Consider the following 86666-nt stretch of genomic DNA (forward strand, 5'->3'; position numbering starts at 1 on the left):
CTCGTGATCTCGTCCCTGTAAAATTATGCTACGGTTTCTTCTTTGAAGCAATAGATAGTTTTCAGACACGCCCTAGTAAAAAGACCAAAAATTGTCCTTACGCTGTTCAACGCGGAATTAATTTATTACAACATAGCGGTCGTCGCTTTGATTTGAGAATCATGGTACAGAAAAATCCCAGGGGAAAATGGGAAACGACCGGTGTCATTGGCCGTCTAGGTCATCCGAAAAAAATCATAACGAATGTCTGCAAAGGGGGCAGTTCCAAGCCGGTTGAGTTTTTATTAGAAAAGCACGTATCGAACATTACCGAATACTCTAGAAAGTTGAGAAACTTAGGGTATCAGGCTGCCATTCGGCTAAACAAAACGTTTCCAAAGATTAAAGAGATCGGCCTGGATGTCGGCATTGACCGAAAGCTACATCCGTGGATTTTGGAAGCGAATCCCCAGCCCGCAATTTATGGATTTAAAACATTGAAGGATAAGCGTATATATCAAAAGATGTGTCGTTATCAAAGAGCGTACGGCCGGCGTTAACCAGTCGATTTAAGCCCTTCCCTGCAATGGAGAATTCTCATAATATACACCATCTTGTATGATTCAGATGAGTCGGGGATGGTGAAAAATGAAAATTATAATGCTGGTATCGCGGTTGAATATTGGAGGAACCGAAAAATATATTCTTTCTCTCTCGCGAAGTTTATTAGCACATGGGGTTCAGGTTGGTGTTGCAACTGATGGAGGACCACTCGCAAACTTATTTAAAAAAGCTGGGATTAAGCTTCACGTTGTGCCAATTGGAAAAAAATCAAAACGAATATCCTTCTTGTCTTCGATCCTGGTCAAAGAAAAGTATACCCTGATCCACGCCCATGATTCCAATGCATTTGCTCAGGCAGTAACCTTACCTCAAAAGCATAAAATCCCATTAATTATTACTATACATGGCACTTATCATCATCGGGCCAGCCTGTTATCGGCAGCAAGTACTTCCAAACGCTTGATTGCGGTTTCACCAAAACTGACCAAATGGTTAGTGAATCAAAAAATTCCTAAGAACAAGATTCAGATGATCCCAAATGGAATTGACATAGCAACGTTCCGTCCTGCGGCGAATAAAAACCATTGGAGAAAGGCGCTCCGTTTACCACAAACTGCCCAAATTCTTGTATACGCCGGAAGATTCTCGCCTGATAAATATCCCATAGCCAGAAATGTAGTCTTGGCAGCAGAACGAATCGCTAAATACAACCGTCAGTTTTTAGCCGTTCTAGTTGGTCCCGGGCCTAGTCGTTCAAATCTGGTTCAGCTTGCGGCTAAAGTCAATCGTCGTCTTGGTCGAACAGCAATCATCATTCTTCCTCCGATGTCTAATATCCAACATGCCTATTATGTCTCGGATGTTGTTGTAGGAACGGGACGCGTTGCACTTGAAGCAATGGCATGTGCAAAACCGGTTGTTGCTGCAGGCGTTGCAGGGTACTGTGGTATCGTACAGCAGAAAAATATAGATAAGATGGTTCAATGTCATTTCGGCGACCACGGAGCTTTTTCACCGATCACACCCGAAAAACTTTCGTCAGACATTAACAGCCTATTAAGAAATCCAAAAAAAGCCCGTGCTTTAGGAAAATTAGGCGTTACAACAGTAAAACGGAGATTTTCCATAAAAACAATTGGTTCTCGGATAATTCAAATATACAAGGAGGTCAACTGATGGCAATCATGAAGTTAAACGTGACCCTCACCTTATTTCAAAAAGATTTTTTCACACGAAAAAAAAGAGTGTTTACGAACATCAGCTTAATCACAAGAAATACATTGAATTATTTGCCGCTAAAAGATGTAATGGAAATATTGGAATATGATATTTTTAAAAATAGCACAAACAGCATGTTGATCACAGATGGCTCGGAGCTCGTGACAATTCCCAAAAACGGTCCTATTGCAAAAAGAGAAGGTGTCTCATTCCGAATTGATCCCCTAATCATGATCAACAAGGAACGTTTCATTAGTCTCCGTTCTGTAAACCGGCTTTTGAACGTCGATTTCTTGGTTAACAGGAAAGCTAAGCGTGTATCCATACGGCAACCCGGACGCTATATCATCACGATAAAAGGCGACACCGTTAAAAAACTATCCAGATTGCTGAATACTTCGGTCAAAAAGCTTCTCTCTATCAATAAAAATTTAAAGGAACCGATTCCTACAGGCATAAAAGTAACGATCCCTACGATTGATTTCGATGCAGTCCCCCAAGTAAAATCATCCGAAAAGGCGAAAATAAAACAAGAACCGGAAAAGGCTCCCGCAATTATTGCACTAGGTAGAAGCCTGATGGGGACTCGTTACCAGTTCGGTGCCGGGCCGTATCCCAGAAGCAAAAGATTCGACTGTTCTTCTTTTACCCAATATATATTTGGAAAAAATGGAGTTGGATTGCCCAGAACTTCTAGCTCACAAGCTCGATATGGTCGAAGGATTACCCAAAAAGAAATAGAAGCAGGGGATTTGATCTTTTTCAGGAGAGATCGATATTCCGATAATCGGATTGGCCATGTTGGCGTCGATATCGGAGGCGGCAAGATGATCAATACGTATAAATCCCCTCCCGGTGTCACTGTTACGAAATGGAGAAGCCCGTATTGGCTGAAACGATATGTAACCGCTCGTGAGATATTATAGGGCAAAGCAGAGCTTCTTTCGAAGCTCTGCTTTTGAATGGCATTTTAGTTCTCTCCCTGTTGGTTTTCAGATTCCGTACGGCTCGATTCTTTCCAGTGAGTTGAAGTTTTTTTGTGTTTTTTCACTGGAATGACTTGATCAGGTTGAGGTTGATTAGCAGCTGGTTGAGTCGGCGGCGCCTCAGTGGCTTGTCCGTTACCTGAAATGACGCGACGTGCAGTAACAAAGGTTCTATCCCAGGTGCTGCCTGCGAAATTGGAAATCGTAACCCCTATCCCGACCCGGTAGGTATGCAGGACTTGTCCACCGCCCATATAAATACCTACGTGATTAATTACACCATCTCGATTCGTATCTGAGAAAATCAGGTCGCCCGGTTGCAATTGATCTTTGGAAACAGCCGTACCTACAGTAGCCTGCTGTCTCGAAGAACGGGGAAGATTTATACCGTTTTGCTTGAATACATATTGAGTAAATGAGGAACAATCAAATACATCGGTTCGTCCCCCTGGAGCGCCAAACTGATAACGAACTCCTAAATACTGTTTCCCTGTTGCGATAACACTATCTGCGATGGAAGTGTTGGAAGCAGCAGCATAGGCCGGGTGTGAAGCAAATAGCATACTTCCGGAAAAAGCAATCGAGAGGCTGAGAGTGATTCCCATTAAAGTTTTGCCGATGCGGCTATTCTTGGTGCTTTTCGTGATGTTCATATTGTTCTTGCCCTCCTTATGTTGATTTAAAGTTTATGTGGGTATCCCAAGAACACCATACCACAAATGATTAAACCAACACTTACCAAGGAAAGCGCAAACCCTTTCACAGCCTGCTTTTAGCCACTGACATTAAAAATCAATGAGAAATAAATAGTGAAAATTTACTTGACATCAACAATAACATATAAGCACGTCCTTACGAGCGGTGCAAGATCCGAACGCCGGAAATATCCCAGAATAGAAGCGGACTTATTATGAGCGTTTATGATTTGTTCGGCGACGAAAAGTAAGCCAACCTGCAACAGATGCTGCAACATATCGAAGCCAAGCAACGACAAGATTACCGCATTGGGGGGATTTGCTAGTGCCAGAAAATGATAATTAGTTCAGGCGGTTGATCTTGTTGGCGATCAGCCGCCTACTGCTGTTTTTCCGTTACTCCCCAGGCTTCGTTGTCATTAAGCTATACAGTTTCGTGTGCCGCGGAAACTTGTCGGTAAACGGTACGAGGGAACTGCCGACCTTTATCAGACCATTCCCGGCGTCAACATTCGTAATGTAGGACAGTTGCAGGTCCGAAATGTTGAGCAGCTCGGCAAGCTCCATCCGGTCGGTACTGGCCTGATTCAGCATGACGATAAATTCACTGTTTGCGAGCATAGTGCGGGCTGTATGGCTTTGCAGCAGATCGTCCACATTTTGCGTAATACCTGTGCAAAAAGCGCCATACTTTCGGACACGCTTCCAGAGCGTGAACAGAAAGTTGGCGCTGTATTCGTGCTGGAACAAAAGGTAGATTTCATCAATAAAGATAAACGTATTCTTGCCTCTAGCGCGATTTTGCGTAATCCGATTCAAGATGTTGTCGAGTACGACCAGCATGCCGATGGGAAGAAGCTGCTTGCCCAAGTCGAGAATATCGTAGCAAATGAGCCGATTGTGGACGTTGACGTTGGTCGATTGGGCGAACGTATTCAGACTTCCGGAAGTAAATAATTCAATGGCCAGCGCGATGTCCTGCGCCTCCGGTTCTGCTTGCTTGAGCAGTTCCGCGCGAAAATCCTGCAATGTCGGCGGTTGTCCCTTATAGTTGCTCCGCAAATACTTGCGGTACACAGCGGCGGTGCAGCGATCGATGAGCGACTTCTCCTTGGCTCCAAGATGATGTCCACCGATCAACTGCTCGCATAACGACAGGACGAATTCCGACTTAAGAATGATCGGATTGGCTCCGTCGCCATAATCCCGGTTCATATCCATCGCATTGATATGGTTCGACGAAGTAGCGGATATGTGAATCGTCTCGCCACCCAGCGCAGTTACCAGAGCGGAATACTCCCGCTCCGGGTCAATCAGGATAACGTCGTCATCGCTCGCCAATATCTGGTTGACGATTTCCCGTTTCGCGGCGAAGCTTTTACCGGAACCAGATACGCCAAGGATAAAACTGTTTCCATTCAGCAGTTGCTTTCGATTGGAGACAATCATATTTTTGCTGATGATGTTTTGCCCATAATAAATGCCGTCTGGATGCATGATCTCCTGCGCTCGAAACGGGATAAAGACAGCCGTACTTTCAGTTGTGAGCGTCCGCAAAGCATGAACCTTTCGCAGCCCATACAGCAGCACCGTATTCAATCCGTCCATTTGCTGATAGGAGAGCGTGGAAAATTGACACAAATGCTTGCGGGCCGTAGTGAGTAATGTCTCCGTATCGCTATCGAGTTGTTCTTTGCTGTCCGCGACATGCACCATCGTAAGTAGCCCGAACATCATCCGCTGGTCGCGCGTGGTCAGGTCGCTAAGAAATTCCTTGCTCTCTTTGCGCTGCTGCTCCATGTCGTAAGGGATGACAGCAGAAAAGTTGTTGTTGCGATTTTGCCGTCGCTGCCCCTTGATAAAGCTGGCGTAATCACGCAGAAAGATGACCCGACCGTAGTATTCGCCCATCCGAAAATGATCTTTGGCAAACTCGAAGGTGTCCGGGCAAATGTAATCTTTGAAATCGTGTCCCTTGCGCATCATCTCCTGCATGTCGAAGCGAAAATCGGCTTCCTCGCCAATCCGGAAGAAGTCATGCAGAATGCGCAGGCGGTCAGTCGCATCAAGTTCGGTACATTTCGAGCCGAGACGAGAGAAATGTGCCGTCAGCTCCGTGCCAACCCGCGCGAAGTAATGGCGGGCTTCATCCACGTTCTTTTTAACTACAGAGATGGTGATGTATTTCTCTTGAATCGTCCCATTGGTGTTGCCATCTGTCGCTTTACCAAGCAACATGTCGTTGTACTCCTGCCGATACACATCCAGCCCGTCGTGCTGGAGCGGAATAAGAATGGAACGTTCCACATCTGCCTGATTCAGCCGCCGATTGTGAATTGTAATCTTCGTCGTCGCGCCGCTATCAAACGAATTAAGCAGTTCGGAGTAGGAAAGGAACATCATCTCCTTGTCCTCTCTCGATGCGACAGCGTAGTTGATGTCCGCGAAACGGAACGACTTCGAGAATTTGTTGCCGACAGCAAAAATCCCGTCCGGCCAGATGGCGCGGATCGGGATCGCTTGTTGTACGCTTTTCGGAATGACAGAGCGTTCCTTGTCCTGCTTCATGGTGCGCCTGAGCGTCTTAATCATTGCGCCTCATCCTTTCTTGCTCGCGCTTGTGCAGGCTTCCTTTCAGCGCTTCGTAGTATATGTTGGTCGAGCGGAAGACAAGCCGTCTTGGCATCAGAAACTCCGACTTCACATACGCCCACAATAGTTGCTCCGCCGTCATACCGTGATAGCGGATAAACCCGAGCGCGGCGCAGGGAGCTGCCCCTAATATGCACATCCAACTGAGCGTTTCCAGTCCGAAATGACTGCGCAGCCCGAAATACAGTCCAATCGCCGCAGCGACCGCCAGAATAGAAAAAAAGAACTGCCGCAAGGACAGTCCGAAGAACAAGCTTTCCGTATAATCCCGGATTTCCCGGTTGATTTTCACTTCCACTTTTTATCCCTCCCGGATGAGCAGTCTACGCCTCAGGCTCGTTGCGTTCAGGTTTGAACAGTGTGTCGTCATCAAATGGCACAGGATTGCTCAATAGTTCCACAGCAAGCTGAAAGCCATCTTTCATCCCTTGCAAATATAACCACTCATTGATAATCGATTGTTTAAAATGATGTCTGTCCTCCCAAGCTTCAAATTCAGGCATACGACCAATATCCATACCAACAAATAAGACTTGAAAAGCCTTCTTTTCTTCAGCACGAACACGCTTGAGATCAGGATGATGCTCGAATCTTGCAGAAACGTAGTCCAATCGACCTTGAATAGCTGTTCGAAACCACGGTGGAATTTCCATTACCTGCTTCCCCCCACAACTCTTTTACCTTACCTGCTGCTTCTGCTTGGCTTTCATTTGATGGTAGCAGGCTACTAGCTGATCGACCTTCTGACTTTGCTCTTGAAATGCTTGATGGCCGGATAAAGAAATGGATTGCTTTATTAACTGTTCACCAAGCGTATTCAGCTTTCGCCGCTCCTCTTCCAGCTCTCTTAATAATTTGTTCATTTATCCATCCTCCCGTTTTTATTGTGAGAGCCGACATTTTTGAATGAAACACGGTGTATGTTAGAAGACTACTTCGATGGTAAGTTTTAATCTCATTTATGTCAATTGTGTGCTTCTCCATAATGGGAGTTATAAACTCATCCCCTTTAAAGAGGTGACGCTTGATGATTGGTTACGATAAAAAGAAGGTGGGGCAACGCATTCGGAAGCAACGAGAGGCTTTGGAAATTTCTCGTGAACAACTGGCTGAACGAATTGGACGGGTCCCAAGATTTTGCGCCGATATTGAACGAGGTAAAGCCGGGATGTCCATTGAAACGATGTTCAGCATTTGCAATTTGCTCAAGCTTTCTCCTAATGAATTGCTTCTGGGTCAAGAGGAGAGCGCCACACCTTACGATGAAACAGCATTGATTATGGCTGCGCTCAATCAATGCACAGAGAAGCAGCGTAAGGATGCTTTGGCGCTATTGAAGCTTTTTCTGACAGCAATCCGATAACTCCCATCATTCACAAGGTGGTTACAGTCCCATCATTTCGCGCACGATGCGATCTGCCATTTTTACCGTACCGACAAGAACGAGCATGTTGAAAATGAGTTCCCCAATATACGTCCACACCATCGTAACCGCGCCCGCACTAGAATCGACGGCTGGGGGAGCGGTGGCAAAAGCGGAATAGATGATACAAGCCAGTACAATAATCGCTCCTTCCAGACACGCTGCCGCGTACCCTTTCAGGAACGACTTGCCGATATTTTGGCTTGGCTCCCCCGCAAATGCGGACAGCGGAACGGGGGCTATTGCCGTATACAAATAGATACGGAAAAAGCGCCCGTACACCGAAAGGATCATCACAAAGGATAGCACCGTAATGAACAAACTGCCGAGAATGGTGACGATCCACAGTGGAATGCTTTGCCAGAAGCCAACGTCTTCAATCGCTTGCGCTACCGTATCCGGCAAGGCCATAGCCTCTGACGTTCCGAACCCGGAGCGTCCCATCATCGTTGAGATGATCCCCTGTACAATAGTAAAGAGAGCCATCATCAACTCCAGCCCATAGGTTACGACCGCCTTGGCGAGCACAAAGCGGATAAACAGCTTGACGGCCATCTCCGGCCTTTTCACTTCCGCAAAGCTGCCGGTCGTCTTCACAACACCAATCACAAAAAATAAGACTAGGAGTGCCAAACCCGTAGCTTGCAACGCACCATGAATATCAATAATCACACGCCATACGCCGCCACCCTTAAAATCCGCTGGCGATTGCGTAACAAGATGCCAAATTTCATTCATCTTGTCGTTCCAGGTATCCAAGGCATTTTCGAGATTGTCGATAACCCAACTGTTTTTTGCCATATTCTCACCCCTTCCGTAAACAGGGGACAGACAAATCGTCCGCCCCCCCTATGCAAAGCTACAAACTCATCCGGCAATCAGGGCAAGAATTTCCTTCGTAAACGTAATAATGACCCCTCCGGCGAGTGTCAGAAACCCGTTTGCGCGCTGGGAAGGGTCATGGGACTTTAGCGACAATCCAATCTGAACAATGCCAAAACCTAGAATAATCATGCCAATCGCACGGATTAAACCGAATATAAAAGTGGATAGGTTGTTGACTGTCGTCATCGGATCGCCTTCTGCATAAGCGGTAGAGGTGAATACGGTTCCCGCTAAGATCAGCATGACGTACAGGGCCAGCAGCCGCTTCATTTTGAATTTCAAGCTCATCATTCCCTTCCTAAAAATAGCGATTCCATTTCTTCCTCCGACAGCAGCTCGTAATCCCCATTTTCATGAAGGAGCAGGGATTGCCAATCCAAAGCGTGCTCCGTTCCGCCATGTTGGTAGGGAAGACCGCTGCCATCTGTCGTAAGCGAGACATGGGGATGCCTGAGCAAATCATATTTGTCGTCCTGGACTGGACGTTCGCCTCGGATAAAGAGCAAGCAAAAGCGATTATCCAGCAACCTCACCTCATCAGGCGTGAGCAATTCACGTCCTGACTGCTGGTAATTGATCGAATAGCTGCCGTTTCGCCCCTTGCTCTGGCCGTAGGTATTGGTGTCAATCGTTTCCTTGCCAAGCAGCTCCGAGACGTATTTGTGGGTGGACTGTTCGTTGCCGCCCAAGTACAAAAACTCATCGCAGTTGCCCACAATCGATTCCCACGAGTCCTTGTACAACGCCTTGAGCTGCGCTAAATTTTGCAAAATGATCGACACGGAAATTTCCCGGCTACGCATTGTGGAGAGCAGTTTGTCAAATTCGTCGGGGAGCGCTACATTGGCGAACTCGTCCATGACAAAGTGAACATGCACCGGCAGCCGTCCGCCATGCCGATAGTCCGCTTCATACATAAGGCATTGAAAAAGCTGTGTGTACAGCATGCCTACAATAAAATTGAAGCTGCTGTCGTTATCGGGAATGACGGCAAACAACGCCGTCTTCTTCTCCCCCATATCGGGCAATTCCATTTCATCGACCAGGCTCATCCCCGCAATCGTATGCAAGTTGAACTTCTCCAACCGAACGCCGAGGCCAATCAAAATGGACTTGGCCGTCTTGCCCGCCGCCAGCTTGAAAATGTTGTACTGCTTGACGGCAAGGTGTTCTGGGTCGCGCATGGCCAGCCGCTCGAACAGTTCATCAAGTGGACTTTGGTACGTTTCGTCCTCTTCCCGCACCTCAGCGGCAGCGATCATATCCATCACCATCGGAAAGTTCTGCTCTTCCGGCGGCGCTTCATACAGGAGGTACAACACGAGCGCTTCCAGCAAAGCGGTCTCAGAACGCTCCCAAAAGGGATCGTTTGTATTGCTGCCCTTAGGAGTCGTATTGCGAATCAGATTGGTAACCAGCTTGAGAACATCCTTGTCGTCTTGCAAATAGGCGAATGGATTGTAACCATGCGAACGGTGCGGATTGATGAGGTCCAGCACCTTGATGTCGTAGCCTTTGGACTTGAGCAGATGGCCGGTATCGCGAAGAATCTCACCCTTTGGATCAAGCACGACAAAGGACGTATGCGCCTGCATAACATTCGGTTTGGCGTAAAACCTTGTTTTGCCAGACCCGGAACCTCCCACGACAAGGACATTCAAGTTCCGGCGGTGCTTGCGGCCGTCCAAGCCGATGCGTACCTGCTGCGTCAAAATCTTGTTTTGTTCTGGTTGTTTGCTTCGATATCTGGCATTAATCGGTTTCGCTTTACCCCATTTAGCGCTGCCATGTTCCTCTCGACGGCGGTAATTGCGTGGCGACGCTAGATATGCGCCGACCGCAACGGCGTAAATGAGAGAAAACAAAAACAAGCTTCGTGGCGTATCATCGACCCATTGAATCTGAAAGGGATGATAGATCGCTTCGCTGAGATACAGCAGAAGTGCCGGTAATCCCTTAGACAAAGCGGGGGCGGCAAGCAACGCCGCCCACATGACAGGAATAAAAAAAACCGCAAAGAGTAAGAGATTACTCCTTGCGGTTTCAGCGCGCCGCATGATGACTCCGGCGCTTTATTTTTTGATAGGGAGCGTCAATCGCTTTGAGCAATAAATCGTCAACAGGATCGGTCGGCCTCTGCTGGCCGATCAAATCGTTGCGCAGCGCATTCAGGGCGTTGATGACAATGCCATGCTCGTAATGATCCATTCTCAGGATGCGTTCTTCCTCCTTCATCGCCATTCCTCCCAACAGAAAAATGAAAAGCAGATTCGTGCCACTACTAGCGGGTGGAATCGCTGCGACCCGGTTGCTGCTGTCGCTGCTGGGCCAGCATACGGTGCATACGACGTGAAATGTCGTGTGCCGCATCCTTCATAACCGTCAGCACGGCGCGGATTTGCTGCGGCTCCATATCCTTGAGCCGTTCGGATACCCGACCGAAGCGAAAAGAGGTCGTCTCGACGCCAAACTTTTTGCAAAGCATATACGCGGAGCAGTAAGCTTGGAAATTGGAATCAGAACGACTGTAGTTGTTATGACCGCGATCAATCTCTGCATGCGCCAGTTCCTGCGCGAGCGCTCGAAAAATGTCATCGGCCCCAAGTCCACGACGTATCACGATGTTTCGCGTATCCGGCTGATAAAGCGCATGGACTTCCGCTGGCAGGGCTTCTCCAATCGCAATCGGAACAGGTGAGCGGTCCATCAACGCCTTTATGCGTGTGCGATCATCCGGGTAGGCTTGCGGCTCCTTTTTCTGCGCGGTTGTTTGCGCAACGTCGAACATTTTCTTGGGATTGTAGCTAACCGCGGTACTCCCATCTTCCCGCTTGTATTCCTCGCCTGGCTCCAAGATGTAAAAGCCGGTTTCCTTGCGACGGATATAGACGCCTTGTTCTTTCCAGCTATCAAAATCGGCAATTCGAGTGGCATCCGGACGCTGCGCCAGAATAAGCAGCGCATTAGCGACGCTGTAGAGATCAAAGCGGCTTTGTACGTCCAGATAATGCTGAAATTGTTCGCCGTTTTGAGCAATGGCGGCTGTGGTAGTGTCAATCGTCTCATACGTCCACTGCCGCAGCTCTTGCTTTTTTTGCGCCCACGCTTCTTTGTCGAACGGCTGCTCACGCTGAGCGGAGGTAGTAGTGACTTGGGACTGGAATAACTCGTCCAGTTCGCTCATTTCGATTTCCCTCGCTTTCGACTCCTGGTCGTCGGGACGGACGCTTTACCGCTGGACGCCGCCTTCCCGCGATCCCTTCGCTTAGGCAACAGCGGCTCCTGCTCACGTTGCCGCCGCCTTGTTTCTGCTGCCCGGTTTTCTTCCCTAATTTCACGGAGTAACTGGCGGACGGACACTTTTTCCTTCGGCTTTTCGGGGTCAATCGTAACCTTTTCGTATGCTACGCTGCGCCCGGAGGTAGGCGCGGACGGAGAGGACGGTTCCATTGTCCTCTCCTCCTTTGTCGGCGGGAGGGGAAGCGGACGATCCGGTTCCGTTTGCTCGGCCACCCGCTCCTCGACTGCCGGATGATCGGTTCCCTGCTGCTCGTTTACCGGCTGAACTTCCGCCGATGGCTCGGGCTTTCCCAACAGTTCGTCCAAAAAATCCTCACTGGCGACTGCCGCTCCCTCGCTTGAAGCTAGCGGCTCGCTGGCTCCTTCCTCGGGTGTCACGGCATGTTGCTCCGGTGATTGTACGGTTTTGACGTCGTCCGTCTGTTTTTGATTGCGTGATTGCTGAATTTCATTCTTAATGCTGGCCGTATCTACCGTCGCCAGTTGGAAGCGTTCAACGATCCGGTTGATTTTGGACGCATCCTCGGCTCGTACCATCACATCACAAAGCCCGTCCACGTTTTTCTTGTCACGCAGCGCGCAATAGAGAACACCATACCGCTTCGCTTCTTTGCAAAAAGTCGGCAAGTCTTCATTTCGTACTGCAAACACCTTCAGTTCCTTGCCACTGCGCAGCAAGCTTTCAAGACGAATGCGGCCTCTTGTTCGCTTTTGCCCTTGCAGGGCGGCGAACAAATAAACAGCCAGATGCTTCGCGCCTTCGCCGGAAATTTTCGCCATGACCTCAATGCCACGGAGACTCATACTGACGACCTGATCGGCCGCCTCGGTTCCACTGCTCATGGACATTGGCCTCCCTTCGTGTCGATTGGTCTTCCTCGTTACGTTGCAGCTTGTTTGCCAGTTCGCCGGATCGGGCAAGGATGCCCGTACAAAGCCTCACCTCCTTTCGGAGCTTCGCGAGCTGTCGGGAAAGTTCAGCAATTTGCGATTTGTACAGCTCGATTCGCTCGGGATGCTGGCAACGGCGAAGGCGGTTGTACAGCATTTTGCGGGAGCCGTATCCTTGTTTCAACTCCGTTTGCAGTCCGTCAAGATAACCCGTCAATTGATCCGTAGTGGAAATACGATGCCGACATAGCAGCTTGGTTTGCTCCGTGATGGCCTTCAGGTGTCGCAAGTCTTCACGCAATAAAAAAGACGTCCGTTTACTGGACGCGCGGGAACGGGGCAGAATACCCATCTTGAATAAGTAACGTAGATACAAGGCTTGCAGACCGCTAAATCTGCGTCCGATGTGTACGGTGCTGCGAACGATGACGGCTCGCCTGCGCCGCGGCAACGGCATGGGTGGCTGACGCTGCGGTAACTGGTTTTGCAGAATGCGTTGCTTAATCGCATGCTCCGTGTATTCATCGCCAAGACTACACAATCGAACAAACCGCTCTTTGCCCGGCGGACGTACCGCCAAATGCTTTACGTTCGACTTTATTTCATAACCCTGCTTTTGAAGGATCGTGAAGAATTGCGTCATCGTCATGCCAGCGGCGATAGCGGCGTCGATGTCCTCGCGAATCAAACCACGCCAGGTCGGCTTGTTTTCCTGCTCCGCTCGCCACTCGCCGTAATGCTTGGCCTTACCCGGCTCCGGCTGCTCGATCACAGATAGGGCATGCTCCCGGCAAAGTCGATCGGATGCTCGCCGCATAAGAGCGTAAGAGGCTTTGTTATCGTAATAGCGTTTACCGTCCAGAAACGATACCGCATTAAGTACGAAATGATTGTGCAAATGCTCCTTGTCCAAATGGGTCGTTACAACGACTTCAAAGCGCTCCCCCCATAGCTCCTGCGCCAGTTTGACGCCAATGGCGTGTGCCATTTCCGGCGTCGTTTCACCCGGTGCAAACGCCTGATACCCGTGAAAAGCCACAATGCCATCGGTCTTTTGATATTGTCGCTTGGTTCGCTGCATTTGCTCGTAAGCGGTAAGCGGATCGCAATTGATCCCGCTCACGTAAAGCTGTTTTTCCGTCTTGGCATCCGCGCTGGTATAAGCGAGCACCAGTTGCAAGTCATCATGCTCTTCACGTGCTTGATCGGTCTTATCAGGATTGGTGGCGTAATCCAGCACTCGCTTGAGACGGTCGGTAACGTCCCATTTTGCGGTTGTCGCCATATGCGCTGTCCCCTTTACGGCGGATGTACGTTAGGATTTCCTTGTGGTACGGTTCTCGGTTCCGGTGCTGTCACGGCCAGTTGAATCTGCTGGACAGCGCGGCGCAATTGATCAGCCTCCTGCTGAAATGCTCCACGATCCAGATGTCCGGTCGCATGCGCCTTCGCGGCCAATTGGTTAAGGTTATTGCCGATAGCGTGCAGTTCACGCATCATCGCGAAATAGTCTTTTGGCGGCATCGCCTTCGGAACATAGCCATTAATGAGAGATCGAATATAACCCTCCTGTGAAAGTCCCGATTTTTTCGCGCTCGCTTGGAGTCTAGTGTTTTCATCATAGTTCACCCATACCTGAATGCGAATCGCTCGTCTTCTCATATGTTCACTTCCTTCTTCAAAGGAAATAGCCCGAATGAAACGCTAAATGGTTTCTGGCGTTTCTGAAAAATACCGATCCTTGTTGAAACCTATATTCTTGATAAAACAGCGTGCTGTTGAGATAGGGGTATTAGGGGCTTGCCCCTAACAAGCGAATTTGGGAGACCAAATTCAGTGCTTGCTGCAACACGAGACAATCGTCTCGCGTTGCCCTGAAAGACACCTCCCGGGAAAAAGGGGAAGGGCATCGAAAAGACGAAAGACGCTGATCGCTCAGCGTCTTCGTGTAAAACGTTATGGTGGTTGGCTTCCATCAACTTTCCTGGCATATTGCCCGGCGTAGATTGGTCATCACCGTTTGATGGTCTAAACGTGTCGGATCGTTTCGCGCTTCTTCCTCTGCCTCCAAAAGTGCTTTTTCAATCTCCTCAGCCAGCTCATTATTGTCCTGTTCGCTCATGCCCTACCTCCTTGGAATCAGAATTTTGAAGCCACCTCTATTTTCGCCCGACACTGCTCTGAATACCATTGTACCGAGCGGGTGCTAACGAGTTGGCTCCTCGCGCTGTTTACGATAAATCCTCAGGTCGTCGTTAACGTCTTTCCTGATTGGCGGTTCATCGGAAATCTCGTAGGTTTGGCTGAGTAATTGCTTAATCATTGCTGCCGCAGAACGGCCCGGTTCGTCGTTGTCCAAATGAAGCACCAGGCGCTCCACTTCCGGATAGCTTTGCAAATAGTTGGTGAGTGCTGCCGGTGCAAGGCCTTCATCCTTTTTTTCTTTTGGGCTGTATATCCCGGCCAACGACAATTGATGCGATTGTCGCCAGTCCTTCCCGGAGATTGCAGCAAGGGTGCAGTACGATAATAGGTCAATTGCGCTTTCAAACAAATGCATCTCGGAGCCGTTGTCATCGGCTGGTATAGCGAACGAATACCGTTTATCGCTGCCTGACGCTTCACCCATGTAGCGAGCTTTGGTTGTCCCGCGAATCGCCGCATAACGCGGAGCGCCTGTCAAATCAAACCCCACAAAGACCGCGTTATGGTACATTCTGCTTTCGTACAGGCGTCCCGAGTCAAGACAAAAATCGATTACGTCGCGTGAAATGCCGCGTTTGCAAAGATAAGCAATGACACGATTTGAAGTTTCATACGGTTCGGGAAGCTCCAGCCGAGCAATTGAAGAAACGATTGGCGCAGCCGTAGATATATAGACGGGCGAATTATCGTCAATTTGCAATACCGCATCGGGGAACGATAAGCCACGCACCTTAATGAGATAATCCAGTGCCGAGCGCCCGCCAATCCCTCGCGACCACCAGAACCATTTGCCGTTAGAGATTTTAAGGCTGTCGTGAGTTCGAGTTGAATAGACATTGCGCGAGCACCGTACAAGTTCGTAAGGCTCGAAGCATTGCAGGTACGTGAGCAGGTCCAATTGCTTTGCACGTTCGATTTGTTCTTTGGTGACGTAGCTCATAGCCTCACTCCTTTCGAAAAAATAAAAAGCCTGTCAAGAACATGTGGAAGAACATTTGCTGGTTAGCGTTCACGATTGACAGCCTTTCGCTCCGGCAGCTCAGGTTCTTCATCCGACGCGCTGTCCACGGCCTCGTTTTCCCGTTTGTCCATGTTCAGCAGCGCATTCAATTCTGCAAGCCGCGCAGATTTGGTTTGCAGCTCCTGCTCTTGCTTGAACGGAGCTTCGATCTGCTCCTTCGCCGTCACCATTTGTTGCATGAGTGTTAAGAGTTGGTCACGGTAATAGGCAAGCTTATTCGACAAATCCGACAATGTATTATTTATTCGCGTGATATTGCCACCTGTATCCAGCCCAAGCGTAACCGTATGGCCCAATGCGCCGCGCAGCGTCACCTTGTACTCCTTCATGAAACTGTCAAAGGATAGCCATAAGGAAAAACCGAGATAGCAGCCGATCTCCTGCGGATCGGGAGAGGTCATGCCCTTGCAGGCTTCCAGCAGGGCAGCGCCCGCCGTAGCACGTTCCGAGTACGTGTAATCTTTGATGGTCATACCGGGAAAACGGGAATCGTCGCTGCTAGCCTTTTCCGACGCTTGGGCGCGCATGAACAAGGCCACGTCCTGCTCATACCCAGCAATGCGTTCCTCCGTTGACTTGAACTGTTGCGGCAGCATTTTGAGCAGCCGATCCTCCAGCGCATAACGCTGGCTTAAATGATTCGCCTTGAGCAGCTTGAGCTTCGATACCTGAATGTCGAGATCCATCTTTTCCTTAATGTACGGATTTCCAGTCGCAAGCGCTTTAACCTCGGCATAGGACAAAGCCGTTTCGTCAATGTCCTCGGCAGACCGAACCGGGGATTTGCTGGTCATGATCTGTGAGATAAACCGTTGCTTGTTTTCGAGCGTTTGATAAAGGTAAGCGTCGAACGTGTTCTCTGTGACATAACGGAAGATGTGAACCTCGCTGTTCTGATTGCCCTGACGGATAATCCGCCCGCTGCGCTGCTCCAGATCGCGCGGCCGCCACGGACAGTCAAGGTCGTGCAGTGCAATTAGCTTGGTTTGCACATTTGTCCCAGCCCCCATCTTGAACGTCGATCCAAGCAAAACACGAACCTGCCCCGTTCGTACCTTAGCAAACAGTTCCTTCTTCTTTACCTCCGTGTTGGCGTCGTGGATGAAGGCGATCTCCTCAGCCGGAACGCCTTTCTCCGTCAGCTTACGCCGTAGTTCGTCGTATACATTAAAGGTGCCATCCTGCTTAGGGATCGAAAGATCGCAAAAGACCAGCTGCGCAAGCCGCTGCTCCCGACTGTCTGCCCATTGCCGATAGACGTTATCTGCGCAGGCGCTTACTTTACTGCTTTCGTCATCGGGTAAAATCGGATTGGCCAACCGCTGATCGAGAGCCAGCTTGCGCCCGTCGTTTGTGATCTTGAGCATGTTGTCTTCGTGCGGCTCTACGCGCTTCGCTCGTACCATTTCGGCACGACGAGCGAGATCAGAAACCATCTCACGCTGAAAATCGCTCGGAGGCACAGCGATGTTGTGGAAGTGTGCTTTGGGAACCGGAAGTTGGAGCATATCCGCCGTCTGAATGTCCGCCACTTCCTTAAAGACGTTCATTAACTCCGGCAAATTATAAAAACGGGCAAACCGCGTTTTAGCGCGATAGCCCGTTCCCTCCGGTGCAAGCTCAATCGCCGTGACCGTCTCTCCAAATGTTGAAGCCCATGAATCAAAGTGTTGTAAGCCTTGCCCTCGTAGCCGCTCGTATTGCAAGTAGCGCTGCATCGTGTACATCTCGGTGATGGAGTTGGATATCGGCGTACCCGTGGCAAAAATAATGCCCCTTCCCTCGGTCAATTCGTCCAGATAGCGGCACTTGGCAAACATGTCCGATGACTTTTGCGCTTCGGTTTGCGACAACCCGGCGACGTTGCGCATTTTCGTATACAGGAACAGATTTTTATACGAGTCTGCTTCGTCGACGAACAATCGATCGATGCCGAGTTCCTCAAAGTTGACCACATCATCCTTACGGCTCGTGTCGTTCAATTTCTCCAGCTTGACCTGCAGCGTCTTCTTGGTCTTTTCCAACTGCTTGATGGCGTACCGTTCACCTTTGGCTTCCTTTAGCTCGCGGATGCCACTTGTGATCTCGGCAATTTGCTCGAACAATTGCTGCCGCTGGCGCTCTGCCGAGATCGGAATTTTTTCAAACTGCGAGTGGCCAATAATAATGGCATCGTAATCGCCAGTGGCGATCCGTGCGCAGAACGTCTTCCGGTTCTTCGTTTCAAAATCCTTCTTGGAGGCGACCAGTACGTTCGCGGACGGATAGAGCATCAAAAATTCCGCCGCCCATTGCTCTGTCAGATGATTAGGAACAACCAGCATGCTTTTGTTGCAGAGACCCAAATGCTTGCTTTCCATGGCCGCGGCGGTCATTGCAAAGGTTTTGCCCGCGCCGACGCAATGGGCAAACAGAGAATTGCCGCCATAGAGCGTTCGGGCAACCGCATTGACCTGATGCTGCCGCAACCGGATTTCCGGGTTCATTCCGGTGAAGCGAATATGACTTCCATCATACTCGCGTGGACGGATGGAATTGAACCGATCATTGTACAAATGCGTGAGACGCTCCCGGCGCTGCGGATCTTGCCATATCCAGTCCCGAAACGCTTCCTTCATGGCTTCCTGCTTTTGCTGTGCGATAGCCGTTTCCTGCTTGTTCAGCGCACGCTTTTCCACGCCATTTTCGATGGCCGTATCGAAAATCCGCACATCCCGCAGATTCAGCGTGTCTTCGAGAATTTTGTACGCATTGATGCGATTCGTGCCATAGGTGACATTTGCCTTAATATTGTTACTGCGATCATCGCTTTTGCCTTTGACGTTCCAAGCTGCTGTGTAGCCGGAATACATCACGTTGATGTAAGACTGGTACATGTACGGCGTATCTACCAGTTCGAAAATGAATTCCCGAATGACTTCCGGCGGCAGCCAAGTTGCGCCCAGCCGCACGTCAATTTCCGAGGCATCCAAATCCTTTGGTTGCACACTTTCCAGCGCATTGACGTTTTCGCTGTAACGTTTGGCTTCATAAGCGGCGAACTGTTTGGCAACGCGTAGCTTGTCACGAACATTGCCAGATAGATACGCATCCGCTGTTTCGTATACCGGCTGTCCTTCTTCGTCCAGATTTTCAGGATTTGGGAAGATCACTCCGCGAAGCTCCGTCACAAGCTGTTCCTGCGCGAGCCCTGTCAACTCTGCCATATACGGCAGATCGACGCGAGCTTTCGTACCGATAGAAACCGCCAGCGCCTCCGAAGCCGTATCCACCTGTTTAATGTGGGTGCGTTGCCGAATGGTACGCTTCGTGAACATATCCGCCTTGCGTAGCAACCGCCCTTCCTCATCCACGACTTCAAGAGAACAAAGGAGGAAGTATGAACTGTCATCGGAGAAAGCAAGGCTGTTGGCGCGGCTGTTAATCAGACCGTATTGCGCTGTGAATCGTTCGTATTGCGTGTTCAGCTTGCGCTGCTGTTCCCGAATCATCTCGTCGCTGTAATCCTCGATCTGATAATCGATTAGTTCGCGAACCGTGTCTCTAAGCTGTATCATGCCCTTGATGCGGCCCGACGCCGTGGTCGAAGTTTCAACAGGCCGCATTCGGCTGTTTTCCCGAAAATAGATGCGTCCTTCGACCAGCGCAAAGCTGAAATTACGAACGGACGGGTCGGCAGGCAAGGAGGCTTCCTCCTCCTCCGGCTGCTCCTCCCGTTCCAACTCGACCCACTCCGCATGGATGTTCGCCAGTGCTTCGCGCAGCAGCACGTCCAGCGGAGCGTCCGGGTTGGGCCGGCAGGTCGTTTCCTGCTGGTTGCCATACATCCGGTCGTCAAAGGCCATCGTGCCGAGCACCATATCGGGACGGGCTGCAAAGTAGCTATTCACCGGCACATTTTCTGCCGTAACACCGAGCGAAAGCCATTCCTCAGTTTGCTCGCTTACCGCCACTATGCGATCCCGTTTTTGCAAAAACAAAATGTCGGCGGTCACTTCGGTTCCGGCATTAGCTAGAAAAGCATTGCTGGGCAGACGCACCGCACCGAGCAGCGCGGCCCGTTCCGCGATGTATTTGCGGACGGATGGGTTTTGCTTATCCATTGTGCCTTTAGAAGTAACAAAGGCGATAATTCCGCCAGGACGAACCTTATCCAGCGTCTTTGCAAAAAAATAGTCGTGAATCAGAAACTTGTGCTTGTCGTACTTCTTGTCGGCTACGCCATAACCGCCGAACGGGACATTACCAACTGCAAGGTCAAAAAAACTGTCTGGCAAGCTGGTCTGCTCGTAGCCGCTAACGGCTATCGAAACTTGCGGGTAAAGCTGCCGCGCGATGCGCCCAGTGATGCTGTCCAACTCCACACCAAACAGCCGGGCATCCTTAAATGACTCTGGCAACAGACCGAAAAAATTGCCGATACCGCAAGACGGCTCCAAAATATTACCGCTACGAAAGCCCATTCTTTCCAAGCATTCGTACATCGCCTTGATGACGGTCGGAGAGGTGTAATGCGCATTCAGCGTGGAGGCGCGAGCGGATTCATATTCCTCCGAGTCCAGTAAATCTCGCAGTTCCGCATACTCCGTTCCCCATTGCGGATTCCCTTCATCGAATGCCTGTGGAAGTCCGCCCCAGCCAACATAACGAGCAAGCACGGCCTGTTCGTCCGTTGTCGCCTGACGATTATCCTTTTCCAGTTGTCTGAGCAGCCGAATTGCTTCCACGTTCCATTTAAACTTTGTTTTCGCGCCGCCATGTCCTAAATCGTTATCCGTGATCCGGTAGTTGCTGACCGGAGCCGGTTCATGCGGAATCTCGGAGGCGGCGGAGGCAGGAGCGGGAGCCAATTCCAAATCCTCTGCTCGTGCTGTTTGCTCCGGTTCGTCCACCAGTTCCGTATCCCATTCCGGTTGTTCCGAATCCAATTCCTGCTGGTCGGAAATCAGATGATCGTTCAGCGGATTCTCGCGCAGAATGCGCTCGAAATCCCGGCGATTCATTTCCTGCATGAATAACGGAAATTGGACGTCCTGCAGCACAACCTTTCGCGGCTCAAGTTGCGCAATTTCGTATTCATCCGCACCGATAAAGACTTTGCTGCCCTCGGCATAAGCATAGTGCGCATGAACCCGATTTGTCGTTTGCGTTTGCTGTGACTCATCCGGTTGCCATTCTGATAGCGGTTGGATGTGTTCCGTCGTTTCCGAAGTTCGTTGCCTGCGCTTCTCCTCCTGCTGCTCGGCATAGATAGGCAATCGCTCTTCTTCCTGACGGTTCAGGTAGCGGCCCACTGCCAGCAACTCGCCGATACGCTTCTGTACCTTGATCCACGGCAACACAACCCGAACAACCGGGTTCATAATGGAACCGCGTGTCAGCGTAATCCCCTTAGTATCGTGGTTTTCATGAATATCCGTGCCGATCAGGGCTGGAAGGCGTCCGCCAGTCCCATATTCCCGTTTCAGAAAATCCGCGTTTTCTTGTCCAGATAACGACTGTTGGAAAAAGAGCGCAATGCGAAGTTTCCCGTTCTCAAAGCCGCTGCCGTTTTGCAGAACGGCGTCGATTGCCGCTTGTGGAAGTGAAAAAGCGGAGGCTCGTTCGCTCTCCGCTTGTTCCATCCATAATGTCTGTTGCCAAATAGAAGGTATCGCCTTTCGAGCAGGATCAAACTCGTTAAGGAGTACCATATTGGCGATATGACCGGCAATCACCGACCAATCGTAAAAGCTCTGCGCTGTCCGCTGTTCAGCCGTCCCCGTCCAAAGATGCAGCACGTTGCGATAAGGCTCAAACCCAGCCTTTAAGTCACCATCAAGGGTTAACTCCGTTGTTCCCAAAGGGAACAAGCCACGGATATGCAGCGTTCGTTCGCGTTCATTCTCTTGCGCCTCGAAATAGGCTTCGATAGCCGCCTTGCTCTCTGCAAGCGGAGCGGAACGAAGCATCTCGTTGATGATCGCCTGGTCATGAAAAAACGGAAGACTTTTGTCCTCCGTTTCCCGGTCATACCATTTTAATGATAAATCAGCTCTGTGAGAATCAATTCCTCCGCCTGTTGCTTCAGGCTGTTCATGTGACCCGTCCAGCCCATCGGGTCGCTCCCCTTGTCTGGGGCCGGATGTTGCCGGATCAATTTTTGCATCGTCTGGTCGATCTGCTCCCGCGCTGTTCGGTCGATGTCCGTCAGATGCCGGTTCAGCGTCTCCGACAGCATCAGATGGGCGTAAGTTCCCCTCCGTTGTTCCTTGAGAAACGTCTTGCGCAACATCCCATATTTCCCGATGCTCGTCGGTTCGGATAGCGTCAGGTCGGGCAGCAGGTAATCCCCGCTCGGCGTGTAGGTCAGTTCCATGTTCCATCATCCTTTCGCGTGATTTAGCTTCATTGTGCGGCATGGATTCCGGCCTTGCAACGGTACGGTTCGCCTGACGCTCTTTTTTCCGCTGCTCATCGCGGCGCATTGCCCGAACGGTAGACTCGATTTCTCGCAACATCGTTTCCGCAACGTCGCTGATCGCCGCGCCCAAATGGGAGAGCGCAGGAAGCGTATTGAAATAACCGACGCCGGACAGATCATCAACGCTGATGTAATGGGAGGGGTCCAAACCGCAGCGTGTCAGCGCCATAAAGGTGACCGCGTGTTGTGCGGCTTCCCTGAACAGCAGTTCTACATGCGGCTCATACAGTTCTTCCAGCAAGCTGTTGTCGCGTTCGGTGAGCAGCATCCGCACGTAATCGCCGCTATGATCCTCCACCGCGTTTCGGGCAGCGGACAACAGCGCGTCAACCAGTTCCATCCCCGGTCCCGATTCACTTCCAAACGCATTTTCAAGCGTTTCAATGACGGCCTCCGTATCCGGCTCCTCCATGCGCCACAGGGGGACCGGTTGTCGGCTTCGGCTCTGCGTGTCTGACACATCGAAGACATGACGCAGCCCCAAAGAACTGCCCCGATCCTCGATCAACGCGATGCCTTTTGCGCCGCGCTTTACCCAGCGGTTCAACCGCTTGTTCCAGATTTCAATCGCCGCGCAGGCTGTAGCATCTGGACGCTGCGCGTAGATCAACAGTTGATCCTGAAACGGATACTTGTAGTTCCAGGCTGCCGTCCGTAAAAAATCGGCCCAGCGCTCGGGATGATCCGAAACCGCGTGGGCCGTACTCGCGGCAAGCTCGGCGATTCGCTGTAACTTTGCTGTCACCGGTCGCACCTCCTCATACGAAGGTAATTTGGTTCGTCAGACGAATGCCTTCCTCGGAATATCTTGGCGTGAGCCGAATAAGTCCATTTTGCTGAAGCCGATGCAGGTTGCGACGCACAGCAGAAGTGGAAAGACCCACCTCTGACGCAAGTCGCCTGGACGAAAGCAGTAACGCGCCGTTTCGCCCGCCTGCACGATCCAACAAATAGCTGTACAGCAGCTTCGCTGCAGGGGGAATAGATGCTCCGGTCAGCAACCGGTAACGGGCAAGATCATTCATAGAAGTGCATCCTCCTATCGTTCCAGTTCAGACTTCTGCTTTAGTGGTGCCGATGAAGGGGAATGGAGGGGCGACGACAATTCATTCATTCGCTCCGGCCGGGCGAAGCAATATAAATAAAAGTTATAGTCGCCGGCACGCGGAAAGCATCGCAGATAGTAACGATGCTTTGCCGTCTGTAAACAAAAGCCATAGACATCGCTGTGCCGCGCGCTTGGTAGAAGGGCCTCTGGATGTTTTATACAAAAATCGTGCATGCCACTGCGGTTTTGAAGCAGCCCCTGTTCCGTCAACGCTTGAATGACCGCTCCAAGCTCCTCCCGAAAATCAGGAGTTTTCAACGAAGAGATATGTTCGAACCAAGTCGCCCAGAATGCCTCACCATCTTTGCCGAAATCACCGCGCACATGCCCAATACAACCGCGCTCTGTATCCTTCTCGATGGAGGCGGAATAAAAATAAGCCTCATCCTCAGATGTGGCAATCTTCAGCTTCTCAATCATGCTCTTTTCCTCCCAAACGGTATGCTGTTTTTAATGGGTGCCGCCCGTACCAAAATCGTCGTAGCTGGACAAGTCGGCGTGATAAAACACAACGTCCCCGTCTATCAATGAGAACATCCCCCCGTAAGGATCGACAAAACTGCGCTGAAAACCTTCCATCTGCCACTGGTTGTCCAGCGGCGCATTTTTATACTGCAAATGCGGGTGGCCGACATCCTTATTTCGAATGGTTTCGATGTTAAAATTGACTACAATATAGCCGTCACGCAGAAAGATCGGCGCATTGTCGTCCAGCCGGTGGGTTCGTCCGTACTCGGCCAGATTCATGCCTGCTGGCACTGCATAGGGAGCAGCGGGAAGGCTATACTCGCCAAACCAACGCTGCACCGAGGCATTGGCCCGCGCAGTATCAATGCCAGACGGCACCTGCATGCTGCCGATAAACGTCCGAAGCTGCGAAGGAAGCAGCATGCCATCGTAGCCACCGACGTAAATCCGCTTTTGCGCCGCGTCCTTCAAAACCTGCTGTACATACGACGTCTGAGTGCCAGAGGAACCATTCAGCTTCCACAGTGAACTGGCCGTGTTGGTTAGCTCCTGCTGCGACACATTGCGCAGGCGGGTGTCGAGCGTCACCAACCGCTGCTCGGTATCTTCTGTGGAGCCGATCCGAATAAACCGCTTGTTTCCCGAATGATAGTACAAGTCCACCTGTTGCCGGTTTTTGCCCTGCTTGTCAACGAAGTAAAAAGTCGGCGTAATCTTCACGCCATCGCCCGCGCTGAACATGTTGCCGAGCGTTTTGACCTCAAATTTGAAGTGATAACCTGTTTTTACGACAACATTTTTCTTTCCGCTCTCCGGGTGATTGCCTGGCCGAATCGGCAGCACGTAAGGGGCCGTATTGCCGCGCGCCGCGCCGTCGATCCCTTTTGTGCCAACCCAATAGCTATTTCCGGTCGGCGTCGCACTGCCTGCCGCCGTTCTGAACACCTTTTCCCACTGGTAGTCGGCAATATCGGTAATTCGGAAGTCGAACAGACGGCCAATAACCTCAACCGCCACAACTTGCGTCGCCACATGATTAGTTAAGTCCAAATTGGCATTACTTTGTGATGTGAATGAAACTGGACTGTTTTCGGCAAACGTGCGGAACAGTACATCATAATTTCCCTCATCTACCCAAACGGGCATGTAAAAAGTGGTTGTAAGCTGGCCGACAGGAATCGAAGTCCAGGTGTCCTTCGGAATCAACGTTCCGTGGTCAGCCTTATATACATCGAATGGGAACCTTACCTGCTTGTCTCGCACATATTTGGCATAGTCCCGATTGCCGTAGCCGGTAATGTCCCGGTGCGGCCCGCTGGTAGGAATCGTCACGGTAAAGGGGCGATCCAGAATAAGCGCCGAACGATCGGCTGTCGGCACCGTTTTCTGATTGTGCGCCTGATCGTCGGCTACTGACGCCAGATTGACGACGGGGGTATGCACCGTCACCGGATTGATGCCGTTGATCGGGAAGCTATGGTTCGACCCGCCTCCGATGCCCTTGACCAGCGTATAATAAATCGTCCCCGCGCTTGGCTGGCTCCCCTTGTTCGTTTTAGTCGCATCGATGACAAATCCCGAACCATATAAAACATCCTGACCGATCATGGGAGATGCAGGAATCGTCCCCGGAGCAGGAGCCGTTTCCTCCACCGTCCGATTGTCCATGATCGTTTGTCCATTAAAGACGACCGTGTCGTTCTTGACCTTGATTTTCCCGACCGCATTTTCAGCCTCTGACTTCCAGTTCTCGCTTGGAACCGAAGGTCTACTGGAGCCGCCGTAAACCGTTTGACCGGAAAGCACAACGTTGCGATACACCGGGTCCGTAATATGGGACAAGACCGCTGCATCATGGGTGGCGGAAACAGACGGTGCGGAATACCCGTTTGCTTGCAGCGTCACCGAACCGGAGGGCAGGGCATAGTTGGCGACTGTCGCCTTCTGTAAGCCGTACACTTCCAAACGGTCTGCCAGCCAATAGCTGTACTTTCGTTCCACACTGTAGCTTTGGGTGACCGTTTGCGTGTCGGATCGGGATACCGGAACCGTGGTCGAATGACCTTCGCTATCCGGCGGGCCGGGAACATATTCCGTCCAACTCAGCGTATAGGTGCGGCTGACTGTAATCGGATACGATTTCGAGCCTTTCACTTCTGTGAACGTGTTGCGATACAAATACGCTTTGGCGCTCGCGTTAACATAAAGGCTTTCTGAGGTCGGTATTCCCTTCAAAACGTCAAAGCGTTCTGCGCCGCGAGAATCCGCTTTTATGATCGCCGATGCCGTGGCATCCATCGCCTCGACTTGCTGGCTCGTGCCAGGTAACGAGGTATCGCCGCCGTCATTGTCGCCTTTGCGTACGGTGTGATCCGAGGTGGAATCTCCGCTGTTACCATTAGCATCTTTTACGACGACCGTGATTTTGACGGTAATACTGGAGCCGGATGTAAATGGAATTTTGATCGGCAGCGATTTACTTGCCGTCAGCCCGCTGAGTGAGCCGGACTTATCGCTAGGCGTAACGAATGTTGCGTTCTCTATTTTTGTGATCTCATACGTTTTGAGCGGCACGGGTGACTTCGCTTCAAATACAAAATTTCCATCCACAGAGGTGACGGAAGCATCGACGTGATCTGGCGCGTCGATACGGGAAGTCACGGTAATCGGGGAGGGGATTTTATAGATGCCGACGAAGTTGGAGCCGCCAGAGCCAACCAAGATGGAGCGTTCGAGCAGCTTCGCGTTGCCTTTTTCTTGTATGAATAGCTTCTCATCCGGCTTCTTGTTGTTTGTGATATACGTGCGTACAATTTCAAAGTTCTGGCCGCCAGATGTGAGCTGCGGATCAAACGTATAGTTCGCTTCCTCTCCAGTCTCGTAGACGCCTTTGTCGACTTCCTTGAGTTTCGTGCCATCCTCCTTCTGATAGATCGCCTTTACCGGGTTATTTTCAGCGTATTCGGCAATAGCGTCCGTTCCACCAAGCGCCACCGTGAAGCTTCGCGTTCGCACCTTCGGATTCGTATCCGGATTTTCCTGCAACCAGCTTTTCTGCGTTAGGTCCTTCTTCGGCGATAGGTAGGTGCGGACAATACTGTACGTTTTCCCGTTATCCTCAATCGTCGCAGGAAACTCGTGGTTGATCGTCTCGCCGACTTTGTAGTCGCCCTTATGGAACGTGACCTCAGGCTGCTTGAGGATCGTTCCTCCCACGGTTTTCGCAACGACATCGACAGGAAAATTCGCGCTGCGATAGGGGACGTGAATCCCAAAGTAATCATCGAGATCATCCGGGTGCGCCCAAGGTTCAGCGTTCTTGATTCCTTCTAACGTGTAAAATGGGCCTTTTCGCATGTTTCCATTGCCATCGACGGATACCATAATTGCGTACAAGTACAGGTCGTCGTTGTCCTTGATGTCTCCCATGCCTGCTTGCCACATGCCGTCCGTTACTAAATCTTCACTGACTTCATAGTAGGTCGTGACCGGCTCTCCGGGAATTGGGGGGTTCGGATTCTGCGCGACTTGACGCACCTGTTGATTGACAAAGGATGCGTGACTGCCGTTACGCGGATCACTGCACTGTTTGGATGATGTATTCGTGCAGAGTTGGTCACGACGCACCGTCCAACCTACCGTTCTGTAGCGGATGGACGAGGTTGCTGCTGTACTAGTGATTTCAAATTTGATCTTACCCTCATCTACCCGGACAGCCGGTGTCGCGGCATTCGTAAGAAACGGAAAGCACGACAATAAAAAAGAGCATGCCAGCAGCATGCTCAACGTGATTCGTATGAATTTAGGTTTGCGCATCTAGTTCGAGTCCGCCTTTCTAATGATATGATTGCGGAACAAGCTTGCATTCGGATCGACCTTCAACGTACTTCCCCAATCGCCGCCTACATTAGTGGATAGAGAAATATCGGCGTAGCCTTCGTACCAAACACCTTTCTCAAACGTTTGTTTATTCAGGAACCACTCATCGTAAAGCAAGTCATTGCTTGCTTTGTACGAGACGAATTTAATCCTGAACTTGGATCGCACAAAGTTGTTGCCAAACCCATCTTTATAAATCATGGATGGCTCGGGATCAAGATAGCCTTCCATCTGGATTTGGTTCTCTTTGACCCATTCTGCGTAGCGGCGAATATGTTTCAGTTCGGCATCAGAGTTTTGCATTTTGGTAGCAAAAACCGCCTGCGCCCAAACGTCATCAATCGTGTTGTAATTTACATTCAGCCAAAGCGCACCGAATGCTTTCAGTCTTCCCATCCAAATATCCACGTTCTTCTTGTTGAATTCCGGCTTCGTCGAGTAGAGGACGGATGAAACTTTGCTGTCTGTTGGATGCGAAAATGGATAGCCCATCTCGTACATTTCGTTCGGAACGTCCGCAAGAATGTATGGATAATCGCTCGAATTCTTCGGTAAGCCGGTCGTGCGAATCAAGCGCCCCCACTGGTCGGTCTGCGCCGCGCTATCTTCGCTGGTCTTGATAAACACGGTGTCTGTCGGATTGTCCCAATCCACCTTCGCACCCAACACCTCGCTGACGAAACGGAGCGGCACAAACGTTCGACCGCCGCTCAGGATGGCTTTCGTATCCAAAGTGACCGCTTTGCCATCTACCTGCACAACATTTTGGTCAATCGTCAGAACGATAGATTGATCGATCTCTCGTAATCGGAACCGTCTGTGTTTTCGATTCCCAGCCGACTTTCGCTCCGAGCGATTCGGCGACAAAGCGTACCGGGACGAGCGTTCGCCCGTTCTCATCAATAAACGCCTGCGCGTCGGGAAACCAGATTTTTTTGCCGTCCATGACGACGCTGACAAAGGTTGGCGGTTTACTGGCTGCGCTTGCCGTCAAACTGAATATACTTCCGAAAAGTGTCACAATGAGGAGGGATACTAACCTTCTTTTCAAATGCCTCACTCCCTAAAAAAAAGTGCGAAACTGGAAAAACTTGCTGTTGCCTACATCATAGTGCCGATTCTGTTGCCTGTCCACTGTCGGGCAGCCTGTCCTCTGCAGGAACCAGGAGCCGCTCGTTACTCCGTGCGCGAAGCCCTTCTTCTTATAACAACAACGACGATGACAAGAATCAGCAGCAAGCCCCCGTAGACGCAGGCTGGGCGCAATCCAAATGATCCTTCATGAAGCGGAGAAACGTCCCCAGTAGCCTGAATCACGGTTCCTGATGTCATAGTCCGACCGTCCGTTACTTCAAAAGGGAAATCCTTCTGTTCTGTGCGGTCACCCAGCGTTGTCTTTACTTCCGCCATGTAAGAACCGGGAGAAAGCGGCCTGTTTAGCTCCGCCATGTACTGTGCGACCGTGCCTGCATAAATGGAATCAACCGTTGATTTCCTTTCAAGCAAAAGCTCGCTGGCATCGTCCTGCCGTTTGAGCCACACCTCGATCTCCGGTTCGGACAAGCTATCGCCTTCATTGACCAGCAAAATCGTCAGGCTCGCTTTTCCGTTCTCCAGCGTATATGCGGCCGCGTGCGGGACAGCCTCAGGAGGCTTCGCTTCGTCCAACTTGTAGTTGAGGACGACCTGCAGCCCGATTTTACGCGCCGCCGATTCCCTCGTACTTTGATCGTAGACGCCGATGACGGACACGTACTGGCCCGGCTCCACACTTTCAGGTATCTGCATTTCCATTGTAAAGCTTTGCGTCTCGCCAGCCTTGAGGGTTATACTGCGATCAGGCGCCCTGTACCATGCAGCCGAACCGGTATCGGGATCGCTCGGTAAAGTAAAATCCTTACCGCCGCCCAATGCGGGCATGGCATCGGCCGCATAGAGCAGCGCTGTTATTTCCTCATCAGTGGGATTCGTGACGTGAACCGTGTACTCGCGCTTATCGCCGGGTACGATATCCTCAACATAAGCGCTGAGCTCCGGATTGATCCGGTCGGAATCCCCACTGATGACCAGTTGCTGCCCGTCCATAGGGTTTGTAAATCCGGAGGCTATCCAAAAAACGATTGCCGCCAGCAACAGTCGAATCCACATGATTGATGAACTCCTTTGCTACTATTCCGCTTGCCATCGCTCACATGAGCGAATAGGCATACATTCCTGCTAGAAGGCCGAGCCGAGCCAAGGGAGGGGCATATATCCCTTCCGCGCGGCTGCTTGCTCGCTGGCAAACGTTTCTTCGGCCGGATAGGTGTACCCGCAGGAACTGCGATAGTACACCTTCATACTGCCTTTCTTGGCCCCGATAATCGTTGGACGTTTCACGATGCGGCTCCCGCCAAGCGCATAGCTGTTGTACACCTTCGCCCCCATCGGGATGCCTTGCACAAAAGCCAGAACACCCACATCATCCACCGTATTGTGCCAGTCTTCATCGGAGATCAGAGGCAGGGTGAACGTGTAGGACAGACCATTTCGAGAGACCGTTTCGTTATATCGATTGATCCGATAGGCCAGCTCGTCCTGGATCGCCCGGACAATCGTGCTTCGTCGTACCTGCTCGAAGAGCGCAGCATCCTGCAAAAGCGGAATCGTCGTTTGCTGCCGGATGTCCTGCCGCAAGCCCTCATGCCAGCTTCGGCTGACCGCATCGTAGGCTAGCACCTGCTGGTCGAGCGTAAAGGATAAGCTGTTGCCCGCCGAATCGGCATACGCATACGGCTTTTTCGTTCCCCAGGCTGATTTCATGACGGTTTTTCCGTCAGTCCCCGTCCATTCTTGCTCGGAATAGACGTAAAAGCCGTCGTACCCGACGATCACGATAGCCGGAATGTAGCGATGCAGGACCCCCTGCGTCACCGGATCATCCGCAATGCCGAAGCCTGCGTCCAGCGTCCGGTAGAACGCCGCTAGTGCTTCTTCCTTGTTCAGCGCGACATGTTTGACCGAGGCATATTGCGCTTCCTGCTGCTGGCTAGCGTTAACGACGAGCAACCTCGCTGCGTCGTCCACCGCGGCATCCAGCGCAGCGTCGTACCTCATCTCCGTCAGCACCGTCCGTCGCAGGGTTTCTGTCTCATTCTGGTTGACTATCGCGAGGGGGAGAAACAACAGCGCGCCGACGATTGCCCATTCAATCCATTTCATTGCGCACCACCCCGCCATACGGAATCACGATTTTTTCATTCGGGCTGATGGTATTATTCAGAAAATCGAAGAACAGCGTGCCTGCCGTCCGGTTCGTATTGCGCACAATCACCGAGAAGCTGTCACCCGCGCGCATCCGATAACGACGGCTTGGGTCATCCTTTGCTGCCCGATTGTCGGGGAACAGCACCGGCAGGATCTGCGCATTGAAAAACGCATCGTACTGTACCTCGTAGTTGCCCTTAAAGGTTATGGGCCGTGTCGGGTCGTCGTAAACCGGCACGTACTTCTTGCTGTCATGTTCCATCTGAATGTCAAAACTATTGCCGGTCGCCGCAAGCGCGGTCACAAAATCGTTGTACATCGTTGGCGTGATGCCGCCCTTGTCCCGAACCGCATCGACGAAGGCTGTCGTCGCGCGCAAGGCGACCAGTTCCGAAATATCGTCCTGCTGGTCAAAGGCGGAAGAGAGCGGGTAGAGATAGAGCAGCAGAACAGCGATCAGTACGGCGAAAATTTTGATCAAACTGTTCATGGCAGGCTCCTTAGTGTCAGGCGCTGCAAGTGACCAGAAACGTCCCGTTCATAGGCGGGCTGATAACGCCCCTTCAGACGTATTCCTGCGGACGAAAGCTGCTCCCGTTCCAGCGGCGGCGCGAATCGAATGCCGTCTACCACCATTTCCGCATCTCCTTCATCTAGGCGAGCGATAGCTTGCAGCACTTCCGCACCGGATACCGAACCGTCGCCCGAGAGCGGTACAGCGATTTGCTGCAAGTTACGATCCTGCGATTGGCCGGTTACATAGGCAAGCGAATTGAGTGAGGCACCGGTCTGAAACAAAATCAGACCGCTGCCTGCGGCCATGAGGAAAACGAGCAATGCTGCGCTCATCTCCAGCATCGTTCTTGGCGCATAGTTCATGCGTTACACCTCCTTCATGACGAAAGCGTCCAACCTGGGCCGGACGCTTTCGTAACCTCATCCGACCTTATTGCTGCCGGAAGACGATGCCGCGAATGACATTGCTGCTGTCCAGCACCAGCGTGCTGCGGAACTTGCCGCTTGGATTAACGTAGTTGATGTCCGCTTCGTCTACGGTCTGGCTAATCTGGCCGGGTGCGGCTCCGACGATTGCGCCGTAGGTGATGCTATCCAGAGGCACACCGGTATTGACAACCTTGCCGTACCACTGACCGGTCGGGTTTTTGCCGGTAACGATCTGGATGCCAAATTGGTCCTGATCGCGGAACTTGCGAAGCGCGTTGACAACCTGACTGCCCGAAAGCGTCGTATTGTCATACACCGTAAACGCCGTTTGTGAAAGCTCCGTCTGGATATTGCTGAAATTGCTTTGAGCCGCCTTGGTCGAATCCTGGGCGGAAATAAACAGCACGACAGCCAGTGTAATGAGTGCGATGGCAAGGAAGATTCCTGCTGCCATGACAAGTGCCTTCTGCGCATTGGACATGTACAATTCTCTCCTTTGATTAGGGGATAAAAAAAACGCCTTCCCGCTGATGAAGGAAAGCGTCTATATGGGTTACTGGATGCGTTGAAGCTGATCGTAGTACACGGTCATCTGATGTAGGCTGACGACGACAAGCGGAATGACCAAATACCCGAATATCAACGTCATCAAGGGGGCAAACCCGATCCAGCGTCCCCAGCCTGCCTTTTGTTCAATTAACTGTTCATACTCCTGCTTGCGCTGCTCCCGCGCAAACGCCTGCTCTGCTTCGAGATCGTCGAATGCCTGCCGGATCGTCAAATGCTGCGAAGCCATTTCCAGCTTTTCCACGATCCGAACAAAAGGTAGAAACGGTGCATCTTCTTTTAGCTGCGCAAGCGCCTGCTCCTCACCCTGTTCAAAGTGAAGAAGGCAGGCTTGCAGTGGCTCCTTGAAGACCTGCGCGAACTGCTCCATCCATAACAGAAGCTGTTCAACCGACATCCGATCCATCCCGGCGAGCATGGCAATCACGGCCTGCAACTGATCCACCTCGTGTTTCATCTCCATCTGCCGCATACGCCGCTGGAACAGCCGAATACCAACTGGCAGCGTGTACCCGCCCCATCCTGCGGCGAAAGCCAAAAACGCTTCCCACCACGCCAGAAAAGGCTTATTCAGCTTCTCCAGCTTGCCCAGGATGCGCCGCGCCGCCTCTCGAAGCTGATCCTCCTTGACCTGTGCAGCCGGGTCCTTGCGCAGCAGGCTGATGACGCTATTTTCGCTTCGCGGCCTCACCTCCTTTAATTGATCGAGCATCCTGCGATCCAGCGCGGCGGCTTCCCGTGCCTTCGTTTCCTCCTCCGGGGACAACTGCCCGAAAAGTGTTCCCGGCTTCACAGGTGCATACAGCACCTGATGCCGCTCCGCTGCATGCAAGGACACGAATAAGCCCAGCACCACCAAAAAGGCTGCGAACCCGGCCACGATCCGCTGCACGTAAAACCATTCAAGACGTAAGGGAGAGGCTGTATCCTTGAGCAGCCGGGTTATCCGTTCCGCTTCTCGCGAGCCGGGAACCGGCCCCAGCCGGTGGGCCAGCCAGCGCATCCACGGCCAGCCATAAACCCGTTGCTCCCATCTTTTTCGGCTGGTGGGCCTTGCGGTCGCATCCAGCTCCGACAGGTTGCGCAGCAGCACGTAGCATAGCCACACGACGACAAGCAGACAGAGTTTGGCGGCCCAACCGAAAGCGCTGGCGTAGAACGTGTCCATTGCCGGAAAAAAGTGGCTGGCCCAGGCTTCAATCGGACGGGTAAATAGCAGCGGTAGCAGCGCGATAACGGTCAGCCCCTGTAATAAGAAGCTGAGACGCTCGCGACGCAGCAATTCCAGATTCAGTTCAATGGACAGCTTTTCCAGTCCCTTGAGGTAGACCGAACCGCTTTCCGTTTGCTGATCGCCATGCTCCTTGATGAGATACGACAATCCCGCAAAGCCCTGCAAATAACGATTCGGGGCATGCTCCACATATTGCGCCAGTTTATCTTCGGCGTCGCTGTCCGTCAGCATGTCGTACAGCTCTTGCCCGTGCAGCGCCATTTCATACGGCGCGCTGTCCGCCGATTCATAGACGGCTTCATCTACCATCCCGTGACGATGGTAATGATGTCTCACATCCCCAAGAAACAGACGAAGTTGTCGCAGCAGCCGCATTTCGAGCCGATAAACACCCATATCCGAGAGGATGCCGTGGCCGACCCAAAGACCAATGCCGAGCATCGCCAGCGTGTAAGGGTCGCGCACCGCCAAAACAAGCGGAATCGCGGCCAAAAACAGGACAAGCCACATCAAGAGCGCCGATTTCATCACCTCAAGCCGCAGCTTCCATTCGTCCCCGAGCCGCAGGATGACCAATCGCCTGCGAAGGTGCAGCAAGTACATCCTTAAAACCGGCATCTGCTCACAAACGCTGTATAGCTGCTGCATGAAACTGTAAACCGCCTGCTTGCGAGGCGCTTGCCCCGGCTTACGCAGCGCTTCGTAGCGCCGGACTGCCGCCACCTCCGAATCACGCCGGGACAGCCACAGGAAGGCCGCGACAGCGGCAAGAAAGAGCACGGTTACGATGCCGAGCAGAGGGGAGAGCCATTCCCGAATCATGTCTCATCCCCCCAATGGGATGCCAGAAACGCATCAAAGACGGCCTGATCGGGGCCGCTCAAGTATTCCGCAATCTCGCAGCGACTTTGCTCGGACAGGGGATGAACGGCAACGTAACGGCCGTCGCGGTATTCGACGAGATTTCGGGCGGTGTACAGCGGGCGATCCGTCGAGCGGCGGAAGTATTCGAGCGTCGTTTCCATAAAGGCTGCCATCCGTTCGTCCTTTGTCATTTTCCCGCGAAAGGCTTCCGGGTACGCCGTCTCCTGCGGCACTGGGACGCATTCCGTAATGCGCTCGATATAGCGCCGTCCGTCCAGGTCGCGGCGGAGGTGAATATCGAAGTTGACGACGCTGACGACCTGCTGCTCCGCCACACGCTCGTTCGTAAACACCTTTGTTTTCAACAAGGAATTGCGGAGAGACAGCACAAGGTCACGGAAGGTTTTGGCGTGATGCGTGAACAAGGTGAATAATGACGCCACCTGTGCCATCTGAACCATCCAAGCGGCGACCGGGTCGGTCGCTACCTCGCCCAAAATATTGACAGTGCCGTCCGTCTTCTTCTGGATGTCCAGCCCCTGTTGACCGGAAATCGTCTCTGTTTCGCGCAGGCTGACGATGTTGCGTTCTGGATAAATTTTGCGCAATTGAAGCTCAAAGCTCATTTCCTGTACCCGGATCGGCAGCACTTCTGGAATATGGCGAACCATCGCCATAAGCAGGGTTGTTTTGCCGCTGCCCTGCGCGCCGGTAATCGCGGTGATCCGCGCACCCGATACCAAGTAACGAATGAGGCCAATCGGCAATTCCGCGCCTTCGTCCTGAATCAACTGCTCTAGCGTCGCGCTTTGCACGTCGAATTTGCGCACAAAAAAAGCCCACGATTCACTGAATCGGGGGCGCAGCACGACGACGCGGGAGCCGTCTGCCATTTCATTGACCTTAAATCCGTTCGCCTCGGACAACTGGCCGGGAAAATTGTGCTTATAGATGATCTGGCAAACGCGTCGTAGTTCCTGCTCGGAGCCGAAGGACAAGAAGCTCAGGTGGATGGACTTCCCTTTGTAAAACAGCCATACGCTGTCATGCGAACGGGGCAGCGACTGAAGTTGTGCGTCCTCCTCCAGCGACCATTCGCCCTCCCACATGAGCGGCGGCAGACCAGATACGCCCCCGGATACGCCGTCCACACGCATGTCGCGCAGCTCGTCCACGACGCTGAATCCTTTGTAATGCTGATAAATCCGCTGGACGACAAGCTGGAGCTTATCGTCCGTCGTCAAACACGGCGCTTCATGGGCGAAGACGCTACGAATATCCTCCTCCGTAATCCGGTACGTTTCAAGCTGGCCTTCCTCGTTTCGTCTTTGCCGATCCCATTCATAGGTTTGAACGAGCCGGTCGAGCGCATGAAGCCCAGCTTCCTTTTTATATGTGTAAAGCAGAATATCAAACTGGTCTTGCGCGGAGAGGGACTCCGGCTGATGAAAAGGCAGCAGGAGGTTCAAATGCGCATCGTCCAACTCATAGCGCTGCGCGAGCAGGTCGGCAATGATCTCCTTGACGTATTCCTTGTCCCGCAGATCACCGGAGGTGCAGCCCCGCAGCGCCTTTTTCAGCTCCGCCCGTTTGCTTTTTCGGCGGCGGTATTCTTCCTCCGACAAACCGAAGTCGGCCAGGTTGCTGCTGGTTAACTCGTGTAGCGTTGCTTTTACGAAAGTGGTCATCGCTTCCAGCGTATATACCGATGTGTCGTCCGTCCGTTCCGGCAATCGTCGGCTCAGGCGCAAATAAAGGAAGAAGATTGAAAGCAACAAGAGCGCGATCAGGATGAAGGCATTGAGCATAGCCGTCATGGCGTGTCGCCCTCCTTCCCTCCGAAAAGGTGCTGCCTTGCGCCTGCGCTTTCGATCACAGCCTGCGCCAATCGTCGCACCTGCTGCACGAACAGGTGGTTCTCATGACCGCTTGCTATCTTCCTGTTGCGAAACCAGAAAGGATTCGCTTCGCCATGCTGTGCCGCATCCATCCAGCCTGTATTATGTGCAATAGGGTACACGGTCGGTCCTATACGGAATTGACGCATGAGATTTTTAGAAGTGAACGTCGAATAAGGGTCGTACTGTCCGAACACGAGCAGCGTTCTTCGGCCTTGCAGCATCGCTGCTTCTGCCGATTGAAAAAATCGCTCTAGAAGGAGACGGTTTTGCGGCAGGCAGACGACCCATACGTCGGCCTGCTGCCGCAGCATTTCGTCCCAAGCCGACCCGCTGCCGCTCCCCCCATCCAACAGCACTACATCGTAAGCGCGGCGGGCAACCGCAAGCAGCGGTGTGAGCCATTCCATTGCCGTTTCGATAAAGATATCCTCTTGCTTGATGGAGCCGGGCAAAATATCCAGGCGATCCCGCAGCAACGGATGGGCATAGTCACGCAGCATGACAGGCTCCAGCTTGCGGTTTTTCAGCAGACGCAAGAGCGCATCAATTCCCGTGTCCGGGGTATGCATGTCCTCTCTTCCGGCAGGTCGATAATAGGCTCGTTCGACAGCAGCGTAACTGCTTAGCAAATGCCCAAGCAACAGCAATCGCGCCGAATATTCCAAACCCATGCACGTCGCCGCGGCGAGCAGATTAGTCGTTGTCCCGGCCTGACCGGATACAGGACTCCAAAATACAACGGTAGCTCCCATAAACGTTCTCCTTTCTACCACACCCGCACCCGTTTACGAGCGATTGCCCAGGCTCGTCGCGCTGTCTTGCGGTCGCAATCGCCAAGCTGCTCCAGCATCGTCAGCAGCATCTCGCGAAACGCCCCGGTCAGCCCGCGAAGGTCGATGCGGCCGTGGTGTTGATTGTTCAAATCGACGGCTGCATCGCGTTCGTCCAAAGGGAAGCGAAACACCGTATCCTCCAATTGGATATGCCGCAACCGCTTTTCGGCTCGCCACGCTGCCAACTTTCCCGGTATGTCAGGGGAGAGCAACTCGAAAAACGAGACAGGCTCTTCCGTGTTCTGTAAGCCGAGACGAATCATCAGTTCCTCGTTTTTCTCCAGCGATAACCGCCTTCCATCCCAGCACCACACCCGCTTATCAAACTGGGACAGGTTGTGGTGGAAAACAAATTCCGTATGGTCAGTGTCCACCAGCATGATGTCGTATGCCGGTGTCGTCCCTACCTGTGCCAAGCCTCGTTCAAGCTGTTCGGGAGTGAGATAGCCGTAGGCCACGTCCATACCTTCATAATCCTGAACGGCGCTATTGGCATAGGCGTGCGGCAGATAACCCCGAATCGACTGCGTGACGGTGGAATCCACCAACAGCACTTTATTCCCCAAGGCCACAAGCAAGCGGCCAAGCACCAACAAAGCATGCGTCTTGTCCGCTACGCCGATAAAAACAATTTTTTTCATATCCGCACTCCTCATTGATTGAAGATGTTTTCCCACTTATCTTCGCTTGCCGGAGGCGCTTCGGTTGCAGGAGGCATACCCGATGGCAGCGACGGCGAAACGGCAGGAGGGGGCGTCTGTTGATTTTTCGGAGATTGAGTAGCTGCTGCACCAGCAGCATCACTCACGCTAGGCTGCGGACCATTCGTCGAAACTGCTGATTCTCCAGACTGCGGTGTGCCTACTGGCTGTGTTCCGCCCATGGCATTGCCCTGCCGCGTCGTCATCCGTTCGTTTTGCAACTGCTGCTGCACGGTTACACTACCGCTGGTGACGCGAAGCTTGTCCGAGTCGCTGACCGCCTTCAAATTGCCATCCAGCGTTTGACGCAGCGCGCGGGCAAGTTCGATTTTTGCGGTTTCGAGCAGATTGGGATCGACCGCCATCAGGTTCAATACCTTCTGATTGGCCGGATAGTTGACCACAGCCGCTTCCTGTAAGCCTGGCTCGATGTACGGGAGGGCATACAGCCGCGCTCCCTGCAAGTACGCATCAATAATTGCGCTGGACGTTTGGAGGATGTCCATCTCATTCAGTTCCAGCCACACAACCGTACCGGACAGCTCCTGTACCTTCTTTTTAGATAAAAGAACAAAGTCCTCGCCAGTTGGAAAGCCGATGCGAACGTCTATATATTGGTTAGGCTTGAGATTAGAGGGAAGCTGAATGACCTGAAACTCCTGTATGCGCAAATCCTTCGGAATGGGCTGTCCTTCGTACAATAAAGAGGAAAGTAGCGGCATTCCTGATGCAAGCTCGATCTTGGCGTTTTTGCCGATGATGCTTTCCCGGTCGGTGATTACGCCCGGCGGAACCAAACTGACGGGCATCGGAACAGCCTTGAGGTCATCCGCTTTGAGCGAGACGCCTGCCGGTATCGTTTTTGCAGTCGTCCAGACATTTCGGCTGTTTTGCTGCTCCTCCTTTTTCAATTGCTGAATCTGCCGCTCATACTCCTCTTTCATCTGTTGCTGCTTTTGCTGCTGGTCGGTGTGCTGCATCAGCATATACAAGGCCGCTGCTACCAGAAGCGCCACGCTGATCGCAATGGCTCCCATGATGAGCGTCTTGCGGTGTCGATACGTCCATGACATCGTTCACGATCTCCTTTCATTTATATAGAAGATACCTTGCGCTTCTCTTAACGCGCTTCGCCTCGCGGACGCGGCTTTGATGGGGCTTGCTCCGCTTGTCGTTGTGCCAGCTTCTCGGCCGCCCATGTGGGCGTATGCTCCGGCTTCAGGAACCCCATCAGGTCTTCCCGGTTATAGCGGTATTCATCGCCGGAATAGAGGGTTTCCGCATAGACCGCCCGCCCACGTGAGTTCCCCGAAGCCCCGAAACCTCCCGTTACCCAAATCAACTGATGGTCTGCCGTGCGAAATTCCGGTCGCAACCAATCCAAACGGGTCACAACAATTCTGCCGCCGAGATCATCGTCACTTTTGATGGGCAGGCATTGGTCGGGTTGAATGGGAGGCATCGGCTCCGTGATCGTAGCGCGCTCGGTCTGGAGTTTCTCGATTTCCCATTGCAATAGCTTGGTAAATTCCTGCATTGCGACTAGGTAATCCGCATATCCTTCTGCACCGTAATACTGATCGATACCAAACAAATTATTCTGCGAGCAGTAGCAAACCAAATAGGGCTTTTCGGTATTCGTGATGTCGATGCCTAAAACAACCTCCACCCTGCCAATGGGTAGCGCTTGATAGACTTCGTAGTCACCGGCCATTCGTTTCTCTTGCTCCATCGTCAGCCCTCCCGGTTCTTTTTGCGGTCACGTTTCTTGTGCCAGCCTTCGGCTTCCTGAGCCTGCTTGCGCAGTTGTGCTTCTTCCTCCTCAGATGGCCTACTACGCGCAAAACCCGGCTTTTCTTTCATCAGACGTTCATACTGACGCCGTTTTCCTTTCGTAAAGTCCATTAGATGATCTCCTCCCCGAAAATGGGCATAAAAAAAGCTCTCCGTCAGGGGAGAGGGTGCATGAACAAGGCGGCAACGGGGGAATTACCGTTCGTGCTCCCTCTGCCGCCTTTTGTACCAGGTTTCCAGCAGTTGCACGATCAGGTCTTCCTTTTGTTTTTCCGAGAAGTCTCGTGGGAAAAAGCGGTCGATTCGTTCTCGCTGAATACTCATTTTTTCTTTCTGATTCGGCTTTTCCTCCGTTAGTATGGTGTAAATGACATCTGTATTCAGCCTGCCTTCTTGACTCATCTTTTTCATACGCTGAGCCTGTGCAAGTGAAGGCGTGCAGTCCTCTGCCTGCATGGTATCGAATAGGGCTTGCTGTTCTTTCTCGGCCAAGTAAGATAACTCAACGGCAGGATTAAAGGCAATCCGTTTGTCGTCTACCATTTCGAGAATGTGAGGAGTGAGTTCCGTTAGGCGAATATAACGTTGAACCTGCCTGCCGCTTTCTCCAGCTTCCCGACCTACAACTTCAGCGCTTTCTAACTTTCCGACAACTTGTCGTGAAGTGAGATCTGTCCGTTGACCTTGCCGATTAATTGCAGCCATCTTCATCTTATAGGCAAAGGCTTTTTCGCTTGGTGAAATATATTCCCGTTGCAGATTGCTGTCTACCATGATAATAGTCGCCTGATCGTCATCCAACTCGCGAACGAGACAAGGGATTGTCTCCATTCCAGCCAACTCGCTTGCTTTCTTGCGGCGATGGCCGGATACCATTTCGTATCCACCGCCTACCTTTGGCCGAACTAAGCCGGGAACAAGGACACCATACTGCTTGACACTATCCGCCATTTCTAACATCGCTTCATCCGCCCTTACCTTAAAGGGATGACCGGGAAATTCACTAATTTCAGCCAATGGAATATCCATCACCTTTTCCCGTTGCGAATCGTTGCGGCTTTCCTCTGTCGAGAATAAATCATCGACTTTGGTCAGCTTTATGCTGGCGAGCCGATCTTCTTTCGCTGCCAATATCCTGCACCTCCTTCGTAAGTGCAGCGTAGGCTTTAGCAACCTGTCCGTTCGGATCGTGGGCATAAATGCTTTTGCCTTTGGCACTTGTTTCCGCCGCTCTGATGGACAGGGGGATTTCTGTATTGAATACACGCAGTTTATCTCCATAATCTCGGCGCAAAACGAAAGAAATATCTTTGGCGAAATTAGTTCGGCTATCTACCATCGTGAGCAGCACACCATCCACCGCCAGCTTCGGATTAATTTGACGCTTGACTCGGGCAACCGTCTGTAAAAGCTGCGTCATGCCTTTGGCGGGCAGATAGTGTGCCTGTACCGGGATGATGGCGCTATCCGCCGCTGCTAGTGCGTTGATTGTCATCATGCCCAAGCTCGGCATACAGTCGATCAGGATATAATCGTAATCTGCTTTTACGGAATCAATGAACGATCGCATAATCGACTCTCTGCTCATTGTATTGACGAGCGCCACTTCGACTGCCGATAATTCGATGTTTCCCGGCATCAGGTCGATACCTTCGTGATGATGCAGAATACCTTCCCGCGGTTCATACGGCTCCTCCGTCATACCCTTCACCAACATCGTAGCCAGTGAAATGGACAGACTATCCGGTTCATGGAAGCCTAGCGAATCAGTCAGGTTGCCCTGCGCATCCGCATCCAGTAGCAGAACCTTATTGCCTTCCGCAGCTAAGCCAATGCCAAGGTTAACCGCTGTTGTTGTTTTGCCGACGCCGCCTTTCTGATTGGCGAGAGCGATTACTTTTGCCATGAAGTTTCTCTCCTTTCATGTAAAAAAGCCGCTTGCCCTAATTTTCAGGGCTAGCGGCTTTTGAAGGGTATCTATATAAAAAGGGAACGCCACGGTTAGCGTCCCCTTGAGTATTCAAATATTAATATTCAATGCTCCGCGAAAATTTATCGATGGTAGGGAGCAGGGCTGATTCTATTGTCGTTCTTCCCAAGTTATCTCAAACGTCTAATTTTTGTCGCTTTTTAATGCTTTTCCGAGATACCGTATGGCAGTTGAAAAACAACAAAACTTCCCGATTTTACTCAGGCGCTCCCTTAACGGTGATGCTAGGGAACCGTTTTTTTGTTCTTCTATTTTGAATTTATATAACCATTTACAACTATATCTAGCTCCCCGGAATCAGGATTAATAACCAGACCGTGAACAGGAGTATCTTTGGGAATCAACGGATGGTTTCTAATTACATCGACGCTTTGGCGAACACTTTCCAAAACTGAATCAAAGCCGTGTAGCCAGTCCTTTATTTTAATTCCTGCGTAATCCAACGTTTCGATCGTTTCTTCCGAAATTCCTCGCTCAATCATTTTCTTGGTTGTTGCAGTTGGGTTCACATGAGCCATTCCGCAGTCGTGATGCCCCACAACACAAACCTCGTGAGCGTTTAGCTCATAAATCGCAACAATGATGCTTCGCATAATGCTGCCGAAGGGATGGGAAACAATCGCACCGGCTGTTTTCAGAATTTTCGCGTCCCCATTCCGCAAATTCATTGCTTTCGGCAGTAGTTCGGTAAGTCTGGTATCCATGCAGGACACAACGACAAGCTTTTTGTTGGGGAGCTTTGATGTTTGATATTTTTCATATTCCTTATTTTCGACGAATTTTTTGTTGTACTCTATCATTTCATTTAACAGCATCTTAGCCACTCCTTTCTATCCATTAAGTATAAATCATTACGTAGGTTGCGAAAAGGCAGAAATACAACCGCTAAATGAAATCGGCCCACGAAAGTTCAAAGAAATGCTAGAAAACTTCGACTAAAGTACGAAGTGTCCAAAAAAACTATCTGCAAAAATAGGGCCCCGATAGCAAAGCAAACGGCCTTAATATACAAAGAAAACACCCCGAAAGGTGTTCTCTTGAAAACATATCTTGCTTTAACTAAATTCACTTGATGTATCCACCCACTTCAAATCCAATACGATAGAAACCTCAATTCTATCGTTCAATATCTTATTTCTAAAGTCGTTGCCATCAGTCGTAAACGACGCATACTTCGCAGAATACTGATAATTAAGGATTTCTAGGTATCGACCCGACATATTCCTACCACGCACTCCACATGCACCGTATGCGGAAACATATCCACCGGCTGCACCTCCACCGTGCGGTACCCGCCATCCTCCAGCACGCGCAGGTCGCGCGCCAGCGTCGACGGATTGCACGAGACGTACACCACGCGCTCCGGCCGCATCGCGAGGATCGTCTCCAGCAGCGCGGCGTCGCAGCCTTTGCGCGGCGGGTCGACGACGATCACGTCAGGCGCGATGCCCTGCCGCTTCCACTCGGGGATGACGACCTCCGCGCCGCCGACCTCGAACCGCACATTGCGGATCTCGTTCACCAGCGCGTTGCGCTTCGCGTCCTCGATCGCCTCCGGGACGATCTCGACGCCGTACACCTCGCGGGCCTTCTGCGCGAGGAAGAGCGAGATCGTCCCGATACCGCAGTAGGCGTCGATCACCGTCTCTTCACCGCTCAGACCGGCGTAATCCAGCGCCTTCCGGTACAGCACCTCGGTCTGAACCGGGTTGACCTGATAAAACGAACGTGCCGAGATCGCGAAGCGGACATCTCCGATCGTATCGTAGATGGCCTCACTGCCCCAGAGCACCCGCGTCTCGTCGCTGAAGATCACGTTCGTCTGCTGCCGGTTGACGTTCTGGCAGATGCTCCGCACGTCCGGCATCGCCTCGCGGATCAGCCCGACCAGCTCGTCCCTACGAGGAATGTCGCGACCGTTCGTGACAAGCACGACCATAATCTCGCCCGTGTTGAAGCCGTAGCGAGCGATAACGTGGCGCAGCAGCCCTTTCCCCGTCTCCTCGTTGTACGGCCGGATGCCAAGCTCGCCCGCGATCCGTTTGACCGCCGCGACGACGGCGTCGTTGTTCTCGTGCTGGATCAGGCACGCCTCCATGTCGATAATCCGGTGGCTGCCCTGCGCGTAGAAGCCGCCGATCAGACCGCCCTCTTCGCCCGCGGCGAGGCCGATCGGCACCTGCGCCTTGTTGCGGTACCGCCACGGGTCGCTCATGCCGAGCGTCGGATGCACAACGATACCCGCATCCCTCGCGCCGCCGCTCCCAGCTCCCACGCCTATACCCGCCACAGCCTCCGCGCCAACGCGCATCTCTGCCCCAGCATCCGCCATAGCCTCCCCACCTACACGTATCTCGGCTACGCCGCTCTCTGCCCCAACAGCCGCCACTCGCAGCTTTCCAATTCGCTCCAGATTGTCGATGACAAGCTGGCGCTTCCAGCGTAGCTGCGCGTCGTAGCTCAGGTGCTGGAGCTGGCAGCCGCCGCACTGCTTGTAGATCGGACAGGGCGCGTCGATCCGGTCCGGGCTCGCCTCGATAATCTCCAGCAGCTTGGCGTAGCCGTACTGCTTCTTCACCTTGAGCACCTTGGCCCGAACTTTCTCGCCGGGCAGGGCGCCCTGAATAAAAAGGGTAAAGCCGTTCACACGGCCTACCCCTTCTCCGTCATGCCCCAAGCCGACAATGTCGGCGATATATGCTTCGTTCTTTGCAACGGGCAGGCCGCTGAGATCGGCAGCGGGCGTGCCCGAGCGTCGTTTATTATTCCTGTTCATGTTCGTCCACTCCGGGTCTCGTTTTCCATGGCAGCTTCATCATGTTGATCGGTGGCGACTTGTACGTCGACTGGCCCGTCTCGTCGATGAAGATGTGCAGATGCTGCGGCAGGTTCGTGAAAATACACGGCAGCGTGCCGCCCAGCTCCCCGTCCAGGTTCACCTGTACGTAGTCGGGCGACGTCACTTGAATTTGCTTCGTTTGAAGGTAGATCAGGTTCGGATCGGACAAATGCTCGCCGCGCAGCGCCAGCGAAACGACGCGGATAAATTCCGCGAGGTTGCATTTGCGCAGGATCAGCACGTCGAACAGACCGTCGCTGAGCGACGCGTCCGGCGCCAGACGCTCGAAGCCGCCGACGGAGTTGCTGTTCGAGATGAGGAAGAGCATCACTTCCTCGTGCATCTCCACCTCCGCCGTCTTGATATACAGCTCGATCGGACGCAGCCGCGGCAGCTTCTCCAGCCCTTTCATATAGTAGGCCATCTGGCCGATCATCGTCTTCAGCTTGCTCGGCACCTCATAAGTCAGCTCGGTCAGCGAACCTCCGCCGGCGATGTTGATGAAGTAGCGCTGGTTCACCTTCCCGACGTCGATCACCCGCGAGTGCTGGCGCAGAATAACGTCCACCGCGCCTTCCCAGTTCCGCGGAATGTTTAGTGCCCGGGCAAAATCGTTCGTCGTCCCGAGCGGCAAGATCCCGAGCGGCGGCCGGTTCGGTTTCTCCGCCAAGCCGTTGATCACCTCGTACAGCGTGCCATCGCCTCCGGCAGCGATGACGATGTCGAACCCCCGTTCCACCGCCTCCGCCGCCGCGAGCGTCGCGTCGCCTTCCCCAATCGTCGCATGCGTGCTCGTCTCCAGCCCGCCGCGTTCGAGCCGCTGCAATATGTCCGGCAGCCGCTTCTTCATTTCCTCCCGGCCGGAGGACGGATTATATATGAGCCTTGCCCGTTTGACTGGCTGTGCCATTCTCCCTCTCACCCGTTCGCATAAGAAATCGTATGAAAGCATGTTTGACCATGGGTCGTCTGACCCGCAAAAAACTGCTAAAGCCGCGCTCGCATTCCATCCTTCATCGGATCGACAAAAGGCCTGATCCGCCGCTCAATCCATTGGGAAATGCCGGGATGCGGCAGCAGCGCTTCTCCATTGTATCGATACGAATAACCGCGCAAACGCTCCGGGATGACCTCCTCGGTAAAATACCCCTCGCTCAGGAACAGCGGCGCCACAATGACCGTATGCCCCGGCTTGCGCTTCCGCCAGAACTCCATCCGGTCCGGAATCTGGTTGGGCAGCAGCATCGCCGAAGCCGCTTCGTCGAAGCCGCCGAGCCGCTTCAGCCGCTCCGCCAGCCGCTCCAGTCCCCGCCGCCAGCGCTGATGGAAGCCGTTCTCGATGCTTCCGTGGCCGACGAGCAGCACCATTTCGCATCCCGGGTCCGTTGATAGCGCTTTGATTTTCGCATAGACGATCTCGCCGATCACCGGGTCGTCGTCGATCGGCGTCGTCAAGTGAATGCGCGCCCGGATGGCGAACGGCTTCATGTCCGTCGGCAGTTGCGGCGCTTTCTTGGCGCCCAGCGCATAAGCGATCTCGTCGATATGCGTGCTGCCGGACGAGACGAAGAGCGGAACGACGACGATATTCGTCACGCCGAGCGACTCCAAATGCGTGATGCCGTCTTGGATCAAGCGTCCTTCCACAATTTCCAGAAAGGAGGAAAAGACCGGTACTTCCGCGGGGAGCCGCACAGCGCCGACCGCCTCGTCCACCAGGCGGACCCACGACTCGCTCCGGGACCCGTGACTTATCACTAATATACCGTATTTTACCACACTGTATCCCTCCCGGGTGAAAAAGATCGCGTCCAGTAGCAATGGCTTTTAGCCGTACGAACACGAAAAATCCCACTCCACCGGCCCGGCGAGAAGGATTTGTTCGAGTGCTCCGTTGTAATCGAGTCCGGCCGCGGTAAGAGGTAACGTTCGTTTTACCTTCCCAGGCGCTCCAGCGTCATTTTGTAGCCGTCGTTGCCGTAGTTCAAGCAGCGCTTGACACGCGAGATCGTCGCCGTGCTGGCGCCGGTCTCCGCTTCAATCTGGTTGTAGGTGTTGCCCTTGCGCAGCATGCGGGCTACCTCAAGCCGCTGCGACAGCGACTGGATTTCGTTCACCGTGCACAAGTCGTCAAAAAACACATAGCATTCCTCTATATCCTTGAGTGTCAGGATCGCCTCAAATAATTGGTCGATCGCTTTATCATTCAACTTTTTTAGCTGCATTACGAATTTTCAACCCCTTGATGGTCTGCTAAGATCGATGAATTCCAAAGTCCATAACTTAATTTCGACATCTGGGAGTGAAATCCTCCCTTTAAGTTAGCAAAACGTTGCTATTTTTATGCGGTAGTGGGCTAAACCGAAACTGGGCAAAAATCATAAAAACCGTGACAGGAGTCCAATCCAACCATTCGCCCACCACATACAGTATACTAGGAAACCGCCTATAGAGGAAAGTGCGACAAAGTGAACTTTGCGACATTACTATGAATAAAAGGGTTGTGAAAAGATGAGCTATCCAAGAAAAATGATTGGCAACCGAGGCATGACGCCCTATCCGCGTGCCGTCACGTACGCGCCTCCGCATGCCGCGCCCCAAATGTACGCTCCGGGCCAACAGCAAGTATTTACACGCAGTCTTACACCGGCTGCAGGTATGGGCGCGGGCAATCCTTTCGGGGATTTCGGAGAATTCGGCGGCAACCCGCTGGCCTTGCAGCCAGCGGCCGGGCAGGAAGGCGGAGGCCTTCTCTCCTCGATGTTTGGAGGAGGCGGCGGCGCAACGGGAACAGCAGGGGGCGGCGGCTTTAACGTCGAACAGATCAAAGCCGTCATCGACAAGCTCGGCGGTGTGGAAGGCATCGTCGAAACCTTCAACAAAATGCAAAAGATGGTGCAGAGCGTTCAGCAATTCGCCCCGATGATAAAGCTACTGTTCAATTCCTTTGGCAAAAAAGATTCGGCCGCCCCCAAGAGCGGGGGCAACAGATCGGGCCGGAGACGGCGCAGGAGACGGGGAACGGCGCAAGGCCGCAGACGGTCGCACAAATAGCCGCCCGGCCGCGTCGCCCCCTGGCAGCATGGGCTCGAAAAACAAGCAAAACCGGCTGTACCTGCCGTATGAATACGGTTTGGGCGCAGCCGGTTTTTGGCTTGTACCGACGCTGCGCCGCAATTCCGCACCAAGTACGCGTATGCTTTGCAGCCCGCCGCCGTACCTTGCCCGAAGCTTGCGCACAAACCTTTGCCATCGGACCGAATTATTGCTAAACTAACATAAGTAGTATACATCATGTAACCAGCTAACCATAGTATAGATAAAATCGCAAAGGATGTGGAAAACGCATGCTGTTCACTTCTTACCCGCTGCAAAAGCTGACGCTCAAAAACCGGATTGTCATGTCGCCGATGTGTATGTACTCCTGCCTCGATGAAACGGGCCGCGTCACGGACTGGCACAAAATCCATTATCCGGCCCGCGCCGTGGGCCAAGTCGGACTCATCATCGTAGAAGCGTCGGCCGTCACGCCTCAGGGGCGCATCTCGCCTTACGACCTCGGCATTTGGAGCGACGATCAGGTGCCGGGCCTGCGCGAGCTGACCGGGCTCGTGCACGGACAAGGTTCCCATATCGGCATCCAGCTTGCCCACGCCGGGCGCAAGGCCGTGCTGGACGGGCCCATTATCGCGCCGTCGGCAATTCCGTTCGACGACAAGTCGAAGACGCCGGAAGCGATGACCGCGCAGCAGATCGCCGAGACCGTCGAAGCGTTCAAGGCGGCTGCGGCGCGGGCGAAGGAGGCGGACTTCGACGTCGTCGAGATCCATGCCGCGCACGGTTACCTGATCAACGAATTTCTGTCACCGCTAACGAACCGCCGCGCGGACGAATACGGCGGAGACCGTGACGGCCGCTACCGGTTCCTGCGCGAAGTCATCGACAGTGTCAAGACCGTGTGGGACGGACCGCTGCTTGTCCGCATCTCTGCGCACGATTACCATCCGGAAGGCCTCACGCCGGAAGATTACGTCTACTACGCCCGCTTGATGAAAGCGCAAGGCGTCGACTTGATCGACGTCAGCTCCGGCGCCGTCGTCGGTGGTCCGCCGAAGGTATATCCGGGTTACCAGGTTCCGTTCGCGGAGCTGATCCGCCGCAGCGCGGACGTGCCGACCGGAGCCGTCGGCTTAATTACGCAGGCTGAGCAGGCGGAGGAGATTTTGCAGAACGGCCGCGCCGACCTGATCTTCATCGGCCGCGAGCTGCTGCGCGATCCGTTCTGGGCCCGCACCGCCGCCAAGCAATTGCGTGCGGAGCTCGCGCCGCCCAAGCCGTATACCCGCGGCTGGTAAGCCTTAGCCCAGCGTGTCAAAGCATGAACCCGAACCGCAAAAAGCCGGCTGGCTCCCGCGACGCTGTAAGCTCGTCGCAGGACCGGTCCGGCTTTTTTCTCATGCTGAACTATTGATCTGGTTGATTATATCGAACAGGCGCGTTAAGCTTCGAAGACGGTGTGCGGTCCGGCTGAGGCAACGGCGGACCCGTCTGCCGCCAGGGAGCGTCCCCGGCCGTCCAAGCAGTGCTCATGACTGCATTCGCTGTAATAGACCGTAACCTTCCGCGTATCCTGCGTACCGATGATTTGATGACAATGCTTGCACAGAATCGTTCCGAGGTGCAGTTCCTTCTCCATTACACGACGGCTTCTTTCCACGCTTCATCGCTCTCCTTTTTCATGGTTTCGGAAACAACTTTCGCCAAATCCATTACCCGGCTCGCATACGCCCATTCGTTATCGTACCAAGCCAGCACTTTGATCTGATCCTCAGCCACCATCAGCGACTGGCCGTCAATGACCGCCGATTGATCGCAGCCGATAAAATCCGAAGAGACGAGCGGCTCGTTGCTGTAGCCCATATAGCGGGCCATCGGGCCTTCCGCAGCTTGACGGAACGCCGACTGCACTTCCTCCAGTTGAACCGGCCGCTTCACCTGCACGGTGAGGTCGACCAGCGAGACGTCCGGCGTCGGGACGCGGACCGAGATGCCGTTCACGTGCGGCGCAAGATGCGGCAGCACGTCGATGAGCGCTTTGCCTACGCCCGTGCTCGTCGGAATGATCGACTGCGTGCAGGCCCGCGCGCGGCGCAAATCGGAATGCGGATTGTCCATATGCTTCTGGTCGTTCGTGTACGAATGAACGGTTGTCATCCAGCCGTTCTTCACCTGAAACGCCTGATCCAGCACATGCAGCACAGGAGCGACGCAGTTGGTCGTGCAAGACGCGGCGGACAGCAGCGTGTGCTCCTTGGCATTGTAGCGGTTATCGTTGACGCCCATGACGACCGTCAAGTCCATGCGCTTGCCCGGCGCCGTAATCAGCACCTTGCTCGCGCCCGCCGTCAGGTGCCGCGTAGCGCCTTCCCGGTCGTTGAACTTGCCTGTCGCGTCGATGGCCAGCTCCACGCCGAGGTCTTTCCACGGAATGGCCGCCGGGTCGCGCTCGAACACGATGCGGACACGTCGTCCGTTAATGACCAGATCGTTTCCTTCCTCGCGGATATCGGCTTTCCATGTTCCATGTATGGTGTCATATTTGAGCAAATGGGCAATCGTGCCCGCTGGGTATAGTGAGTTAATCGCTTGCAGGCCCATCCCGTTCTCATCCGTATCAAAAGCGCGGCGAACCAGCAGTCTGCCGATTCTTCCCATCCCGCTTACGCCAATCGTTCCTGTCATTCCGGTCCCCTCCCAAGCTTGCTGTTGGTTTTGCAACGTCTATATATATTGTATAACATATATTGAAATAGTACACAATAAATATTTTAATCACATTTTTATGATGACATATAATCCGACACGGAAAGCCTAATCCGACCACAAGCCGACAAAGAAAAAAAGCTGCCCGCGGCAGCTTTTTCCGTTTCAAATCAATCTATTCATGATTCCTCATCCATACCATCCGGTACTCTTCCGTCGACGTCGCTTCGTCGATCATTTCCGCTTCAATGCGGAAGCCATGCTTCTCATAGAAGCGGACGGCTTGCTCGTTCTGGCGGTACACCTGCAGCCGGATCGCGGTCCGGTCTTGTTTGACATGATCGAGCAGTTGCTTGCCCAGCCCTTTCTTGTGATGCCTGCTGTCGATAAACAAGGCGGCCAGGTAATCGTCCATCATGGAAACAAACCCTGCGACACGTCCGTCCTCCTCGATCACAACCGTATCCGCCATAGGCAAATACTTCGTCTTCATCTCTTCCGCATTCGCCCGCCAATATTCCGCATCAATAAACGGATGGGCGGTCAAGGATTCTTGCAGCCACAGCTCAACTAACCCATCAATATCTTGGGGAACGCTCGATCTAATCCTGCTCATTCTGACAATCACTCCTGTTTGTCGTCTTTTTCGAATCATGCTCATCGCGACAATGCGCGTTCGATTTCCGGGAAAAAGCCTAGCGGCTAACGCTTATTCCGGTCCATATACCAGCGAACCAGTTCTCGCGCCTCCTGCTCCGGCACCCCCGCCAAGCGGAAAAAGGCGCCGCGTCCGCCCGACGCCACGGCAATCCGCAAGGTAGACAAGCCAAGCCTGCGTTGCAGCGGCCCGATCTCCACGCTGACGGACTGCACCCGCGACAGCGGGATAACCGCCGTCGTCTTCGCCAACCGGCGGAAGCGCAGGACGAGCATCCGGCCTTCCCGGCTCCAGCCCGCGCTCCGGTACCTCCACCCTTGCCAGATCATGACGAGCGGGCACAGCAGCAGCCCGGCATAAGCCCACGGAGCGATCAAACCGGCGGCCACGGCAGCCAGCGCCAGCACGAGCGGCGCAGGCAGCGCATAGCACCACAGCGCCCGCCTCGGCAGCGTATGAAGCTTCAGCGAAGCCGGAACCTCGAACTGAGGCGTCATCCGCTTCACGAATTCGCCGATCTCGCGATTGCGGAGCAGCGGGAACAAATGCGCGTTCTCCCCCTTTTGCACGCCATAGCCGACGGTTTCCGCATAAAGTGCCGAAAAGCCGAAAAGCTGCCACAGCGGCTCTTCCACAATGCGGATCGCCTGAATCCGGCGGAGCGGAACAGTCGCTTGGCGGCGTTCCAGCATGCCTCGGATCAGGAGCAGCTTGTTTTCTTGTCGCGTGATCGTAAAATTTGCGAACTTCAGGACAGCCGCGATCGTCGAAATCATCCACGCCACCAGCAAAATGCCCAAGGCAAACAAAGGGATCATCGCCGCATCGAGCGCATTCCACAAATACCGGTACACCTGAGCATCCGGAAACAGCTCGCCCAGCTTGCTCATGGCCGCCGCCAGCAAAGAAACGGACACCCCGAATCCGCCCGTGGTCAGCGCGGCGACGAACAAGCTTCCGGCCGGAAGCTTGTAGGTCAACCGGAGCTTGGGAGGCTCTCTCTCAGCAGATAAAGATAAGACCCCGGTCTGCTGCCCTTGCCCTTGGGGCGCTTTCCCCGGCTCCAGCATACTCCGCAGCCGCGAGGCGTCCCCGCGGGCGAGCGCCGGGAACACCGCCTCCGGCTTCTGGCCTCCAGCGGTCTGCACTTCGACGCGGACCAGCCCGAACAAGCGGTGAAGCACTCCTTCCGTCAGGTCGACGGACTGGATACGCTCCAGCGGGATGAACGTCTTCTTTTGCACGAATACGCCCTGCGTCACCTTAAGCTGCTCGTCCGACACTTCGTACCGGAACCGGCGCCAAGACAAAAATCCCCATACGATGGAACCCGCCAGCGCGACCAAGCCCCAACCGACCTGCCAATAGAGCGGAGCCCCTGACCCGGAACGCGAATGCTTGGACAGGAGAATGACGAGCAGCGGGACGATGAGTCCTTTGACGATTTGCAGCGAGACCAGGACGGCGGCAAACGGGTGGAGCCTTCCCTCAGAGGTCTTCATGGGACACCTTCGCCAGCTCCGCAATCCGTACGCGCAGCGCTTCCGCCGTTTCGCTGGTCAGCGCCGGAATCTGATGGCTGCCCGCCGCCGTGGAGAACGTAATGCCGGACAGCCCGTAGGCCCGCAGCAGCGGACCTTGATTCGTATCGACGTGCTGGATACGCACCATAGGAATGAGCGTCCGCTTGACGAACATGACCCCTTGCTGCAACATAATTTCATCTTCCCGCACCTCGTAACGCCACCTTTTCCAGCGCAGCTCAGGCATGACAAGAACCGTCAGGACGATTTCCGCCAGCACGCCTGCTACCAGCACAACGGGAATCCACCCGGGCCAATGAAAACGATGCGCGAGATAACATACGGCGGCGGCCAGCAGGGCGGAGACCGCCGAACTGATAAATCCGCTCCATCTCCATACGACGATGGCTTTGCGGTCAATTTGTTCCTGCGGCTCGATCATATGATTCACTCCAATACGCGGCGAAAAGCCTTTTCACTTCCATTATTAAACAAACCGTGCCGCTCTGCAACCTCCCCGTCCTGCACGAAGCGGCGCCGGAACGCAGCACAGGAAGCCGGGACAGATAGGCAAAGAGAAAAGCCCGGCACGGTTCATGCTTTCGCATGCCGTTTCGGGCTTTAGTCTCATGGTTTAGGAGTTAAGCGTTCCCTTTAATCGCTTCGAGCGGCTTATGGTTGCCGTATTTCGGGTACTCGCGCGTCGTCGGCGCGGCCCATTGGGCGGCGTTGCGGATAACGCGGCGAACTTGCTCATTATAATAGGTCGGGTATGTTTCGTGACCCGGACGGAAGTAGAAGATTTTGCCTTGGCCGCGATGGAACGTGCAGCCGCTGCGGAATACCTCGCCGCCCTCGAACCAGCTGACCATAATCAGCTCGTCCGGTTGCGGGATGTCGAAGTGCTCGCCGTACATTTCCTCGGCCGGCAGCTCGATATATTCGCCGATGCCTTCGACGATCGGGTGGCCCGGGGATACGACCCAAATGCGCTCTTTCTCGTTAGCTTCGCGCCACTTGAGGTCGCAGCCGGTGCCCATGAGCTTCTTGAAAATTTTCGAAAAATGCCCCGAATGCAGCACGATCAGTCCCATGCCCTGCAGGACGCGCTGATGCACGCGCTCTACGATATCGTCCTGAACGTCGCCGTGGGCTTTATGGCCCCACCAGATCAGCACGTCGGTATTATTCAGTCTCTCTTCGGTCAATCCATGCTCCGGCTCGTCCAGCGTCGCGCAGGCGACTTCGAAGTCCGCGCCCAGCCCTTCACCGATCACCGTGTGAATGCCGTTCGGATATACGGAACGCACGATCTCGCTTTCTTTTTCATGACGGAATTCGTTCCATACGGTAACGCGCAATTTTTGGCTCATGAGAGTCCCTCCAACGTTAGAATTGAAGCTTTCTTACAGTATAGTGATTCCCTTTGCAAAAAGATATTCCCAATCCTGTTTCGTCTTTATGCAAAACTGCCATCGACGCCATTTTCGTGCTATACTGAATTGCGGAAAGTGCCTAGATAGACTATAAACCGATCTATTCAAAAATGGCTTGCCGCCTATCGTATACATAGAAGCGAGGTGCCTGTGAACCGATGAAAACCGTCGTCGATATGCCAATGGAAACAGCCAGTGAGGAGGAGGTTATTTACCAGAACCCGCTGCTGTTCTTAAAAATATGGGAAATTTGCTGGGATTCGCCTTACCACAGCCTCTCGGACAAGTGGCAGTGGCACTACCACAAGGAAGTGGAGTTCCTTGCGATCATCGAGGGGCGGCTCGGCATCCAGACGAAGCACGAATACACCGTCATCGGTCCCGGCGATCTGATCGTGCTCGGGTCCTCGCAGCTGCACCGGACGGCCAAGCTCGACCCGGGGATGATTCGCTATATTGTGTTCCAGGTCGATTTGTCCCAGCATTTCGATCAAAGCACGATGCCTTACCTGAACTGCTTTTCGGAGCTGACGCAGCCGCTGTGGAAGCTGAATTATATTTTCCGCAACAATGACACAGCGCAGCGAGAAGCGTACGCGCTCATTATGGATATCTTCGAGGAATCCCAAAGCCGTATGCGCGGCTACGAGCTGGCCATCAGCGCTTCGATCAAGCGGCTGATGCTGCTGCTCATGCGAAACGACACGGAGGGCGTGCTCGGCGGCGCAGAGGAAACCGAACTGACCCGGCTCCGACCGGCGCTCGATTACGTCGACCGGCACCTGAACGAGAAAATCGCCGTGGAGGACATGTGCGGGCTGCTGAACCTGAGCTACCATTATTTCATCAAGTATTTCAAGAAGGTTATGGGCCTCTCCTTCGTCGATTACGTCAACTACAAGCGCGTGAAAAAAGCCGAGCGCCTGCTGCTGACTCGCGATCTGAGCATCGTCGAGGTCGGCTTCGAGGTCGGCATCCCCAATATGGCCCAGTTCTACAAGCTGTTCAAGCGGCATAATCACTGCTCGCCGAAGGAGTTCAAACAGCGGATGCGCGGCGAGGCCGGAGTCGGCGTGAGCGAAGCCGCACCGCAAACGTAGGCGGAGCCATATCGCAGGCGTAGGCGGCGGTTGGGGGACGCAGGCGGCTTGTTCAGGCGGTAAGCGTCAGCCCTTCCAGAATGGCCAATGAAGAAAACCTATTGAGGTATGACATTGGCCATTTTGCCAATACTACGAGTGTCGTATGAACCGGCTGGAAACAGCCGGTCACCATGAACCACCGAAGGGAGAAGCTACGATGGCTCGACAATCCGCAGTTCGCGGCGGAACGGGGACCAACTGGTTGCTGGACCCGGATATACCTTTTTCCCGCAATATTATCCTGCAGTTGCTGCTCGCTGTCTTTGTTGTCTTTTGGATCGTCATGGCGATCTCGCCGACCGACCGGACCCAATGGCTGATGGAAAACCTTCTTGTTGTTGCAGCTTTTTTCACTCTGCTGTTTACGTACAAAGCATTCCGCTTCTCGAATCTATCTTATTTGCTGATTTTTCTATTCCTCTGCGTCCATGTCTTCGCGGCTCACTATACGTATCAGAATACGCCGGTCGATCAGTGGCTGAAAGCTTCGTTTCATCTGCAAAGAAGCTACTTCGACCGCGTCGTTCACTTCTTGTTCGGCCTGTGTCTTGCCTACCCGCTCCGGGAACTGCTTACCCGGGCTGCGGGCCTGCGCAATTTCTGGTCTTACGGGATTCCGGTCATGACGATGCTCGGCTGCAGCGCATTGTTCGAAAATGTGGAAATGGGAGCCGCTCTTGTGGCCGGACAAGCCGGAGCCGACTATCTCGGGTTGCAGGGCGATGTGTTTGATACGCAGAAGGATATGAGCTTAGGCTTTACCGGGGCTCTAATATCCATGATTACTGTTGCAATCATCTTGCGCAAAACGAGGCACGCGAAGCCCTCGCGTTCCTGATCCGGCATTCTGCCGCGGGGCCCGGCTTCTTCGGCATCCGGCCTGCGTCTGCCCGCAAAAAAACGCTCCGGAAAATTCCGGAGCGTTTTCGTTGTAAGACAAGCGACGCCAAAGCCCGTGCTTAAGGGCTTTGCAGCGCATCTCTTATTTTATAGTACGGGAGCTTCGGCGCATAATCCTCGTCGTAGATGAGTCCGTTGCCGAATTCGTTGTATTCGTCCGCATGCTGGAGCGACGAATAGCGGTCGGTAAATCCCCACATGGCGTAGGACGTAAACCGGTTATTCGCTTTGGTTACCGCCAGGATCGATTTGAAATACTCGGCCTGCTTTTTACGCAGCGTGTCCGTGACCTTGCCATGCATGTTGACATCCAGCTCCGATACCCGCACCTCCAGACCAAGATCGGCAAACCGTTTGGCCGTGCGCTTGAACTCGTCAACCGATACGGGATCGTGCGTCTCGTCGTCGTCTTTGCCGATATCTTCGTGAAGCTGGAAGCCGATGCCGTGCAGAGGCACCCCGCGCGACTGGAGCCGCTGGACGAGCTTATACAGCGCGTCCGCTTTGTCGTCCTCCGCCTCACAGCCATATTCGTTGATGTACAGCTTGGCATCCGGGTCGGCTTCGTGAGCGGCGCGCAGCGCGATGTCCAGAAACTTCTCGCCCATCGCCTTGAACCAGATCGAATCCCGCAAGCCGAGATTGACGTTAAAATTCTCCTCCTTAAGCGGCTCGTTTATGACGTCCCACTCCTTAATTCTGCCCTTGTACCGTCCGACCACTGTCTTCACGTGCTCCTCCATGATGGCTTGGAGCTCGGAAGCGCTGTAGTTGCCCTGTGTGAGCCAACGGGGATTCGCCTCGCTCCAGACCAGTGCATGACCATGAACGTCCATACCGTTGCTTTCTGCGAAATCGACCAAGCTGTCCCCCTCCGCGAAAGCGTAAACGTTCCGCTGCGGATGAATGAATTGAAATTTCATGTCGTTTTCCGGAGTCAGGATACTGAACTCCCGTCCCAGAATGCTCCGGTAAGCGGAGTCCGTCATGGTCGGGGTGACGGCCGCAGCCGTGCCGATCTTGAGATGCGGCACATTCTTCCGCGCCAGTGCCCGCAGCGAGTCCGCACTCTGCGGCACGGCAGCGACTCCAAGATCGCTTACCGTTACCGCCGAGGCGCTGCCTTCCGCTTGAGCCGTCAGCGACTTGAGCGTAAACGAGCTGCCGACGTCCGCATCTGCGCCGAAATACACTTTGCCGTCCTCGAACACTCCGGGGTCCGCCATTTCTCCGACTTTGGCCTGATTTACGTAAAATGTGAGCTTACCGCTCTTGACTAACAGCCGGACATCGAGCGTTCCGGCCGATTTATAATGAAATGCCGCTTTCTTCGGAACGGCGGAGGAACCGTTATAGACGGCGGCCGACAGCTTGCCGTTTTTCAACATCACCGATACCGCCTTGCCTTCCTGCCGCCATTCGTCCTGGATAATCGGGAGCGTGCCGTACATCTGGAGTCCCGCGCTTTTGCCGGGGGAGGAAACGATTTTAAAGCTTACCGAAAAATCTTCCGGTACGTTCAAAACCGGACCGCGCAAATTGATCGGCGGATTGCTGACCGTCGGCCGCGACAAATCGCCCCCCAAAGGGATGATCGCCCGCCCTATTCCGGTAACGGTCACTTCGTCCCCAGCCACAGTTGCCCCTGAAAACCGGGTCCAATCGTGCCCCCGGAGCAAATCGACTACCGGAGCCAACGGCGCATCGGCCGCTTCGGCCGCAGCGGCCCCCGGCATGATCGAAACTAGCTGCAGCAGCAACAAGGATACTGCGCCAAGCTTAAAGCCTTTTTTGCTTCTCATCATCGATAATAAACTCCTTCCCCTATTGAGAATTCACATCGGAAACAACCCAATTATAAGGTAGGCTTCTATGTTTTTCCACGCCTTTTTTGCGATTTTCCCGTCACAGGCACAGGAGGCAGCTCCGACAAGCTCGCCGGAGGCAGTCCCTGCGAGTCGCCATGAGAATGGTTTCCCTACTGATTTTACAAAACAAAACTTGTAGTTTATATTTGACCTAGGTTAATTTTAACTATAAATTGACCGACTTTAACCAAACTGTGGCAAAGGAGAAATTTGAGATGAAACGTATTTTTCAAGATCCCACCTTTTCTTTCGAGCTGCTGCTTGCGAATGCCGTCATCTATAAGGGATGCAAGCTCATCCCCGTCCGGTTTAACAAGCTATATGCGGCAGAGGGAGGAAGAGCCGAATGAAGCTCAAAAAAACGTACCTTATTTCCGGCGCCGTATTGGTCGTTCTGATCGGCGTTTTTATCGCGCGATCCATGTTTTCCGATTCCGAAACCATATCCGAAGCCGAAGCCCAATCTATGGCGACGTATACCGATTCGCCTTATGGGTATGAGCTGCGCTATCCGAAGCAAATGAAAGTCGACAAGTCCTTGCCCGGGATCAGAACTCGTTTTTCGGACGAAACGACCCAAATCGACGTGTACTACGACGATTTCAACGGCACCGTGTCCGACGCCGCCGCTTATATGGGGTACGGCAACAAGTTTATCGAGAATACGAAGGATCATCGCGTGAGCAAGAACGAAACCAAGAAGATCGGCGGCCGGACCGTCCATTTGCTGAAATGGGAGCGCGATAAGCTCAAGCACGTGGAAAACGACAAACCCTACTATGCAACTGCCGAAATCGTCAAAAACGACAAAGAGGTATACACCATCGCGATCAAATCTAGCCAGCCCATCACGAATGACGAGAAGCTCGTAAAATTGTTCCGGGTTATTCCGCCTCAGGGGGACAAGCCGGCGCTTGGCACGGTGACGAAGAAGCTGCCGCTCAAAACAAATCAAGAAACGGCGGAAGTGTACCGCAAGCTGTTTATGACGGACGGGCTGAAATGGGGCATTTTCGAGCCGACGGCTCCAAAAAGAATGGATATTCTTCATTCGCTGGAACAGAAGCTGGACTATAAGTTCAATACGTTGATCCTGTACAAGTCCTTAAACACGGAATTTCCGATGGAAGAGTTAAAAAACGCGCAAAATGACAATCGTTTGGTTGAATTGACGATGCAAACGATGCGGTTCGGCGAACCGAACCCCAGCGTGATGTATGACATTTTGAGCGGAAAATATGACGAGTATTTCACGAAATACGCGCAGGGTCTCAAGGAGTTCGGCCATCCGCTGCTGTTCCGGCTGAACAACGAGATGAACGGGGACTGGGTGCCTTATTCCGCCTATCACTACTCCAAAGACCCGGATCTGTATAACGAGGTCTGGAAATATATTTACCGGACCTTCCAGAACCAGGGCGTCGATAACCTCCTGTGGGTATGGAACCCGAATCACCTGGACAAGCCTGGATTCAAATGGAATCATTCGCTGCTTTATTATCCAGGCGACGAATTCGTGGACGTGGTTGGGCTGACCGCCTACAATACCGGCAACTACTATCCAGGCGAGAAGTGGAGCACGTTCGACGAGTTGTATGCGCCTTTGTACGCGGATTACACCAAATGGTTCGAACAGCCGCTGATGATCACGGAATTTTCCTCAAGCTCGGTCGGCGGAGATAAAGCCAAATGGGTGGATCAGATGTTCAAGGACATTAAAAAATATCCCAAGCTGAAAGCGGCCATCTGGTGGAGCCATACGGATTTCGATAAGGACAACCGTCCGGCCCGCAAGTATAAGCTGGATGAAGCGCCGGAGCTGATCGAGCAGTTCCGTCAGCATTTGAAGGAATATAAGTAGCCCCGGAGGCAGCCTCCTGGTTGCCCCGTTTGTTTCATCGCTCCCATGCAAGGGTAAAAAGAGGCAGGCCCGTCAGTCCACCTTCCTAAAGGAGCGTGAAGAAGATGATAAGCTTGCTGATTACCTTACTTATGGCGATTGTGATCGGTGCGATCGGGTCCGCCATTGCGCCGGGAGCGATGCCGGGAGGCATCATCGGTTCCATGATCGCCGGGTTCGTCGGCGCTTGGCTCGGCTATCTGCTACTCGGTTCCTGGGGACCCGTCATCGGCGGTTTCGCCGTTGTACCTGCGATTATCGGCGCAGCGTTGTTCGTCCTCCTGCTCGGTCTCGTGGCCAAAGGCCTCAACCGCACAGCGTAAGCTTCGCGTCGCACCGTCTCTAGCGGATTCCCAATACGAATGCAAAGGAGCGATGAAGCATGACTACGGCAAATACAGCCAATGAAAGCAAAAGCAACCTGCTGCTCGGAACGTTGATCGGAGGCGCCGCCGGGGCGCTGATTGCCCTCTTGCTGGCGCCGAAATCCGGACGCGAGCTGCGCGGCGACCTGATGGACGCCATGCAAACCTTGCAGACCAAAGGCCAGGAGCTGATGGCCGCCTGTAAGGAAAAAGCGACCGACACCGTCGAAGCGGTAAGAGAGCAGGGCAGCCAATTGGCAGACAAAGCGCACGACATGACTGACCGCGTCGCGGAAGCGTCCCATCAGGCGCTTGATCGTGCCGCCGATGCCACTCAAGAGAAGCTGGAGAAAGCGCAATCCGCCGGCCACCGCGCCCTCGATAACGCTCAGGGCACTTCCCACAAGGCGATCGATCAGGCCGACCGCGCGGTAGCTTCCTCCAAAGGATAAAGCATTATTGAAAAAAACCGGTATCTCTGCCTCAGCGCAGACGTACCGGTTTTTTCGCGTTGCCGCACCTGCCAGCGCTCCGCCGCCTGTTCGCCTGAAACGGCTGCTCGCAAGCAGCGCCTCTTCTTCGTCGGGTCCGCCCCGCTGGAGGCGGAAGGCCATGTAAACCTCTCGCCCAAAGGATACGACGTGTTTCGAATCGTCTCGCCGACCGCGGTAGGGTATTTGGACTTGACCGGCAGCGGGAATGAAACGAGCGCGCACTAGGAGGAAAACGGCCGGATTACGCTGATGTTCGTTGCGTTCGAGGGCCCTCCTATGATCTTGAGGCTGTACGGAAAGGGCCGCGTCATCCTTCCCGGGAGCACCGACTGGGAGACGTGGGCGCCCCGCTTCGAGCTGCTTCCCGGAGCCCGGCAAATTATCGGCGTCGACGTTGACGCCGTGAAAACCTCCTGCGGGTTCAGCGTGCCCTTCTATACGTACGAGCGAGAACGCGATACGCTGCAGCGTTGGGCCTCGAACAAATGCGACGACGAATTGAACGATTACTGGCGCAGCAAAAACGCTTTGAGCATGGACGGCATCCCGACGCCGCTCGGTCGGCGGATGGCCGAATCCGCTTCCTTCAAGGACGAATGAAGCCCAACAACGAAAAAACTCGCCCTTAGCTGCAAAGGGCGAGTCTATGAACCCAAACCGATATCGCCGGCTCCCGGCTCGGTAAAATAATGTTTCAGCTTGTCGAGAGCCCGCTTCTGGATGCGCGATACGCTCATCTGCGAAACGCCGAGCCGGTTCGCTATCGTCCGCTGCGACTGGCCTTCCACATAGGCGAGATGCAGCACCTGCTGCTCCTCCGGCTTTAGATGAACAAGCGCCTCTTGCAAAGCGAGGCGGTTCTCGACGCGCAGATAGGCGTCGCTCGGACTGCCGATCACGTCGCCGATCGTCGATCCGTTATCTTCGGTGGATAGCGGAGTATCCAGCGAGACATAGTGATAATAATCGCGTCCGGCCAAAATTTCGATCGTTTCCTCGACTGACAGTTCCATTTCCGCGGCGATTTCATCGATATTGGGCGAGCGCTCCAGCTTGACCGTAAGCATGTCCACGACCTGCTGAATCTGGTTGCCCTTTTCCTTGATTCGCCTCGGAACCTGGACATACCAGGATTTGTCGCGCAAATAATTTTTCATATGGCCGATGACGCTTTTCATCATATAGGCTTCAAACTGCACGCCCATCGACAGATCGAACTGCTTCAGCAGCTTCAATACCGACAGTTGCCCCACTTGAAACAGGTCTTCGAACAAATCGGGGCGATTGCGTGACATTTTGCCTGCCGCCATCTTGACCATAGGCTCGTACCGCTGCAGCAAAACCGTAGCCGTATCGTTGCAGCCGGTTTCTTGATATCTTACGATGAGCTCCTCGGCACTCGCATTGGCAAATCGCTCCGAATTCATTTTCATACCATTTCCTCACTCCTGCACACCCGCTTGGTCAGGATGACCTCCGTGCCGATGCCCGTCTTGACCTCGACATCGTCCATGAGCGCCTGCATCAAATAAATCCCGAGGCCTCCCACATGGATGTCGTTGAGCGATTTATCGTGCAGCGATCCGGCCCGCCGCGCCTTCTCCGCATAATCGAAGCTCGGTCCCTGATCCATGACCACAATGCGGAGCCCGTCCTCGATTCGCTCGAAGCGGACCTCCATCAGGCCCGGACTGCCCGGTTCATAAGCATGCACCACCGCATTATTGCACGCTTCGGCGACGGCCACCTTCATATCCTCGATTTCCTCGTACGAGAAACCGAGCTTGGAGCTGATGCCGTAAAGCGTCAAGCGGACCAAGTCGATAAATTCCGCTTCCGCTGGCACCGTGAGACTAACAACATGGGATTCGGGTTTCATACGGTTTCTTCTTTCCTTTCCTATCCGTTAATGAACGCGTCTTGGGACTTCCCGGCGGCCTCATTCGGCTGCAAAAACGGGGTGATGCCCGTCAGATCGAACAGTCGCTTGATTTTCGGCGGAATCTCCCGCACCTCGAACGGCGCTTTCAGCACGTCTCGGGCTTTTAACACCGATACAATCACACCGATGCCGGTGCTGTCAATATATTGCAGGCCGTTCAAGTTCAGCACCAGCTTGCGGCTCGTATCCGCGATGAACGTGTCCAGCGCGCAGCGTAAATCCGAAACTTTGGACAAATCGAGCTCGCCGTGCAAATAAACGGAATTGGCGTGTTCGGTTCGTTGCGTGTCAACATGAAACGATGGTTGTTTATTCATCATACCCGCTTGGTTCCTCCCCGGCGCAGCTTGTTTACTCCAAGAGCCGTGCTGCATTCTACGAATTTGTATGATATTTACCCCGGGGCCGGGCGCTTGAAACAGAGCGGCCGGAATTTCCTGCCGGTTGGGACCGGACCCGGCTCAGGTCTGTTGCGGATAAGCCCGTCGCTCCGCTTGCGGCTTACAGCTGCGAAACGCCTGCCATAGCTCGATCGCCACGGGCACCGCCTGCATGACCGTCGCGACCTTATCCCTCTCAGGCCCGCCTCCCTTTACCGCCTCGGTGCGGATGCTCCCCGCTACCGAGGCAGAGGCTTGCTTGATCGAGGAGGTGATGTCCTGCACCGCATCGCCGATATTTTTGACGGAGCAGACGACCGAATCGATCGAGTGCAGCTTGTTGCGGACATCGACGGTCACTTCGTTCGTATGCCGCAGCATCTCCGCCGCTTCTTTGCTGATTCCGTTCACCTGCTGCTGCAGCTCCCGGATCGTCTCGTTGGTCTGCAATAGCACGGTTGACAAGGAACGCAGAGTCATGATCAAAAAGACGACCAGCACCGCGAAGGCCAGCGCAATGACGGCCACACTGATTTCAATAATCATTCGTTCATCTCCTCCACTCTTTTGTAAATGCGGTTCGCACCCAGCTTGGAATGTTCTTACCCAGCGCGGTCCCGCTTGAAACCTGCGGCTCTAAACGGACCTTGACCATGTTTCATCCGCCGCCGGGACGGGGTAAGAAGGCTCAGGCAGGACAATCCATGACGAAGCGGAGGGAACCAACATGGCTAACGTATTGGAGAAGGAAAAGGAAGCGACATCGGCCAAGAACGCGAAGGATACGAAAAAAGCAAGCGGACTGCACGCGCTCCTGAGTAGGCAGGTCGCCAATTGGGCCGTGCTTCATATTAAAATTCACCAGCACCATTGGTATGTGAAGGGCCCGAATTTCTATGCGCTGCATGTGAAATTCGAAGAGCTGTACGGAGAAGCGGCCCTGACGATGGACCAGCTCGCGGAGCGGCTGCTGTCGGTCGGAGGTCGGCCCGTATCGACGACGAAGGAGATTGCCGCGGCCGCTACGATCAAGGAGCACGAGCCGTTCGCCTCGGCAAGCGACATGGTGCAGTGCCTGCGCGACGACTTCTCGCTGGTGATCGAAGAAACGGGCGCAGCGATGGAGCTTGCGGAGCAGGAAGGCGACGAAGGCACCCACGATATGCTGCTGGAGCTGAAGACGCGCCTGGAGAAGCATGTCTGGATGCTGAACGCTTATTTGAATGTATAAAAATGGCAAGGACGGAGGTGTGCAGCCTCCGTCCTTTTTATCATGACAGCATGTATAGTTTTCAGCGGAGCTTAAGACCTACGGGGTGGAGATCAGCGGCAGGTACTGGGCCAGAATGCTCTGGACAAGGCGCAGCCGCTCCTCCTGCGGCATCTCCTGAAAATCGCTTGTTTGCATGTGCATGGAAACGGCTCCTTTTGAGCTTTCCTACCATAAATGTGTGCAAAGCAAAGCGTTTTTATAAACTATCACGCCGTAAGCCGCTCTTGGCTCCCGCCTCCGCGGGCCGCCATAGCTGCTCAAGCAGCGTGACCAGTATCGTCCCGAACAGCAGCGCGTTGCCGAACACGTACGCCAGCATCGGCGGCAGCCCCTGAAAAGCCTCCGCAGGCAAGAACATTAATCCGACGCTGCATACCAGCGTGATGCCGAAGATCGTCAGCCGACGCAGGTCCAGCGCTTCCTTCGAGATCGACTGCATGGCGATGACGATCATTTGCACGAAGGAAGCAAGCAGCGCGGCGCTCGCTACCGGCCCGGGAAGCATAGCGACGGCCCGCACCACGGCGGGGACGAAAGAAATCCCCGCGAACAGCAGCGCGGCGACAAGAAACGGGCGCAGCCGGGTCTGCTCTGTGATGCGGATAAAGCCCGCCGTGACCGGCAGCGGCACGACGGCAATCGTTGAGAAGAGCGCGGCGATACCGTGGGACAAGCCTCCCGCGAAGACACCGCGGTTCAGCGTCCGCTTCGGGTCCCGGACGGGCTCCGGCGGCATCGCATCGCGAACCGCCGTTACGGCGGCGATCGTGTTGGACAGCAGGATAAACGTGAACAGCGCTGCGGTCAACGCGATTCCCGCATCCCACTGCGGCGCTCCCCAAGCGAAGAGCTCCGGCAGTTGAACCGGCGCAGCTGCGGCGGCCGGTGATCCGCCGCTGAGGCCGAGCAGGCCGTAACCGGCCCAGCCGGAGATAATGCCGATCATCACGGCATACTGCTTCACCCAACCCCGGCCTTTGAGGGAAAGCAGGAGCACAAGGCCGAAGATCGCGATGGATACCAGCGCTGTTGCCGGGTCTGGACGAACGGCCGCCCCTTGCAGTCCGAGCATGCCCTTCACGAAGACGCCGCTAAGCTGCAAAGCCAGAAGGAACAAAAACGTTCCCGTGACAAGCGGGGTGAACAAAAACAGCAGCTTGTGGACCCAGCCGGTCAGACCCAGAACGACCAGCAGCAAGGCGGCAATGGCGACGCCTCCCTCGAGCAGCGGCAGCATGTCCCGCGCGCTCCCGCCCTGCTTGACGGCTACGTCCGCCATGATGACGAAGACGCTGACCCATGAGCCCGCAGGGCCGTCGGCAATCGGGTACCGGTGGCCGATCCAGCCCTGTAGAAACGAGCTGAGGCCGACGACCAGAAAGGTCCGCTGCATCAGCGAGGAAATCTCCTCCGGCGACAAATGAAACATACCGCCGATGACAATCGGCAAAGAAATCGAACTCGCAAGCAAAAACATAAACCACTGCAAGGTGCTCAAGCTGCCGCCCAGGGCAAGCTTTCTCATGCGGTTTCCTCCCAGATGCAAAGAAAGGGGCTAGCGCGCCCCCGCTTTCCGTAAAATTTGCTCAATCTCGCCGAACCCGCGCTGCTTCGCATGCGCAAGCGCCGTCACCCCGTCTTTATCCGGGATGTTCACATCCGCCCCATGCTCCACGAGCAGCCGGACGGCTTGCTGATGCTTCTCGCCCCCGCTGCCGAGCACGACCGCTTCCATCAACGCCGTCCAGCCCAGGTTGTTAATGTGATTGACATCCACTTTGGTCCGCGTCAACAACTCACGGATCACGTCCAAATGCGCGCGTTCGGCTGCGGGGATGAGCGCGGTGCCGCCATACCGGTTCGTCAACTTCGGGTCGGCCCCCGCCTCGATCGTCAGCTTCAAAATGTCCAGCAAGCCTTCGGCGCCGGCATACAGGAACGGATTGTTCAGCCGGTTGTCGCGTTCGTTGACGTCCGCTCCCGCTTCGATCAGCAGTTTCACCGCCTCCGGCTTGTTCGCGTAAGTCGCCGCCATCATCGGCGTGCGGCCCTGCGGGTCCTTCGCGTTTTTATCTGCTCCTGCCTTGAGCAGCCTCCGGAGCTCAGCCGTATCTCCGCGCTCCGCGGCGGCAATCAGCGCTTCATTCATCTGCCTCACATCTCCTTTAGGTTCAACTTGAACGATTCCGGGTGCAGGCGCTTTTGGAGACTCCTCGCAGCCGGTCAGCAGCATGACGGGCAATACCAGATACATCCATCGCATCGGTCCACTCCTGCCTCCTACTTTGCTTCTCTGCTTTCTTATGCTAACATGAGCTTTACCTATACGAAAAATATTTATATTATTCATTTTCCATATGATCATCATATCGTTAGGCAGGTGGTTAGGATGGACATCAGGCAGCTTCGCTATTTCATTGCGATTGCGGAGGAACGGCAAATTACAGCGGCGGCCAAAAGGCTCCATATGGCCCAGCCGCCGCTCAGCCAGCAGCTTCAGCTGATGGAGCGGGAGCTTGGCGTGACGCTGCTGGAGCGGCAAGGGCGGCAGCTTAAGCTTACGGAAGCGGGGCGCTTACTGTACAAGCACGCCTTGCACATTACGAAACTGTTCGAGGAGTCGCAGATCGAGGTCAAAGAAGCCGGAATCGGATTGACCGGAAAGCTGAGCATCGGGGTCAACACGTTATCGGACGGAGGGCTGCCGGAGCTGCTTCGGACATTTCGCGAGAAGTTTCCGGCAATTACGTACAAAATTCAGCAGAACGAATCGGCCCAGCTCTGCAAGCTGGTCAAGGAACGGGCGATCGAGCTGGCGATTGTCCGGTTTCCGCTGGACCTCAGCGAGTTCTCGATCCGGCATTTGCGGGAGGAGCGCTTTTTTTACGTCACCTCCCGCCGCCGCAGACCCTTGGACGGGAAGTCGATTTCGCTTGGGCAAATCGGGCAGGAGCCGCTGATCCTCCCCAGCACGGAAGGACTCGGCGTGTATCAGATGATCGTGGAGGAGTTCGCCCGGCACGGGTTGAAGCCGAACGTCTTGTCCGAATGCTCCGACATCGCGATGCTGCTGGAACTGGTCTCCTCGGACTTCGCCGCCACGCTGGTGCCGGAATCGGTGCTCGAACTGCACCGCGGCTTCGACTTGCAGGTTTATGAGCTGGCGGGGACGCATATCGCCTCGTCATCCGTGCTGATTTGGCTCAAGGACCACTACTTGTCCAAAGCGGCGCAGAACTTCATCGAACTGACCGGCGGAGCTCCGCTATAGCAACTCGTTAACCCTAAAGCGCCGACCGCACGTCCCTTTTCCAGCAATGACATAAGGAAGCAAAGCTTGGAGAATACTATACCCCAAGCTTTGCTACTTTGCATTTCATTACGGAGGACGGATGAACGATGAAACGTTGGATATCCCTTGGCATGATCGGCGTGCTCGCGGCTGGGCTGACGCTCGGCGGATGCGCCCAGAAGCCCGCACCGCCTAACAATGCGGGAGCCGGCGGCGCGCCGGCAACGGGTGGCGACACGCTGGCAGGCGCGAAGTTCAATATCGGCATGGTCACGGACATCGGCGGGGTCAACGACAACTCCTTTAACCAAAGCGCCTGGGAAGGGTTGCAGCGGCTTGCGAAAGATACCGGGGCACAAGTGAAATATTTGCAGAGCAAGAGCGATTCGGAATACATCCCGAACCTGAACCAAATGGTCAAGGGCAACTTCAACCTGACGTGGGGCATCGGCTTCATCATCGGTGATGCGGTGAAGACGGTGGCGGCGCAAAATTCGAACGCCAAGCTGGCGATTATCGACAATGTCGTCGACGCGCCGAACGTGGTATCCGTGATGTTCGCGGAAAACGAAGGCTCCTATCTGGTCGGCGTCGTTGCGGGTCTGATGACCAAGACGAGCAAAATCGGCTTTATCGGCGGGATGGACATCCCAGTCATCAAGCGCTTCGAAGCCGGGTTCAAAGCGGGCGTGGCTGCGGTCAATCCGAATGCCAAGCTGACGATCAACTATACCGGGGCGTTCGACAAGCCCGATCTCGGCAAATCCGCCGCTTCCACGATCTATAACGACGGCGCGGATATTATTTTTCACGCGTCGGGCGCAACGGGGGGCGGCATATTCAACGAAGCCAAGGACCGTCTGAAGGCCGGCAAGAAAGTATGGGTCATCGGCGTCGATCAGGACCAGTCGAAGCTGTTCGGCGACGACGTGACGTTGACCTCAATGATCAAACGCGTCAATGAGGCGGTCTATCGCATCTCGAACGATCTCATCGCCGGTAAATACGAGGGCGGCAAAACCATCGTGCTCGGCCTGAAGGAAGATGGCGTCGGGCTGCCGGACACATCGAAGAAGAACGTGCCGGAGGACGTGCTCAAGAAAGTCGAAGAATACAAGCAAAAAATCGTTAAAGGCGAAATCAAGGTTCCCGAAAAATGAGCGGCGGCCTGCGCCTCCGCGCCGTCGGCCGCACCTATCCTCCCGCATCGCTCGGCGAGCCGTACGACCCGGGCAACCGTTAACCAAGGCACGCAAAAAAGCCGCATTCCCTGCGCTGTGACCGCTGCTGCGTTCCGCACAACCGGGATGCGGCTTTTCCATTCGGGCTGCATTTCATACGGGGAATATCGGTCCAAGTCCAAGAATGTCCGCTCCATGATCGGTAAGCCCGCCCGCTCACTCAGCCGCAAGACGTTTGATCAGGACGATGGCTTCCGGTGCGCCTTCGCCCTCGCCTCTAGGCTCTACTCGAAGCTCATCCACCAGCGCCTGGAGCAAATACAGGCCGATCAGCGAGTGTTCGAGACGCTCCAAGGCCTCCGCCCCCTCCTGCGGCAGCTTCACGGGACGCAGCGCTTCCCCGAACGTGATATCCGGCGAATCCGTTCCAATCCAGATCTTGAGCTCCGTCTCCCTCAGCGTGAACACTAGCCGCAGCATCGGCAGCCGTTCTCTATCGCCGGCTTGCAGGATCGCATAATTGCACGCCTCGGTTACTGCTACCTTCAAGTCCTCGATCGCTTCGTATGAAAACCTTACGCGGACGGCCACACCATACAGAGCCAAGCGGACCGTGGCCAGATCGTCCGCCCGAAGCGGCACACACAAGACGACGGTTTTCGAGCCGGCCTCCGTTTGCCCTATCATAGTCCGCCCCCTTCTATCGTCAGGTAACGGGACAACCCGGTCATGTCGAACAACCGCCTGATTTTGACCGGCACTTCCTGTACGGCAAACGACGCCTCCTCCGGCTGCCGTTTCTTAAGCGCGGAGACAAAAATCCCGATCCCCGTGCTGTCAATGTAAGTCAACTCCCGCAAGTTCAGCTTGAGCGGCACCGCCCGCTGACCCGCCAGCGGCTCCACGACGGAACGGAATTGCTCGGCCGTGCTCAAATCAAGCTCGCCGGATAAGAACAATACGTTCGCTTCCGGTGTACTTAGCACTTTGACATGGAACTTCTGTGCGTCTCTGTCCATCCGCTTTTACCTCCCTCTGAATCCATGATTATTTGTAGGATAGCAGATTTTGGGAAGTTTTTCACGGCACTCCGCAGAGCACTCTACTGATTTACCAAAGCCTGACCTCTCCCCCGCATGCGGTTTTCCGTTGCATCGTATCCTCCGGGGTTAATCGGTTGCCGTATGGAAATAATGAACGGACAGCAGCTTCCCGGTGTGCTCGTCCAAGAACAGCTTGAGCGCCCGCTGGCCACGCTTGTAGACGATCCCGTCTTCGCCCGTCCAATCCGGCACGCCGAGCGTTTGCCGCAGCGTGTCCGCCTTCATCGCCAGCTTTTTGCCGTCGATCTCGATCGTACCCGCCTGGACGGGAACCATGACGTATTGGACGAAATTATCATACAGGCCGATCCGGCAATCGTCGTACACGAAGGTGCGCTCGTCCTTGAACAGAGGATCGGTTTCCTCGGCTTTCGGCTTGCCCTTTAATTCATAAAGCGTTTTCAGATCGTCCGTAACCGAGATCCCATTGACCCGTTCAAACGTCCATTTGATAGGTTCTCCAACTGCAGTTCCGGCTTCTTGATAGACAGCGGTACCCACAGTGACAGTCTGGTCCGTTGCCGCCATCGCAGACGGATAAGAAAGCTTGTCCAATGCCACAGGCGAATCTTCGGCGGAGCTCCACGAGGCTCCGGTCAGTCCGATTGCAGCCGCGCCGATCAACCACCATTTGCTTAACCGTTTCATTGGAATCACCTCTCCCGTGTTGTGTCAGGCAACGGATCGAGTTCTGACGTTTATTTATTGATATTGATTTAAAATGACATTCTCATCTACGGCAATGACAATGCGTCCGCTCGCCATCTCCTTCTCGTAGAATTCGACCGCCGACATGGACAGCCCAAGAGACAGCAGCTTCTCCCGCAGCGCCATGCCCTCGCACTTGTACAGCGGCGAAACCGTATGCGCCATCGCTTCTACCACGAACCCGATCCGGCTTGTATACTTGGGCTTAAATATCTCCTCCGTCCGGACGTTCTCTTGGGAATTCATCATTTCACCTGCACCTCTCTGTTGGTCTTGTGTTTCGTCGCTTTCGTTCGATACCTATGATTAACCGGGCACCCGGCCTATGAAACATAAATTGGCAACTTTCATAGCATGAGCCAACGGTTTTTCAAGGTGGGCAAATTTATAAATTTTGCGACGTCATGACCATAATCATCCCCACTTTCGTCCCGTTAAAAGGTAGGCGGAGCAGATACCGCGATTAGCAGCGTTTCACCCTTCCATATATTCTTATAACTGTGAGGTACCCTGGCATCGTAATAGATGCTGTCTCCTTCGTTAAGGATGTAACGTTCGTTGCCAAGCACAAACTCCAAGCATCCAGAATGAATAAAAAGAAATTCCTCACCCTCGCTATGGCCCACGCTTATGTCGCCGGAGGTTGCACCTTCTTCCAGAACTCCCCATATCGGCCCCATCTTGTTGTTGCTGCCTTGACTAAGGGCGTACCAAGTAATCCGCGAACTCTCCGAATACACCAATGGTTTGCGTTCGTTGTTCCTGACGACGATGCTTCGCTTTTCTTCACCAAACAAATCGGTAAAATTTACGTTCAGCGCGTTCGCTATGCGCTTCAGAACGCTAATCGATGGATTCGCTTTATCGCGCTCGATTTCACTAAGAAAAGACAACGATATGGATGCTGCTTTTGCTATTTCTTTGAGCGTTAATTTTTGTTTTTTCCGCGTGCTTCGGATGACTTCGCCGATTGAATTCATATGTCCATCTCCTTAACTCGGAAATTATTTCGCTGACACCGAAATTTATTTCGTTATCATAAGTAAAAAAACGTGAATGATCAAGCACTTTCACAGAGGCGGAATTACGGTGTAAAAACGTTGATTCTTCGCTATGATTGGCTTACTATTTTATTTAGGTCGACTAACCAATTTTTTTACCCGGGTACTCATTCATCGTTCTTCCCAGAACAATTTTCATTATTAGCGAAATTTTCAAGGACAGAGAGGTGTACTGCCTATGATCAAAACCCCCAAGATCTTTCAAGTAGGAGACGTTACCATTACTCGTGTCACCGAAATGGCGCTAGGTGGTATTTCGCCAGAAATTTATTTCTCTGGATCGTGGAATCCGGCGTTTCTGGAGGAGAATCGGAACTGCCTTCCGGCTGGTCTGATCGACGGCGATTCTCAGCTTATCGTCAGCATAGGAACATGGGTTGTCAAAACCCCGAAGCATACGATTCTTATCGATACAGCTACTGGAAACGACAAAAATTTGCCGTTAAACCCGGCTCTTGCCAATCTTCAGCTGCCTTATCTTGAGCGCCTCCAAGAGGCAGGGGTTCTGCCGGAAGAAGTGGACTACGTCCTGCTGACGCATCTGCACGTAGACCATGTCGGTTGGAATACGAGGCTTATTGACGGAAAATGGGTGCCGACATTTCCGAATGCTACCTATGTATTCCCCCTCGCGGAGCAGCAGTATTATTCCAGCGAGGCCAGCCATAACAAAGAAAACGAAGCGAACTTTAACGTTTACGAGGAAAGCGTCCTTCCTGTTGTCGAAGCCGGATTAACGCAAACCATCGGTCCCGAGGGTGGGGAATTTCTCGATATCTTCAAGTTCATTCCAACTACCGGCCACAGCATCGGACAAATGTCCATCAGCCTTACTTCCGGCGGAGAAGAAGCTTTATTTGGCGCAGATGTGATGCACCACCCGTTCCAGGTTTTTAACCCCGAATGGAATTCCATGTATTGCGAATTTACCGAGCAAGCCCGTATTTCACGGCGCCGGGTGTTGGAATCCATAGCGGATCGCCCAGTTATTTATTTCAGCTCGCATTTTCCGGAGAGCGCGGCGGGGTATGTCACTCGCAGCGGCGACGGTTTCAAATGGGACTTTGTGTAATCCTTCTACCAATTTAACTTGTGAGAGGCGTTGACCTTATGACAAATCATGGTTTTCCCAGCGAAATTGACATCTTGACTGAAGATCTGCTTATCCCTAGCGATACGCCGGGCATCGAGCTTTATATACGCAATAAACGTCCGGCTTCCATGGATACATTCTCTAACGAAAAAACGATCGTCATGGTTCATGGCGCTACTTATCCGATTGAGAGCCTGTACGACGTGGAACTGGACGGTTTCACTTTCCTGGACTACCTGGCTAGCCATGGCTATGACGTTTATGCCGTGGATGTCCGCGGCTACGGCGGGTCAACCCGACCGTCCGAGATGCAGCAGCCCGCTGATCTTAATCCGCCGCTTGTCCGTACAGAAACAGGGGTTCGAGACTTCGGCACTGCGGTTGACTTCGTTCTGAAGCGCCGAAATTTATCAAAAGTCAATATTTTGGGGATGTCTTGGGGAGGTACGGTTGCGGGAGCCTATACAAGCCGGAACAATGATAAAGTTAACAAGCTTTCGCTTATCGCGCCGCAGTGGTTAAGCTCCAGACCGGTTCCTATCGATACCGGCGGCCCGCTTGACTCGTATCGCCTTGTCGCTGTCGGCGGCATGAAGGAACGCTGGCTGAGCGCCGCTCCTGAACATAAGCGCAGCGATTTGATTCCGGAAGGCTGGTTTGAACAATGGGTCGAAGCAACGCTTGCTTCCGATCCCGGGAGCCAAACCGCTCATCCCGGATATATCCGGGCGACCAATGGCCCTATCCTGGACATCCGTGAATACTGGACAGCAGGCAAAGCTTTCTACGATCCTAGGGCCATTACCGTTCCTGTCCTCCTTGTCCATGCGGAGTGGGATATCGACGTTCCGCTAGAATTGGCCCAGCATTTCTTCACTTCCCTAACCGGAGCCGCTTATCGCCGCTGGGTCGAAATCGGGGAAGGAACGCACATGGTTATGCTGGAGAAAAACAGGCTTCAGGCTTTCCAAGCCATCCGTGGTTTTTTGGATCAAGCCTACGCACCAGCGAAATGAGGCTAAAAAGAAATTACACGCGGAGTGGCTCTTGCGGATAAGTCCGAGGAGAATGCACTTATCGGATCGGAGAATCCCCGTATCCCCTTTTATTTGACGGCGCTCATGCTGCCGTATTCGAGGCAGCTCTTAACACGGATGGAGAACACGAACTCCGCCCCCCGGCAGTCTCCCGGCGCAAGCGCGATGCGGCCGCCCATGAGCTGCACGAGATTTTTGCAGATCGCGAGCCCCAGCCCCGTCCCCCCATATTTGCGGGTTAAGGACGAATCGACCTGCGTAAACGGCTGGAACAGCAAGTCGCGCTTCTCCTCCGGGATGCCGATGCCCGTATCGGAGACGCGGAACTCCAGCTCCAGCTGCTCTTCCGAGCGGCTTAACACGGCGACCGAGACGTGCACGCCGCCCTGCTCGGTGAATTTGACGGCGTTGCCGACCAGGTTGATCAGAACCTGCCGCAGCCGCGATTCGTCACCGATGATGCATTCGGGGATCGACGGATCGATATCGTACGTCAGCTCCAGCGATTTGCTGCGGCTTTCGGCGTGGAACACCTCGTACGTTTCGATCAGGCTCGTCCTCAGGTTCAGCGGCTCTTCTTTGATCTCCATCTTGCCGGACTCGATCTTGGACAAATCCAAAATATCGTTGATGACATAGAGCAGCGCGGCGCCGCTACGGCGAATCGTATCGACGTACTCGCGCTGCTCGGCGTTCAGGTCCGTCTCCACGAGCAGATCGGCCATGGCGATGACCCCGTTCAGCGGGGTCCGGATTTCGTGGCTCATCATCGCCAGAAAGCTCGCTTTCGCCATGGCCGCCTGCTCGGCCGCTTCCTTCGCCCGCTGCAGCTCCCGGGTCCGCTCGTTCAGCAGCTCGGTTTGCTGCTGCAGCTTTTTTTGCGCCAAATTGATGCTGACGAAGCCTTCGATCTTCGACTTCAGCGTGCGCGGCACGAACGGCTTCACGATATAATCGATCGCGCCGACGGAATAGGCCGTGAACGCCTGATCCTGCTCGTCCGGAGCCGCGGTGACGAAGATGATCGGCACCGCCCGCGTTTTTTCGCGGGATTTGATCCATTGGGCTGTCTCGAATCCGTCCATCCCTGGCATGTGCACATCAAGTACGATGACAGCGAATTCATGTCTGAGCAGACAGCGCAGCGCCTCCTCCCCGGAGGTCGCCTTCTCCAGAATATAGTTCTGGTCCTCCAGCACCGCCTCAAGCGCAAGCAGGTTCTCCGGTTGATCGTCCACCAGCAAGATGCGGATCGGCACGTCCATACAAACCCCACCTCATTTGATCTTGCGAAATATTTTCTCTTGCCGATCCAGCGTCTCGTAATGCGCCGCATGCTTCGTAAACGTGATCGACTCCTTATGCCCCAAGACGAGAATCCCCTCCGGGCATAAGCTTTCGTAGAACAGATCGTGCGCATGGTTTTGCAGAATCGAATCGAAATAAATCATGACATTGCGGCAAAAGATGACGTGAAACTCGTTAAACGACCGATCCGTCACCAGGTTATGCTGCGCAAAGACGATCCGCTCCCGCAAAAAAGGATGAAATATGGCCACGTTTCCGGATGCGCCGTAATACCCCGAGAACGCATCCTTGCCTCCGGCCCGCATATAATTTTTGGTATATTCCTGCATTTTCTTGAGCGGGTAAGCGGCGCGCTCCGCCACATGGAGCACCTCTTCGTTCATGTCGGTCGCATAGATGCACGCCTGGTCGTACAGCCCTTCCTCGTACAGCAAAATGGCGGTGGAGTACACTTCCTCCCCCGTCGAGCAGCCCGCATGCCAGATGCGGAAGGACGGCAGCTCCCGCAGCAGCGGCACGACCCGCTCCCGGAACGCCGCGAACACGCTCGGGTCCCGGTACATTTCGGTCACGTGAATGACCAGATCGTCCACCAGACGCTCCGCGCAGCTTCGGTCGTGCAGCGCCCGCTCCTGCAAGCCGGATACGCTGAGCAGCCGCTCCGCGTAGATACGGTGCCAGATGCGCCTACGGACCGACGGATACGCGTAATTGCGAAAGTCGAAGCCGTACAGCCGGTACAGCCCCTCCAGCAGCAAAGCAATCTCGATGCGCTCCCGTTCCTCTTCCTCCCGGGTGCCCCGGCCTCCGTCCGCCTCCGAATAGACGGAGCCGAGCTTGCGTAGCGCCTTCAAGTCCCCGGCCCTTGGGTCGTATAATCCGCCGCTCATTTGTACAACCACACCCGCATGAGCGAGAGAAGCTGCTCGTTATGAACCGGCTTGGTAATATAATCGGAGGCTCCGGCTTGCATGCATTTTTCACGGTCGTCCTTCATCGCCTTGGCCGTCAGGGCGATCATCGGCAGCCGGTCGAATCGCTCGTCGCTGCGGATGGCGCGCATCGCTTCGTAGCCGTCCATCTCCGGCATCATGATATCCATCAGCACGAGATCGAAGTCCGGCTCCCGGTCCAGCGAATCAAGCGCCTGCCTGCCGGTCTCGGCGAACGCCACCTGCATGCCGAGGCCTTCGAGCAGATTGGACAGCGCGAACACGTTGCGGATGTCGTCGTCGACAAGCAGCACCTTCTTGCCTTTGAATACCGTTTCGATGCTGTGCAGCTTCTGAAGCACCTGCTGCTTCTCTTCCGGCAGCTTCTCCTCAACGCGGTGCAGGAACAGCGACGTCTCGTCAAGCAGCCGCTCCGGCGACTTCACATCCTTGATGATGATCGATTCCGCATATTTCTTCAAGCGCAGCTGCTCTTTCTTGTCCAGCGTCTTACCAGTATAAAGCACAATCGGCAGCCGCCGCAGCGCTTCGTCCGCTTTGATCCGGTCGAGCAGCTCGTAGACGGACGGCTCCGTCATTCCATAATCGAGCACCATGCAGTCGAACGGCTGCGCCGCCAGCACCGCCAGCGCCTCCTCGCCGCCCGCTACGGCCGTAATTCGGACGTCGTCATGAGCGATCAGGTTCACCAAGCTATCGCGCTGCTCCTCGTCCGGCTCAACAATGAGCAGATTGCGCAGGTCGCGGTTCAGGAACGATAAAATATGCGTAAACGCCTGCTCCAAATGCTCTTTGCCGGACGGCTTGCGCAGCCAGGCGATCGCTCCCATCGACAGCCCTTGATGCACCTCGTCCACGACGGAGATGACATGAACGGGAATATGGCGGGTGGAAGCGTCGTTCTTGAGCTGCACGAGCACGGACCAGCCGTCCATGACCGGCAGCTGGATATCGAGCAGGATCGCATCCGGCTGGAGGGTCTTCGCGAGCTGAAGCCCCTTATCCCCTTGCAGCGCGACGACCGCCTTGAAGCCCCGGCTGCGCGCCATGTCCAGCAAAATCGCGGCAAAATGCGCATCATCCTCGATAATCAGCAGCACCCGGTCGCCTTCCGCAATGCTGTCGCGGTCGTCCGCGAAGGCGGTCGCCGGCATCTTGCCGCTTTCGGCCGCTTGTGCGAGCGCCAGCGGCGAAAACTGCGGCCATGGGTCCGGGGCCGCGGCCGAGGGCGGCATGACGGCTGGCGCCGCTTCGGCCGCGCCGGACGCCAGCCGCACATCGTGCGGCAAATACAGCGTGAACCGGCTGCCGCGGCCCTCCTCGCTCTCCAGCTCGATCGCTCCGCCGAGCAGCAACGCCAGCTGTCGGCTGATCGAGAGGCCGAGCCCCGTCCCGCCGTACTTGCGGCTCGTCGTTCCGTCCGCCTGCTGGAACGCCTCGAAGATCAGTTGCTGCTTATCGGGAGAAATCCCGATGCCCGTATCCTCGATCTCGAAGGCGACCATCGGTCCCGGCTCCGCGAGCTGCCGTATCGTGAGGCGAACGCTCCCAGAATGCGTAAATTTGAAGGCATTGGACAGCAAATTTTTCAAAATTTGCTTCAGCCGCCCGCTGTCCGTTTGTATCCGTCCCGGCGTCTCGCCGCCGAAGTCCACCTCGAAGGACAGCCCTTTGGATCGGGCCAGCGGTCCGAACGCTTTTTTCATCAATTCGGCCGTCTCTTGCAGGCAGACCGTCTCCTCATGCAGCTCCATCCGGCCGGACTCGACCTTGGCCAAATCGAGCACATCGTCGATCAGCTTAAGCAAGTCGCAGCCGGACGAGTAGATCGTCTCGGCGTACTCCACCTGCTTGCCCGTCAAGTTGCGCTCCTTGTTCTCCTTCAGCAGTTGGGAAAGGATCAGCAAGCTGTTGAGCGGCGTCCGCAGCTCGTGCGACATGTTCGCCAGAAATTCCGACTTGTACCTGGAAGCCAGCGCCAGCTCCAGCGTCTGCTTCTCCAGCTTCTCCTTGGCCAGCTCGATCTGACGGTTGACCTCCTCCGTCTCGCGGACTTGCTCTTCCAGCTCCACCGTCTTGCGGACCAAGGTATCGTTGCTCTGCTCCAACACCTCCTGGTGCAGCTGCAACTGCTCCTCCGATGCCCGCAGCGCCCGCGTCTGCTCCTCCAGCTTCTCATTGGAAGCCTTTAGCTCATCCTGCTGGGACAGCAGCTCCTCCGACTGGGTCTGCAATTCGTCGGTCAGCGCCTGATGAATGCGCAGCAGCTCCTCGATCCTCAAACGTCCCATCAACGCGTTCAGCGTCACGCCGAGGTTCTCGCTCGTCTGCTTAATCAGCTTCTGCTCCAGCTCCGAGAACGTCTTCAACGACACCAGCTCGAACACTGCGATCACTTCGTCGTCGTACTCGACCGGCTGGACCGTCAGCGTCAGCGGCTCCAGCTCGCCGAAGGCGGAGCGGATCACGCCGTATGGTCCAACGACGCCCTCGACCGTGATCGGCTTGCCATCCTTCGCGCTCTGCCCGACAAGCCCTTCGCCTAGCGGAAGCTCGGCAGCGGCCGTGCTTTCCGATCGGGCGTACGTACCGGCAAGCGCCAGCTTACCGCCCGCCGCCGCCTGCTTCAGCACATAGAACGCCCCGTCCTGCGCGCCGACGATCCGGGCCAGCTCTCCGATGAACGTTTGCGCCATCTCCTCCACTTTGCGCGAATCCTCCAGCATCGCATACATGTGCGCAATCTGGGTTTGCAGCCACAGCGTATCCTCATTCGCTTTATGGAGCGCCCGTTCATTCGTCGTCGCCTGCTCCAGATTGTCCGCCAGCCGGTTGAACACGTCCGCAAGCTTGCCGAATTCGTCACTGGACGTAACCGGCACCCGGTAAGCCGCGTCTCCCCATTTCCCGCTCGCAAAATTCGTAAGCATCGCCGAAAGGACGTTCAGCCCCCGGGTAAACCCGGGCACGATCCACAGCATGATCGCCACACTCAGCAGCAAGCCGGCCAGCGTCAGCAGCCCGGTATAGGTCAACGTCTGTTGGTTATCGCTCAGCGCCTGCTTGATCGCCGCATCCATCGCCTCATCGTGGAAATTCGTCAAATTGCCCATGCTGCTTGTAAAATGATCCTGCAGCTCAATCCCCACATTCGTGCGAAGCGCGTTCGCCTCCGCTTGTTTGCCGCTTTCGTTCAAATGGACGACCTGTTTCTTAAAGTCCAGGAAGCGTTTGCCGTGCAGCAGCACTTCGTCGGCCAGCTCCCGTTCCTTCCCTTCCTTGGAAAAACGATCGATCTGCTGAAGCCCTTGCTTGACCTTTACGCTGATTGTCTTGACCGCTTCGGCATTTTTCTTGTCGCTGTCGGTCGAGTCGATCAACAGCAAATTTACGATGCCCTTGGCAAGCTCCGCCGCGTCGTTGCGCACCTGCGTACTGATCCGTACCTTCTGGTACCGGTTCTCGTAAATTTCCTTCATCACGGAATCCGTGCTGGTCAGCCGGCTCATGCCGATGCCCGCCAAAGCAAAAATCAGCACCAGCAGGATGCCGAATCCCATAAACAGCTTCGTCTTCATCCTCATCAGTTCATTTCCTCTCCCGTCCCTTTCTCTCTCTTCGTATGGTCTTAATTCGTGGCCACCAGCTACGTAGCGGTGATCAGCACCATGCAAATATCGTCGCTCTGCGCCTCCCTCACGTCCTGAGGCAGCAGAGTCTCGACGAGGCATTCGGGACTGGGCGCCTGATGAATGCAGCTTTGCAGACGCAGCGCCAGCAGATCAGATTCCGCCGCGTCCTCCGGGTAATCCTCCGGCAGCGGCAGCGCCTCCAGCAGCCCGTCCGTATACAAGGCGATGCGGATCGGCCGCTCATACGTGAAGATGCTCTTCGTAATCTCCATCTGATCGAAGAAGCCGACGGCGCAGCTTCCCTGATTGAGCGCCATCGGCGCTTTTCCCTCTTCAAAAAGAAACCCGGGCGGATGGCCCGCGTTCACGTATTCGATCGTCTTGGTCCGGGTATCGATCAGCAAATAAATCGCCGTAAAATAGTAGATGACCGACGGATTTTTATGATTGAGCTGGTTCATGTACCGGTTCAGCTCCGTTACGACGAACTCCGGCGAGACGAAGCGCGTGATCGTGTCCTGCATGACCGAGGAGATGAACATGCATACCAGCGAAGACGAAATCCCGTGGCCCATTATGTCCAGAATGATGACGCCGTGCCGGTCCTCGTCAATCCGGTACCATGCGTAAAAATCGCCCGCCAGCTCGAACGACGGGTAATACGCGGCGCTGATTTCGAGCCGCTCCTTCTTCAAGGGCGGGCTGAGCACGCTGCCCTGCACTTGTCTGGCCAGCTCCAGCTCCTCGCGGATACGGGCATCGTTCGCCTTGTGCCAATCCTTCTCGTATTTGAGGCGCAGCGCCGAGCGAATCCGCGCGATCAGCTCGATTTTGTTCACCGGCTTCATCACGTAATCCATCGCCCCAGCATCCATCGCCTCCGCCAGCTTGTTGGAATCGCCGAGCGCCGTCACGATAATGACCGGGATATCCTTCAAGCGCTCATCCTGCTGAATGCGGCGGCAAGCTTCGATCCCGTCCATCTCCGGCATCATCATATCCATCAGGATCAAGTCAACCGGCACCTTGCCTCCGTCCGCATACGCGGTAAGCCGCTGCATCATTTCCACCGCCGAAGCGGCTTTCCAGAACGAATCATATCCTGCGCTTTTCAATATTTTTTCGATCACCATGAGATTGACCGGGTTATCGTCCACGATGGCAATGTTCATACCTTGTTCGTCTCTCCCTTGTCTGTGTGCATCCTTTCCCCGATTGGCAAAGGTCCGTTCTTCCCATTATAGCTTTTTTTACAGCCTTATTAACCGAAAGCGGAACGCTTGAATCAGCCCGAGCGTCGCGGCGGGTTTCCTCCCAAGCCAAAGAGCACCTCGATCCTTTTGCGGGTCTCAAGGTGCTTCGGTATCTTTTTGGGTCTAGGCAAAAGCGGCATACGTGAGCTCCCGGAACTTTTCCTTCCCCGGGGACGGGACCTGGAGATCGGTCCATAGCTCCTCCGCCTTTTGAACGCATACGGACTGCACGATCTTGGTATATTCGATGCAGCCGGAATCCGCGATCAGTTGCATATACTGCTCCTTATCCTGCACAAGAGCGTCTGCGGTAATTTTTCCTTCATAATACTCCTTCACCGGGCGAAACGCTTCGCTGTCCACTTTGAGCAGATACAGCACGGGCAGCGTCCGCTTGCGAAGCAGCAAATCGCTCTTCACGTCGAATTGGGCGATGTCCTTCAGATCGTTCTGGATCTGATGAATCATCCCGACGCAATCCGCCAGATCGTCGATCCGCTCCATCGTCTCTTCGCTGCAATCCGTCAGACAGTACCCCATCAGACAAGCGAACCGGAACAAGGACCCGGACTTCTCCTGAATCATGGTGAGATAATCGTCGACCTCGGACACCTCATTCGTGACGTCCTTATGCTGTCCGCTGACCGATCGGGACAGCATCTTGCTGATCTCATAAAGCGGACGTCCGTTCACTCCGCATTGGCCGATCTCCCCCATGAAGCCCGTCAGCAGGACGAGCACCGCATTTAACGCCACCTCCGGCGGATACCGCATCCATGGCTTGCTCTCGTGATCCTGATCTTGCAGGTCGTCGACGATATCGAAGCAGAGAAGAATCAATTCCGTCGCCGCGGCCAACCGGTCGATATGCGGCGAAGCTCCTCCCAGCATGTCATGAGTGCAGCGCGTGATGCTCGCCCACGACCCTTGTTCCTGCGCCTTTTCCTCGATGAACGCTTTGAGCAAAGCATTGAGATTTTCCGCGCCCACATGATCGTCTACCATCCGGTACATATGCTCTACTGTCTCCCGATCCAACCGCCCGTCCCCCTAGTTGTCCTGATCAAGTGTCTATGTAATGCCTGCTTTTAATGAATTTCTCCATCGCTTCCATTCTCGACTTCGCGCCCAGCTTATCGTAGATTCGGCGCAGGTAATTATCGACGGTACGTTTGCTCATGTGGATGCGATCGGCAATCTGATCGTGCGTGGCCCCCTTGACGACCATGCCCATCATCATCACTTCTTCATCGTTCAATTCTTCATAGGATGGCGAGCCGCTCAATTGAATCTGGTGATACAGCGACAGCGGCAGCATCGTATGGTTGTCCAGAATGCAGTTCACCATGTTCTTGATCGTTCTGATACTGGACTCCTTCGAAAGCACGCCGCTAACTTTCAGCTCAATGAGCCGATTCATCGCCTTCGTCAAGTCGTGACCGGTAAAAATCACAATATGAATGTGCGGATATTCCTTCTTGATTTGCGCCGCGACCTCGGTCCCTGACAGATCGGGAAGCTGGTAATCCAGAAAAACGAGCCCCGGCTGGTGCTTCTTGATCTGCTCCATACCTTCCTCGGCGCTGCTGGCTATGCCGACCACTTCAATGCAATCCATTTCCTCCAATAATTCCCTCGTTGCGCGGGCAACGAGAGGATGATCATCGATGACGAGAGCTTTGACCGTTTCGTTCATACGGACAACACCTCCCGGACCGGAATCGTAATAACAAGCTTCACACCGGCGCCTTGACGCGAATCGAACTCCAGCTTCCCGTTTAAATGCATGATACGACCTCTCATTTGCTCCACTCCCATCCCAGATGCTCCAATCTCCATGCGAGGTACTTGCGTGCTGTCAAACCCGACGCCGTCGTCTTCATAAGTCAGGCAAAACCTGTGATCCTTTACTATCATGGCAAAGGATACTTTCGAAGCCTGCGAATGCTTCTTCGCATTGTTAAGCAGCTCCTGAATAACACGGAAAATATGCCTTTTCGTCTTCAAATCCTTCAACTCGATAGCGGAAGCGCCCTCCTCCTTGAACTCGATCTCGAATGGCGTATGGTACGCTTCCTTGTCCAGATACGTCCGCACGGTTTCGATCAATCCGATCTCCTTCAGCAGGAACGGATTCAATTCGAAGCAGCTTTGCCGCAGGCTGTTGTTGATCAACTCAACGAAATTGACAATGTTGTTCAAATGCTCCTTATCTTCCTTGTTCATCGCGTACTTGTCCAGCAACGACACGAATCGCCGCTTGAGAAAAAACAAATCCTGCATCGTCGTATCGTGAAGATCGGCGGCGATCCGGAGCCGTTCTTCTTCCTGCAACTCGAACATGATTTTGCGGAACCATTGAATCTCCTGCGCCGACTGCTCGTCGGGCAACTGCGCCGCCAGCAGATGCATCTTCGCCGTCAGCTTGCGGATCAGGTGGACATTCTCCAGACTGACTTCCAAGTAGGACGTAATCAGGTGAAGCCATTGAACCTCTTCCTTGCCCAGGAAGGTATTCGCTTTGTTGCGTGTAATAACCAGATAGCTGGCGTACTCTTCATGACGAGTAATCTCGATACAGGTGTATAGCGGATGCTGGAGCCAAGTCGACGAGCGGATCATCTCCTTGATCTCCGCCGTATCGATCTCCCCTTCGTCGATGATCTCGGTGTCGTGCTCGTACTGGAACACGATCGCGCCGCCTCTCACCTGAAGCGTGTCGACGATGTCCACGAGGACAATTTCTTTCAGATCGCGGAAGCTGGAGATAGCTCCCAGACTCTTGGAAATTTTCTTGAGCGCCGTCTGAAGCACATACTTTCTTGGGAATAGGAAGCGTTCGAGCCTCGTTGTTAAGTATTCGGTCGAGTACAAGACGACGGATAGCATGATGATTGAGCCGGTAAAGTGAAATATTATTTCTCTAACCCCCATCGTATCCTGAAACAAGAAAGCGCAACTTCCCGTAAAAAGAGCAGATGGTACGATGGCAAGCAGAGCGGCAAAAACAAACCGCCGGAGTACCAGACCGATATCATATAACTGATTCGAAGCGATCAAATACGCAAATGAGATTGGTAAAAATAAAATAAACCAGCTTGTATAGACAGCATCTACGATTTGAAACCCGGTAATTAATCGTGGAAGAAACGATAAACAGATTACGGGCAAGAATGAAATTAATAAAGAAAACCATACACTTCTTACAATGCTTGATAAATACGACTTTTCTTTACGAACTTTAAAGAATAAAAATGTTAATACGTAAATATTTATTAAAAATCCTATAATAAAAAACCATAACGTTAAATCACCATTGTAATTGTGAATGGTGGGAGCCAACGGAGAAAAATAAAGAAGTCTTATTATGAATCCTAAAATAGCAACCGAGTACAAATATTTCAAGCCATTCGAGGGTAATTGTATGCCTCCTTTTTCCTTGAAAAAAACAACTAAGAAATGAAAGAAAACAATAGGTAGAACCATCATGAAGTTTGTGATCAAAATTTTTCCAACAATGTCTCCCCTCACAGACACCCCGCGGCTCATGTAGATGATGGCACAGGTAAGAAAAACGACTGCAAGCAACTTTGCCGATGGAGAATGCCTCATTTTCCAATATAGTAAGCCAGCCATAAATAAGCAAACTACTTCATCTATTAACGGAACAATATCGTAGGTCAGGAGACTTTTATTGAAAACTTCGACTTTATGCTCAAGCCCGTCTCTCGATACAATAAAATTGTGAGCTTGTTCTACAGCCTTCCATTTTCGAATTGAAGGGTATTTGTTGGGATCTTCTCCGTCCACCTGCTTAATGATATCCCCGACCTTTACATCAAGCTCACTACTTACGCTAATCTTGTCAACTTCTACAATGACCCACTCGTTCTTTTGGTTCAATTCGAGATTAATTCCAGTATAGGGAAATTTAAAAGTGATATATATGCACCAAATTTGTAATCCGATAAATATTGACATGAGAGCACATAATATTATTTTATTTCTCATACATCTCTCCCTAAATCCCTAAATACTTACTTAATTTAAATTTACTTGATATACTTCTCTAATAAAATCATCTTATAAAAGGGGATGCCAAAATGCTAACCATCCAATTGACACCGCAGTTGAGTCATGTCGTACATTTGTTGAAGAATGTCGACTTCCAAGAAAATGTAAGCGCTTCTAAGAACTTATTTTTATTGTCTAAGTCTGAAGCTACTGCAGTAATCAGGAATTTCGATAGATCTTCAAATCAATATAAAGAACCAAAACAGCCTCTTTGTCATTGGGACTAACTTAAGTATTATTTTACCAAATTGATAAAAGAGTGTATATTAGGTCTTTCCTAGCATACACTCTCTTATCAATTTGTGCGATATTCGATAAGATGTAACAACTTTTATATTGAGGTTAGTGAGAATAGATTCTATTCGTTTTGAATTCAGGATCATCGGATTTTTTTCATGTATTGGTATTTTATAGGTGTGCACGTTTCCGCGGTAACACTGAGGAGCAACTTGGGTAAGCTCAATGTAACGGCATAGCAGGGGGAGCAGTCGTACCAGATCGTGAACACTTCTTTCCATTCCCACACATGGCGAAGTAGCGCAGATAAGCTCAGCAGCATGTCAAGTCGCTCTTTACTCTCCTCACTCAGTGTATCCGCAGGCGGATTCACAAGCGATGGTTGGCTTTCAGACGGGCCTTCGTCTGCTGGACGGTTTTTCGAACCTCCTGCACGCTTTCGATCACATAGCCGTGAACCATAATCGCCTTTCTCTCGACATCATATCCCAAGCGAACAGATTGGTAAGATGTTTGAAAAAGGATTTAGTACTAAGAAAAGTAATAATAATAGTGGACTTGGATTATTTATTGTTCAGAGAATTATTAAACAATATAAGGGAAGGATTTTAGTCATGCCAATGCAAGAAGGTAACAAGTTCGAAATCATTATTCCTTTATAGCAAAACTATTTTTCTCTTATGTCATTAAACAAGCTGACGACAGTTTCGTTTGACGCCAGCTTGACAAGGAGCGAGTTAAGTAATCTGCTCTCGGACTTCTTTAGGGATTGTTTTGAGAAAGAATTCCAATTGTTCAGGCCTGATGAATTTTAGCATCTTCTTTTTCTGTTCAATGCTTAAGTCCGGGTTACAAAGCGCTGTTCTAACTCGTTCTTGAACTGATCCTTGTATTTCACTTCGATATCTTTCAATGTCATTGTTCACCACCTTATCTCCTTTGTTCATTATTTACAGTAGGAATCAATGGTGTCTAGTAATATCTCAACATAGCGCCTATAGTCGAACCATTTCTTATCGATATGGATTTCTGTATTATCATCAATCATTCGTAACGCTTCACGCGGATTTAAGATATCATATCTTGGCTCATACATTTCAGTGAAGGGTGGACGTCCATTTACATCCATAGGAATGATGGGTTTTGCCCCAAGCAAGTATGCCTCGTATAATGCTAAGGTTAAGCTTCCGCCGATCGTTACTGAAATGGCGGCCTTTGCCTTTGACAGAAGTCGGTAATACTCTTGCTGGGGTAACTTCCCAACTTCAATGCCCAAATCCCTCCACAAGCTCACAGGGTAATGGATCTGCGGCTCAACGGGAGAGGTAATCACGGTTCGATACCCCTTATCTTTGAGTTCCAGTAACTATTCAGGTACACATTCAACACAAATAGGGGGTGCGAAGCACCCCGGCAGGAATCGAAAATGAATTATTGTA

The 86666-nt window shown here is 53.5% G+C and carries 85 protein-coding genes and 2 pseudogenes; 19 read left to right on the forward strand and 68 right to left on the reverse strand.

Annotated features, from left to right (window positions below; genetic code table 11):
- The 3 genes from NLX71_RS14950 to NLX71_RS14960 form a co-directional block, all read left to right on the forward strand.
- Positions 1-539 (forward strand): YheC/YheD family protein (locus tag NLX71_RS14950; RefSeq protein ID WP_254364506.1); only part of this gene is annotated, 539 nt, incomplete at its 5' end.
- 88 nt (positions 540-627) lie between these two features.
- Positions 628-1719, forward strand: a complete 1092-nt coding sequence (locus tag NLX71_RS14955; protein ID WP_254364507.1) for a glycosyltransferase — start codon at positions 628-630, stop codon at positions 1717-1719.
- Positions 1719-2687 (forward strand): C40 family peptidase, encoded by a 969-nt coding sequence (locus NLX71_RS14960; RefSeq protein ID WP_254364509.1) that lies wholly within the window; start codon positions 1719-1721, stop codon positions 2685-2687. The genes NLX71_RS14955 and NLX71_RS14960 overlap by 1 nt, the downstream gene beginning before the upstream one ends.
- 44 nt (positions 2688-2731) lie before the next feature.
- Here the strand turns inward: NLX71_RS14960 and NLX71_RS14965 are convergent, their stop codons facing one another.
- From NLX71_RS14965 to NLX71_RS14985, 5 genes are all read right to left on the reverse strand, one after another.
- Complete coding sequence (locus tag NLX71_RS14965) at positions 2732-3400, reverse strand: C40 family peptidase (protein WP_309248956.1); 669 nt, start codon at positions 3398-3400, stop codon at positions 2732-2734.
- A 438-nt stretch (positions 3401-3838) separates the two neighbouring features.
- Positions 3839-6034, reverse strand: a complete 2196-nt coding sequence (locus NLX71_RS14970) for a VirB4-like conjugal transfer ATPase, CD1110 family (protein WP_254364510.1) — start codon at positions 6032-6034, stop codon at positions 3839-3841.
- Positions 6027-6392 carry a PrgI family protein gene (locus tag NLX71_RS14975; RefSeq protein WP_254364515.1) on the reverse strand — a complete coding sequence of 122 codons (366 nt, stop codon included), beginning with the start codon at positions 6390-6392 and terminating at the stop codon, positions 6027-6029. The genes NLX71_RS14970 and NLX71_RS14975 overlap by 8 nt, the downstream gene beginning before the upstream one ends.
- Positions 6393-6417: 25 nt before the next feature.
- Positions 6418-6747, reverse strand: a complete 330-nt coding sequence (locus NLX71_RS14980) for a hypothetical protein (protein WP_076119667.1) — start codon at positions 6745-6747, stop codon at positions 6418-6420.
- 24 nt (positions 6748-6771) lie between these two features.
- Positions 6772-6957, reverse strand: a complete 186-nt coding sequence (locus tag NLX71_RS14985; protein ID WP_254364517.1) for an aspartyl-phosphate phosphatase Spo0E family protein — start codon at positions 6955-6957, stop codon at positions 6772-6774.
- A gap of 164 nt (positions 6958-7121) precedes the next feature.
- Here NLX71_RS14985 and NLX71_RS14990 point away from each other — a divergent pair, with 164 nt between their 5' ends.
- Complete coding sequence (locus tag NLX71_RS14990; RefSeq protein ID WP_254364519.1) at positions 7122-7457, forward strand: helix-turn-helix domain-containing protein; 336 nt, start codon at positions 7122-7124, stop codon at positions 7455-7457.
- Between the two features lie 21 nt (positions 7458-7478).
- Here NLX71_RS14990 and NLX71_RS14995 read toward each other — a convergent pair whose 3' ends face one another.
- The 35 genes from NLX71_RS14995 to NLX71_RS15175 all read right to left on the reverse strand — a co-directional run bounded on the left by NLX71_RS14995 (position 7479) and on the right by NLX71_RS15175 (position 46876).
- Positions 7479-8318, reverse strand: coding sequence for a VirB6/TrbL-like conjugal transfer protein, CD1112 family (locus NLX71_RS14995; protein ID WP_254364520.1), 840 nt, complete (start codon positions 8316-8318; stop codon positions 7479-7481).
- A gap of 66 nt (positions 8319-8384) precedes the next feature.
- Positions 8385-8690: a hypothetical protein gene (locus NLX71_RS15000; RefSeq protein ID WP_036632213.1), complete on the reverse strand. Its 306-nt coding sequence runs from the start codon at positions 8688-8690 to the stop codon at positions 8385-8387.
- Positions 8690-10366 (reverse strand): VirD4-like conjugal transfer protein, CD1115 family, encoded by a 1677-nt coding sequence (locus NLX71_RS15005; RefSeq protein WP_254364522.1) that lies wholly within the window; start codon positions 10364-10366, stop codon positions 8690-8692. The genes NLX71_RS15000 and NLX71_RS15005 overlap by 1 nt, the downstream gene beginning before the upstream one ends.
- A 79-nt stretch (positions 10367-10445) precedes the next feature.
- On the reverse strand, positions 10446-10637 hold the full coding sequence (locus NLX71_RS15010; protein WP_021877380.1) for a hypothetical protein: 192 nt from the start codon (positions 10635-10637) through the stop codon (positions 10446-10448).
- Positions 10638-10683: 46 nt separating this feature from the next.
- The gene (locus NLX71_RS15015; RefSeq protein ID WP_254364524.1) at positions 10684-11586 is read right to left on the reverse strand and encodes a hypothetical protein; all 903 of its coding nucleotides are present in this window, start codon (positions 11584-11586) and stop codon (positions 10684-10686) included.
- Positions 11583-12545, reverse strand: coding sequence for a DUF3801 domain-containing protein (locus NLX71_RS15020; RefSeq protein WP_254364525.1), 963 nt, complete (start codon positions 12543-12545; stop codon positions 11583-11585). The genes NLX71_RS15015 and NLX71_RS15020 overlap by 4 nt, the downstream gene beginning before the upstream one ends.
- Positions 12487-13878: a relaxase/mobilization nuclease domain-containing protein gene (locus tag NLX71_RS15025; RefSeq protein WP_254364527.1), complete on the reverse strand. Its 1392-nt coding sequence runs from the start codon at positions 13876-13878 to the stop codon at positions 12487-12489. The genes NLX71_RS15020 and NLX71_RS15025 overlap by 59 nt, the downstream gene beginning before the upstream one ends.
- Before the next feature lie 14 nt (positions 13879-13892).
- Positions 13893-14255: a plasmid mobilization protein gene (locus tag NLX71_RS15030; protein WP_254364528.1), complete on the reverse strand. Its 363-nt coding sequence runs from the start codon at positions 14253-14255 to the stop codon at positions 13893-13895.
- 313 nt (positions 14256-14568) lie between these two features.
- Positions 14569-14715: a hypothetical protein gene (locus tag NLX71_RS15035; protein ID WP_254364530.1), complete on the reverse strand. Its 147-nt coding sequence runs from the start codon at positions 14713-14715 to the stop codon at positions 14569-14571.
- 84 nt (positions 14716-14799) lie between these two features.
- A complete protein-coding gene (locus NLX71_RS15040; RefSeq protein WP_254364532.1) occupies positions 14800-15738 on the reverse strand; it encodes a DUF3991 and TOPRIM domain-containing protein in 939 nt (312 codons plus the stop codon).
- 62 nt (positions 15739-15800) lie between these two features.
- Positions 15801-23027, reverse strand: a complete 7227-nt coding sequence (locus tag NLX71_RS26835) for a DEAD/DEAH box helicase family protein (RefSeq protein WP_483874629.1) — start codon at positions 23025-23027, stop codon at positions 15801-15803.
- Between the two features lie 13 nt (positions 23028-23040).
- Complete coding sequence (locus tag NLX71_RS15060) at positions 23041-23307, reverse strand: helix-turn-helix domain-containing protein (protein ID WP_254364536.1); 267 nt, start codon at positions 23305-23307, stop codon at positions 23041-23043.
- 14 nt (positions 23308-23321) lie between these two features.
- Positions 23322-23810 (reverse strand): hypothetical protein, encoded by a 489-nt coding sequence (locus tag NLX71_RS15065; protein ID WP_254364537.1) that lies wholly within the window; start codon positions 23808-23810, stop codon positions 23322-23324.
- Positions 23811-23840: 30 nt separating this feature from the next.
- Positions 23841-27674: a DUF5704 domain-containing protein gene (locus tag NLX71_RS15070; RefSeq protein WP_254364539.1), complete on the reverse strand. Its 3834-nt coding sequence runs from the start codon at positions 27672-27674 to the stop codon at positions 23841-23843.
- On the reverse strand, positions 27675-28469 hold the full coding sequence (locus tag NLX71_RS15075) for a copper amine oxidase N-terminal domain-containing protein (RefSeq protein WP_254364541.1): 795 nt from the start codon (positions 28467-28469) through the stop codon (positions 27675-27677).
- A 37-nt stretch (positions 28470-28506) separates the two neighbouring features.
- Entirely contained in the window at positions 28507-28788 is a 282-nt protein-coding gene (locus tag NLX71_RS15080) for a stalk domain-containing protein (protein WP_254364542.1), read from the reverse strand.
- A 125-nt stretch (positions 28789-28913) separates the two neighbouring features.
- Positions 28914-29885 (reverse strand): COG1470 family protein, encoded by a 972-nt coding sequence (locus NLX71_RS15085; protein ID WP_254364544.1) that lies wholly within the window; start codon positions 29883-29885, stop codon positions 28914-28916.
- 69 nt (positions 29886-29954) lie between these two features.
- Positions 29955-30938, reverse strand: coding sequence for a hypothetical protein (locus NLX71_RS15090; protein ID WP_254364546.1), 984 nt, complete (start codon positions 30936-30938; stop codon positions 29955-29957).
- Positions 30925-31473 (reverse strand): hypothetical protein, encoded by a 549-nt coding sequence (locus tag NLX71_RS15095; protein WP_254364548.1) that lies wholly within the window; start codon positions 31471-31473, stop codon positions 30925-30927. The genes NLX71_RS15090 and NLX71_RS15095 overlap by 14 nt, the downstream gene beginning before the upstream one ends.
- Positions 31470-31862 (reverse strand): hypothetical protein, encoded by a 393-nt coding sequence (locus tag NLX71_RS15100; protein ID WP_254364549.1) that lies wholly within the window; start codon positions 31860-31862, stop codon positions 31470-31472. The genes NLX71_RS15095 and NLX71_RS15100 overlap by 4 nt, the downstream gene beginning before the upstream one ends.
- Before the next feature lie 67 nt (positions 31863-31929).
- The gene (locus tag NLX71_RS15105; protein ID WP_076119684.1) at positions 31930-32409 is read right to left on the reverse strand and encodes an ABC transporter permease; all 480 of its coding nucleotides are present in this window, start codon (positions 32407-32409) and stop codon (positions 31930-31932) included.
- Positions 32410-32481: 72 nt separating this feature from the next.
- Positions 32482-34551, reverse strand: a complete 2070-nt coding sequence (locus tag NLX71_RS15110; protein WP_254364550.1) for a hypothetical protein — start codon at positions 34549-34551, stop codon at positions 32482-32484.
- The gene (locus NLX71_RS15115) at positions 34548-36410 is read right to left on the reverse strand and encodes a pilus assembly protein CpaF (protein WP_254364552.1); all 1863 of its coding nucleotides are present in this window, start codon (positions 36408-36410) and stop codon (positions 34548-34550) included. The genes NLX71_RS15110 and NLX71_RS15115 overlap by 4 nt, the downstream gene beginning before the upstream one ends.
- The gene (locus tag NLX71_RS15120; RefSeq protein WP_254364553.1) at positions 36407-37246 is read right to left on the reverse strand and encodes a CpaE/TadZ family protein; all 840 of its coding nucleotides are present in this window, start codon (positions 37244-37246) and stop codon (positions 36407-36409) included. Before NLX71_RS15120 ends, NLX71_RS15115 begins: the two co-directional genes overlap by 4 nt.
- A gap of 14 nt (positions 37247-37260) precedes the next feature.
- Positions 37261-37968, reverse strand: coding sequence for a hypothetical protein (locus NLX71_RS15125; protein ID WP_254364555.1), 708 nt, complete (start codon positions 37966-37968; stop codon positions 37261-37263).
- An 11-nt stretch (positions 37969-37979) separates the two neighbouring features.
- Entirely contained in the window at positions 37980-39101 is a 1122-nt protein-coding gene (locus tag NLX71_RS15130) for an SAF domain-containing protein (RefSeq protein WP_021877787.1), read from the reverse strand.
- A 47-nt stretch (positions 39102-39148) separates the two neighbouring features.
- Positions 39149-39760 carry a hypothetical protein gene (locus NLX71_RS15135; RefSeq protein ID WP_134752243.1) on the reverse strand — a complete coding sequence of 204 codons (612 nt, stop codon included), beginning with the start codon at positions 39758-39760 and terminating at the stop codon, positions 39149-39151.
- A gap of 2 nt (positions 39761-39762) precedes the next feature.
- The gene (locus tag NLX71_RS15140) at positions 39763-39933 is read right to left on the reverse strand and encodes a hypothetical protein (RefSeq protein WP_021877785.1); all 171 of its coding nucleotides are present in this window, start codon (positions 39931-39933) and stop codon (positions 39763-39765) included.
- Positions 39934-40017: 84 nt separating this feature from the next.
- Positions 40018-40953: a ParB/RepB/Spo0J family partition protein gene (locus tag NLX71_RS15145; RefSeq protein ID WP_254364556.1), complete on the reverse strand. Its 936-nt coding sequence runs from the start codon at positions 40951-40953 to the stop codon at positions 40018-40020.
- Complete coding sequence (locus tag NLX71_RS15150; protein ID WP_254364557.1) at positions 40901-41728, reverse strand: ParA family protein; 828 nt, start codon at positions 41726-41728, stop codon at positions 40901-40903. Before NLX71_RS15150 ends, NLX71_RS15145 begins: the two co-directional genes overlap by 53 nt.
- 332 nt (positions 41729-42060) lie before the next feature.
- Positions 42061-42627: a beta-class carbonic anhydrase gene (locus NLX71_RS15155; protein ID WP_254364558.1), complete on the reverse strand. Its 567-nt coding sequence runs from the start codon at positions 42625-42627 to the stop codon at positions 42061-42063.
- Between the two features lie 386 nt (positions 42628-43013).
- Positions 43014-44588 (reverse strand): 23S rRNA (uracil(1939)-C(5))-methyltransferase RlmD, encoded by a 1575-nt coding sequence (gene rlmD, locus NLX71_RS15160; protein WP_254364560.1) that lies wholly within the window; start codon positions 44586-44588, stop codon positions 43014-43016.
- On the reverse strand, positions 44575-45561 hold the full coding sequence (locus NLX71_RS15165; protein WP_254364562.1) for a diacylglycerol kinase: 987 nt from the start codon (positions 45559-45561) through the stop codon (positions 44575-44577). Before NLX71_RS15165 ends, rlmD begins: the two co-directional genes overlap by 14 nt.
- A 77-nt stretch (positions 45562-45638) precedes the next feature.
- On the reverse strand, positions 45639-46430 hold the full coding sequence (locus tag NLX71_RS15170) for a sirohydrochlorin chelatase (protein WP_254364563.1): 792 nt from the start codon (positions 46428-46430) through the stop codon (positions 45639-45641).
- A 155-nt stretch (positions 46431-46585) separates the two neighbouring features.
- A complete protein-coding gene (locus tag NLX71_RS15175) occupies positions 46586-46876 on the reverse strand; it encodes a YerC/YecD family TrpR-related protein (protein ID WP_010494821.1) in 291 nt (96 codons plus the stop codon).
- 286 nt (positions 46877-47162) lie between these two features.
- Here NLX71_RS15175 and NLX71_RS15180 point away from each other — a divergent pair, with 286 nt between their 5' ends.
- Together NLX71_RS15180 and namA are read left to right on the forward strand one after the other, a co-directional pair.
- Positions 47163-47705: a hypothetical protein gene (locus tag NLX71_RS15180; protein ID WP_254364564.1), complete on the forward strand. Its 543-nt coding sequence runs from the start codon at positions 47163-47165 to the stop codon at positions 47703-47705.
- A 293-nt stretch (positions 47706-47998) separates the two neighbouring features.
- Positions 47999-49006 carry an NADPH dehydrogenase NamA gene (gene namA / locus NLX71_RS15185; RefSeq protein ID WP_254364566.1) on the forward strand — a complete coding sequence of 336 codons (1008 nt, stop codon included), beginning with the start codon at positions 47999-48001 and terminating at the stop codon, positions 49004-49006.
- Positions 49007-49149: 143 nt separating this feature from the next.
- Here namA and NLX71_RS15190 read toward each other — a convergent pair whose 3' ends face one another.
- The 6 genes from NLX71_RS15190 to NLX71_RS15215 form a co-directional block, all read right to left on the reverse strand.
- Positions 49150-49368 carry a GapA-binding peptide SR1P gene (locus tag NLX71_RS15190; protein WP_254364567.1) on the reverse strand — a complete coding sequence of 73 codons (219 nt, stop codon included), beginning with the start codon at positions 49366-49368 and terminating at the stop codon, positions 49150-49152.
- Positions 49347-50393, reverse strand: a complete 1047-nt coding sequence (gene gap / locus NLX71_RS15195) for a type I glyceraldehyde-3-phosphate dehydrogenase (protein ID WP_254364569.1) — start codon at positions 50391-50393, stop codon at positions 49347-49349. Before gap ends, NLX71_RS15190 begins: the two co-directional genes overlap by 22 nt.
- 196 nt (positions 50394-50589) lie before the next feature.
- A complete protein-coding gene (locus NLX71_RS15200) occupies positions 50590-51030 on the reverse strand; it encodes an N-acetyltransferase (RefSeq protein WP_254364571.1) in 441 nt (146 codons plus the stop codon).
- Between the two features lie 86 nt (positions 51031-51116).
- The gene (locus tag NLX71_RS15205; RefSeq protein ID WP_254364572.1) at positions 51117-52574 is read right to left on the reverse strand and encodes a PH domain-containing protein; all 1458 of its coding nucleotides are present in this window, start codon (positions 52572-52574) and stop codon (positions 51117-51119) included.
- Positions 52561-53037 (reverse strand): PH domain-containing protein, encoded by a 477-nt coding sequence (locus NLX71_RS15210; protein ID WP_254364574.1) that lies wholly within the window; start codon positions 53035-53037, stop codon positions 52561-52563. The genes NLX71_RS15205 and NLX71_RS15210 overlap by 14 nt, the downstream gene beginning before the upstream one ends.
- Before the next feature lie 199 nt (positions 53038-53236).
- A complete protein-coding gene (locus NLX71_RS15215; RefSeq protein ID WP_254364575.1) occupies positions 53237-53968 on the reverse strand; it encodes a ThuA domain-containing protein in 732 nt (243 codons plus the stop codon).
- Positions 53969-54189: 221 nt separating this feature from the next.
- Here NLX71_RS15215 and NLX71_RS15220 point away from each other — a divergent pair, with 221 nt between their 5' ends.
- Together NLX71_RS15220 and NLX71_RS15225 are read left to right on the forward strand one after the other, a co-directional pair.
- Complete coding sequence (locus NLX71_RS15220; RefSeq protein WP_254364577.1) at positions 54190-55131, forward strand: helix-turn-helix domain-containing protein; 942 nt, start codon at positions 54190-54192, stop codon at positions 55129-55131.
- Positions 55132-55330: 199 nt separating this feature from the next.
- A complete protein-coding gene (locus tag NLX71_RS15225; protein ID WP_254364579.1) occupies positions 55331-56011 on the forward strand; it encodes a DUF2238 domain-containing protein in 681 nt (226 codons plus the stop codon).
- A gap of 121 nt (positions 56012-56132) precedes the next feature.
- Here the strand turns inward: NLX71_RS15225 and NLX71_RS15230 are convergent, their stop codons facing one another.
- A complete protein-coding gene (locus NLX71_RS15230) occupies positions 56133-57878 on the reverse strand; it encodes an endo-1,4-beta-xylanase (RefSeq protein ID WP_254364581.1) in 1746 nt (581 codons plus the stop codon).
- Positions 57879-58156: 278 nt separating this feature from the next.
- Between NLX71_RS15230 and NLX71_RS26610 the strand changes: the two genes are divergently transcribed.
- The 5 genes and pseudogenes from NLX71_RS26610 (at position 58157) to NLX71_RS15250 (ending at position 61300) form a co-directional block, all read left to right on the forward strand.
- Positions 58157-58291, forward strand: a complete 135-nt coding sequence (locus NLX71_RS26610; RefSeq protein WP_302058258.1) for a hypothetical protein — start codon at positions 58157-58159, stop codon at positions 58289-58291.
- A complete protein-coding gene (locus NLX71_RS15235) occupies positions 58288-59802 on the forward strand; it encodes a glycoside hydrolase family 26 protein (RefSeq protein ID WP_254364582.1) in 1515 nt (504 codons plus the stop codon). Before NLX71_RS26610 ends, NLX71_RS15235 begins: the two co-directional genes overlap by 4 nt.
- Before the next feature lie 104 nt (positions 59803-59906).
- Positions 59907-60164, forward strand: a complete 258-nt coding sequence (locus NLX71_RS15240) for a GlsB/YeaQ/YmgE family stress response membrane protein (protein ID WP_254364584.1) — start codon at positions 59907-59909, stop codon at positions 60162-60164.
- Between the two features lie 59 nt (positions 60165-60223).
- Positions 60224-60658 (forward strand): YtxH domain-containing protein, encoded by a 435-nt coding sequence (locus NLX71_RS15245; protein WP_254364586.1) that lies wholly within the window; start codon positions 60224-60226, stop codon positions 60656-60658.
- Positions 60659-60802: 144 nt separating this feature from the next.
- Positions 60803-61300, forward strand: a pseudogene (locus NLX71_RS15250) (pyridoxamine 5'-phosphate oxidase family protein).
- Positions 61301-61344: 44 nt separating this feature from the next.
- On the opposite strand, the gene NLX71_RS15255 reads toward NLX71_RS15250, so the two are convergent.
- From NLX71_RS15255 to NLX71_RS15270, 4 genes are all read right to left on the reverse strand, one after another.
- Positions 61345-62133, reverse strand: a complete 789-nt coding sequence (locus NLX71_RS15255; RefSeq protein ID WP_254364587.1) for a sigma-70 family RNA polymerase sigma factor — start codon at positions 62131-62133, stop codon at positions 61345-61347.
- The gene (gene rsbW, locus NLX71_RS15260; protein ID WP_254364588.1) at positions 62130-62579 is read right to left on the reverse strand and encodes an anti-sigma B factor RsbW; all 450 of its coding nucleotides are present in this window, start codon (positions 62577-62579) and stop codon (positions 62130-62132) included. The genes NLX71_RS15255 and rsbW overlap by 4 nt, the downstream gene beginning before the upstream one ends.
- A 20-nt stretch (positions 62580-62599) precedes the next feature.
- On the reverse strand, positions 62600-62959 hold the full coding sequence (locus NLX71_RS15265) for an STAS domain-containing protein (protein WP_254364624.1): 360 nt from the start codon (positions 62957-62959) through the stop codon (positions 62600-62602).
- Positions 62960-63103: 144 nt separating this feature from the next.
- Positions 63104-63568: a DUF948 domain-containing protein gene (locus NLX71_RS15270; protein WP_254364590.1), complete on the reverse strand. Its 465-nt coding sequence runs from the start codon at positions 63566-63568 to the stop codon at positions 63104-63106.
- A gap of 181 nt (positions 63569-63749) precedes the next feature.
- Here NLX71_RS15270 and NLX71_RS15275 point away from each other — a divergent pair, with 181 nt between their 5' ends.
- On the forward strand, positions 63750-64253 hold the full coding sequence (locus NLX71_RS15275) for a Dps family protein (protein WP_254364591.1): 504 nt from the start codon (positions 63750-63752) through the stop codon (positions 64251-64253).
- A 238-nt stretch (positions 64254-64491) separates the two neighbouring features.
- Here NLX71_RS15275 and NLX71_RS15280 read toward each other — a convergent pair whose 3' ends face one another.
- Both NLX71_RS15280 and NLX71_RS15285 read right to left on the reverse strand, forming a co-directional pair.
- Positions 64492-65820 (reverse strand): purine/pyrimidine permease, encoded by a 1329-nt coding sequence (locus NLX71_RS15280; protein WP_254364592.1) that lies wholly within the window; start codon positions 65818-65820, stop codon positions 64492-64494.
- A 30-nt stretch (positions 65821-65850) separates the two neighbouring features.
- Positions 65851-66558, reverse strand: coding sequence for an ankyrin repeat domain-containing protein (locus tag NLX71_RS15285; protein WP_375377930.1), 708 nt, complete (start codon positions 66556-66558; stop codon positions 65851-65853).
- A 126-nt stretch (positions 66559-66684) separates the two neighbouring features.
- On the opposite strand from NLX71_RS15285, the gene NLX71_RS15290 reads away from it, so the two are divergent.
- The gene (locus tag NLX71_RS15290; protein ID WP_254364594.1) at positions 66685-67566 is read left to right on the forward strand and encodes a LysR family transcriptional regulator; all 882 of its coding nucleotides are present in this window, start codon (positions 66685-66687) and stop codon (positions 67564-67566) included.
- Positions 67567-67694: 128 nt separating this feature from the next.
- Positions 67695-68747: a BMP family lipoprotein gene (locus tag NLX71_RS15295; protein ID WP_254364595.1), complete on the forward strand. Its 1053-nt coding sequence runs from the start codon at positions 67695-67697 to the stop codon at positions 68745-68747.
- Between the two features lie 237 nt (positions 68748-68984).
- Here NLX71_RS15295 and NLX71_RS15300 read toward each other — a convergent pair whose 3' ends face one another.
- The 5 genes from NLX71_RS15300 to NLX71_RS15320 form a co-directional block, all read right to left on the reverse strand.
- Positions 68985-69455 carry an ATP-binding protein gene (locus tag NLX71_RS15300; RefSeq protein WP_254364597.1) on the reverse strand — a complete coding sequence of 157 codons (471 nt, stop codon included), beginning with the start codon at positions 69453-69455 and terminating at the stop codon, positions 68985-68987.
- Entirely contained in the window at positions 69452-69787 is a 336-nt protein-coding gene (locus NLX71_RS15305; protein ID WP_254364599.1) for an STAS domain-containing protein, read from the reverse strand. Before NLX71_RS15305 ends, NLX71_RS15300 begins: the two co-directional genes overlap by 4 nt.
- Before the next feature lie 150 nt (positions 69788-69937).
- Positions 69938-70519: a hypothetical protein gene (locus NLX71_RS15310; RefSeq protein ID WP_254364600.1), complete on the reverse strand. Its 582-nt coding sequence runs from the start codon at positions 70517-70519 to the stop codon at positions 69938-69940.
- Between the two features lie 54 nt (positions 70520-70573).
- Positions 70574-70828: a general stress protein gene (locus tag NLX71_RS15315; RefSeq protein ID WP_254364602.1), complete on the reverse strand. Its 255-nt coding sequence runs from the start codon at positions 70826-70828 to the stop codon at positions 70574-70576.
- A 185-nt stretch (positions 70829-71013) separates the two neighbouring features.
- Positions 71014-71559, reverse strand: coding sequence for a helix-turn-helix domain-containing protein (locus NLX71_RS15320; RefSeq protein WP_254364603.1), 546 nt, complete (start codon positions 71557-71559; stop codon positions 71014-71016).
- A 259-nt stretch (positions 71560-71818) separates the two neighbouring features.
- Here NLX71_RS15320 and NLX71_RS15325 point away from each other — a divergent pair, with 259 nt between their 5' ends.
- Both NLX71_RS15325 and NLX71_RS15330 read left to right on the forward strand, forming a co-directional pair.
- Positions 71819-72712 (forward strand): MBL fold metallo-hydrolase, encoded by an 894-nt coding sequence (locus tag NLX71_RS15325; protein WP_254364605.1) that lies wholly within the window; start codon positions 71819-71821, stop codon positions 72710-72712.
- Between the two features lie 38 nt (positions 72713-72750).
- A complete protein-coding gene (locus NLX71_RS15330; RefSeq protein WP_254364606.1) occupies positions 72751-73749 on the forward strand; it encodes an alpha/beta hydrolase in 999 nt (332 codons plus the stop codon).
- Positions 73750-73838: 89 nt separating this feature from the next.
- On the opposite strand, the gene NLX71_RS15335 is transcribed toward NLX71_RS15330, so the two are convergent.
- The 8 genes and pseudogenes from NLX71_RS15335 to NLX71_RS27315 all read right to left on the reverse strand — a co-directional run.
- On the reverse strand, positions 73839-75035 hold the full coding sequence (locus NLX71_RS15335; protein WP_254364607.1) for an ATP-binding protein: 1197 nt from the start codon (positions 75033-75035) through the stop codon (positions 73839-73841).
- A 12-nt stretch (positions 75036-75047) separates the two neighbouring features.
- Positions 75048-75968 carry a CheR family methyltransferase gene (locus NLX71_RS15340; protein ID WP_254364609.1) on the reverse strand — a complete coding sequence of 307 codons (921 nt, stop codon included), beginning with the start codon at positions 75966-75968 and terminating at the stop codon, positions 75048-75050.
- Complete coding sequence (locus tag NLX71_RS15345) at positions 75965-79615, reverse strand: response regulator (protein WP_254364611.1); 3651 nt, start codon at positions 79613-79615, stop codon at positions 75965-75967. The genes NLX71_RS15340 and NLX71_RS15345 overlap by 4 nt, the downstream gene beginning before the upstream one ends.
- Before the next feature lie 62 nt (positions 79616-79677).
- The gene (locus NLX71_RS15350; protein ID WP_254364612.1) at positions 79678-80835 is read right to left on the reverse strand and encodes a PP2C family protein-serine/threonine phosphatase; all 1158 of its coding nucleotides are present in this window, start codon (positions 80833-80835) and stop codon (positions 79678-79680) included.
- Between the two features lie 204 nt (positions 80836-81039).
- Positions 81040-81954 carry a polyprenyl synthetase family protein gene (locus NLX71_RS15355; protein ID WP_254364614.1) on the reverse strand — a complete coding sequence of 305 codons (915 nt, stop codon included), beginning with the start codon at positions 81952-81954 and terminating at the stop codon, positions 81040-81042.
- A gap of 25 nt (positions 81955-81979) precedes the next feature.
- Positions 81980-82612: a response regulator transcription factor gene (locus tag NLX71_RS15360; protein ID WP_254364616.1), complete on the reverse strand. Its 633-nt coding sequence runs from the start codon at positions 82610-82612 to the stop codon at positions 81980-81982.
- Positions 82609-83865, reverse strand: a complete 1257-nt coding sequence (locus NLX71_RS15365; RefSeq protein ID WP_254364617.1) for a sensor histidine kinase — start codon at positions 83863-83865, stop codon at positions 82609-82611. Before NLX71_RS15365 ends, NLX71_RS15360 begins: the two co-directional genes overlap by 4 nt.
- 1591 nt (positions 83866-85456) lie before the next feature.
- Positions 85457-85686 (reverse strand): annotated as a pseudogene (locus tag NLX71_RS27315) (transposase); the annotation flags it as partial.
- A 26-nt stretch (positions 85687-85712) separates the two neighbouring features.
- Between NLX71_RS27315 and NLX71_RS27085 the strand changes: the two are divergent.
- Positions 85713-85889, forward strand: a complete 177-nt coding sequence (locus tag NLX71_RS27085) for an ATP-binding protein (RefSeq protein WP_375377931.1) — start codon at positions 85713-85715, stop codon at positions 85887-85889.
- Positions 85890-85964: 75 nt separating this feature from the next.
- Here NLX71_RS27085 and NLX71_RS15370 read toward each other — a convergent pair whose 3' ends face one another.
- Together NLX71_RS15370 and NLX71_RS15375 are read right to left on the reverse strand one after the other, a co-directional pair.
- Positions 85965-86153: a hypothetical protein gene (locus NLX71_RS15370; RefSeq protein ID WP_254364619.1), complete on the reverse strand. Its 189-nt coding sequence runs from the start codon at positions 86151-86153 to the stop codon at positions 85965-85967.
- A gap of 20 nt (positions 86154-86173) precedes the next feature.
- Complete coding sequence (locus NLX71_RS15375) at positions 86174-86503, reverse strand: hypothetical protein (RefSeq protein WP_254364620.1); 330 nt, start codon at positions 86501-86503, stop codon at positions 86174-86176.
- Positions 86504-86666 lie beyond the last annotated feature (163 nt).

Origin of the sequence: Paenibacillus sp. MZ04-78.2, assembly GCF_024213375.1 — a bacterium.
GTDB lineage: Bacteria > Bacillota > Bacilli > Paenibacillales > NBRC-103111 > Paenibacillus_G.

What these genes read in the sequence shown, in the direction of transcription:
- NLX71_RS14955 (WP_254364507.1), top strand. Translation starts at nt 628, where the DNA reads ATGAAAATTATAATGCTGGTATCGCGGTTGAATATTGGAGGAACCGAA.
- NLX71_RS14960 (WP_254364509.1), top strand. Translation starts at nt 1,719, where the DNA reads ATGGCAATCATGAAGTTAAACGTGACCCTCACCTTATTTCAAAAAGAT.
- NLX71_RS14965 (WP_309248956.1), bottom strand. Translation starts at nt 3,400, where the DNA reads ATGAACATCACGAAAAGCACCAAGAATAGCCGCATCGGCAAAACTTTA.
- NLX71_RS14970 (WP_254364510.1), bottom strand. Translation starts at nt 6,034, where the DNA reads ATGATTAAGACGCTCAGGCGCACCATGAAGCAGGACAAGGAACGCTCT.
- NLX71_RS14980 (WP_076119667.1), bottom strand. Translation starts at nt 6,747, where the DNA reads ATGGAAATTCCACCGTGGTTTCGAACAGCTATTCAAGGTCGATTGGAC.
- NLX71_RS14985 (WP_254364517.1), bottom strand. Translation starts at nt 6,957, where the DNA reads ATGAACAAATTATTAAGAGAGCTGGAAGAGGAGCGGCGAAAGCTGAAT.
- NLX71_RS14990 (WP_254364519.1), top strand. Translation starts at nt 7,122, where the DNA reads ATGATTGGTTACGATAAAAAGAAGGTGGGGCAACGCATTCGGAAGCAA.
- NLX71_RS14995 (WP_254364520.1), bottom strand. Translation starts at nt 8,318, where the DNA reads ATGGCAAAAAACAGTTGGGTTATCGACAATCTCGAAAATGCCTTGGAT.
- NLX71_RS15000 (WP_036632213.1), bottom strand. Translation starts at nt 8,690, where the DNA reads ATGAGCTTGAAATTCAAAATGAAGCGGCTGCTGGCCCTGTACGTCATG.
- NLX71_RS15010 (WP_021877380.1), bottom strand. Translation starts at nt 10,637, where the DNA reads ATGAAGGAGGAAGAACGCATCCTGAGAATGGATCATTACGAGCATGGC.
- NLX71_RS15015 (WP_254364524.1), bottom strand. Translation starts at nt 11,586, where the DNA reads ATGAGCGAACTGGACGAGTTATTCCAGTCCCAAGTCACTACTACCTCC.
- NLX71_RS15020 (WP_254364525.1), bottom strand. Translation starts at nt 12,545, where the DNA reads ATGAGCAGTGGAACCGAGGCGGCCGATCAGGTCGTCAGTATGAGTCTC.
- NLX71_RS15025 (WP_254364527.1), bottom strand. Translation starts at nt 13,878, where the DNA reads ATGGCGACAACCGCAAAATGGGACGTTACCGACCGTCTCAAGCGAGTG.
- NLX71_RS15030 (WP_254364528.1), bottom strand. Translation starts at nt 14,255, where the DNA reads ATGAGAAGACGAGCGATTCGCATTCAGGTATGGGTGAACTATGATGAA.
- NLX71_RS15035 (WP_254364530.1), bottom strand. Translation starts at nt 14,715, where the DNA reads ATGAGCGAACAGGACAATAATGAGCTGGCTGAGGAGATTGAAAAAGCA.
- NLX71_RS15040 (WP_254364532.1), bottom strand. Translation starts at nt 15,738, where the DNA reads ATGAGCTACGTCACCAAAGAACAAATCGAACGTGCAAAGCAATTGGAC.
- NLX71_RS15060 (WP_254364536.1), bottom strand. Translation starts at nt 23,307, where the DNA reads ATGAATGATCTTGCCCGTTACCGGTTGCTGACCGGAGCATCTATTCCC.
- NLX71_RS15065 (WP_254364537.1), bottom strand. Translation starts at nt 23,810, where the DNA reads ATGATTGAGAAGCTGAAGATTGCCACATCTGAGGATGAGGCTTATTTT.
- NLX71_RS15070 (WP_254364539.1), bottom strand. Translation starts at nt 27,674, where the DNA reads ATGCGCAAACCTAAATTCATACGAATCACGTTGAGCATGCTGCTGGCA.
- NLX71_RS15085 (WP_254364544.1), bottom strand. Translation starts at nt 29,885, where the DNA reads ATGTGGATTCGACTGTTGCTGGCGGCAATCGTTTTTTGGATAGCCTCC.
- NLX71_RS15090 (WP_254364546.1), bottom strand. Translation starts at nt 30,938, where the DNA reads ATGAAATGGATTGAATGGGCAATCGTCGGCGCGCTGTTGTTTCTCCCC.
- NLX71_RS15095 (WP_254364548.1), bottom strand. Translation starts at nt 31,473, where the DNA reads ATGAACAGTTTGATCAAAATTTTCGCCGTACTGATCGCTGTTCTGCTG.
- NLX71_RS15100 (WP_254364549.1), bottom strand. Translation starts at nt 31,862, where the DNA reads ATGAACTATGCGCCAAGAACGATGCTGGAGATGAGCGCAGCATTGCTC.
- NLX71_RS15105 (WP_076119684.1), bottom strand. Translation starts at nt 32,409, where the DNA reads ATGTCCAATGCGCAGAAGGCACTTGTCATGGCAGCAGGAATCTTCCTT.
- NLX71_RS15110 (WP_254364550.1), bottom strand. Translation starts at nt 34,551, where the DNA reads ATGATTCGGGAATGGCTCTCCCCTCTGCTCGGCATCGTAACCGTGCTC.
- NLX71_RS15115 (WP_254364552.1), bottom strand. Translation starts at nt 36,410, where the DNA reads ATGACGGCTATGCTCAATGCCTTCATCCTGATCGCGCTCTTGTTGCTT.
- NLX71_RS15120 (WP_254364553.1), bottom strand. Translation starts at nt 37,246, where the DNA reads ATGGGAGCTACCGTTGTATTTTGGAGTCCTGTATCCGGTCAGGCCGGG.
- NLX71_RS15125 (WP_254364555.1), bottom strand. Translation starts at nt 37,968, where the DNA reads ATGAAAAAAATTGTTTTTATCGGCGTAGCGGACAAGACGCATGCTTTG.
- NLX71_RS15130 (WP_021877787.1), bottom strand. Translation starts at nt 39,101, where the DNA reads ATGTCATGGACGTATCGACACCGCAAGACGCTCATCATGGGAGCCATT.
- NLX71_RS15135 (WP_134752243.1), bottom strand. Translation starts at nt 39,760, where the DNA reads ATGGAGCAAGAGAAACGAATGGCCGGTGACTACGAAGTCTATCAAGCG.
- NLX71_RS15140 (WP_021877785.1), bottom strand. Translation starts at nt 39,933, where the DNA reads ATGGACTTTACGAAAGGAAAACGGCGTCAGTATGAACGTCTGATGAAA.
- NLX71_RS15150 (WP_254364557.1), bottom strand. Translation starts at nt 41,728, where the DNA reads ATGGCAAAAGTAATCGCTCTCGCCAATCAGAAAGGCGGCGTCGGCAAA.
- NLX71_RS15155 (WP_254364558.1), bottom strand. Translation starts at nt 42,627, where the DNA reads ATGCTGTTAAATGAAATGATAGAGTACAACAAAAAATTCGTCGAAAAT.
- rlmD (WP_254364560.1), bottom strand. Translation starts at nt 44,588, where the DNA reads ATGAACAGGAATAATAAACGACGCTCGGGCACGCCCGCTGCCGATCTC.
- NLX71_RS15165 (WP_254364562.1), bottom strand. Translation starts at nt 45,561, where the DNA reads ATGGCACAGCCAGTCAAACGGGCAAGGCTCATATATAATCCGTCCTCC.
- NLX71_RS15175 (WP_010494821.1), bottom strand. Translation starts at nt 46,876, where the DNA reads ATGCAGCTAAAAAAGTTGAATGATAAAGCGATCGACCAATTATTTGAG.
- NLX71_RS15180 (WP_254364564.1), top strand. Translation starts at nt 47,163, where the DNA reads ATGAGCTATCCAAGAAAAATGATTGGCAACCGAGGCATGACGCCCTAT.
- namA (WP_254364566.1), top strand. Translation starts at nt 47,999, where the DNA reads ATGCTGTTCACTTCTTACCCGCTGCAAAAGCTGACGCTCAAAAACCGG.
- gap (WP_254364569.1), bottom strand. Translation starts at nt 50,393, where the DNA reads ATGACAGGAACGATTGGCGTAAGCGGGATGGGAAGAATCGGCAGACTG.
- NLX71_RS15200 (WP_254364571.1), bottom strand. Translation starts at nt 51,030, where the DNA reads ATGAGCAGGATTAGATCGAGCGTTCCCCAAGATATTGATGGGTTAGTT.
- NLX71_RS15205 (WP_254364572.1), bottom strand. Translation starts at nt 52,574, where the DNA reads ATGAAGACCTCTGAGGGAAGGCTCCACCCGTTTGCCGCCGTCCTGGTC.
- NLX71_RS15210 (WP_254364574.1), bottom strand. Translation starts at nt 53,037, where the DNA reads ATGATCGAGCCGCAGGAACAAATTGACCGCAAAGCCATCGTCGTATGG.
- NLX71_RS15215 (WP_254364575.1), bottom strand. Translation starts at nt 53,968, where the DNA reads ATGAGCCAAAAATTGCGCGTTACCGTATGGAACGAATTCCGTCATGAA.
- NLX71_RS15220 (WP_254364577.1), top strand. Translation starts at nt 54,190, where the DNA reads ATGAAAACCGTCGTCGATATGCCAATGGAAACAGCCAGTGAGGAGGAG.
- NLX71_RS15225 (WP_254364579.1), top strand. Translation starts at nt 55,331, where the DNA reads ATGGCTCGACAATCCGCAGTTCGCGGCGGAACGGGGACCAACTGGTTG.
- NLX71_RS15230 (WP_254364581.1), bottom strand. Translation starts at nt 57,878, where the DNA reads ATGATGAGAAGCAAAAAAGGCTTTAAGCTTGGCGCAGTATCCTTGTTG.
- NLX71_RS26610 (WP_302058258.1), top strand. Translation starts at nt 58,157, where the DNA reads ATGAAACGTATTTTTCAAGATCCCACCTTTTCTTTCGAGCTGCTGCTT.
- NLX71_RS15235 (WP_254364582.1), top strand. Translation starts at nt 58,288, where the DNA reads ATGAAGCTCAAAAAAACGTACCTTATTTCCGGCGCCGTATTGGTCGTT.
- NLX71_RS15240 (WP_254364584.1), top strand. Translation starts at nt 59,907, where the DNA reads ATGATAAGCTTGCTGATTACCTTACTTATGGCGATTGTGATCGGTGCG.
- NLX71_RS15245 (WP_254364586.1), top strand. Translation starts at nt 60,224, where the DNA reads ATGACTACGGCAAATACAGCCAATGAAAGCAAAAGCAACCTGCTGCTC.
- NLX71_RS15255 (WP_254364587.1), bottom strand. Translation starts at nt 62,133, where the DNA reads ATGAAAATGAATTCGGAGCGATTTGCCAATGCGAGTGCCGAGGAGCTC.
- rsbW (WP_254364588.1), bottom strand. Translation starts at nt 62,579, where the DNA reads ATGAAACCCGAATCCCATGTTGTTAGTCTCACGGTGCCAGCGGAAGCG.
- NLX71_RS15265 (WP_254364624.1), bottom strand. Translation starts at nt 62,959, where the DNA reads ATGAATAAACAACCATCGTTTCATGTTGACACGCAACGAACCGAACAC.
- NLX71_RS15270 (WP_254364590.1), bottom strand. Translation starts at nt 63,568, where the DNA reads ATGATTATTGAAATCAGTGTGGCCGTCATTGCGCTGGCCTTCGCGGTG.
- NLX71_RS15275 (WP_254364591.1), top strand. Translation starts at nt 63,750, where the DNA reads ATGGCTAACGTATTGGAGAAGGAAAAGGAAGCGACATCGGCCAAGAAC.
- NLX71_RS15280 (WP_254364592.1), bottom strand. Translation starts at nt 65,820, where the DNA reads ATGAGAAAGCTTGCCCTGGGCGGCAGCTTGAGCACCTTGCAGTGGTTT.
- NLX71_RS15285 (WP_375377930.1), bottom strand. Translation starts at nt 66,558, where the DNA reads ATGCGATGGATGTATCTGGTATTGCCCGTCATGCTGCTGACCGGCTGC.
- NLX71_RS15290 (WP_254364594.1), top strand. Translation starts at nt 66,685, where the DNA reads ATGGACATCAGGCAGCTTCGCTATTTCATTGCGATTGCGGAGGAACGG.
- NLX71_RS15295 (WP_254364595.1), top strand. Translation starts at nt 67,695, where the DNA reads ATGAAACGTTGGATATCCCTTGGCATGATCGGCGTGCTCGCGGCTGGG.
- NLX71_RS15300 (WP_254364597.1), bottom strand. Translation starts at nt 69,455, where the DNA reads ATGATAGGGCAAACGGAGGCCGGCTCGAAAACCGTCGTCTTGTGTGTG.
- NLX71_RS15305 (WP_254364599.1), bottom strand. Translation starts at nt 69,787, where the DNA reads ATGGACAGAGACGCACAGAAGTTCCATGTCAAAGTGCTAAGTACACCG.
- NLX71_RS15310 (WP_254364600.1), bottom strand. Translation starts at nt 70,519, where the DNA reads ATGAAACGGTTAAGCAAATGGTGGTTGATCGGCGCGGCTGCAATCGGA.
- NLX71_RS15315 (WP_254364602.1), bottom strand. Translation starts at nt 70,828, where the DNA reads ATGATGAATTCCCAAGAGAACGTCCGGACGGAGGAGATATTTAAGCCC.
- NLX71_RS15320 (WP_254364603.1), bottom strand. Translation starts at nt 71,559, where the DNA reads ATGAATTCAATCGGCGAAGTCATCCGAAGCACGCGGAAAAAACAAAAA.
- NLX71_RS15325 (WP_254364605.1), top strand. Translation starts at nt 71,819, where the DNA reads ATGATCAAAACCCCCAAGATCTTTCAAGTAGGAGACGTTACCATTACT.
- NLX71_RS15330 (WP_254364606.1), top strand. Translation starts at nt 72,751, where the DNA reads ATGACAAATCATGGTTTTCCCAGCGAAATTGACATCTTGACTGAAGAT.
- NLX71_RS15335 (WP_254364607.1), bottom strand. Translation starts at nt 75,035, where the DNA reads ATGGACGTGCCGATCCGCATCTTGCTGGTGGACGATCAACCGGAGAAC.
- NLX71_RS15340 (WP_254364609.1), bottom strand. Translation starts at nt 75,968, where the DNA reads ATGAGCGGCGGATTATACGACCCAAGGGCCGGGGACTTGAAGGCGCTA.
- NLX71_RS15345 (WP_254364611.1), bottom strand. Translation starts at nt 79,615, where the DNA reads ATGAGGATGAAGACGAAGCTGTTTATGGGATTCGGCATCCTGCTGGTG.
- NLX71_RS15350 (WP_254364612.1), bottom strand. Translation starts at nt 80,835, where the DNA reads ATGAACATTGCCATCGTGGACGATAACCCGGTCAATCTCATGGTGATC.
- NLX71_RS15360 (WP_254364616.1), bottom strand. Translation starts at nt 82,612, where the DNA reads ATGAACGAAACGGTCAAAGCTCTCGTCATCGATGATCATCCTCTCGTT.